116 protein-coding genes, 3 tRNA genes and 1 pseudogene (2 of these 120 only partly in view) are annotated in these 109560 nt (G+C 67.5%); 52 read left to right on the forward strand and 68 right to left on the reverse strand.

What is annotated here, in order from left to right; translation table 11 throughout:
• Both NBT81_RS16365 and NBT81_RS16370 read right to left on the reverse strand, forming a co-directional pair.
• Window positions 1–818, reverse strand: partial view of a HAMP domain-containing sensor histidine kinase gene (locus NBT81_RS16365; RefSeq protein WP_338739953.1) — the 5' portion only. 364 nt of this gene lie to the left of the window's left edge; the window shows 818 of its 1182 coding nt (coding positions 1–818); it begins with the start codon at window positions 816–818; its stop codon lies beyond the left edge, outside the window.
• 79 nt (window positions 819–897) lie between these two features.
• Entirely contained in the window at window positions 898–3087 is a 2190-nt protein-coding gene (locus tag NBT81_RS16370) for an elongation factor EF-2 (RefSeq protein WP_338739954.1), read from the reverse strand.
• Between the two features lie 163 nt (window positions 3088–3250).
• Between NBT81_RS16370 and NBT81_RS16375 the strand changes: the two genes are divergently transcribed.
• The gene (locus NBT81_RS16375) at window positions 3251–4018 is read left to right on the forward strand and encodes a DUF5781 family protein (protein WP_338739955.1); all 768 of its coding nucleotides are present in this window, start codon (window positions 3251–3253) and stop codon (window positions 4016–4018) included.
• Here NBT81_RS16375 and NBT81_RS16380 read toward each other — a convergent pair.
• The 3 genes from NBT81_RS16380 to NBT81_RS16390 are packed head-to-tail and all read right to left on the reverse strand — an operon-like array spanning window position 4015 to window position 6321.
• Window positions 4015–5214: an iron-containing alcohol dehydrogenase gene (locus tag NBT81_RS16380; protein ID WP_338739957.1), complete on the reverse strand. Its 1200-nt coding sequence runs from the start codon at window positions 5212–5214 to the stop codon at window positions 4015–4017. The two genes, NBT81_RS16375 and NBT81_RS16380, sit on opposite strands and share 4 nt — an antisense overlap.
• Window positions 5215–5269: 55 nt before the next feature.
• Complete coding sequence (locus NBT81_RS16385) at window positions 5270–5893, reverse strand: 30S ribosomal protein S7 (protein ID WP_338739958.1); 624 nt, start codon at window positions 5891–5893, stop codon at window positions 5270–5272.
• Window positions 5893–6321 carry a 30S ribosomal protein S12 gene (locus NBT81_RS16390; protein WP_092635289.1) on the reverse strand — a complete coding sequence of 143 codons (429 nt, stop codon included), beginning with the start codon at window positions 6319–6321 and terminating at the stop codon, window positions 5893–5895. The genes NBT81_RS16385 and NBT81_RS16390 overlap by 1 nt, the downstream gene beginning before the upstream one ends.
• Before the next feature lie 229 nt (window positions 6322–6550).
• Here NBT81_RS16390 and NBT81_RS16395 point away from each other — a divergent pair, with 229 nt between their 5' ends.
• Window positions 6551–6871, forward strand: a complete 321-nt coding sequence (locus tag NBT81_RS16395; RefSeq protein WP_338739959.1) for a hypothetical protein — start codon at window positions 6551–6553, stop codon at window positions 6869–6871.
• Here the strand turns inward: NBT81_RS16395 and NBT81_RS16400 are convergent.
• From NBT81_RS16400 to NBT81_RS16425, 6 genes are read right to left on the reverse strand one after another with little or no spacing between them, the layout of a single operon-like run.
• Window positions 6863–7294: a NusA-like transcription termination signal-binding factor gene (locus NBT81_RS16400; RefSeq protein ID WP_338739960.1), complete on the reverse strand. Its 432-nt coding sequence runs from the start codon at window positions 7292–7294 to the stop codon at window positions 6863–6865. The genes NBT81_RS16395 and NBT81_RS16400 overlap by 9 nt on opposite strands.
• A gap of 1 nt (window position 7295) precedes the next feature.
• Window positions 7296–8522 (reverse strand): DNA-directed RNA polymerase subunit A'', encoded by a 1227-nt coding sequence (rpoA2, locus tag NBT81_RS16405; protein WP_338739961.1) that lies wholly within the window; start codon window positions 8520–8522, stop codon window positions 7296–7298.
• A complete protein-coding gene (locus NBT81_RS16410; RefSeq protein ID WP_338742578.1) occupies window positions 8515–11448 on the reverse strand; it encodes a DNA-directed RNA polymerase subunit A' in 2934 nt (977 codons plus the stop codon). Before NBT81_RS16410 ends, rpoA2 begins: the two co-directional genes overlap by 8 nt.
• 8 nt (window positions 11449–11456) lie before the next feature.
• Window positions 11457–13283, reverse strand: coding sequence for a DNA-directed RNA polymerase subunit B (rpoB, locus tag NBT81_RS16415; RefSeq protein WP_338739963.1), 1827 nt, complete (start codon window positions 13281–13283; stop codon window positions 11457–11459).
• Between the two features lies 1 nt (window position 13284).
• Window positions 13285–14844: a DNA-directed RNA polymerase subunit B'' gene (locus tag NBT81_RS16420; RefSeq protein WP_338739965.1), complete on the reverse strand. Its 1560-nt coding sequence runs from the start codon at window positions 14842–14844 to the stop codon at window positions 13285–13287.
• Complete coding sequence (locus tag NBT81_RS16425; RefSeq protein ID WP_338739966.1) at window positions 14841–15071, reverse strand: DNA-directed RNA polymerase subunit H; 231 nt, start codon at window positions 15069–15071, stop codon at window positions 14841–14843. The genes NBT81_RS16420 and NBT81_RS16425 overlap by 4 nt, the downstream gene beginning before the upstream one ends.
• A gap of 248 nt (window positions 15072–15319) precedes the next feature.
• On the opposite strand from NBT81_RS16425, the gene NBT81_RS16430 reads away from it, so the two are divergent.
• From NBT81_RS16430 to NBT81_RS16440, 3 genes are all read left to right on the forward strand, one after another.
• Window positions 15320–15392: transfer RNA gene (locus NBT81_RS16430), tRNA-Asp, on the forward strand.
• A 421-nt stretch (window positions 15393–15813) separates the two neighbouring features.
• Window positions 15814–16203, forward strand: coding sequence for a hypothetical protein (locus NBT81_RS16435; RefSeq protein ID WP_338739967.1), 390 nt, complete (start codon window positions 15814–15816; stop codon window positions 16201–16203).
• 371 nt (window positions 16204–16574) lie between these two features.
• Window positions 16575–17261 (forward strand): metallophosphoesterase family protein, encoded by a 687-nt coding sequence (locus tag NBT81_RS16440; RefSeq protein WP_338739968.1) that lies wholly within the window; start codon window positions 16575–16577, stop codon window positions 17259–17261.
• Between the two features lie 6 nt (window positions 17262–17267).
• Here NBT81_RS16440 and ppk1 read toward each other — a convergent pair whose 3' ends face one another.
• Window positions 17268–19649, reverse strand: a complete 2382-nt coding sequence (gene ppk1 / locus NBT81_RS16445; protein ID WP_338739969.1) for a polyphosphate kinase 1 — start codon at window positions 19647–19649, stop codon at window positions 17268–17270.
• A 330-nt stretch (window positions 19650–19979) separates the two neighbouring features.
• Here ppk1 and NBT81_RS16450 point away from each other — a divergent pair, with 330 nt between their 5' ends.
• Complete coding sequence (locus tag NBT81_RS16450) at window positions 19980–20231, forward strand: glutaredoxin family protein (RefSeq protein ID WP_338742580.1); 252 nt, start codon at window positions 19980–19982, stop codon at window positions 20229–20231.
• Between the two features lie 19 nt (window positions 20232–20250).
• Here the strand turns inward: NBT81_RS16450 and NBT81_RS16455 are convergent, their stop codons facing one another.
• Entirely contained in the window at window positions 20251–20544 is a 294-nt protein-coding gene (locus NBT81_RS16455) for a HalOD1 output domain-containing protein (RefSeq protein ID WP_338739970.1), read from the reverse strand.
• 154 nt (window positions 20545–20698) lie between these two features.
• On the opposite strand from NBT81_RS16455, the gene NBT81_RS16460 reads away from it, so the two are divergent.
• Window positions 20699–20878, forward strand: a complete 180-nt coding sequence (locus NBT81_RS16460) for a hypothetical protein (RefSeq protein WP_338739971.1) — start codon at window positions 20699–20701, stop codon at window positions 20876–20878.
• 157 nt (window positions 20879–21035) lie between these two features.
• Here NBT81_RS16460 and NBT81_RS16465 read toward each other — a convergent pair whose 3' ends face one another.
• Together NBT81_RS16465 and NBT81_RS16470 are read right to left on the reverse strand one after the other, a co-directional pair.
• Window positions 21036–21182 (reverse strand): DUF7563 family protein, encoded by a 147-nt coding sequence (locus NBT81_RS16465; RefSeq protein WP_338739972.1) that lies wholly within the window; start codon window positions 21180–21182, stop codon window positions 21036–21038.
• A gap of 265 nt (window positions 21183–21447) precedes the next feature.
• Window positions 21448–21597, reverse strand: a complete 150-nt coding sequence (locus NBT81_RS16470) for a hypothetical protein (RefSeq protein WP_338739974.1) — start codon at window positions 21595–21597, stop codon at window positions 21448–21450.
• 590 nt (window positions 21598–22187) lie between these two features.
• On the opposite strand from NBT81_RS16470, the gene NBT81_RS16475 reads away from it, so the two are divergent.
• The 3 genes and pseudogenes from NBT81_RS16475 to NBT81_RS16485 all read left to right on the forward strand — a co-directional run.
• Window positions 22188–22433, forward strand: a complete 246-nt coding sequence (locus NBT81_RS16475; protein ID WP_338739976.1) for a hypothetical protein — start codon at window positions 22188–22190, stop codon at window positions 22431–22433.
• 36 nt (window positions 22434–22469) lie between these two features.
• The gene (locus tag NBT81_RS16480; protein ID WP_338739297.1) at window positions 22470–22979 is read left to right on the forward strand and encodes an IS630 family transposase; all 510 of its coding nucleotides are present in this window, start codon (window positions 22470–22472) and stop codon (window positions 22977–22979) included.
• 71 nt (window positions 22980–23050) lie between these two features.
• Window positions 23051–23539 (forward strand): annotated as a pseudogene (locus NBT81_RS16485) (IS630 family transposase); the annotation flags it as partial.
• Here the strand turns inward: NBT81_RS16485 and NBT81_RS16490 are convergent.
• Window positions 23517–24380, reverse strand: coding sequence for an ATP-binding protein (locus NBT81_RS16490; RefSeq protein ID WP_338739977.1), 864 nt, complete (start codon window positions 24378–24380; stop codon window positions 23517–23519). The pseudogene NBT81_RS16485 and the gene NBT81_RS16490 overlap by 23 nt on opposite strands.
• Before the next feature lie 76 nt (window positions 24381–24456).
• Between NBT81_RS16490 and NBT81_RS16495 the strand changes: the two genes are divergently transcribed.
• Window positions 24457–24900 (forward strand): DUF7382 domain-containing protein, encoded by a 444-nt coding sequence (locus NBT81_RS16495; protein WP_338739978.1) that lies wholly within the window; start codon window positions 24457–24459, stop codon window positions 24898–24900.
• Window positions 24901–24969: 69 nt separating this feature from the next.
• Here the strand turns inward: NBT81_RS16495 and NBT81_RS16500 are convergent, their stop codons facing one another.
• From NBT81_RS16500 to NBT81_RS16515, 4 genes are all read right to left on the reverse strand, one after another.
• Window positions 24970–25743 carry a protein-L-isoaspartate O-methyltransferase family protein gene (locus NBT81_RS16500; RefSeq protein WP_338739979.1) on the reverse strand — a complete coding sequence of 258 codons (774 nt, stop codon included), beginning with the start codon at window positions 25741–25743 and terminating at the stop codon, window positions 24970–24972.
• A gap of 42 nt (window positions 25744–25785) precedes the next feature.
• On the reverse strand, window positions 25786–26418 hold the full coding sequence (locus NBT81_RS16505) for a protein-L-isoaspartate(D-aspartate) O-methyltransferase (protein WP_338739980.1): 633 nt from the start codon (window positions 26416–26418) through the stop codon (window positions 25786–25788).
• Window positions 26419–26422: 4 nt separating this feature from the next.
• Window positions 26423–27085 carry an HVO_0476 family zinc finger protein gene (locus tag NBT81_RS16510; RefSeq protein WP_338739981.1) on the reverse strand — a complete coding sequence of 221 codons (663 nt, stop codon included), beginning with the start codon at window positions 27083–27085 and terminating at the stop codon, window positions 26423–26425.
• Between the two features lie 89 nt (window positions 27086–27174).
• Window positions 27175–28140, reverse strand: coding sequence for an aminopeptidase (locus tag NBT81_RS16515; RefSeq protein WP_338739982.1), 966 nt, complete (start codon window positions 28138–28140; stop codon window positions 27175–27177).
• Window positions 28141–28292: 152 nt separating this feature from the next.
• On the opposite strand from NBT81_RS16515, the gene NBT81_RS16520 reads away from it, so the two are divergent.
• Window positions 28293–29318: a type II glyceraldehyde-3-phosphate dehydrogenase gene (locus NBT81_RS16520; protein WP_338739983.1), complete on the forward strand. Its 1026-nt coding sequence runs from the start codon at window positions 28293–28295 to the stop codon at window positions 29316–29318.
• Here the strand turns inward: NBT81_RS16520 and NBT81_RS16525 are convergent.
• On the reverse strand, window positions 29315–30529 hold the full coding sequence (locus NBT81_RS16525; protein WP_338739984.1) for a phosphoglycerate kinase: 1215 nt from the start codon (window positions 30527–30529) through the stop codon (window positions 29315–29317). The genes NBT81_RS16520 and NBT81_RS16525 overlap by 4 nt on opposite strands.
• Window positions 30530–30653: 124 nt before the next feature.
• On the opposite strand from NBT81_RS16525, the gene NBT81_RS16530 reads away from it, so the two are divergent.
• Window positions 30654–31046 carry an Hsp20/alpha crystallin family protein gene (locus NBT81_RS16530; RefSeq protein ID WP_338739985.1) on the forward strand — a complete coding sequence of 131 codons (393 nt, stop codon included), beginning with the start codon at window positions 30654–30656 and terminating at the stop codon, window positions 31044–31046.
• Between the two features lie 3 nt (window positions 31047–31049).
• On the opposite strand, the gene NBT81_RS16535 is transcribed toward NBT81_RS16530, so the two are convergent.
• From NBT81_RS16535 to thiD, 4 genes are all read right to left on the reverse strand, one after another.
• On the reverse strand, window positions 31050–31934 hold the full coding sequence (locus tag NBT81_RS16535; protein WP_338739987.1) for a RimK family alpha-L-glutamate ligase: 885 nt from the start codon (window positions 31932–31934) through the stop codon (window positions 31050–31052).
• Window positions 31935–31984: 50 nt separating this feature from the next.
• Window positions 31985–32569, reverse strand: coding sequence for an NAD(P)/FAD-dependent oxidoreductase (locus NBT81_RS16540; RefSeq protein WP_338739989.1), 585 nt, complete (start codon window positions 32567–32569; stop codon window positions 31985–31987).
• 63 nt (window positions 32570–32632) lie between these two features.
• Window positions 32633–35278: a DNA mismatch repair protein MutS gene (mutS, locus tag NBT81_RS16545; RefSeq protein WP_338739990.1), complete on the reverse strand. Its 2646-nt coding sequence runs from the start codon at window positions 35276–35278 to the stop codon at window positions 32633–32635.
• Between the two features lie 66 nt (window positions 35279–35344).
• Window positions 35345–36724: a bifunctional hydroxymethylpyrimidine kinase/phosphomethylpyrimidine kinase gene (thiD, locus tag NBT81_RS16550; protein WP_338739991.1), complete on the reverse strand. Its 1380-nt coding sequence runs from the start codon at window positions 36722–36724 to the stop codon at window positions 35345–35347.
• 169 nt (window positions 36725–36893) lie between these two features.
• On the opposite strand from thiD, the gene NBT81_RS16555 reads away from it, so the two are divergent.
• The 3 genes from NBT81_RS16555 (at window position 36894) to NBT81_RS16565 (ending at window position 40073) form a co-directional block, all read left to right on the forward strand.
• A complete protein-coding gene (locus NBT81_RS16555) occupies window positions 36894–38087 on the forward strand; it encodes a DUF7345 domain-containing protein (RefSeq protein WP_338739992.1) in 1194 nt (397 codons plus the stop codon).
• Window positions 38088–38211: 124 nt separating this feature from the next.
• Window positions 38212–39495, forward strand: a complete 1284-nt coding sequence (locus NBT81_RS16560) for a DUF7096 domain-containing protein (protein WP_338739993.1) — start codon at window positions 38212–38214, stop codon at window positions 39493–39495.
• Window positions 39492–40073, forward strand: a complete 582-nt coding sequence (locus NBT81_RS16565) for a response regulator (RefSeq protein WP_338739994.1) — start codon at window positions 39492–39494, stop codon at window positions 40071–40073. The genes NBT81_RS16560 and NBT81_RS16565 overlap by 4 nt, the downstream gene beginning before the upstream one ends.
• Window positions 40074–40286: 213 nt before the next feature.
• Here the strand turns inward: NBT81_RS16565 and NBT81_RS16570 are convergent, their stop codons facing one another.
• The 6 genes from NBT81_RS16570 to NBT81_RS16595 all read right to left on the reverse strand — a co-directional run bounded on the left by NBT81_RS16570 (window position 40287) and on the right by NBT81_RS16595 (window position 47867).
• The gene (locus NBT81_RS16570) at window positions 40287–41546 is read right to left on the reverse strand and encodes a CaiB/BaiF CoA-transferase family protein (RefSeq protein ID WP_338739995.1); all 1260 of its coding nucleotides are present in this window, start codon (window positions 41544–41546) and stop codon (window positions 40287–40289) included.
• A gap of 60 nt (window positions 41547–41606) precedes the next feature.
• Window positions 41607–42575 carry a C-terminal binding protein gene (locus NBT81_RS16575; RefSeq protein ID WP_338739996.1) on the reverse strand — a complete coding sequence of 323 codons (969 nt, stop codon included), beginning with the start codon at window positions 42573–42575 and terminating at the stop codon, window positions 41607–41609.
• Window positions 42576–42625: 50 nt separating this feature from the next.
• Complete coding sequence (locus NBT81_RS16580) at window positions 42626–43408, reverse strand: enoyl-CoA hydratase/isomerase family protein (protein WP_338739997.1); 783 nt, start codon at window positions 43406–43408, stop codon at window positions 42626–42628.
• A 55-nt stretch (window positions 43409–43463) separates the two neighbouring features.
• On the reverse strand, window positions 43464–43898 hold the full coding sequence (locus NBT81_RS16585; protein ID WP_338739998.1) for a universal stress protein: 435 nt from the start codon (window positions 43896–43898) through the stop codon (window positions 43464–43466).
• A 51-nt stretch (window positions 43899–43949) separates the two neighbouring features.
• Window positions 43950–46919, reverse strand: a complete 2970-nt coding sequence (locus tag NBT81_RS16590; protein ID WP_338739999.1) for an FAD-binding and (Fe-S)-binding domain-containing protein — start codon at window positions 46917–46919, stop codon at window positions 43950–43952.
• Window positions 46920–47042: 123 nt separating this feature from the next.
• Window positions 47043–47867 (reverse strand): sugar phosphate isomerase/epimerase family protein, encoded by an 825-nt coding sequence (locus NBT81_RS16595; RefSeq protein ID WP_338740000.1) that lies wholly within the window; start codon window positions 47865–47867, stop codon window positions 47043–47045.
• A 131-nt stretch (window positions 47868–47998) separates the two neighbouring features.
• Between NBT81_RS16595 and NBT81_RS16600 the strand changes: the two genes are divergently transcribed.
• Window positions 47999–49186, forward strand: coding sequence for a CoA transferase (locus NBT81_RS16600; RefSeq protein WP_338740001.1), 1188 nt, complete (start codon window positions 47999–48001; stop codon window positions 49184–49186).
• A 21-nt stretch (window positions 49187–49207) separates the two neighbouring features.
• Here the strand turns inward: NBT81_RS16600 and NBT81_RS16605 are convergent, their stop codons facing one another.
• From NBT81_RS16605 to NBT81_RS16625, 5 genes are all read right to left on the reverse strand, one after another.
• Window positions 49208–49771, reverse strand: a complete 564-nt coding sequence (locus NBT81_RS16605; RefSeq protein WP_338740003.1) for a tripartite tricarboxylate transporter TctB family protein — start codon at window positions 49769–49771, stop codon at window positions 49208–49210.
• On the reverse strand, window positions 49768–51336 hold the full coding sequence (locus tag NBT81_RS16610; protein WP_338740004.1) for a tripartite tricarboxylate transporter permease: 1569 nt from the start codon (window positions 51334–51336) through the stop codon (window positions 49768–49770). The genes NBT81_RS16605 and NBT81_RS16610 overlap by 4 nt, the downstream gene beginning before the upstream one ends.
• A 188-nt stretch (window positions 51337–51524) precedes the next feature.
• Entirely contained in the window at window positions 51525–52610 is a 1086-nt protein-coding gene (locus NBT81_RS16615) for a tripartite tricarboxylate transporter substrate-binding protein (protein WP_338740006.1), read from the reverse strand.
• A 41-nt stretch (window positions 52611–52651) separates the two neighbouring features.
• On the reverse strand, window positions 52652–53644 hold the full coding sequence (locus NBT81_RS16620; RefSeq protein ID WP_338738304.1) for a transposase: 993 nt from the start codon (window positions 53642–53644) through the stop codon (window positions 52652–52654).
• Window positions 53645–53951: 307 nt separating this feature from the next.
• The gene (locus tag NBT81_RS16625) at window positions 53952–54692 is read right to left on the reverse strand and encodes a DICT sensory domain-containing protein (protein WP_338740008.1); all 741 of its coding nucleotides are present in this window, start codon (window positions 54690–54692) and stop codon (window positions 53952–53954) included.
• Window positions 54693–54798: 106 nt separating this feature from the next.
• Here NBT81_RS16625 and nucS point away from each other — a divergent pair, with 106 nt between their 5' ends.
• The 8 genes from nucS (at window position 54799) to NBT81_RS16665 (ending at window position 63683) form a co-directional block, all read left to right on the forward strand.
• On the forward strand, window positions 54799–55539 hold the full coding sequence (nucS, locus tag NBT81_RS16630; RefSeq protein WP_338740009.1) for an endonuclease NucS: 741 nt from the start codon (window positions 54799–54801) through the stop codon (window positions 55537–55539).
• Between the two features lie 64 nt (window positions 55540–55603).
• Window positions 55604–58297: a phosphoenolpyruvate carboxylase gene (ppc, locus tag NBT81_RS16635; protein WP_338740010.1), complete on the forward strand. Its 2694-nt coding sequence runs from the start codon at window positions 55604–55606 to the stop codon at window positions 58295–58297.
• Between the two features lie 96 nt (window positions 58298–58393).
• Window positions 58394–58924 (forward strand): 50S ribosomal protein L16, encoded by a 531-nt coding sequence (locus tag NBT81_RS16640; RefSeq protein ID WP_338740012.1) that lies wholly within the window; start codon window positions 58394–58396, stop codon window positions 58922–58924.
• Between the two features lie 125 nt (window positions 58925–59049).
• Window positions 59050–59652 carry a hypothetical protein gene (locus tag NBT81_RS16645; protein WP_338740013.1) on the forward strand — a complete coding sequence of 201 codons (603 nt, stop codon included), beginning with the start codon at window positions 59050–59052 and terminating at the stop codon, window positions 59650–59652.
• 51 nt (window positions 59653–59703) lie between these two features.
• Window positions 59704–60054, forward strand: coding sequence for a 4a-hydroxytetrahydrobiopterin dehydratase (locus tag NBT81_RS16650; protein ID WP_338740014.1), 351 nt, complete (start codon window positions 59704–59706; stop codon window positions 60052–60054).
• 59 nt (window positions 60055–60113) lie between these two features.
• Window positions 60114–60581, forward strand: a complete 468-nt coding sequence (locus NBT81_RS16655) for an FKBP-type peptidyl-prolyl cis-trans isomerase (protein WP_338740015.1) — start codon at window positions 60114–60116, stop codon at window positions 60579–60581.
• Between the two features lie 49 nt (window positions 60582–60630).
• Window positions 60631–62712, forward strand: coding sequence for a DNA mismatch repair endonuclease MutL (mutL, locus tag NBT81_RS16660; RefSeq protein ID WP_338740016.1), 2082 nt, complete (start codon window positions 60631–60633; stop codon window positions 62710–62712).
• Window positions 62713–62750: 38 nt separating this feature from the next.
• Window positions 62751–63683 (forward strand): sugar kinase, encoded by a 933-nt coding sequence (locus NBT81_RS16665; RefSeq protein ID WP_338740017.1) that lies wholly within the window; start codon window positions 62751–62753, stop codon window positions 63681–63683.
• A 194-nt stretch (window positions 63684–63877) separates the two neighbouring features.
• Here the strand turns inward: NBT81_RS16665 and NBT81_RS16670 are convergent, their stop codons facing one another.
• From NBT81_RS16670 to NBT81_RS16705, 8 genes are all read right to left on the reverse strand, one after another.
• On the reverse strand, window positions 63878–64072 hold the full coding sequence (locus NBT81_RS16670) for a hypothetical protein (RefSeq protein ID WP_338740018.1): 195 nt from the start codon (window positions 64070–64072) through the stop codon (window positions 63878–63880).
• Window positions 64073–64425: 353 nt separating this feature from the next.
• Window positions 64426–64499, reverse strand: a tRNA-Phe gene (locus NBT81_RS16675).
• A 76-nt stretch (window positions 64500–64575) separates the two neighbouring features.
• On the reverse strand, window positions 64576–65646 hold the full coding sequence (gene ftsY, locus NBT81_RS16680) for a signal recognition particle-docking protein FtsY (protein WP_338740019.1): 1071 nt from the start codon (window positions 65644–65646) through the stop codon (window positions 64576–64578).
• Window positions 65647–65651: 5 nt separating this feature from the next.
• Complete coding sequence (gene pfdA / locus NBT81_RS16685; RefSeq protein WP_338740020.1) at window positions 65652–66107, reverse strand: prefoldin subunit alpha; 456 nt, start codon at window positions 66105–66107, stop codon at window positions 65652–65654.
• Window positions 66107–66283 (reverse strand): 50S ribosomal protein L18Ae, encoded by a 177-nt coding sequence (gene rpl18a, locus NBT81_RS16690; protein WP_338740021.1) that lies wholly within the window; start codon window positions 66281–66283, stop codon window positions 66107–66109. Before rpl18a ends, pfdA begins: the two co-directional genes overlap by 1 nt.
• A 36-nt stretch (window positions 66284–66319) precedes the next feature.
• Complete coding sequence (locus NBT81_RS16695; protein WP_338740022.1) at window positions 66320–66991, reverse strand: translation initiation factor IF-6; 672 nt, start codon at window positions 66989–66991, stop codon at window positions 66320–66322.
• Window position 66992: 1 nt separating this feature from the next.
• On the reverse strand, window positions 66993–67271 hold the full coding sequence (locus tag NBT81_RS16700) for a 50S ribosomal protein L31e (protein ID WP_338740023.1): 279 nt from the start codon (window positions 67269–67271) through the stop codon (window positions 66993–66995).
• Entirely contained in the window at window positions 67272–67424 is a 153-nt protein-coding gene (locus NBT81_RS16705; RefSeq protein WP_049937522.1) for a 50S ribosomal protein L39e, read from the reverse strand.
• Window positions 67425–67982: 558 nt separating this feature from the next.
• On the opposite strand from NBT81_RS16705, the gene NBT81_RS16710 reads away from it, so the two are divergent.
• On the forward strand, window positions 67983–68753 hold the full coding sequence (locus NBT81_RS16710; RefSeq protein WP_338740025.1) for a hypothetical protein: 771 nt from the start codon (window positions 67983–67985) through the stop codon (window positions 68751–68753).
• 37 nt (window positions 68754–68790) lie between these two features.
• Here the strand turns inward: NBT81_RS16710 and thpR are convergent, their stop codons facing one another.
• Complete coding sequence (thpR, locus tag NBT81_RS16715; RefSeq protein WP_338740027.1) at window positions 68791–69342, reverse strand: RNA 2',3'-cyclic phosphodiesterase; 552 nt, start codon at window positions 69340–69342, stop codon at window positions 68791–68793.
• An 85-nt stretch (window positions 69343–69427) separates the two neighbouring features.
• Between thpR and NBT81_RS16720 the strand changes: the two genes are divergently transcribed.
• Both NBT81_RS16720 and NBT81_RS16725 read left to right on the forward strand, forming a co-directional pair.
• Window positions 69428–70159, forward strand: coding sequence for a tetratricopeptide repeat protein (locus tag NBT81_RS16720; RefSeq protein ID WP_338740028.1), 732 nt, complete (start codon window positions 69428–69430; stop codon window positions 70157–70159).
• Window positions 70160–70450 carry a DUF424 domain-containing protein gene (locus tag NBT81_RS16725; protein ID WP_338740029.1) on the forward strand — a complete coding sequence of 97 codons (291 nt, stop codon included), beginning with the start codon at window positions 70160–70162 and terminating at the stop codon, window positions 70448–70450.
• 1 nt (window position 70451) lies between these two features.
• Here the strand turns inward: NBT81_RS16725 and NBT81_RS16730 are convergent, their stop codons facing one another.
• Window positions 70452–71162 (reverse strand): DUF4352 domain-containing protein, encoded by a 711-nt coding sequence (locus tag NBT81_RS16730; RefSeq protein ID WP_338740030.1) that lies wholly within the window; start codon window positions 71160–71162, stop codon window positions 70452–70454.
• Window positions 71163–71294: 132 nt separating this feature from the next.
• Between NBT81_RS16730 and NBT81_RS16735 the strand changes: the two genes are divergently transcribed.
• A complete protein-coding gene (locus NBT81_RS16735; protein WP_338740031.1) occupies window positions 71295–72572 on the forward strand; it encodes a cysteine desulfurase in 1278 nt (425 codons plus the stop codon).
• A 123-nt stretch (window positions 72573–72695) separates the two neighbouring features.
• On the opposite strand, the gene thsA is transcribed toward NBT81_RS16735, so the two are convergent.
• Both thsA and NBT81_RS16745 read right to left on the reverse strand, forming a co-directional pair.
• Window positions 72696–74357 (reverse strand): thermosome subunit alpha, encoded by a 1662-nt coding sequence (gene thsA / locus NBT81_RS16740; protein WP_338742582.1) that lies wholly within the window; start codon window positions 74355–74357, stop codon window positions 72696–72698.
• A gap of 183 nt (window positions 74358–74540) precedes the next feature.
• On the reverse strand, window positions 74541–75083 hold the full coding sequence (locus NBT81_RS16745) for a KH domain-containing protein (RefSeq protein WP_338740032.1): 543 nt from the start codon (window positions 75081–75083) through the stop codon (window positions 74541–74543).
• Between the two features lie 133 nt (window positions 75084–75216).
• On the opposite strand from NBT81_RS16745, the gene NBT81_RS16750 reads away from it, so the two are divergent.
• Window positions 75217–76221: a zinc-binding dehydrogenase gene (locus NBT81_RS16750; RefSeq protein ID WP_338740033.1), complete on the forward strand. Its 1005-nt coding sequence runs from the start codon at window positions 75217–75219 to the stop codon at window positions 76219–76221.
• Between the two features lie 6 nt (window positions 76222–76227).
• On the opposite strand, the gene rio1 is transcribed toward NBT81_RS16750, so the two are convergent.
• From rio1 to rnz, 5 genes are all read right to left on the reverse strand, one after another.
• On the reverse strand, window positions 76228–77091 hold the full coding sequence (gene rio1, locus NBT81_RS16755) for a serine/threonine-protein kinase Rio1 (protein WP_338740035.1): 864 nt from the start codon (window positions 77089–77091) through the stop codon (window positions 76228–76230).
• A 40-nt stretch (window positions 77092–77131) separates the two neighbouring features.
• Window positions 77132–77422 (reverse strand): translation initiation factor eIF-1A, encoded by a 291-nt coding sequence (eif1A, locus tag NBT81_RS16760; protein ID WP_338740036.1) that lies wholly within the window; start codon window positions 77420–77422, stop codon window positions 77132–77134.
• Between the two features lie 52 nt (window positions 77423–77474).
• Window positions 77475–78470, reverse strand: coding sequence for a tyrosine--tRNA ligase (locus tag NBT81_RS16765; protein ID WP_338740037.1), 996 nt, complete (start codon window positions 78468–78470; stop codon window positions 77475–77477).
• A 40-nt stretch (window positions 78471–78510) separates the two neighbouring features.
• Complete coding sequence (locus NBT81_RS16770) at window positions 78511–80481, reverse strand: DUF460 domain-containing protein (RefSeq protein WP_338740038.1); 1971 nt, start codon at window positions 80479–80481, stop codon at window positions 78511–78513.
• A gap of 233 nt (window positions 80482–80714) precedes the next feature.
• The gene (gene rnz, locus NBT81_RS16775; protein WP_338742584.1) at window positions 80715–81638 is read right to left on the reverse strand and encodes a ribonuclease Z; all 924 of its coding nucleotides are present in this window, start codon (window positions 81636–81638) and stop codon (window positions 80715–80717) included.
• Between the two features lie 91 nt (window positions 81639–81729).
• On the opposite strand from rnz, the gene NBT81_RS16780 reads away from it, so the two are divergent.
• The 3 genes from NBT81_RS16780 to NBT81_RS16790 are packed head-to-tail and all read left to right on the forward strand — an operon-like array spanning window position 81730 to window position 83733.
• Window positions 81730–82101 carry an SHOCT domain-containing protein gene (locus tag NBT81_RS16780; RefSeq protein ID WP_338740039.1) on the forward strand — a complete coding sequence of 124 codons (372 nt, stop codon included), beginning with the start codon at window positions 81730–81732 and terminating at the stop codon, window positions 82099–82101.
• 34 nt (window positions 82102–82135) lie between these two features.
• Window positions 82136–83146, forward strand: coding sequence for an AAA family ATPase (locus tag NBT81_RS16785; RefSeq protein WP_338740040.1), 1011 nt, complete (start codon window positions 82136–82138; stop codon window positions 83144–83146).
• Window positions 83143–83733, forward strand: coding sequence for a protein sorting system archaetidylserine decarboxylase (locus tag NBT81_RS16790; protein WP_338740041.1), 591 nt, complete (start codon window positions 83143–83145; stop codon window positions 83731–83733). Before NBT81_RS16785 ends, NBT81_RS16790 begins: the two co-directional genes overlap by 4 nt.
• On the opposite strand, the gene NBT81_RS16795 is transcribed toward NBT81_RS16790, so the two are convergent.
• Window positions 83734–84726 carry a methyltransferase domain-containing protein gene (locus NBT81_RS16795; RefSeq protein WP_338740042.1) on the reverse strand — a complete coding sequence of 331 codons (993 nt, stop codon included), beginning with the start codon at window positions 84724–84726 and terminating at the stop codon, window positions 83734–83736.
• Between the two features lie 75 nt (window positions 84727–84801).
• Here NBT81_RS16795 and NBT81_RS16800 point away from each other — a divergent pair, with 75 nt between their 5' ends.
• Together NBT81_RS16800 and NBT81_RS16805 are read left to right on the forward strand one after the other, a co-directional pair.
• Window positions 84802–85362: a TATA-box-binding protein gene (locus NBT81_RS16800; protein WP_338740044.1), complete on the forward strand. Its 561-nt coding sequence runs from the start codon at window positions 84802–84804 to the stop codon at window positions 85360–85362.
• A 15-nt stretch (window positions 85363–85377) separates the two neighbouring features.
• A complete protein-coding gene (locus NBT81_RS16805; protein ID WP_338740045.1) occupies window positions 85378–85746 on the forward strand; it encodes a DUF7473 family protein in 369 nt (122 codons plus the stop codon).
• Here NBT81_RS16805 and NBT81_RS16810 read toward each other — a convergent pair.
• On the reverse strand, window positions 85743–85967 hold the full coding sequence (locus NBT81_RS16810; RefSeq protein ID WP_338740046.1) for a hypothetical protein: 225 nt from the start codon (window positions 85965–85967) through the stop codon (window positions 85743–85745). The two genes, NBT81_RS16805 and NBT81_RS16810, sit on opposite strands and share 4 nt — an antisense overlap.
• 134 nt (window positions 85968–86101) lie before the next feature.
• On the opposite strand from NBT81_RS16810, the gene NBT81_RS16815 reads away from it, so the two are divergent.
• Entirely contained in the window at window positions 86102–86824 is a 723-nt protein-coding gene (locus NBT81_RS16815; protein ID WP_338740048.1) for a hypothetical protein, read from the forward strand.
• A 91-nt stretch (window positions 86825–86915) separates the two neighbouring features.
• On the opposite strand, the gene NBT81_RS16820 is transcribed toward NBT81_RS16815, so the two are convergent.
• A complete protein-coding gene (locus NBT81_RS16820; protein ID WP_338740050.1) occupies window positions 86916–87728 on the reverse strand; it encodes a DUF63 family protein in 813 nt (270 codons plus the stop codon).
• 59 nt (window positions 87729–87787) lie between these two features.
• On the opposite strand from NBT81_RS16820, the gene deoC reads away from it, so the two are divergent.
• The 3 genes from deoC to NBT81_RS16835 are packed head-to-tail and all read left to right on the forward strand — an operon-like array spanning window position 87788 to window position 90075.
• Window positions 87788–88429 carry a deoxyribose-phosphate aldolase gene (gene deoC, locus NBT81_RS16825; protein ID WP_338740052.1) on the forward strand — a complete coding sequence of 214 codons (642 nt, stop codon included), beginning with the start codon at window positions 87788–87790 and terminating at the stop codon, window positions 88427–88429.
• Between the two features lie 56 nt (window positions 88430–88485).
• Window positions 88486–89742 carry a tRNA (N(6)-L-threonylcarbamoyladenosine(37)-C(2))-methylthiotransferase gene (locus NBT81_RS16830; RefSeq protein ID WP_338740053.1) on the forward strand — a complete coding sequence of 419 codons (1257 nt, stop codon included), beginning with the start codon at window positions 88486–88488 and terminating at the stop codon, window positions 89740–89742.
• 54 nt (window positions 89743–89796) lie between these two features.
• Window positions 89797–90075, forward strand: a complete 279-nt coding sequence (locus tag NBT81_RS16835) for a PadR family transcriptional regulator (RefSeq protein WP_338740055.1) — start codon at window positions 89797–89799, stop codon at window positions 90073–90075.
• Here NBT81_RS16835 and NBT81_RS16840 read toward each other — a convergent pair.
• Both NBT81_RS16840 and NBT81_RS16845 read right to left on the reverse strand, forming a co-directional pair.
• The gene (locus NBT81_RS16840; RefSeq protein ID WP_338740057.1) at window positions 90072–90989 is read right to left on the reverse strand and encodes a cation diffusion facilitator family transporter; all 918 of its coding nucleotides are present in this window, start codon (window positions 90987–90989) and stop codon (window positions 90072–90074) included. The two genes, NBT81_RS16835 and NBT81_RS16840, sit on opposite strands and share 4 nt — an antisense overlap.
• Before the next feature lie 73 nt (window positions 90990–91062).
• Complete coding sequence (locus NBT81_RS16845) at window positions 91063–91614, reverse strand: HIT domain-containing protein (RefSeq protein WP_338740058.1); 552 nt, start codon at window positions 91612–91614, stop codon at window positions 91063–91065.
• Window positions 91615–91794: 180 nt separating this feature from the next.
• Here NBT81_RS16845 and NBT81_RS16850 point away from each other — a divergent pair, with 180 nt between their 5' ends.
• On the forward strand, window positions 91795–91995 hold the full coding sequence (locus NBT81_RS16850; RefSeq protein ID WP_338740059.1) for a hypothetical protein: 201 nt from the start codon (window positions 91795–91797) through the stop codon (window positions 91993–91995).
• On the opposite strand, the gene map is transcribed toward NBT81_RS16850, so the two are convergent.
• A complete protein-coding gene (gene map / locus NBT81_RS16855; RefSeq protein WP_338740060.1) occupies window positions 91992–92882 on the reverse strand; it encodes a type II methionyl aminopeptidase in 891 nt (296 codons plus the stop codon). The genes NBT81_RS16850 and map overlap by 4 nt on opposite strands.
• 105 nt (window positions 92883–92987) lie before the next feature.
• Between map and NBT81_RS16860 the strand changes: the two genes are divergently transcribed.
• From NBT81_RS16860 to NBT81_RS16875, 4 genes are read left to right on the forward strand one after another with little or no spacing between them, the layout of a single operon-like run.
• A complete protein-coding gene (locus NBT81_RS16860; RefSeq protein ID WP_338740062.1) occupies window positions 92988–94379 on the forward strand; it encodes a signal recognition particle protein Srp54 in 1392 nt (463 codons plus the stop codon).
• A gap of 37 nt (window positions 94380–94416) precedes the next feature.
• On the forward strand, window positions 94417–95619 hold the full coding sequence (locus NBT81_RS16865) for an MFS transporter (RefSeq protein ID WP_338740064.1): 1203 nt from the start codon (window positions 94417–94419) through the stop codon (window positions 95617–95619).
• A 60-nt stretch (window positions 95620–95679) separates the two neighbouring features.
• The gene (locus NBT81_RS16870; protein ID WP_338740066.1) at window positions 95680–96261 is read left to right on the forward strand and encodes a magnesium transporter; all 582 of its coding nucleotides are present in this window, start codon (window positions 95680–95682) and stop codon (window positions 96259–96261) included.
• Window positions 96262–96819 (forward strand): magnesium transporter, encoded by a 558-nt coding sequence (locus NBT81_RS16875; protein WP_338740067.1) that lies wholly within the window; start codon window positions 96262–96264, stop codon window positions 96817–96819. It begins immediately after the preceding gene.
• On the opposite strand, the gene NBT81_RS16880 is transcribed toward NBT81_RS16875, so the two are convergent.
• Genes NBT81_RS16880 through NBT81_RS16890 form a run of 3 tightly spaced genes read right to left on the reverse strand, consistent with a single transcriptional unit; the run spans window position 96792 to window position 98199 of the window.
• A complete protein-coding gene (locus NBT81_RS16880; protein ID WP_338740068.1) occupies window positions 96792–97193 on the reverse strand; it encodes a secondary thiamine-phosphate synthase enzyme YjbQ in 402 nt (133 codons plus the stop codon). The two genes, NBT81_RS16875 and NBT81_RS16880, sit on opposite strands and share 28 nt — an antisense overlap.
• Before the next feature lie 29 nt (window positions 97194–97222).
• A complete protein-coding gene (locus NBT81_RS16885) occupies window positions 97223–97633 on the reverse strand; it encodes an RNA-binding domain-containing protein (protein ID WP_338740069.1) in 411 nt (136 codons plus the stop codon).
• Complete coding sequence (locus tag NBT81_RS16890) at window positions 97630–98199, reverse strand: AAA family ATPase (protein ID WP_338740070.1); 570 nt, start codon at window positions 98197–98199, stop codon at window positions 97630–97632. The genes NBT81_RS16885 and NBT81_RS16890 overlap by 4 nt, the downstream gene beginning before the upstream one ends.
• 80 nt (window positions 98200–98279) lie before the next feature.
• Between NBT81_RS16890 and NBT81_RS16895 the strand changes: the two genes are divergently transcribed.
• From NBT81_RS16895 to NBT81_RS16915, 5 genes are all read left to right on the forward strand, one after another.
• Complete coding sequence (locus NBT81_RS16895) at window positions 98280–98657, forward strand: YccF domain-containing protein (RefSeq protein WP_338740071.1); 378 nt, start codon at window positions 98280–98282, stop codon at window positions 98655–98657.
• A gap of 40 nt (window positions 98658–98697) precedes the next feature.
• Window positions 98698–98796: transfer RNA gene (locus NBT81_RS16900), tRNA-Arg, on the forward strand.
• 369 nt (window positions 98797–99165) lie between these two features.
• Window positions 99166–100140 (forward strand): histidine kinase N-terminal 7TM domain-containing protein, encoded by a 975-nt coding sequence (locus tag NBT81_RS16905; RefSeq protein ID WP_425498694.1) that lies wholly within the window; start codon window positions 99166–99168, stop codon window positions 100138–100140.
• A gap of 18 nt (window positions 100141–100158) precedes the next feature.
• Window positions 100159–100764 carry a HAMP domain-containing sensor histidine kinase gene (locus tag NBT81_RS16910; protein ID WP_338740074.1) on the forward strand — a complete coding sequence of 202 codons (606 nt, stop codon included), beginning with the start codon at window positions 100159–100161 and terminating at the stop codon, window positions 100762–100764.
• Window positions 100765–101057: 293 nt separating this feature from the next.
• A complete protein-coding gene (locus tag NBT81_RS16915; protein WP_338740075.1) occupies window positions 101058–102488 on the forward strand; it encodes a sensor histidine kinase in 1431 nt (476 codons plus the stop codon).
• A gap of 66 nt (window positions 102489–102554) precedes the next feature.
• Here NBT81_RS16915 and NBT81_RS16920 read toward each other — a convergent pair whose 3' ends face one another.
• Both NBT81_RS16920 and NBT81_RS16925 read right to left on the reverse strand, forming a co-directional pair.
• Complete coding sequence (locus NBT81_RS16920) at window positions 102555–102923, reverse strand: DUF5518 domain-containing protein (RefSeq protein WP_338740076.1); 369 nt, start codon at window positions 102921–102923, stop codon at window positions 102555–102557.
• Between the two features lie 39 nt (window positions 102924–102962).
• The gene (locus NBT81_RS16925; RefSeq protein ID WP_338740077.1) at window positions 102963–103547 is read right to left on the reverse strand and encodes a DUF7474 family protein; all 585 of its coding nucleotides are present in this window, start codon (window positions 103545–103547) and stop codon (window positions 102963–102965) included.
• Between the two features lie 96 nt (window positions 103548–103643).
• Here NBT81_RS16925 and NBT81_RS16930 point away from each other — a divergent pair, with 96 nt between their 5' ends.
• Entirely contained in the window at window positions 103644–104741 is a 1098-nt protein-coding gene (locus NBT81_RS16930; protein WP_338740078.1) for a DNA primase, read from the forward strand.
• Window positions 104742–104774: 33 nt separating this feature from the next.
• Here NBT81_RS16930 and NBT81_RS16935 read toward each other — a convergent pair whose 3' ends face one another.
• Complete coding sequence (locus NBT81_RS16935; RefSeq protein ID WP_338740079.1) at window positions 104775–104972, reverse strand: DUF7472 family protein; 198 nt, start codon at window positions 104970–104972, stop codon at window positions 104775–104777.
• A 160-nt stretch (window positions 104973–105132) separates the two neighbouring features.
• Between NBT81_RS16935 and NBT81_RS16940 the strand changes: the two genes are divergently transcribed.
• Window positions 105133–105828, forward strand: a complete 696-nt coding sequence (locus NBT81_RS16940; protein ID WP_425498695.1) for an SWIM zinc finger family protein — start codon at window positions 105133–105135, stop codon at window positions 105826–105828.
• Here the strand turns inward: NBT81_RS16940 and hjc are convergent.
• On the reverse strand, window positions 105825–106247 hold the full coding sequence (gene hjc, locus NBT81_RS16945; protein WP_338740080.1) for a Holliday junction resolvase Hjc: 423 nt from the start codon (window positions 106245–106247) through the stop codon (window positions 105825–105827). The genes NBT81_RS16940 and hjc overlap by 4 nt on opposite strands.
• Before the next feature lie 106 nt (window positions 106248–106353).
• Here hjc and NBT81_RS16950 point away from each other — a divergent pair, with 106 nt between their 5' ends.
• On the forward strand, window positions 106354–107898 hold the full coding sequence (locus NBT81_RS16950; protein ID WP_338740081.1) for an ATP-binding protein: 1545 nt from the start codon (window positions 106354–106356) through the stop codon (window positions 107896–107898).
• A 10-nt stretch (window positions 107899–107908) separates the two neighbouring features.
• Here the strand turns inward: NBT81_RS16950 and NBT81_RS16955 are convergent, their stop codons facing one another.
• Both NBT81_RS16955 and NBT81_RS16960 read right to left on the reverse strand, forming a co-directional pair.
• Window positions 107909–109186 (reverse strand): adenosylhomocysteinase, encoded by a 1278-nt coding sequence (locus tag NBT81_RS16955; RefSeq protein WP_338740082.1) that lies wholly within the window; start codon window positions 109184–109186, stop codon window positions 107909–107911.
• Window positions 109187–109308: 122 nt separating this feature from the next.
• On the reverse strand, window positions 109309–109560 hold the final stretch of the coding sequence (locus NBT81_RS16960; RefSeq protein ID WP_338740084.1) for an amidohydrolase. Its footprint extends 1041 nt past the window's final position; 252 of the gene's 1293 nt are visible here — the last part of the coding sequence; its start codon lies beyond the right edge, outside the window; it ends in the stop codon at window positions 109309–109311.

Below are 109560 nucleotides of genomic sequence, written 5' to 3' on the forward strand. Positions count from 1 at the left end.
TCGGCCCACATCCACAGGTCGTCGGGCACGTCGACGGTGATATCGACGTCACCGACGAGTCGGGTGTCGTCGACGGCGGCCGCGACGGCGTCGCCGACGTGCAGGCGCGCGTTCGACGCCGAGTGTCGGTCTAGGGCGTCCACCAACACTTTGGACTTGTCCGCCAACTCGCCCACGTCCCGCGACCGTCGGGTGAGCGTCGCGGCGACGTCCGACAGCGGCGACTCGTCGAGTTCGGCCGCCAACCGCTCGGAGTGGCCGACGAGCACCGTGGCGTCGTTGCGGAGGTTGTGTCTGAGGACGCGGCTCAGGACGGCGAGTTTCTCCCGTTCGCGGGCCAACTGCTCGGCCCGTACCCGTCTGGCGTCGTGGACGCCGATGATGACGTGGGCGGCGGCGCTGATCGCGAGGACGTTCCCGGCCGCCAAGGCGTCGGCCACGCTCACCGTTCCGAGTGTCCCTCGATAGACGCCGTGGAACAAGAGTACGGACCCCAAGACGACCAGACCGAGGACGTTCCACGCCGCGATCCGAACCGCGTTCGGCGTCGAGAAGCCACTGCGGTACAGCGCCGCGCCGGCGGCGAGAAGCCCGAGACAGACGACCCCCCCGAGGACCGCGAGCCCGGCACCGACGACGGGGCGGGACCCCACGAGGAACGGCGCGAGGTTCGGGGCGAGGAGGGCGACACCGGTCAGACTGACCGCGGAGCAGGCACCGAAGCGCGCGAGGCGTTCCCGCCGTCGACCGCCGGGGCTCGGTCCCGGCTCGAACAACCGGACGAGCGCCCGGTCGAGACGAGTGAATAACTCTGTCATCGGTCCGACGTCGGACGGATCGATGATGAAAGTACGCACCGAATTATCGCGAGTGAAGAACGAAAGGCGGCGAGCGGCGTTAGATGTAGTCGATCGACGGCGGGAGTTCGAGCTTCATTCCCTTGCGGGTGCGGATATCCTCGATCAGATCCGGCTGGAGGTTGTCGGCGAGCACACGGAAGCCGGCGTTCTCCGTGTTCCACGAGGCACGACCTTCGGTGGCGCTCCGGATGTCGGAGGAGAAGCCGATCATCTCCTCGACGGGCGCGATGCCCTCGATCACCATGAGGTCACCCTCCTGGTACATGTCGTCGACACGGCCACGGCGACCCTGAATCTCGCCGGAGGCCGCACCCATGTGCTCGGAGGGGACGTCGATGCGGACGTCCTGAATCGGTTCGAGCAGCCGGATCTCGCCGTCGATCAACGCGCGGTGGACGGCCTCGCGAACGGCGGGGATGACCTGCGCGGGACCGCGGTGGATGGTGTCCTCGTGGAGTTTGGCGTCGTGGAGACGGACGAGCGCACCCTGGACGGGTTCGGCCGCCAGCGGCCCGTCGTCGAGCGCCTCCTCCAGCCCCTCGACGACGAGTTCCATCGTCTCGTTGAGGTGCTGGATCCCCTTCGTGTCGTCGATGAGGATGTTCGTCCCGTGGATGTGCTCCACGTTCTGGGAGGTGTCCTTGTCCATACCCGCCTCCTGCAACGCCTCGCGGCGCTCCAGTTCCGGCATGTCCATCGAGACGTTCCCCAGTTGAATCTCGTCGACGATGTCGTCGGCGAGGGGTTCGACCGTGATGTAGAACTTGTTGTGACGGTTCGGCGAGACGCCCTCGACTTCACCCGAGGCCTCCTGAGGAGCCTCGCGGTAGACGACGATCGGTTCGCCGGTGTTGATCGGGATTCCCTGGTTGCGCTCGATGCGCTGGCCGATCACTTCGAGGTGGAGTTCGCCCTGACCGGAGATGAGGTGTTCGCCCGTCTCTTCGTTGATCTCGACCTGAATCGTCGGGTCCTCCTTCGCGACCTGCTGGAGCGTCTCGATGAGTTTCGGCAGGTCGTCCATGTTGCGGGCCTCGACGCTCTTCGTGATGACTGGCTCCGAGATGTGCTCGATGGACTCGAACGGCGTCATCTCGACGCTCGACACCGTGGATCCGGCGATGGCGTCTTTGAGCCCCGTCACCGCGGCGATGTTGCCCGCGGGGACGCGGTCCACTTCCTCGCGTTCGCCACCCATGTAGATGCCGACGCTCTGGACGCGGTTCTGCCGGGCGGTGCCGGAGACGTACAGTTCCTGTCCTTTCTCGATGGTGCCCGAGAAGACGCGGCCGGCGGCGATCTCGCCCGCGTGGGGGTCGACGCCGATGTCGGTGACCATCATGACGAGTTCGCCCTCCTCGTCGACCAGTCGCATCGTGCCGGCGAGGTCGGACTCCGCGTCCCCACGCCAGATGCGCGGGATACGACGGGGCTGGGCGTCGAGCGGGTTGGGGAAGTGCTCACACACCATGTCGAGAACGACGTCCGAGAGGGGCGTCCGCTCGTGGAGTTCCTGGCGCTTGTCCGCGCGTTCGAGGTCGATGATGTCGCCGAAGTCCATCCCCGTCCGCTGCATCGAGGGCATCGAGACGCCCCACTTGTACAGCGCGGAGCCGAAGCCGACGGTGCCGTCCTCGACGCCGACGGTCCAGTCCTCGTCGATGTCGTCCATCTCCTCGGTCATGCCACGGATGAGTTCGTTCACGTCGTGGATGACCGACAGGAGTCGCTCCTGCATCTCCTGGGGACCCTCCTGCAGTTCGGAGATGAGGCGGTCGACCTTGTTGATGAAGAGGGTGGGCTTGACGCCCTCGCGGAGCGCCTGTCGGAGCACCGTCTCCGTCTGGGGCATCGCGCCCTCGACGGCGTCCACCACGACGAGCGCGCCGTCGACAGCGCGCATCGCGCGGGTCACGTCGCCGCCGAAGTCGACGTGGCCGGGCGTGTCGATCAGGTTGATCAGGTGGTTCTCGCCCTCGTACTCGTGTGTCATCGAGACGTTCGCGGCGTCGATGGTGATGCCGCGTTCCTGCTCGTCTTCCTCCGTGTCCATCGCGAGTTGCTCGCCCGCGGTGTCCTGAGAGATCATGCCCGCACCGGCGAGCAGGTTGTCCGTCAGCGTCGTCTTGCCGTGATCGACGTGAGCGGCGATGGCGATGTTCCGGATGTTCTCCGGGTTGTCCATCAGTCGCTCACATTCTTGTACGATCTTCTTTCGTCGGCCCATTACCACTCCATTCCGCTAGGAGGGTCAAAAGGGTAGTGTTTTGCCGGAGGCAAAACGCCCGAGTTCCACCGTCTACCCGGCCGTGCCATCCGATACCACGCCATTCGGCAGCGCTCGACCGATCGCAACCGTCTTACGCGTCTGGCGCGTGGTAACGACAAGCATGGATCTCCGAATACGGGGCGCCACACCCCCCGATCCGTTTCTCAGCGCCGCCGACCTCCTCTCGACCGAACACGACCTCGACAGCCCGGTCGAGGTGCAGGTCCGGGACGACCCTGACGAGCGGACCTGGGCGGCCCACTACGACGACCGCCACGTCCTCAACATCTCCGGAAAGGCCGCGACGAGCGCGATGGCCCGCGAACTCGCGCTCCACGAACTCGCCCACATGGCGCGCTACGAACAGGGCCACGCCTCCCACACCCAGTCGACAGACGAGGCGCTCTTTCTCGCACTCTCCGGCCGGGACGTCGAGCGGCGGAAACTCACCCACTGCTACCAGATCGCCAACCACATGCGCGACATCTACGCCGACGACATCACCCTCTCGGTCGCGCCGGCGGCGAAACTCGTCCCGTTCCTCGAGTCCCAACTGGCGACCGCCGTCGCCGCCGCACCGGACCGGGAGGCCACGCGACACCCGGAGGAACGCAGAATCTCCGTCACCGCCGACCCCGACATCACCGCCGTCAACGCCGCGTTCGCCATCGGCCTCGTCGAGCGCCACGACCTGGTCGACGACGACCACCGACTGTACGACCTCGCGCGGGCCGCGGCCACCGACGCACCCGGAGTCGGGATGGAGACGTTCAAGCGCCTCTTTCGGACCCTGGCCGACGACCCCACCGAGAGCGACTTCCGGCGCGACCTCGTGACGGCGACGCGGGCGTACGCCCTCGACGGCGAGGGCGGGCGGGCAGCCGACTAAGACTCTCGCCCACGCTCGGCCGCGGCGAACACCCCGATCACGTCCTCGCGGTCCATCGCCCGCGGGTTTCGTTCGATGTTGTGTTCCGAGTGTTCGAACGCGACGTCGGCGAACCGCTCGAACGTCTCACGGTCGAACGCGCCGAACGGGGCGATACTCGTCGGCACGTTTACGTCCTCCAGTAGGTCGAAGACGGCCTCGACGCTCCGATCGGCGAACGCCCGATCCGACTCCCCCGGACGGCGGTCGACCCCGAGCAGGTCGGCGAGGTCGGCGAATCGGTCCACCTCCGCGGGCACGTTGTACCGCATCACGTGGGGGAGCAACACCCCGTTGGCGAGGCCGTGGCCCAAATCACACTCCATACCCAGCGGGTAGGTGAGCGCGTGGACCGCGCCCAACCCGGAGTTGGCGAAGGCCTGGCCCGCGAGCGTCGCCGCGAGGCTCATCCGGGCGCGGGCGGTGTCGTTGGCCGTCCCCTGTGTGACCGCTGGGCGCAGGTTCTCCGCGACGAGTTCGACGGCACGGCGCGCGAGCGTATCCGTGTACGGCGTCCGCAGGAGGGAGACGTAGCTCTCGACGGCGTGGGTCAGCGCGTCCAGCCCCGTCGCCGCCGCGACGCCCGGTGGCATCGTCGCCGTCAGGTCGGGGTCGACCGCCGCCAGATCCGCGAACAGGTGCGGCGAGAAGGCGACCCTTTTCACCCCGCCCTCGCGCTCGTCGGCGAAGACGCCGATGTGGGTCACCTCGCTGCCCGTCCCGGCCGTCGTCGGCACCAGCGCCAGCGGCCCGGTCGGGGCGGGGACGTTGTCCATCCCGAGCAACGCCCGGACCGGGCGGTCGGTGGCCGCGAGCGCAGCCGCGAACTTGGCCGTGTCCATCGAACTCCCGCCGCCGACGCCGACGATCAGGTCGACACTCTCGGCGGCGGCGGCCGCCTCCTCGACCATCGACAGTTTCGGCTCCGGGGCGACGCCGTCGTAGGTCGTCACGTCGACGCCAGCGGCTTCGAGGTGCGCTCGAGGCCCGTCGATGACGCCGCTCTCGGCCAGATTTCCGTCGGTGACGATCAGGGCGGCCTCGGCGTCGCGCGCCGAGGCGAACGACTCCAGTTCCGCGGTGGCGCCCGACCCGTACTCGACGTGAGCGGGGCTCTGGACCGTGTGTGACTCCGCGAGCGATCCGATGTCGGACATACCGCCACGGTGGGGCGGCGGGTGCGTTAGTTCTTCGGGAGAAGAGGGGGGACGATCAGCGCGCGGCGGCGGCGACCCGCTCCGCTTCCTCTTTCTGGTTGATCGCGTAGGTGCCGACGTCGTAGTCGGCGGCACCGGTAAGCTGGTTCGCCAGCGCTTCGGCGGCGCTGGTCGGCGTCTTGTACGACCCGCGCTGGGTGCCCTCGGCGAGGAACTTCAGTGCCTGGTCGACGCGGCGCTGGGGAGCCACGTCGACGGCCTGCGGGACGGAGATGCCGCCGTACTTCAGGCGAACGGTCTCCTCGCGGGGGGCGGCGTTCTCGACGGCGGTGACGAGCACCTGTACCGGGTTCTCGTCGGTCTGCTCGTGGACGAGTTCGAACGCGTCGCGGACGATTCCCATCGCCTGCTGTTTCTTCCCGGTGTTCTCCTCGGTCTGCATCAGCCGGTTGATGAGACGCTCGACGAGCGAGATCTCGCTTTTCTGGAACTGCTTGGAGGCGTGTCGCCCCATCGTGTGGGCGATGGGTGTGACGTTGATGTACCGCTGGGTGCTGGGGTCCTCGTACGCGATGTCCGTCGTCTCCCAGACGCCGAAGAGCAACGCGTCGGGCTCCTCGTCGGTCTCTTCGACTTCCGCTTCCGCGTCGACGTCGTCGGAGGTTTCGCTCTCGGACATTATCGAACCGGTTTCTCCGCGTTACCGCGAACGAGTTCGATGAGCGAGACACCGTTGACCTTCTCGACCTTGTAGTTCACGCCGGAGAGGTCGCCCATCGCACGACCCTTCGCACCGCCGATGCCGGCGATGGTGACCTCGTCGTGTTCGTCGATGAAGGAGATGGCGCCGTCGCCGGGACAGAACGCCGTCACCTGCTTGCCGTTCTTGATCAGTTGGACCCGGACGCACTTCCGGATCGCGGAGTTGGGCTGTTTCGCCTCGATGCCGACCTTCTCGAGGACGATGCCCCGCGCCTGGGGCGCACCCTCGAGGGGGTCCGACTTCTTCCGAAGGCCGCGCTCGCGTCGCGCGTACTCCGAGTCGGACCACCGCCGCGTCTGGCGGTCCTTCTTGAGTTTGCGGGCCGCGTATTTGCCGTTCGCCATGGTGCCACTCGGTTCCCGGCGGAGCTACTTAAGCCTCCCTTTTCGAGTGCGCCGAAACCGGCTCAGAACACGTTAGGGCCACCGCTACTCCGATCTGAGGGGTTTTTGCGACGAGAGATGCGCCCCGGAGAGCGTCGTTGAGCACCGAAGGAGCGCCGAGAACCCGTGAGAGACGTTCCGGCGGGGCGACTGGGGAAAACTTATTCCGGTGTCGGGGTGAGGCCGGACCATGCCCACCCGCCGCGCCGCCCTCGCCCTCCTCGGGCCGCCCTGTCCGGCTGTCCGACCGACATCGGCGGTGGTGACGACGACGCGACGACGCCAGTCGTCGACCGATCCGTCGGCGCCACCGGGTCGATCCCGCAGTACCAAGTCGACGCCAGCAACGCCGGCAGCGTCGACGAGCCGGTGCCATCGGGCCCGTCGGTCGCCTGGCGACGGACGCCCACCCGCTACGAGGTCCCAGCCAGTCGTCGACGGGACGGACGTCTACGTCGCCTTCGACGGCACCCTCGTGACCCTCGCCCTCGACGACGACCGATCAGGCTAACTGCACGTCGTCGATGTCGTGGTGGCGGGCGGCGAGTCGACGTGCCGTCTCGATGTTCCGACCGTCGCGGCCGATAGCCGCCCCGCGGTCCGGTTCCGGCACCTCCGCGTAGGCGACGCGGTCGCCCTGTTCGCTGATCGTGACGTGTTGGACGGCCGCCGGTGCGAGGGTGTTCGCGACGAACGCCTCGGCGCGGTCGGCGTCCTCGACGAGCTCGACCGACCGACCGAGCGTCTCCTCGACGGCCTCGACGCGGCGGCCGTTCGGGCCCACCGCTTGTCCCATCTCGCCGGCCGCGACGAGGAAGACGACACGGTCCTCCTTTTCCCCCTCGAAGACCAGACAGTCGCGGGCGGTCGCCCCCGTCTCGTCCTCGAAGCAGGCGATGAACCGGCGGTCGCGGTCCGACAGGGTAACCCGCATCCTAGTCGTCCGAGGGCTGGCTCACGTCGGGGCTGAACGACCCCATCCGGAGGTCCACGTCCCCGGTACCGATGGCGACGGGCTTGCCGACGATGACGTTCTCGATGACGCCGTCGAGTTTGTCGCGCTCCCCGTGGATCGCCGCGTCCAGCAGGTGGTTGACCGTCACCTCGAAGGCGGCACGGGCGAGCACCGACTCCTTCGATCCCGAGATGCCGTGGCGACCGATGGACTCGATGGTGCCGCGGTTCGTCATGATGTCCGCGACCAGCATCAGGTGGCGGACGTTCACGTCGTCGAGACCCTGCTCCTCGAGGGTGTCCATCGTCTCGTTGATGATGGCCTCCCGGGCCGCCTCGACGCCGAGGTTGCGGTAGATCTCGTGGATGTTGTTACACGTGGTGCGGGAGGCGTCGACGCCCTCGATCTCGATCACGTCGCCGAAGGCCGACCCCTCGGTGTAGAGGACGAACTCCTCGCCGTCGTCGAGTGTCTCCTTGCGGATGACGACGCGGGAGACCTCCTCGATCCCCTTGAACACCACGTCGCGCAGTTCCTCGACGAGTTGGAGCAGTTCGCGGTAACTCGGCTCGGAGGGGCCGAACTCGATGAGCGTCCCCTCGCGCCGGGTCGAGACGCCGAGTGCGTCCTCGATCGTCTCTGCGATCTCGGCCGCGATCTCGCCGACGTCGCCGACGGTCGGCCACCGCTCCAGCAGCGTCTCCTCGTTCAGGTCGATCTGGACCAGCATGTCCGCGACGTTCGTCGAGACGTCGCCCAGCGAGAGGATCTTCGTCGACTCGATCGACCACACAACCTCGTGGGCGCGCTCGCGGTCGCTCGCGTACTCCTCGTCCAGATACACCGTCATCATCGGCGTGTCCGGCGTCTTCCGGGCGTCCACCAGTTCGATGAGGCGCGGCAGCCCCTGGGTCACGTCGATCTCCGCGACGCCCGCGTAGTGGAACGTGTTCATCGTCATCTGGGTTCCCGGTTCGCCGATGGACTGGGCCGACACCGTCCCCACGGGGTCGAGCGGGTCGACTCGCGTGTCGATGTACTTCGACTCGGTCGCGCGCGCAATCTCGTCGGCGCGCTCGGTCGGGACCGGCCCCCGCTCCTCGACGACCTCGTAGACGCGCTCTTTCAGCCGTCGGGGGAGTTCGGTGTCCTCGACGACCGCCTCGATGTCGTCGGTGACGTGTTCGTACTCGTCGGTCTCAGTCATCCGACTCCACCTCCATGCCCTGGGCCTTGTTCAGACCCGGACCGGCGTACTCCGAGAGGTTCGTCGGCGGTTCGCGACTGCCGAGGAAGCGCTCTTTCTCCTCTTCGGAGTCGAACTCGGCGTCGAGGACGCGGTCCGCGATCCCGTCGACGTCGATCGGGTTGTCGTCGTTCGAGGACACCTTCACCGGACTAGTGCCGTCCTCGCCGTACTCGAACTGGACGATGGTGTCGGAGGTGTCGCGGACGGTGCCGTCGTACTGCGCCTCGAGTTCGGAGAGGGCGTTGATCAGCCGACGCTGGAGGTAGCCGGACTTCGACGTCCGAACCGCCGTGTCGACCAGCCCCTCGCGGCCGCCCATCGCGTGGAAGAAGAACTCCCGCGGGGTGAGCCCGCCGCGGTAGGAGTTCTCCACGAAGCCGTGGGCCTCCGCCGAGAGGTCGTCCGGTTCGTAGTGACTCAGGGTGCGGTCCTCGTAGCCGCGGTTGATCCGCTCGCCCCGAACCGCCTGCTGGCCGACACAGCCGGCCATCTGGGTCAGGTTGAGCATCGAGCCACGGGCACCCGAGCGGGCCATGATGACCGCCGGGTTGTCCTCCTGGAAGTGGTCCTCGGCGATCTCGCCAGCGCTGTCGCGGGCCTTGCCGAGCGTCTGCATGATCTTCATCTCGAGAGTCTCGTCGACGGTCCGTCCCGGCAGCGACTCGAGTTCGCCCGCCTCGTAGGTGTCGATGAGGTCCTCGATGCGCTCGTAGGCGTTGCCGATGGCCTCGTCGACCATCTCGTCGGCCTCCTCGGGGATGGACTCGTCGTCGATCCCGAGCGAGAACCCGAAGTGCATGATCGCCCGCATCGCGAGCGCCGCGACCTCGTTGACGAACACGCGGGCGCGGGTCTCGGAGTACACCTTGGTGAGCGTGTCGACGATCTCGCCGCCGAACGCGCCGACCGCGTCCTCGTCGATGGTGCCCGAGACGAGTTGGCCGTCCTCGATCAGGACCGTGTCGCCCGCCGAACTCGTGAACTCCAGGTTGAGGTCGTCCGGCAGGAGTTCGGAGAAGACGGTGCGACCCGTCCAGTACGGCTCGCCGTCCTCCTCGCCGTCGGGGGCGGGCAGTTCGTCGACGCTCGTCGCACGCAACAGGTCGAGCGCCTGGGTCTCCGAGAAGTGGGGGTTCTCGTGGGTCAACAGGTAGGTCCCGCTGATGTGGTCCTGGATCGCCCCGATGATGTTCTCGCCGAAGCGCGGGCTGAGCATCTGCTCTTGGACGCGCATCAGGACACGCGCCTCGGCACGGGCCTCCTCGTTCTGGAGGGCGTGCATGTTCATCTCGTCGCCGTCGAAGTCGGCGTTGTACGGCGGGCAGACGGTGGTGTTCAGCCGGAACGTCTTGTACGGCATCACGACCACCTCGTGGGCCATGATCGACATCCGGTGGAGGGAGGGCTGGCGGTTGAAGACGACGATGTCGCCGTCGACGAGGTGGCGGTTGACCTCCCACCCCTCCTCGACTTTCGTCGCCAGTTCCTCACAGTTCTTCTCGGTCACCTTCAGTCGCCGGCCGTCCGGTCGGCGAACGTAGTTCGCGCCGGGGTGGCCCTCCGGGCCGTTGGCGACGTACTGGCGGGCCTCGTCGACGTTACGCTCGGTGACGTTCAGCGTCTGGGTCATCTCCTTTGCGACCCGGTCCGGGACGCCCACCTCGTTGAGGCTGAGGGTGGGGTCCGGGCTGATGACTGTCCGGGCGGAGAAGTTGACGCGCTTGCCGGACAGGGAGCCACGGAAGCGACCCTCCTTGCCCTTCAGCCGCTGGCTGAGGGTCTTCAGCGGTCGGCCGGAACGGTGTCGGGCCGGCGGCGTTCCCGATATCTCGTTGTCGATGAACGTGGTGACGTGGTACTGGAGCAGTTCCCAGAGGTCCTCGATGATCAGTTGGGGTGCGCCGGCCTCGCGGTTCTCCATGAACCGCTGGTTGATGCGGATGATGTCGACCAGTTTGTGGGTGAGGTCGTCCTCGGATCGCTGGCCGTTGTCCAGCGTGATCGAGGGACGAGCCGTCACCGGCGGCACCGGCAGGACAGTCAGGATCATCCACTCCGGTCGGGAACGCTCGGGGTCGACGCCGATGACCTCGATGTCCTCGTCCGGGATGTCCTCGAACCAGTCGCGGATGTCCGAGGGCATCAGTTTGTTCATGTCCTCCTCGGTCAGGTCCACGTCGAGGACCTTCTCCAACTTCTTGCGCGTCTCGCTCTTCGGGCGGAACTCACCCGCCATGATGTCGTTGACACGGTCGAGGTCGATACCGAGTCCCTCGGCCAGTTCCTGCGGTGAGGTCCCGTCGTCGTCCTCGTCGTCGGGGTCGGGCTGCATCGCTTCGGCGATGCGCTCGGAGTAGTCGCCCGCGAGGACGTCCTGCACCTCGTAGTAGGTGGTCGGCTTCTCGTGTTTGATGTCGTGCATCACGCCGCCACAGTCCGGGTGCGGGCAGTAGTTCTGCTTTCGCGCCTGCCGGACTGCCGCCTTCAACACGTCGTTGGGGTCGTTGCCGAGTTCCTCGGCACGCACCAGATTCTCGCGGTACTCGTCGCGTTCGTCCTCGGTGAGCGCGAGGCGCCCACACTCCCGGCAGGTCGACCGGAGGAGCCGCCGGATGAGTTTCGTGAAGCCGACGTGGATGACGGGCGCGGCGAGTTCGATGTGCCCGAAGTGGCCGTTACACGACCCGGAGTGTTGGCCGCAGGTTCGACACTCCAGTCCGGGGTCGATGACACCCAGACGGGGGTCCATCAACCCCATGTCGATGGGGTAGCCGTCGTCGTCGTAGGTGTCCGCGGTGATCACCTTCGTCGCGGACATGTCCCGATACGTCTCCGGGTCCATCAACCCGAACTGAATCCCGCCGATCTCTTTCGGTGTTTGCATTGACATTGTTACACTGCGTCCTCGAGTTCCAGCCGCGGTCGGATGCCCAGCGCGATCATCTCGTCGAGGAGGAGTTTGAACGCGTAGCTCACCTCGAGTTCGTGGATGTCGTCCTCGTCGCCGGAGACGGGGTCGTACACCCGCCGCTGGTCCGTGTCTTCGACCGCGACCATGCCGGTCTCGGCGCTGATGTAGACGTTCTCGCGGTCCGAGGAGTCGAGCAGGCGTTCCTTGAGCGCCATCGCCGCCCCGTGACCGATCAGCACCTCGCGTTCCATCTCGCCAACGCGCAGGCCACCTTCGCGGGCCCGACCCTCCGTGGGCTGGCGCGTGAGCACCTGCACTGGCCCGCGAGAGCGGGCGTGCAGCTTGTTGCTCACCATGTGGTAGAGCTTGTGGTAGAAGATGGTGCCGACGAAGATCTCCGCCTCGATCTTCTCGCCGGTCACCCCGGAGTACATGACCTCCTTGCCCGAGGAGTCGAAGCCGTGGTCGACGAGTGCGTCACGGAGCTCGTCCTCGTCTTCGCCTTGGAAGGCGGTGCCGTCGACGCGCCGGCCCTCCAGCGAGCCGACCTTGCCGCCCAGCATCTCCAGCACGTGGCCGACCGTCATCCGCGAGGGGAGCGCGTGCGGGTTGAGCACCAGGTCCGGCACCAGCCCCTCCTGTGTGAACGGCATGTCCTCCTGGGGTGCGAGGTGGCCGACGACCCCCTTCTGGCCGTGGCGTGAGGCGAACTTGTCCCCGAGTTCGGGGATGCGCTCGTCTCGCACCGAGACCTTCGAGAGCTTCGAGCCGTCTTCGCCCTCCATCAGCGTGACCGTGTCGACGACGCCGTCCTCGCCGGATCGCATCGTGACGCTGGTCTCGCGGCGTTTCTGCGGACTGAGGCCGCCCATATCGTCGGGTTCCTCGAGGAACCGGGGCGGACTGGTCTTGCCCAGCAGGACGGAGTTCTCGTCGACTTTCGTCTCCGGGTTGACGAGGCCGTCCTCGTCGAGGTGCGTGTAGGCGTCCTCGCCGCGGGCACCGCGCACGTCCTGACTCGGCACCTCGAAGCGGTCCTCCTGACCGCCGGGGTAGCGCCGTTCCTCGCCCTCGTACGTCCGGAAGAAGTGGGAGCGCGCCAAGGCGCGGTCGACCGATCCCTTGTTCATGACGAGGGCGTCCTCGATGTTGAACCCCTCGTAGGACATGACGGCGACGACGAAGTTCTGGGCCGCCGGCCGCTCGTCGAACCCGATCTGCTCGGTGGTCTGGGTCTTGACCATCGCCAACTGCGGGTAGTGCATCAGGTGCTGGCGCGTGTCCGGCCGAATGCGGTAGTTGGCCGCCGGCAGGCCGAGCGACTGCTTCATCATCCCTGCACCCATGGTGATCCGGGGCGACGCGTTGTGTTCCGGGTAGGGGATCATCCCCGCACCGATGCCGAAGATGAGCTGTGGGTCGATCTCGAGGTGGGTGTGGCGCTCGTTGATCTCCTCCTCGTCGACGGCGACGTAGATGTCCTCCTCCTCCTCGGCGTCGATGAACTCGATGTAGCCCCTGTCGACGAGCTGTTCGAACTCGAGATCGCCACGTTCGACCGCCTCGATCTCCTCGTCGGTGAGGAGGGGTTCGCCGTCCTCGACGACGATCAGCGGGCGACGGGCCCGGCCCGCGTCCGCGTTGACGATGACCTCGCGGGTGCGCTCCTTGACGGAGACGTTGACCATGTCGCTGACGTCGCCCCGCCGGCGCGCCTCGCGGATCTGTTCTGCAAGCTGTTCGGGGTCGGGGTGGGTGCCGACCAGACTGCCGTTGACGTATACTTTCGCCTCGCGTGCCTGAGCCATGTTAATCCGCCATCGAGTCGACGCCTTCGATTCCGGGGATGCCTTCGACCCCCATCGACGCCAGTTCGCGCTTGAGTCCCTGTTCGTCCTCCACGTTCTGGGAGAGCTCCATCGCCTGCGCGAAGTTCTTCACCAGACCGCAGTTCGGTCCCTCCGGGGTCTCGGAGGGGCAGATGCGACCCCACTGGGTCGCGTGCAGGTCCCGTGCCTCGAAGTGGGGCTGGGACCGACTGAGCGGGCTGCGAAGGCGCCGCAGGTGTGACAGCACGCCCATGTAGTCCGTCCGGTCGACCAACTGTGAGACACCCGACCGCCCGCCGACCCAGTTGCCCGTCGCGATGGGGTGTTCCAGCCGCTCGGTCAGCACGTCCGATCGCACGACCGTGTTGACCGTCAGCTGTCGGTTACGCATGTTCGCGCGTTCGAGTTGGTACTTCACGTCGCGGGCCAGTTTGTTGAGCGCCGTCCGGAACAGGTCCCGCATCAGGTCACCGCTGACCTTCAGGCGCTTGTTCGCGTAGTGGTCCTTGTCGTCGGCCTCTCGACGGTCGAGGGCGAGTTCGAAACACGCCTCGGCCATCCGGCAGAGGTAGTACGCCTTGTTGATGCGGACCTCCTCCTCGTCGATGCCCTCCTCGTGGAGGTGGGGCAGGAGGTAGCGGTCGATGACGTAGTTGGCGCGCTTGAGCTGGTAGTTTTTCCCCTGGCCGCCGGCGACGCGCTTACCGAGCGTCTCGATGGCCTCCTCCTCGCTCTGAACCTCGGCCATCTCCAGATTCTCCAGCATGAACTTCACGATCTCGGGGTCGTCGCTGACGCGGTGGACGATCTCCTCGTCGGATTCGAGGCCGAGCGCCCGAACCAGCGTCACGAAGTTGATGCTCCCCGACACCGAGGGGAAGGAGACTTCGAGGATCCCCTCGCGGTTGCGCTCACAGAGGACGAGTGCGCGGTAGCCGCGGCGCTGGCTGAACGTCTTGGCGACCTGGATCTCGTCGCCGTACTTCGTGTCGTACTCCGCGAGGATCTTGTTCGGCGCGAGGTCCTCGCTCGTCATCAGCACCCGCTCGGAGCCGTTGACGATGAAGTAGCCGCCGGGGTCGACGGGGTCCTCGCCGATGTCGATCAGTTCCTCGCGCGTCAGCCCCTCGATGTTGCACTTGCGGGAGCCGACCATGATCGGCATCCGGCCGACCTTCGTCTCGGTCGTGTCGACCGCGACTTCGTCCTCCTCCTCGCCGCCGCGGACGATGGTCATCTCCATGAACACCGGCGCGGCGTACGTGATGTTGCGGAGACGCGCCTCCTGAGGGTAGAGAAGTTCCTCGCTCCCGTCGGCCTCGCGGACCCGCGGCGTCTCGACGCGCACGTCGCCGAGTTCGACGAACACCGGTTCCTGCCCCTCCTTGTCGCCGATGTCGGTCTCGATGCGCTCCTTCTCGTCGACGACTTCCTGCATCCCCCGGTCCAGGAAGGCGTTGAACGATCGGAAGTGGTGCTCCGCGAGTCGTTCCTGCGAGAAGTACTCCCGCGAGATAGTGCGTCGACTCTCTCGGTTCATTCGACCACCAGTCGGTATACGGTTGCTCGGTCCGTCGTTCGCGAGTCGCGGACGATCTCTACGACGTCACCCGGTTCGGCCTCGTCGGGGAGCGCCGGGTCGCTCACCGTGATCTTCGGCAGGTTGGTTTTGCTGACGTTGTACTCCGACAGGACCTCGTCGACCCGGTCCGGGTCGTCGAGGACCGTATGCTCCGGAACCAGTTTGTGTTGGCTTACGTCTACCATGTGTGGAGTGGAGAAGTTATCACGAGATACTACGGCGCTATTGTAGACACAGCCATTTAACCCTTGTCAAAAGAGGGAAGCAGGGCTAACCGACCCGCCGACGGCGTCGCGTCGCCGGGAGCGCGTCACACCATGGCACACGCCCCGCCGATACAAAGCCGTTTCGCCACGCCCCACGACACCGGTCCCCACGGCGTCTCGAGATGGCAAGTCTTATTTCCCAGTCCCGGGTTGGTGTAGATGCGTTGGCCCGGATGGTGTAGTGGCCCATCATACGACCCTGTCACGGTCGTGACGCGGGTTCAAATCCCGCTCCGGGCGCTTTCTGTTGCGACTGACTGCCGAGCGACGAGCGTAGCGAGGAGCGAGGCACGGTCGCAACGAATCGCCACAGCGGCGATTTGTACCTGAGGACGAGCGAGCACCGCGAGCGAAGTCCTCCGGGTTCAAATCCCGCTCCGGGCGCTCCGTATTTTCAGCGTCTCTATCCTCATTTTGTGGATCAATCTATGGCGCATACATCGAGTAGCCGGTCGTGCGACCATGCACCAACGGTACGGTCACGGGTGAGGACTGCAGTGAACGACGAGGCCCGCCGGAGTACATCCTGTGAAGGAACACCGATGGTCGAATAGTGGCATAAATAAGTTTGCTCGCATGAGAAGCAAAACTCATCAGCAGTCCAGAGCTAGGCCCTAGTGGCGTTTCTTTTGGCACCCAACTTCTTTTTAAATACGCACGTTTGGGAGACACGGGTGCAAGGAAAGTGGGAATAGATGAGTGGTTAGGAAACAGGTTCGAAAACCAGCCGGTCTCGAAAGAAGTTGGTGACGCTGCGGACGATGTTTTTCCGGACCTGTGGCAGGGGCGAGTAGCTCCCAAGTACCGACTTATGATACTGAAGGAGTTCCTCAACCGTGACGGTGAGCCGTTGAAGAGGGGGAAGAACGGGGCATATCGTACGCGGGATGAAACTCGGTTCGACCGGGCAGTCTATGCCGTGTCACAAGCCGTTGACCGGGACGGAAAGGGCACGGTTGTGGGGTGCGCCCTCAGGATGTACGACGAAAGGGACGGTGCCACTGAGGAGTTCATCCGGGACTTGGGACGAATCGAGGACAAAATCGAATAACGATACCGGCAACGGTAGCGAATCGACCGATGGCTATCAGTAGACGTCATACGCATGAGCTCACCCACCGGCAACGGACTCCGATGAGTCCAATCTCGGAGACAGCGGGGGTTTGGACTATGGGGTAAAGCGAAACTGTGGGGTCCAAATCCTGCTCCGGACGGGTTCTATCGTAACCACCTGCCGAGCGACGATCGACCCGAAACGCGATCCCGACGGAGTGCCACAGCGAGACGCTACACCTGCTACGGAGAGTGTCGAGACCGTCCGTACGGTACATAGGGATATTGTCCGCTATTAGAAAGCGATTAACAGGAATGTGAGATAGGAGAGGTTGAACGTCGCTAGCGACTACAGTACTCACTCAAGCCATGAATACAGTACCACAGTTCGGAGACGACATCGAGGCACACCACGAACGACTCGATATCGAGACGCACGGTGCGGTCTACATCGTCGGCGACGTCCACGGAAGCCGGGAGGCGCTCGAAGCTCTCCTCGCAGACCTCGAATTGAACGACGACGACCTCGTCGTGTTCGTCGGTGACCTCGTCCGAAAGGGACCGGACAGCCCCGGCGTCGTCGACCTCGTCCGCGACGACCCCCGACTCGTGAGCATCCGTGGGAACAACGAACAGAAAATCGTCCGCGGCGACAAGACCCCCGAGTGGCTCCGGGACGGGGACCGGGCGTACTTCGAAGCGCTTCCCGTGGCCATCTCCTTCGACGACGCACTCGTCGTCCACGGTGGCGTCGACCCCGCTCGGCCCCTCGACGACCACACCGTCGAGGAGTTGTTGACGATGCGTTCGCCACGCGGCAACGGGTACGACGGGCCGTTCTGGTACGACGACTACGACGGGCCGTACCGCGTGTTCTTCGGACACACGGTCCACGACCGCCCGGTCGAACGGGACCACGCCGTCGGCCTCGACACCGGGTGTGTCTACGGTGGAGCCCTCACTGCGTACGACTACCGGAACGACGAGTTCGTCACGGTAGACCCGGCGACGACACACCAGAAACGCGCCGATTCGAAGGTCGTCAACCCGGTCTGAGCCCCGCTATTCGTACTCCGATCGAAGGCGGTCACGTGCCCCGGCACGAGTTTTGAAATAGCGGCGCTCGCCGTCGGCCGTTCGAACCGCCCAGTCGTACGTCTCGCTCTCGGGCCGGTACCACCGATCGGCATGCGTGTCGAACACGGGCGCGTCTCCTCCGTCCGAACGGGTGTGATCATCGTCGGTATCGTCGTCCGATTCCTCGGACTCGGATTCGGATTCGGATTCGGCGTCCCGATCACCCTCGGTAACGTCCTCGACGAGGAGTTCGGCGTCGATGGGGTCCGTATCGACCGCTATTCCAGGTCCGTGTTCGCCGTCGAGTGCCGCCTCCGTCGCGGCCATCAAGATTGCCTGCGTGTCCCGCACCGGCTCGTCGCCGGGCGACGACTGCTCGTAACTGCCGTCGGGTTGCATCACCCACCGACGGCGGTTATCCGTGAGCGACACTTCGAGGATGAACCGGAGTTGTCTGCGAAGCGCCGTGGATTCGACGGGGGTGACGGCCTCGACTCGATGGTCGAGGTTTCGGGTCATCCAGTCGGCCGACCCGATGTACCATTCGGGTGTTCCCCCGTTCTCGAAGTAGAAAATCCGGGCGTGTTCGAGGAACCGGCCGACGATCGAATGAACGGTGATCGTCTCGCTCAGGTCCGCTATTCCGGGCCGGAGTCGACAGATGTCCCTGACGAGCAGGTCGATCTCGACGCCAGCCATCGAAGCTCGGTAGAGTTCCTCGACCATGGACGGGTCTTCGAGACCGTTTATTTTCACGACGATCCGTGCTCGCCGACCGGCGCGGGCGTGGTCGGCTTCCCGGCGGACCATCTCCGTGAATCGGTCCCGCATCGTCACGGGGGCGATCAGGAGCTTTCGGAAGCGGTCGTCGAGCGTCGGACCGGTGAAGAAGTTGAACACCTTCGTGAGGTCGAGGCCGATGTCCCGGTCGGCGGTCAACAACCCCAGATCGGAGTACCCCTTCGCGGTTTCGGAGTGATAGTTTCCCGTGCCGACGTGTGAGTAGAGTTGGACGCCGTCGTCCTCCTGGCGGACGACGAGGGCAGTTTTGGTGTGTGTCTTCAGTCCGACGGTCCCGTACGCGACGTGAATACCCTCCTCTTCGAGTTGTCGGACCCACTCGAGGTTGTTCTTCTCGTCGAACCGGGCTTTGAGTTCGACCATCACCGCCACCTGTTTGCCGTTGGCGGCGGCGTCGATGAGGCTCTGGATGACCTTCGAATCGCTCGCAGTCCGGTAAATGGCTGCCTTCACCGCGAGCACGTCGGGATCGTTCGCCGCCGCGTCGAGGAACCGCTGGACGGTCCCCTCGAACGAGTGATACGGGTGGTGGGCGAGGATATCGCCGTTGCGAATCTCGCGGAAGATATCCATCTCCTGCGTGTCGCTCGTCGCTCCCAATCGGGGGTGTGCCTTCGGCGTCCAAGACGGGAATTTGAGTTCGGGGCGGTCGAGATCGACGAGCGTGAAGAAGTCCTCGAAATCGATCGGTCCGTCCCGATAGAACACCTCTCGGTCGTCCACGCCGAGATGCTCTTTGAGGATCGAGAGCGATTCGTCGGGCATATCCGAGTCGACCTCGAGGCGGACGATCGTCGCGAAGCGGCGCTGTTCCAGCACTTCCTCGACCATGTCGATCAGGTCCTCCGCGACTTCCTCGTTACGACGGACTTCGGCGTTCCGGGTCACCTTGAACTTCGATACGTCACGGATGTCGAGGCCGGGGAGGAGGAGATCGAGATTGCGCTCGATGAGGTCCTCGATGAGGACGTACCGGCCGGTCTCCCCGGGGACGTCTATCAGCCGGGGTTGGTTCGACGGGATTTTGATTCGGGTGAACGTCCGCTCGCCGTCCTCGTCCGATGAAAGCACGGCGAGGGAGAGCGAGAGGTTCGAGATGAAAGGGAAGGGGTGGGCCGGGTCGAACGCGAGTGGCGTCAGCGTCGGCAAGATCGACTCCTCGAACCATGTCCGCAGTTCGTCTCGCTTGGCTGCCGGAAGTTCCTCCAGCGTACGGATTTCGATCCCGTCGTCCGCGAGCGCCGGTTCCAGAACCGTCTGCCAGTATTCGGACTGCTGTTGAAAGAGCGGGCGGGCGGAGTCGAGCACCTCCCGCCACTGTTGTTTTGGTGTCCGACCGTCCGGCGTCGTCTCGGTCACGCCGGCATCGATCTGTTGTTTGAGCCCACCGACGCGTTTCATGAAGAACTCGTCGGTGTTCTTGGTGAAAAAGGCGAGAAATCGAAGTCGTTCGAGGGGCGGATTGCGCGCATCCATCCCCTCACGGAGCACGCGCTCCTGGAATTTGAGTTCGGAGAGCTCTCGGTTGAGGTAGTACTCGGAGTTTCTCGGATCGGGGTCGCTCACACAATCACCTTCGGGAAGAAATCTGTCCAGTACCGAACGCCGGCCGGGTAGGAGTGTAAGTAAGCAATCATATTGGTGTAGTCCGATAGCGTTTGCTCGTGACTCGGGTGGTGAAAGCCGATCCAGGTACAAGTAACCCGATTGATAGACATATTATCGGATATATATTCGTCGTGAGTCGGAACGCTCCGCGAGGATAGCGGCGGCCGAGGTGGAAGCGACCGAAAGGACTGTCGGGACGGCCACCGAAGACGGGGACGACGCCGAACTCGCGTGGGCGGACGAGCGGTCGCGCGAGCGCCGATCCAGCCGGACGACCAGAACGAACCCATGTCCGACGTCTCCATCACCCTCTACACGCGCGAGAACTGCCACCTCTGTGACGAGGCACTGACGACCATCCGGCGTGTCGCCGACGAGACCGGAACCGGCGTCGATGTCGAGACGATAGACGTCGACACGGATCCACAACTTCGGGCGGAGTACGGCGACCGCGTCCCGTACGTGGTCGTCGACGGTCGCCCCGCGTTCAAATACCGGATCGACGACGAGGAGATCCGGTCGCTGTTCGCCGAGGCGTGACCGTGGTCGTCGGATCGGGTCAGTCCGACGGAGCCCGAAGGACGACGTCCCCACGACCACGCACGACGACCCGAAACTCGTCGAAGAGGAAGGAGACGACCGTCTCGTCGGTGGCGGCCGACTCGCTCTCCCGGACGAGTACGTCCAGTGCGTCCGGATCGACGGCCGCGTTCAGCGGACCGAACGCGGTCGTCTCACGATCGGTCACCTCGGCGACCGTCTCGACGACCGCTGCGGAGGGGCGCGTCGTCGACCACTCGTACTGCGACTCGGCGATCGGTTCGTCGCGATCCGGCGGCTCGAAACCGTCCATCGTGTTCGTGTGACGTTCATACACTCCAGAGAACATAGTAGTATTGTGAGGATTCGGGTCACATCGTGGGGTATCGGCCGGTTCCCCGTTACCGATCGGCGTCGACGACGTCGCCGGGGGCGGTCCACGAGTCGGTCGAGAGGACGACGCCCGGTTGGACGCTGGTGTTGATGCCGGTCTTCGCCCCCAGACCGACGACGGTGCCGAAGTTCCGGCGACCGATCGGTTCGCCGCCGTCGCCCGCGGTGACCGGCGAGCCATCAGGAAGATGAACCGTCGGGTCGACGCTGATCCAGCCGGGGTCGTGCGGTACGGTGCGACGAGCGCGCGGTAAGAGTACGGTAGGTGACCGGTCGTGGTGATCGGGTCGGGGACGTATCGACGGCGGCGAGGAGGGGCGTGGCCAGCGAGGGGAGTGGGTGGCTCGTCCGGCGGGAGTCGGCAGATGGATCGAGCGGGACAGTTGGCGTGCCCCGGGACCGAAAGGACGTTCAAACCCCGTCTCGCGACGCACCACCGGCGATCAGCGCCGAAACCGGCAGACAGTCGCGACAGCCGTACACGGTGTCCTCGTTGTTCCCGAAGACGCGGGTGAAGCGGGGCGTGACGAACGACCCACATCGGTTGCACTCGGGCATGGGTCAGGTGACACGAGTGGGTCGGTGGATCGGAACGGGGCTGTACGCGTTTCGACGCCTCGTAGTGGGATAGTTTCGTACCATGTGACTTCCAGCCGGTGGAAGCGGCGACTGATGAACGGGACGGAAAAACAATCAAACGGTGACATTTTCGTGAGGATCGGGGTTGTGATTAATCGGGAGAACGCTCGGGTGTCGCCGGCGCGTCGCCGTCGGTCGGTGCTCGACGGGAGAGCTCAGCGGGTGGCGATGAGGAACGTGGGCTCTATCTCAGGTAGCCGAGCGATTCGAGGCGGTCGGCGGCCACCCTGTCGGTGGGTCGGCCGTCGTCCGATCCGGCGGGGTCGGACCGGCAGTCGGTCACGGGATCCACCCCGTCGAGTTCGCCGAGCAACTGGTCGAGCGCGAACGCCATATTGAGGTCGGCGTAGTAGAGGACGCGATGGGTGACTTCCGGATCGGTGGCGCGGCGTTACTTGTCGAGATCCGGCGTGAACAGTCCTCAGCGGAGACGAACACAGTTCCCCGTTCGGAGGTATCCACAGCCGCCGGACTGCCGGCGGCGGTAGACCGGCGTCGTAGTAGGCGCTCACCCCGCGGCGCGGACGGGGAAGAACGTCCCCTTCGGACCGACGCCCTGCTCCTATAGTAGCGTTTGTAACTGTCCGCACACCTGATCGAACGCAGTCATGCGATCAGGTGTGTGATGACTTACAAAGGCTACTATAGAGGACATCCGAGTCGTCGTCGAAACGAACTCGGAGGTGCGTTGCCGGTCGCCGTCTGTGAGCCAGTCCATACCCACCCGTAAGCCGAACGATCACCTAAGTAGACGGAGATTCCCGGCGGGCACGGAGCCGACAGGACCGAGACAGTCCATCCGGATCGGCCGCGCGTCCCCACCCTTTTGACCGCGTCGCTCGAACGCACGATCATGGGCGAGCGAACCTGCTACGTGGAGTTCTGCCCGGAGTGTAAGGCACCGGTTCCAGTCGTCGACGGCGAGTGCTCGGACTGTGGGGCGTCGCTGGAGTCGGCCTGATCGACGCGTTCGCTCGCCCGTGGGTCCGCGCCGCCGTGGGGCGTCTCCCGCTCCCGGATCCGGACGCCGTGGACCGACTCGGTGGCGTCGTCGACGACGACGGCCTCGCCGGGTTCGGCGGGAAGTCGGTCACGAAGCCGCCCCTCGAGATACGTCGGGGTGGCCGCCGACAGCGCCGCGACGTCGTCGCCCGCAGTGATAGTGTCTAGGGAACTGTTTTACCGATAGAGACGCTGGCGTTGGTAATGGGTCGGCTTGACGATATCACGCTCGAAGAACTCTACGATCTCAAGGACCAGATCGACGAAGGGAAGCCGCGAGAACGTGTTCTCGCGGCGATCGGGCGCAAGAAGGGCGATCAACTGGATACACTGGCTGACCGCCACGGTGTTGTCGAGAAAACGATTCGCAACTGGCTCGATCGGTTCAAGGAAGAACCGATCGAGCAGGCACCTTACGACGCTCCTCGACCAGGAGGTCCAGCAAAAATCGAGGGCAAAGATCGTGAGCGACTGTTCGAGCAGTTGCAACAGCCGCCGACCGAACTCGGATACGACCAGCAAGCGTGGTCAGCGAAACTCTTGCTTCATCACGCCAAAGAGGAATACGGCGTCGAATACCACGAAACCTACGCGTATGACTTGTTGAAAGAGGCCGGGCTGTCCTTGCGGACAGCACGGCCTCAACATCATGAAGCCGACCCTGAAGAGAAAACTGAGTTTCAGGAGACAGTCGAAAAAAACGGCCCGAACTAACCGAGAAAACTGTCGTTGTTGTCGATCAGTTCACCAAGCACGTCGGAACTGTTCAGCGACGTGGCTTCTACCCAATTGGCTCAAACCCGACAATAGAGGTTGCAACAGCGTGGGATTCAGTGACGGTGCTGGGCGCTGTCACCGACGACGGTGACAGCTTCTTCTGCTGGACAGAAGAGAATCTCACACGGAACCACGGGATTCGGCTGTTAGAAGCGCTGAAAGACAAGTTCGGTGAGGAGTTAGTGGTGTTTCTGGATCGAGCGGGTTACTTCTACGCGAGGGATCTGTGGGAGCACGTGAGTGGTGAGCGCGAGACCGAAACTGTCGGAGACAGTTCGGTCTCGTGCGTGCGAGGGGATGATCTCGAAGTGTGGTACTTCCCGTCGAAACTTCCCGAATTGAACGCTGTCGAAGGGTGCTGGGACCAATTGCAAGAGTGGTTCAAGTATCGCCTTATGCCAGATCTCTCGACGCTGAAAGAATGCATTCCACGAGGATTGAGCGCGATCACCGAACCGAACATCTGGCCGTATCTCACCGGTAAAGATTCGAACTAAACACTATGAGTCGGTGGGCGACCAACAGGTCGGCCTGCGAGACGGCCGTCGTCGGCAGGGCGCCGGGACGCTGGGTGGCGGCGATCAGCGAGACGCCCGGCGTCCGACCGCGGGTCAACAGCGTCTCCAGCGCCGACGACGCGACGCCGTCGAAGGCGGCGTGAGCCTCGTCGAGGAACACCCAGGGAAGTCGCGACGGGCGACCGTCGACACAGGCCGCGTACAGCCCCGACGCGACGGCGTGGATCAGGACCGACGCGGCGCGGTCGCCGAGCGTCGAGCAGTCGAGGACGGTTGCCTCGCCGGAGAGAAGCGCTGTGGCGTCGAGGCCGTCGGCGTCGAACACGTCCCACGAGTCGGCGAGCGTGAGGTGGTTCCGGGCGGCCCGTCGAACGCCGGCGTCGACGCCGGCCGCCTCGACGTGGGTCGCCATCCCGTCTAGCGTGTCGGCCGCGGCCGCGGCCTCCCACAGCACTGCCCCGACGGGGTCTGTCGGGGAGAGATCGAACAGGTCCGGCCAGGCCGCCGCCGGGAGCGTCGACGCGGGGACCGCGGGCGAGTCGACGACACGCGCCGGGACCACCGACCCGGCCGCGAGACCGTCGAACCCGCCCATCGGGTCGATCACCACGGGCGCGACGCCCGGGGCGCGCGCCGCGTCCTCCGCGAGGACGCCCAGCGTGTAGGACTTGCCGTAGCCACGCTTGCCGACCACGAGCGCCGCGTGAGGGCCATCCAGATCCAATCCGACCGCCGCGCCGTCGCTCCCGTCGGCGGCGCGGTAAGTGCCGAGGCGTGCGGCGGTCCCCTCCGTCCGGCCGTCGCGTCCGAGTACGTGCACGGTCCGGGCTGATCGCCCCATCGCTCATAAATCCGCGTCCGGAGGTTCAAGTGGAGAGCCGGGACCAGCCCGGCCCATGTTCGACGCGTTCCGAGCGGACCGCCGAGCGATCGAGGGGCTGCCGATCAGGCTGGTCATCGCGCTGGTCATCGGTGTCGCAAGCCTGAGTGTGATGATGAACATGCTGACCGGAATTCAGGGGCTGTCGACGACGGAACTCGACGTGCGCCCCGAACCGGAGGTGGTCGAACCGGGCGACCGGTCGATCGAACTCACAGTCGTCGGCGCGGACGGAACTGCCGTCGCGGACGCGACGGTACTGGTGAAAAGCGGGAGCGCCGACTTGAGTGGCGTCCGGACCGCGACCACCGACGAGAACGGAGTCGCAACCGTCTCGGCGACGCCGGCGCTCAGACCGAATCAGGACGAGGGGACGCTACTGATCGAGGTGAAACCGCCCGCGGGGAGCGGCTACGTCGATCGGCGGGGGAACACGAAGGTGCTCGTGGTGCGGGAGTAGGCCCCGACGGCGACACACGGGAGGGTGACTCGTCCGTGGCGGCGCTCGTCGGTACGATGCCGTGACGCGTCACCGCCGACGGTGGCCCCGCCCGCCGTCGAGTCGGTCGTCCCAGTCGATCCAGTTCTGCTCCCAGCCCGTCGGGGCGAAGTAGCCTTGGCGCTCGAACTCGCGGTCCTCGCGCTCGGTCCGGTTGCGCGCGACGCCGTCGGGCTGTTCGCCCTCGACGAGGAGCGGTGCGAGCGTCGCCGCCCCGAACTCCTCGACGACGGCAAACCCCTCCGGTGAGTCGTCGGCCTCGACGGCGACGAGCGTCGCCTCGGGCAGACCCATCGGCATCACCAGTCGACCGTCGGGGGCGAGTTGGTCGAGGAGGGCGCGGGGCGGACGCACCGCCGCCGCCTCGACGAGCACGCGGTCGAAGGGGGCGTACTCCGGGAGGCCGTCCGCACCGTCGCGGCGGTCGACGAGGACGCCGTCGTAGCCCGCCTCGCCGAGATTGCGCCGGGCGTCGAGGACGAGACGGCGAACGATGTCGACGGCGTGAACGTGCCGTTCGCCGACGAGTTCGGCCAGAAGCGCCGACGTGTAGCCGACGCCGACACCGACGACGAGTACGTCGTCCGCCGGGTCCGCGTCGAGGGCACCGACCAGCCGGGCGACCAGTTCCGGGGCCAGCACGTCGCTGCCGGCGTGGTCGCCGTCGCGGTTGTCGTAGGGCCGATCCTCGACGAACGCCCCGCGCGGGACCGTCCGCATGGCCGTTCCCAACCGTTCGTCGAGGCCGTCGAGGGCGTGGGCGACGCCGTCGACCATGTCCTCGCGCAACACCGCAGGATCCATATCCGACACTCGGGAGCGAGCGCTTATGAACCGTACGCTCCGTCAGTCGTCGGGCGAGCGCATCGGGACGAACCGGACGCCGCCGTGGGTCTCGCGGTCGATGCCGCCGTCGGCCCGGCGGGTCAGACGGAGGAGTTCCTGTCGGTCGCGGCCGACGGGAGCGACGATCCGGCCACCCGGACGGACCTGCTCGACGATTCGATCGGGGACCGACTCCGGGGCGCAGGTGAGGTACGCGCCGTCGTAGGGGGCTTTGGCAGGCCACCCGTCGAACCCGTCGCCGACTCGGACGCGAACGTCGTAGCCGAGTCGGTCGAAACGGTCGCGCGCTCGGTCGGCGAGCGCCCGTTCGACCTCGACGCTGTACACCGTGTCGTCGACGATTTCGGCCGTCACGGCGGCGTGGTAGCCACACCCGGTACCGACCTCGAGGATCCGGTCACCGGGGTCGGGCGCGAGCAGGTCGCTCATCACCGCCACCATGTGGGGGGCGCTGATGGTCTGTCCCTCGCCGATCGGGAGCGGGCGGTCCTCGTAGGCCGCCTCGCGACGGGATACCGGAACGAACTCGTGACGGGGGACGGCACGCAACGCTCGTTCGGTGGCCGGGCGGTCGATCCGCCCGGCGTCGAGCAAGCGATCGACCAGGTCGGATCGGGCACTGTCGAAACCCATGTCCCTACCACGGCGACCAGGCGGCCGACGTGGCGTCGCGGGCGTACACTCGCTTGACGTCCTTGGCGAAGACGGAATCGCCCTCGTGGTCGAGTTTCTCGAAGCGGTACTCCGGAGCGTCGTCGCGGACCTGCACGCCCGTGATCTCGAACTCCTCGTCGGCGAATGCTGCCGTCTCGCCGACGACGAACTCGTGATCGCCGGGGACCGCGACCGCGACGCTCCGGGAGGCGTCCTCGCGGCCGTCGTTGGGGTGGATCGTCACGTTGACGCGGACGTTGTCGACGGCGCGACTCCAGAGCGTGGCGACGTCCTCGACGGCGGCCTCCTCGACGCGGCTGTCGTCGCCGACCTCGATCGACGTGAGCCGGACCTGCATGATCGCCTCGGGCGTGTCGACGACGAACTCGTCGCCGACGGCGACCGTCTCCCCGTCGGGGAGGTCGAGCGTCGTCGAGGTCGACTCCTCGCCCTGCGAGACGACGACGTCGACGGTCGTCTCTCGTGGCGGTTCGTAGCGCTCCTTGTGGACGTGGTCGCAGTCCGTACACCGGACGGTGACCTGACCGCCGGGTTTCAGTACCTCGTGGACCGTCGTCCCCTCGGTCGAACAGGAGGGACAGGCGAGGGCGACGCGGTCGCCCGCGTCGGGGCCGGGATGTGTCATACCGAGTCGTAACCGGTCAGACGGTAAAAATCCGCCCTTCCGGTACGCGCCACGCCACGGGGCGACACGGCGCGTGGGAGAGCGGGAGACTACGCGGCCTCCGCTTCCGGATCGGGTTCCGGAAGGTCGATCACGTCGCCGTCGGCGTACACCGTCGGATCGCAGAGGATGCCGTCGAGGTGAAGGGGTGCCTCGACGTCGCCGCCGATGCCCGCGTCGTCGCCGATGGCGACGTGGACCGTCCCCGCGGCCTTCTCGTCCAGGAGCACCGAGCCCATCAACGCCGTCACGCCGACGTTCGTCCCGATGCCGAGTTCGGCGAGGTTGGTGGCGTCGCGGCCGACGTCCGCGCGGGCCCGATCGACCTGTTCGCGAACCGCGTCGTCGGAGATGTGCGTGACGTGGCCGTCCTCGACCTCGAACCGGATCGGATCGTCGAGGAGGCCGTGGGGCATCATCGTCCCGTCGACGACGTACGTCCCGTCGGCCGTCTCGGGACTGACGAAGGTCTCGCCGGCGGGCAGGTTCGAGAAGTCGCCGGGGTCGTGGACCAGTCCCGTATCCGAGAGCCACTCCCGGTCGCCGGGTTCGACGACGAGGTCCGTCCCCGCGGGGGTCGTCACGCGAATCTCGTCGGCGTCGGCGACCTGTTCGAGGACGGACAGGCAGTGGCGCTCGATGACCGCGTAGTCGGCGTCGAGGCCGGCGATCATCACGTCCTCGGTGATTCCGGGTAGGGTCGCGGCACGCGCGCCGGCGTCGGTCGCTCCCTGTCGGGCGCGGGTGTGGCTCAGGCTCTTGGTCGTCGGTGCGAGGACGACGTCGGCGTCGGCCATCGCGGCCGCCACCGGCGCGGGCGGTTCGGTGCCGTGTTGCTCGCCCGGCGGGTACCGCAGGAGGACGGTATCGTCGGTCACGTCGCTGGCGACGTCGTAGAGCGTCTCGCCGATGGGGAGGCGGTCGTCGTCGGTGACGACGGCACAGGACTCCCCGGCCTCGAGGGCCATACACTGGTGGATCGCCGTCTCGGCGGCGGCGTAGAGCGGATCCGACATACGAGGACACAGGACTGCGGGCCCGTTAGCCCTTACCCTCCACCGCGGGGGTGGTCACAGGGCGGTGGTCGGCCCTCGACGGCGCGTGTGGCCGTCCGAGTCGGGCAACGAGGCTCGAAACGATTATCCCCGTCGGTCGTCGACTGCGCGGTATGACACAGGTGGGCGTCAACGGGTACGGCACCATCGGCAAACGCGTCGCTGATGCGGTCGTCGCACAACCGGATATGGAGCTCGTGGGCGTCGCCAAGACGCGGCCGAACTTCGAGGCCGAGACGGCCGCGCGCAAGGGCTATCCGCTGTACGCTGCGGTGCCGGACCGCGCCGACCGGTTCGAGGAGGAGGGTCTCGCCCTCGCGGGCACCGTCGACGACCTGGTAGCGGCGTCGGACGTCGTCGTCGACTGCACGCCCTCGGGCATCGGCGCGGAGAACCGCGCGCTCTACGCCGACCACGACACGCCCGCGGTCTTCCAGGGCGGCGAAGACGCCGACGTCGCCGACGTGAGTTTCAACGCGCGGGGCAACTACGCCGAGGCGGTCGGGGCCGACTCGGCCCGCGTCGTCTCCTGTAACACGACGGGACTCTCCCGGATCCTCACACCCCTCGACGAGACGTACGGCGTCGAGAAGGCTCGCGTCACGCTGGTTCGACGGGGCGGCGACCCCGGACAGACCGGACGCGGACCGATCGACGACATCCTCCCCGACCCGGTGACCATCCCCTCCCACCACGGTCCGGACGTGAACACGATCCTCCCCGACGTCGACATCGACACGCTGGGGATGAAGGTGCCGGCGACGCTGATGCACACCCACAGCGTCAACGTGACGCTCGAAGAGGCGGTCGACGCCGCGGACGTGATCGACCTGTTCGAGGACGAACGACGACTCTTTCTCGTCCCGCCGGGCGCCGACATCGACGGCGCGGGCAAACTCAAGGAGTTCGCCGACGACGCCGGCCGGCCGCGGGGCGACCTCTGGGAGAACTGCATCTGGGAGGAGTCGATCACCGTCGAGGGGCGGGACTGCTACCTGTTCCAGGCGATCCACCAAGAGAGCGACGTGGTGCCCGAGAACGTCGACGCCGTCCGGGCACTGCGGGGCGACGCCGACGCCGAGGCGAGCATGACGACGACCGAGGAGTCGATGGGGATCGGCCTCGACTACCGGGGCTAACCCCGGTCGTCCCGGTTGCGACAGAGCGCGTCGACCGCGGGGAGCGACTCGCCGGTGAGCGCCCGGACGTACGCCCCGCCCGCGATGGAGACGTGCGAGAAGTAGTCCTCGTCGATACCGTACAGTTCGATCGCACGGGAGGTGTCGCCCCCGCCGACGACCGAAAAGCAGTCGGTCGAGGCGATGCTCTCGAGGATCCCGACGGTGCCGTCGGCGAACCGTTCGTCCTCGAAGACGCCGAGGGCCCCCTTCACGAACACGACCGACGAGTCCTCGATGACGGCCCCGTACCGGTCGACGGTGTCCGATCCGACGTCGAGGAAGGGGTGGTCCTTCCGGACGCCGTCGACGGCGAACTCGGTTCGTTCGCCGTCTCGCTCGCTCGCCAAGTCGGTGGGGAGGAGGATGCGGTCGCCACGTTCGGCGACCAGTTCCCGGATGCGCTCCTCGTTGGCCTCCCACTGGTGGTCGTACAGCTCCGTCCCGTCGACGTCGTAGCCGACGTCGTGACCCGCGGCCCGCAAGAAGAGCTCGCCCACGATGCCGCCCAACAGGTAGTGGTCGATGGCCTCGTCGAGGGCGGTCATCACGTCGATGACGTCGGTCGCCTTCGCGCCGCCGAGCACCATCGTCACTTGCCCGTCGAACTCGCGGTTGGCGATGCTGGTGTTGGCCTCGTACTCCGCCTCCATGACGCGCCCGGCGTAGGCCGGGAGGACGAGGGGAAAGCCGACCAGCGAGGCGTGGGCGCGGTGGGCCGCCGAGTAGGCGTCGTTGACGTAGCAGTCGAACTCCGGGGCAAGGGTTCGGACGAAGGCGCTGTCGGCGTGGACCGACGGGTCGCGTTCGGGGAGTTCGTCGTCGGTCATCCGGACGTTCTCTAGGAGGAGCGCTTCGCGGGCGTCGAGGCCGCGGATGGCCTCGACCGCCGATTCACCGTAGACGTCGTCGACGAAGTGGATGGGCGCGCCGACGTGTTCGGCCAGGATGTCGGCGTGTTGGGAGAGTGAGACGAAGGAGTCCCGACCCGGTCGGCCCTGGTGAGCCATGACGACGACACGATGCCCGGCGTCGACGAGTTCCCGGACGGTCTTGGCGTGCCGGGAGAACCGTCGGTTGTCCTTGACGATGCCGTCCTCGACCGGCGAGTTGAGGTCGACCCGGACGAGGACGCGGTTTCCGGACTCGATGTCGTCGAGCGTCTCGAACATTTCCTCGTCTCCCCGATAGCGGGTCGAGTATTTCAAACGGCCGATTCACCCCGAACGATCATGTCACATCGTGGCGTGGCGAGCCGACAGAAAGTTTTTGACCGGGAGCGGCTAATGGTGGGCCATGAGAGGCGACGACCGCGACGACCCGTTCGGCGACATCTTCGACGAGATCGAACGGATGATGAACGAGATGACCGGTACCGGCAACGGTGCCGATGCCGGCGTCGGCCACGACGCGGGGTTCGGCTCGGAGACCCACGTCGACATCTACGAAGAGGACGGCCGAATTCGACTCGTCGCCGACCTGCCCGGCGTCGACAAGGACGGTATCGACCTGAAGTGTGACGGGAAGACGCTCACGATCAGCGCCGCCTCTCCCCGCCGCGAGTACGACGAGCGCATCCGCCTACCGACTCGCGTCGACGAACACTCCGCGTCGGCCAGTTTCAACAACGGCGTCCTGCAGGTGACCATGGACGCGGTCGACGACTCCGCCGCCATCGACGTCGAATAGGACCTACCCGTTCTCGGTTCCGTCGCCCGACTCCGCCGTTCGCCGGATCAGCCCCGCCAGCCGGTCGTAGAACTCGGGGACGTACTTCGTCGCGGTGTCGACCGTCGGCCGCGCGTTCGTCTCCGCGACGACGACTCGGTCGTCGGTCACCAGAAGGTCGACGCCCAGATACGGCACGCCGAGCGTCTCGGCCACCCGTTCCGCGAGTCGGCGGTGATCGGCCGGGAGGTCGACGCCCCGCGCCGCCGCCCCGCGGTGGACGTTGTGTTTCCACCGACCGGCCGACCGGTCGGAGTCGGGGAGGCGACGCTCCACCGCGCCGGCGTACGCCCCGTCGACGACCATCACCCGGTAGTCGCGGGCGTCGGGGAGGTACTCTTGCAGGAGGAACGTCTTGTCGCCCGTCGCGCGGTAGTCGTGGATCAGATCCAGGTAGTCGACGACGCCGAGAAGCGAGTCGAGGTCCGTCGCCTTCGCGACGCCGACCCCTCGCGTCGTCGAGTTGGGCTTGATCACGACCGGCCACGAGAACCCCTCGACCGCGTCGACGACGGCGGCCTCGTCGACGGGGTTCGACACCATCGTCGTCTTCGGAACCGGGAGACCGGTGGCTCCGAGCGTCGCGATCACGCCGCCCTTGTTGCGCGAGGTTCGCACGGCGCCGCGGTCGTTCACCCACGGGAGGCCGTACAGCGCCGACAGCGCCGTCCCCTCCGGCGTCCGCGACGGGAAGACGAAGCCGGCGTCGAATCCGTCCTCGGGCGGGGCGGTGAGGTCGATCGTTCGCCCCTCCGCGGGGAGGTGTGCCACCTCGATACCGCGCTCGGCGAGGGGCTCTCGCAGGCGGTCGAAGGTTTCGGCCCGGGTCGTCACCGCGAGGCGGAGCATGTGTCACCCGGTGAGGGGTGTGGCGACAAAAGTGCGCGGATCGGCGGGGTCTACTCGTCGACCATCGCGCCGAACGCCTCGGTGGCGTCGGCGGGCACGTCGAAGTCGTGGAAGTGCTCGCCTTTCTCCTTGCTCAGGATGTTCAGCGCCGCCGCCGCCCCGTCGCCGGCCGCGATGACGGCCTGCCACTCCTCGGCGCGCACCATCGCGCCCGTCGCGTAGGCGTCCGCGACGCTCGTCTCCATGTCGACGCCCACGTCGACGACGCCCTCGTCGGTCGTCGCACAGCCGAGGTCCTCGGCGAGACTCCGATCGGCACCCGTCGCCAACACCAGATACGACGCCTCGTACTCGCCGTCGTCGGTCGTCACGGCGAAGCCATCGCCGTCGGCCGAGACGCCGGTCACTTCCTCGCCCTGTCGGCGGTCGACACCGAAGTCGTCGACCTGCTGGCGCGTCACGCCCATGAACTCGCTGCCGCCGATGGAGCCGATACCGGGGTAGTTGAACAGGTGGGCCTTGTGCATCCACGTCTCGTCCGTGTCGAAGACCGTCGCGTCGAGTCCGTTCTTGGCCGCGAACAGCGCCGCACTCAGGCCGGCGGGACCGCCGCCGACGACGATTACTGACGTCATGTCGGCACAATCACCGCCCTGCCTGAAATAGATGGCTCCGCCGGACCCGGTTTTGCCGACGCGTCACCCCCCGTCGTCGAGGCGCTCCTGCCACTCGCGGACCCGGGACATGAGGTCGACGGGCGACGTCTCGGCGACCGACGTCGCCTCGAGTTCCGAGAGCACTGCCTCCGTCTCGGGGTCGAGGGCGTCGCCACCGCCGCCGCCGTCGGTCGACTCCGAGCCGAACTCGCCGGCGCTCAGATCGAACACCGCCTGTGTCGTCTCCCCCGTTTCTGCCCCGGATCCCGTCTCCGTCCCCCGGGCTTCGATGGCCCGGTCCTCGCGGAGTCGGTCGAGCACCTCCCGGGACCGGTCGACGACCGGCGAGGGGACGCCCGCCAAGTCGGCGACATGGACGCCGTAACTCCGGTTCGACGCCCCCTCCTCGACCGTTCGGAGGAACGTGATGTCCTCGTCGCCGTCGTCGTCGCCGGCGACGGCGACGTGGACGTTCTCGACGCGCGGGAGGTGGTCGGCGAGCGCCGTCAGTTCGTGGTAGTGGGTCGCGAACAGACACTTACAGCCGAGTTCGTTGTGGACGTACTCCGTCGTCGCCCACGCGATGGAGATGCCGTCGTAGGTGGCGGTCCCCCGCCCCACCTCGTCGAGGACGACCAACGACTCCTCGGTGGCCGAGTGGAGGATGTTGCTCAACTCCGCCATCTCGACCATGAACGTCGACCGGCCGCCGGCGAGTTCGTCGAGCGCGCCCACGCGCGTGTAGATGCCGTCGACGACGCCCACGGTGGCGGAGCGGGCGGGGACGAAGCTTCCGGCCTGTGCCAGCAGGACGATCAGCGCTGCCTGGCGCATGTACGTCGACTTGCCGGACATGTTGGGGCCGGTGACGAGCAGAAAGCCCCGCTCCTCGTCGAGTTCGAGGTCGTTGGGGACGAACTCCGTCGTCCGCTCGACCACCGGGTGGCGACCGGCCTCGACGACGAGCGGTCCCGGTTCGACCACCTCGGGGCGACACCAGTCGTTGCCCGCGGCGTGGGTGGCGAGCGACGCCAAGGCGTCGACCGTCGCCAGCGTCCGACCGACGTCCTGTAGGCAGTCGGCGTGGGCCGCCACCCGGTCGCGCAGGTCACGGAAGAGGTCGTACTCCAGGTCGCCCCGGGCGTCCTCCAGTCGAAACAGCTCCCGTTCGTGCTCGGCGAGTTCGTCGGTGGTGTACCGCTTGGAGTTCTTGAGCGTCTTGATCTCGCGGTAGTCGTCGGGAACCGCGTCGGTCTCGGAGTTCCCCACTTGGATGTAGTAGCCGTCGGTCTTGTTGCGGTCGACCTGCAGGTGCGTGATGTCCGTGCGGGCCTTCTCGCGGTCGGCCAAGCCGTCAAGCCACTCGCGGGCCTCCTCGTACCGGTCGAGCAAGTCGTCGAGGTCGTCGTCGTACCCCCGGCGGAAGAGGCCACCCTCCGTGACCGTCCCCGGTGGGTCCTCGACGAGCGCGTCGTCCAACGCCGCCCGAAGCGTCGCCGCGGCCTCCGCGTCGGGACGGTCGACGACCTCCGGCAGCGGCGAGTCGGAGAGCCGAGAGTCGGTGACCGCGTCGGCGAGTGCCGGCAGGACGGCGAGCGTGTCCCGGACCGAGAGCAGGTCGTCCGCGTCGGCGCTTCCGCTGGTTGCTCGCGCCGCGAGGCGTTCGAGGTCGTAGGCGTCGCCGAGGACCTCCCGCACCCGGTCGCGGGCGAGCGTCGCCTCGACCAGCGCCGCCACGCCGTCCAGCCGGCAGTCGATTACACCCCGGTCGCGTCGGGGGCGCGTCACCCACTCCTCGAGGCGTCGCCGCCCGGCGCTCGTCACCGTGTGGTCGACCGTCGCGAGCAGCGATCCCTCGCGGTCGCCGTGCATCGTCTCGACGAGTTCGAGGTTGCGCTGGGTCGTCGCGTCGAGGTTCAGATGGTCGCCGGGGTCGTACGCCTGTAGACGGGTCAGCGCCTCGAGGACGCCGACACCCGTCTCGGAGACGTACGCGAGGGCGGCACCCGCGGCGGCGACGGCGGCGCGGTCGTCGAGGCCGACGCTCTCCAGAGCGGCGTCGCCGAAGTGATCCCGGAGTCTGCGCTCGGCCCGTCCGGGGGCGAACGCCGCCGGATCGTGGTCGGTCACCGAGGCCTCCCGGACGCCGCTCAAGAGGTCGGCGTCGGCATCGTCCTCGCGGAGCGTCGGCCCCGGCAGGACCTCGGCGGGGTCGAACCGGTGGAGTTCGGCCCGCGCCGTCGCCGCCGCCTCCGTCGACGTGACGCGGAACGCGCCGGTCGTCACGTCGACGAAGGCGAGGCCGTAGCGGTCGTCGACGGCGACGACGGCCGCCAGGAACTGCGCGGTCGGATCCGTCGTCTCCAGCAAGGTCCCGGGGGTGACGACACGGGTTATCTCGCGGGCGTGGCCGTCCGACGTCTCGTACTGGTCGGCGACGGCGACCCGGTAACCACGCTCCACCAGCGCTTTCAGGTAGGGCGTCAGGTCGTCGACCGGCACGCCGGCCATCGGGTACGTCGACCCGTGGGAAGATTTCTCCGACACCTTCAGATCGAGTTCGTCGCCGACGAACTCGGCGTCTTCGGCGAAGAACTCGTAGAAGTCGCCACACTGCATCGCCAGCAGATCGGCGTCCGTCTCCGACTTCAGGGCGAGGAACTCACCCACGATTCCGTCGGCGGTCATACCCACTCTCCTGCCGTGGGCGGGTAAAACGCTGTGGGTCTCGGTGCCCCGGCTGCGCCCGATCCGCTACTCCGCCACCGCGTCGAGCAACGTGAACACTCGCTCACCCAGTTCCTCGGGTGTCTCCGCGACGACCTTGATGATCGCCTCCTTGCCGACGGCACCGCGGTCGAGGACGGCGACGGGCGTCGGGGCATCGGCGTCGACGGCGCCGAACGCCCGCCGCGCGCCCCAACCCATCGTCCCGCTCGCGTCATCGGGTTCGGCGTCGCGGTCGTACTCCGTCACCGGGCCGTCCAACTCGGCGGTCGCCGCCTCCGTCGCGTCGTCGAACCGGCAGTTGACGGCGAACCGGAGGTCGGGATCGAACTCCCGGGCCGCGAGGAGGAAGCGGGCGACGTGGGAGGAGGCGCCGAGTCTGACGCCGCGGTTGGGCGCGGCGCCCGAGAGCGTTCGGGTGATCCGCCCCTCGACGGCGGCCGTCTCGCCGACCGCCTCGGCGTACTCCGTCGCGCCGACGACGTTCATCCCCACCTCGGGGATCAGTCGGGAGACGTCGCGGTCGACGAACGCCTCGACCACCTCCGCCACGTCGGTCATCGTCCGGTGGCGGTCGGCAGCCTCGCGGAGCGCGGCGAGGTGGTGGACCGGCCCGGGGCCCTCGCCCACGTCCAAGCCGTACCGAACCGCCCGTTCCATGAACGTCGTCCCCGCCTCGACGGCGTATGACAGGGTCTCGCCGTGGGCGAGGTGTGCGGCGATGGCGCTGGAGAGGGTACAGCCCGAGCCGTGTGTGGCGTCGGTGTCGATCCGCGAGTGGTCGAAGGTGTGGGCCGTCGGGCCGTCGTCACCGTCGACGACCAGCGTGTCGATCACCGCGTCGTCGGCCGCGACGATGTGACCACCTTTCACGAGCGCCGCGTCGGCACCCATTTCGACCAGTCGCTCGCCCGCCTCGACCGCCGTCTCGTGGTCGGTCGGGTCGACGCCCGTTAGCACCGCCGCCTCGTCGGCGTTGGGCGTGACGAGCGTCGCCGCCGCGACCAGCGACTCGTAGGCCGACTCGGCGTCCGGGTCGAGCAGTCGGTCGCCGCTTGCCGCGACCATCACCGGATCGACGACGACCGGCGCGTCGGTAGCCGCCACCCGGTCGGCGACCAGATCGATCACCGGCTCGGTCGCGAGCATTCCCGTCTTCACCGCGGCGAGGTCGAAGTCGGAGCGGACGACCCGGTACTGTGCCTCGATCTCCGAGACTGGCAGGACGTGTGAATCCTCGACGCCGAGGGTGTTCTGTGCCGTGACCGCGGTGACGACGGACGTGCCGAAGACGCCGTGGGCTTCCATCGTCTTCAGGTCCGCCTGGATTCCCGCACCGCCGCCGGAGTCGCTCCCGGCGATCGTGAGAGCGACCGGCGGCGAGACGGGCGCACGACGCCGACTCACGGCGCGGCCCCCCCGACTCCGTGGCTGGTTCGATGTTCCGATCCCGCGTCGAGTGAGCGACTCATACACGGGCGTACGACCAGCCGACATTTATCGGTGATGGACACACCGGCCGTCGATCGAAGCGGCAAGACCTATCTACGACGGGGGGAAAAGCACGCCCACGCAGATGAGGGAGCGCTCGTCCAACGCTCGGATCGCAGTCGTCGTGGCCGCGCTGATCCTGTCCGTGACGGTGGGGTCGATCGGCGGAGCCGCGGCGGCAGGGACGACGTCCACCCACGCACAACTCGGCGGCGGGCCGCTCTTCCAGCAAGGAGTCGACACCGACTCCGTCCGACTCTCCGTCGGCGTCGAGGAGAACGGCTCCGCGTCGTGGACCGTCGAGTACTGGACCCGACTGGACGACGAGAACACGACCGAGGCGTTCGAATCCCTCCGGAGTGACATCGAATCGAACCCGTCGAACTTCTCCGACCCGTTCGCCGCCCGCATGGAGTCGACGGTCGCCACCGCCGAGAACTCGACCGGTCGCGAGATGAACGCCACCGACTTCGGCGTGCGAGCGGAGACGCGCGCACCCCCCGAGTACGGCGTCGTCGTCTACACGTTCCGGTGGGACGGGTTCGCCGCCGTCGACGGTGACCGCCTCCGCGTCGGCGACGCCATCGAAGGATTCTTCCTCGACGACCGGACCCGCCTCACCGTCGAGTGGCCCGCCGACTACACCGCCACGCGGATCGCCCCCGATCCGGACGAGCGGCGGTCGAACGCGGTCGTGTGGCGCGGTGAGGCGACGAGTTTCGTCTCCGGCGAACCGACGATCGTCCTCGACTCCGACGCGGCCGCCACGACCGAAGCGGGGACTGGCGGTGGAGGGAGCGGGGGCGAGGACGGGGGACCCACGACGGCCTCGCCCGACGACTCCGGGTCGCCGCTCCCCATCCTCGGCGTTGGTGTCGGACTCCTCGTGATCCTCGGGATCGGCGCGTGGTGGTTCCGCGACCGACTGCCGCTCCCCGTCGGTGACGGCGACGGAGCGGGTGGGTCGCCGGCCACCGATCCGGCGGAGTCGGCCGACGACGGCGCACCTGCCGCCGGAGCGGACGCAGGGGCCGCCGCTGCTGCCGACGACGGACGGGACACACAGGACACCCGCGAGGACCTCCTGAGCAACGAGGAGCGCGTCCTCCAGTTCGTCCGCGAACAGGGCGGCCGGGTCAAACAACAGGAGATCGTCGAAGCGTTCGACTGGACCGAGGCTCGGACGAGTCAGATCGTCCGTGACCTCCGCGACGACGGCTCGCTCGAGGGGTTCCGACTCGGTCGTGAAAACGTGTTGAAACTACCGGACGAGGAGTGAACTCGACCGAGTCGATCGCCCGACAGCGGCCACTTCAGGGTCGGCTTGGAACGGTTTAATCCGGGTTAACCGTCCTTCAGGTTCGTACCGGTTTATCCGAAACCACCCCATATCGGAAACCGAAATGAATCCAAACGTTCCGGACGTGGTGATGTACGCAGTCGTCATCGTCGTCGCCGTGGGCGCAGTGGCGGGGTCGGCGGCGGCGGTCTCCGGGACGGCATCGCCGTCGGCAGAGACGGCCGCACAGCAGACGACGGGGAACGGGACCGCGACCGCGACTGAAACCGCCACCGCGACGCCGGCGCCGGAGCCTGAGCCGGAATCGGAGCCGACACCCAACGAATCGGTGGCGGTCGCCCCTGGACAACAGTTGGCCGGCGTCGTCGGCATGCAAGGGGCAGAAGTAGAGGGCGAAGTCGAACAGCGGGCACTGGATCGGCGGGCGTCGCGAGCGAGGACGAACGAGACGAAGGCGGAGCTGGTCGCGTCGGAACTCAACCACGCCCGCGACCGCCTAGAGACCCTCCGCGAGACGCAGGCAGCACTCCGCGAGGCGCGACAGGCGGGCGAGATATCGAACGGAGAGTTCCGTGCGCGGATGGCGATCACGAGCGCGGAGGTTCGCAACGTCCGTGCACGACTCGATTCGAGCGAACGCATCTCCCGTGACTTGCCGGAGCAGGCGCTCGAATCCAACGGCGTCGATCGGTCGGAAGTCGGCCGACTCAAGCAGGATGCCGACGATATGCAGGGCGGGGAAGTAGCCGAAATCGCACGGGGGATCGGCGGCGGGCCACCGGACCGCGAGGGGGATCCAGACCGTGGTCCCGACAGACGGGGACCGCCTCGTGACGGCGACGAAGGGAACGAAGACGACCCCGGTAACTCCGGCGACGCCGGCCGACCCGACGACGCTGGCCGACCCGACGAGGACGACGAAGACGACGAGGACGACGAAGACGACGAGGACGACGAAGACGACGAAGACGACGAAGACGACCCCGGTAACTCCGGCGACGCCGGCCGACCCGACGACGGAAACCAGTCCGGAGACGATTCGGGAAATGAGAACGGGAACGATGGGAACGGCGACAGTCCGGGCCGATCGGGAGAACCCGGACGATCGGGCGACTCCGGCAACTCCGGGAATTCCGGTGACTCCGGGAATTCCGGCAACTCCGGTGACTCCGGGAATTCCGGCAACTCCGGTGACTCCGGGAATTCCGGTGACTCCGGCGACTCCGGGAATTCCGGTGACTCCGGCGACTCCGGTAACTCCGGCGACTCCGGGAATTCCGGTGACTCCGGCGACTCCGGGAATTCCGGTGACTCCGGCAACTCCGGTAACTCCGGTGACTCCGGCAACTCCGGTGACTCCGGGAATTCCGGGGGTGACGACCGATGAGCCGATCTCGACCCCGCGTGCTGATCGCCGACGATCAGCCGACGTTACTCGACCTCTTTGCCACGTGGCTCGAAGACGAGGATATCGACCTCGTCCGTGCGAACTGCGGGGACGAGGCGCTGTCGTACTGTGACGACGGCGACATCGACGTAGCGATCCTCGACAGACACATGCCGCGAGTGTCCGGGGACGAAGTACTCGACGCGCTCCGAGAGGGGGCGTCGAACCCACGCGTCGCGTTCGTGACGGCCGCAGCACCGGACGTAGGGATCGTCGACCTCGACCTCGACGGGTATCTCACGAAACCGGTGACACGCGATGAGTACGTCGGTCTCGTCCGGTCACTGATCGAGCGTGAACGGCTCTCGGAGACGGCGGAGCGGTACGTTTCGAACCTGTCGAAGCGTGCGGCACTGCTCGAATCGGAGTCGGCGTCGGTACTCCGGTCGGATCCGACCTTCGCCGCCTTCGAGGAGAAACTCCTGCGACTGGCAGTGCGCGTCGACGACCGGCAGCTCGACGACCCGTTACTCAGTCGCGCGTTCGCGGACGGCGGCACCATCGACCCGACGGGCTGAATCGGAACGACCGCGGGCCGTCGAACCGACGGCCGACCGGTCGCGGTGTTCGTCGTCCGTCTCCGGGAGTTCCGGGGCATCGTAGACGCCGAATTTGGTCGTGACGGGGCTCCGTGACGCCGTGTGTTCGTACCGTCGGCTGTCCATCGGTGCGAATAGACGCCACGAGGACGTCGAACGGCTCGAGGCGCGAAACGGGGGCGGCCGCCAGTATCAGTCGTCGTCCGGGATCGCACCCTCCGCGCGGAGGGCCGCCACGTCGTCGTCGTCGTAGCCGAGTTCGTGGAGGATCGCCTCGGTGTCTTCGCCCAGCAGCGGCGGCGCACCGTCGAAACCGGCCTCCGCGTGTTCGTAGTTGAGTGGGTGTTCGATCACGGGGACGGTGCCGAGCGCGGGGTGTTCGATCTCGCGGATCGTTCCCCGGGCCTCGGTCTGTTCGTTGTCGAGAGCAGTGGGCACGTCGTAGACGGGGGCGACCGGCAGACCGTGGTCCTCGGCGAGAAGGTCGACCCACTCCTCGGTCGAGCGCTCCTCGAACACCGCCGACAGTTCGGCTTCGAGTTCGTCCATGTTCTCGACGCGGGCGGGGTTGGAGTCGAAGCGGTCGTCCTCGGCGAGTTCGGGCCGACCGACGGCCTCACAGAGTTCGGTCCAGAGCTTCTGGTTCGCACAGCCGACGTTGAGGTAGCCGTCTGCCGTCGGATACGTCTGGTACGGCGCGAGGACGGGGTCTTTCGTCCCCATGCGCTCCGGTTCCTCGCCGACGAAGGCCTTGCCCGCCTGTTTCGTGAGCCACGGGAGAGCGGCGTCGTGCATCCCGATTTCGATCCGGTCGCCCTCGCCGGTGCGTTCCCGGCGGAACAGCGCCCCGACGACGCCGAACGCCGCCCACATCGCCGTGATGAGGTCGGTCTGGGGCAGGCCGACCTTGACGGGGTCGCCGTCCTCGGGCCCCGTCACGGACATGATACCGCTCGTGCCCTGCACGAGGAGGTCGTAGCCCGGCCGACTGGCCCACGGCCCCGTCTCGCCGAACGCCGAGATGGAGCAGTACACCAGGTCCTCGTTGAACTCGCGGAGGTCGTCGTAGCCGACTCCCAACCGCTCGGCGGTGCCGGGCCGGAAGTTCTCGATCACTACGTCGGCCTCCTCGACCAGATCGTACAGCGCCTCGAGCCCCGACTCCGTCTTCAGGTTGAACTCGACGCTCAACTTGTCGTAGTTGATCGTCCAGAAGTAGGGGGACTCGCCGTTCTCGTCGGCGGTCTTCCCCGGCCCGTCGTAGTCGGCCTCGGGTTCGACAAAGGGCGGCCCGGAGTGTCGATTGTCGTCGCCCGCACCCGGCCGCTCCACCTTGATTACTTCCGCACCCTGGTTGGCGAGCATCAGCGTCGCGAAACCACCAGTGACGAACGTCGTCAGGTCCACGACGGTGATGCCGTCGAGGATGTGCTTGTCGTCGGTCACGCTCATACACGACCCCTCGGCCGACCTCCCTAAAATCCTTCCGCGTGCGGACGGCGCGTCGGCGGGTCAGTCGCCGCCGTCGACGGGGTCGTTCACCGGATTCCGCGGCGGTTCCCCCCGGAGGATTCCAAGAACGTCCTCGGTGACGGTCCGGCGCATCGTCTCCTCGGAGGCTTCGGAGTAGAATGCGACGTGGGGCGTGTAGACGATGGCGTCGTGGTCGAGTGGCGGGTCGCTCGGCGGCTCCTCGGGGAGGACGTCGAGGCCGGCACCGGCGATGTCGCCCGCCTCGACGGCCTCGAAGAGCGCCTCCGCGTCCACCAGCGGGCCGCGAGCGGTGTTGACGAGGATGGCGTCCTCGCGCATGCGGTCGAGAGCGTCGGCGTCGATCAGGTGCCGCGTCTCGTCGGTGAGGGGCGCGTGGATCGAGACGTAGCGCGACCGGCCGAGAAGGTCGTCGAGGCCGACCTTCTCGGCTCCCGCGGCTTCGATCTTCTCGGCGTCGACGTAGGGATCGTACACGAGGACGTCGAGGTCGAACCCCTCGACGAGGTCGATCAGCCGGCGCGGGAGTTTCCCGAAGCCGACGAGACCGAGCGTCGCGCCGGTGACCCGGTGGATCGGCTTGCCGGCGGTCCAGTCCCACTCGCCGCCCTTGATCGCTCGGTCGTACTTCGGGATCTTGCGGACGCAGGCCAGCAGGAGACCGAGCGTATGCGTCGGCACCTCCTCGATGCAGTAGTCGGGGACGTTCACTACCGGCACGCCGTGGGCGGCCGCGGCGTCGACGTCGATGGAGTCGACGCCGATGCCGTACCGGCCGACCGCGCGAACGTCGGGGAGCGCTTCGAACACCGCCTCGGTGATCTCGGCGTACTGGACGAGCAACGCGTCGGCACCCCGGGCGGTGTCGATCACCTCCTCGGGCGTTCGGGCGTACTCGCCCCGGAGTTCCACGTCTGCGTCCTCGAGGACGGACGATTCGATCGACAGATCCGGGAAGTCGTAGTCAGTGACGACTATCGTCTCCGTCATGGTTCGCGGTGGCGCGCGGTGAGAACATAAACGTCCCGCCCCGCGGCGGCTCAGTTCTCGTTGAACTCGTCGACGAGGTCGATCCGTTCCTGCGTGGCGAACTGCTCCCACCAGACCTCGGATTCGAACTCGTGGGCCGCCTCCGGATCCGCCGTCTCGGCCGAGTAGTTGATCGCCCGCTTCGAGTTCTTGACCGCCTGTCGGCCGGTGTTCTGGATGGCGTCGACGATGTCGTCGACCGTCTCGTCGAGGTCCTCGCGCGGGACGACGTGGTTGACGAAGCCGATGTCGTCGGCCTCGTCCGCGTCGGCCATCCCCGCAGTGTACACCAGCTCCTTCGTCTTCGCCTCGCCGATCAACTGGGTGACGCGGTGGGTGGACCCGCCGCCGGGGATCTGACCGATGTCGGTGACCGGCACGCCGAACTTGGCGTCGTCGACAGCGATCCGAAGGTCACAGAAGGCCGCAAGGATAAGCCCGCCGCCGACACAGTAGCCGTTGATCTTCGCGATCACCGGACAGTGCAGGTTGTAGACGCGCTTGTAGACATCCTCGTAGAAGAACTCCTGGCGGTCCTTCTGTCGGGGGTCGTGTTCCTCGGAGGGGCCGGCGTACTGTTCGATGTCCGCGCCGGCACAGAACGCGTCCTCGCCCTCGCCCGTGATGACCGTCACGTCGATGTCGCGGTCCAGTTGGATCTCCGCGAAGGCCCGCGCGAGGTCGAAGTACACCTCCGTACTCAGCGCGTTGTACTTCTCCGGGCGGTGGAACGTGATCGTCGCCACGCCGTCCGATACGTCTACCGAGATGCTCTCGTATGCTTCGTACACCATGTTCCCTGAGAATCGGAAGGCCGGATTAAATAAGTTCCCGTGGGCGGTCGGCGCGCTACTCGCCCGCACCCATGACGGTCAGGACCGGGCAGTCCGCGTTCAGCAGGATCGACTGTGTGACGCTGCCGAACAGCACCTTCCCGACGGACGATCGCTTCCGGCCGCCGACGACGATGTACGACGCGTCCACGTCCTCGGCGTACTCGAGGATTCGCTGTGAGGGTTTCCCAACCAGTCCGACCACCTCGTCGGCCTCGACGGTGGCCTCCTCGACGGCGTCGGCGGCGATTTCCTCGGCCAACCCCTCGATGCGCTCCATGTCGATGCTCTCGCCGGTCGCGTCGAACGAGGCGCGTTCGAGGTCTCGGAGTTCGCTCTCCGCGAGGGTGTGGACCACGTGAAGCGGGAGTCCGTGGGCGTCTGCCATCTCTCGCGCCTGTTCGACGACCCGTTCGCCACCCGATCGATCTACTGCAGCGACAATGACCATAGCCGCTGGATTGGCGGTGGCCGACGGATTAAACCTTGTGCCGGTTGCGGCTTAGAGCGCGTCGGCGAGGGCCTCGACGGGCGTGGGAGGTTTCTCGTCGTACTCGTCGCCCAGTTGGGTGCGGCAGGACGCGCCGGGCGCGACGAGTCGGTCGCCCGTACTCTCCTCGACCTGGTCGAAGAGGATCGATCCGATGGCCTGACTCATCGAGAAGTGTTCGGCCTCGTAACCGAACGAACCGGACATGCCACAGCATCCGGAGTCGAGGGGGTCGACCTCGTAGCCGGCCCGGCGCAACACGCCCACCGCGTGGTGGTCTTTCTTCGTCGACTTCTGGTGGCAGTGACCGTGGTAGGTGAGCGTCTCGTCGGGCGCGTCGACCGGCAGGTCGTCGTCGAGTCGGAAGGCGTCGAGGTATTCCATGACTCCGTAGGCGTTGGCGGCGACCGTCTCGACGTCGTCTCCCGAAAGTAGATCCAGGTAGTCGGACTGGAACATCACGGCGTCCGAGGGCTCGACGACCACCACGTCCCAGCCGTCACGGACGCGGGGGGCCAGCGCGTCGACGTTCGTCGCCGCCTGCTCGCGGGCCTTGTCGAGAAAGCCCTTCGAGTGGGGCGGGCGGCCGCTGCCGGTCACGTCGTCCGGAATCTCGACGTGGACGTTCGCCGCCTCCAGCACTTCCACCGCCGCCTTGCCGACGTACGGCGTGTTGTAGTTGGTGTAGGTGTCGGGGAAGAGGAGGGCGCGACTGTCGGCCTCGCTCTCGGGCACACCCGCCCCGCCGCGGGCCTCGAACCAGTCTTCGAGGCTCTCGCGGTGGAACTCGGGGAGCGAGCGGTCCTTGGCGATGCCGAGGGTCTTCTCCATGACCGTCCGGGCACCCGGCACCTTCGCCGCCCAGTTCGAGAGCGGCGCCAGCGCCGATCCCAGCGCGTTCAGGCGGTCGACGTTCGCGAACACCTTGTCCCGCAGGGACGAGCCGTGGCGTTCGTGGTACTCGTTGGCCACCTCGACTTTCATCTTCGCGAGGTCGACCTCGCTGGGACAGTCCTTCGAACAGCCCTTGCAGCCGATACAGAGGTCCAACACCTCGTGCATGAACTCCACGTCGAACTGTTCTTCCTCCCCCAGGTCGCCGCTCATCGCCTGCCTGAGCAGGTTCGCCCGGCCGCGGGTGCTGGTGATCTCCTCCTGGCTGGCGCGGTAGGTCGGACACATCACACCACCGGTCGTCTCCTGGGTCCCGCGGCAACTCCCACAGCCGTGACAGAGCTCCGCCATGCCCTGGAACCCGTTGTCGATGTCCCAGTTGAGCGCGGGGTCGAAGCCGGAGTCGAAGTCGTAGTCGGCGTCGAACCGGAGGTTCTCGGTCATGTCCACGTCGCCACAGACCGTCCCCGGATTGAGGATCCAGTCGGGGTCGACGGCGGTCTTCAGGTCCTGGAACACCGTCATGAGGTGGTCCCCGTAGAGTTTCCAGTTCCACTGGGTGCGTGCACGCCCGTCGCCGTGTTCGCCCGAGACGGAGCCGTCGTACCGCACCGCGAGGTCGGTGGCAGCGTCCGCGATGGACTCCATCTCCGCGACGCCCTCCTCGGTCTTGGTGTTGATCAGCGGCCTGACGTGGATACAGCCCGGCCCGGCGTGGGCGTAGAAGCTCCCGATGGTGTCGTGGTCCTCGAACACCTGCTTGAAGTCGGCGATGAACTCCGGCAGGTGCTTGGGCGGCACCGCCACGTCCTCGATGAAGGCGATGTGTTTGGCGTCGGTGGTGCGGGAGAGCAGGATGGGCGTCGACGCCTTTCGCATCTTCCAGAAGTTCTTCTGGTCTTTCTCCTCGTAGGCCTCCATCCCGTCGAACGCCCGGTCGCCGATCCGGTCGTCGAGCAGGGCCTCCACCTTCTCCTGGCGCTCCTCGTGGCTGTCGGCGTAGAACTCCACCAACAGGAACGTGTCCGTCCGATCCGGCAGGAGGTCGATCACGTCCTTGAACTCCTCCAACTCGCGGGCCAGGTCGACGAGGACGCCGTCCAACACCTCCAGTGCGGCCGGTTCGTGTTCGAGGATGTCGTCGACGTCCTCCATCGCCTCGAGCAGGCTGTCGTAGGTGAGGAGGCCGAGGGCCTTCATCTCGGGGAGGGGCTCCAGCGAGACTTCGACTTCGGTGACGACGGCGAGGGTCCCTTCGCTCCCGACGATCAGGCGAGCGAGGTTGACCGAACCGGATTCGGCCTCGTCGACGAGGACGTCGAGTGCGTACCCCGAGACGTTGCGCTTGAGTTCGGGGAACCGCTCCTCGACGTGGTCGCTCTCCTCCTCGACGATCCGGTGGGCCTCGGCGTAGAGGCGTTCCTCGAGGGTGCCGTCGGGGTCGGCGCCCGCCTCCAACTCCTCTAAGGTCACTTCGCCCAGCGTCGTCACCGTGCCGTCCGCGAGGACGACCTCCAGTTCCTCGACGTAGGCGTCCGTCTTCCCGTACAGCAGGGAGTGGGCGCCGGTGGTGTTGTTGCCCACCGCCCCGCCCATGGCGCTCCGGTTGGCGGTTGAGGGATCGGGCGCGAACTTCAAGTCGTGGGGTTCGAGCGCCTCGTTCAACTCCGAGAGGATCGCACCCGACTCCACCCGTGCCGTCCGCGCGTCGGGATCGATGTCGACGATGCCGTCCATGTCTCGCGTGAAGTCGAGGACGACCGCCTCGTTGACCGTCTGGCCGGCGAGGCTCGTCCCCCCGCCGCGGGGGAGGACGGGAATCTCACGGTCGGCGCAGTACTCGACGACCGCGGAGACGTCGGCCGTCGAAGTGGGGAAGACGACGCCGACCGGCGTCACTTCGTAGATGCTGGCGTCGGTGGCGTACAGCTGTCGGGAGTAGTCGTCGAACCGCACGTCGCCGTCGATCAGGCCGTCGAGGTCCTCGGCCAGTCCCGGCCGCTCTACCGAGTCACCCCGGTGGTCGTAGTTCGTCCGAGGGTCGAGTGCCGGACCGACGTCGTCGAGTGATGTGTTGGATTTAGCCATGGTGGATGAGTGTCGTACGAATGTGTCGCTCGACGGCAGTAAAGTTGTTGCCTCGGGGCACGACACCACGGAGGGAGGTGTTGGGAGGCGGGCGGGCGGGGTCGGAAGCGGTCGACCGTTGCGTTACGGGCTCGGGGCGCCGCTGTACTGCTCCAGTAGATACTCGCGGCCGTCCAGCATGTCTTGGAGCGTCCCGAACGCGAGCATGTAGTGGCCGTCGTAGCCACTCTCTTCGATCAGCCGGAAGGTGGCGTCGAAGTCGAGGTCCCCCTCGCCGGGAGCGAGGTGTTCCTCCACGTCGCCGTGGTTGTCGTTCAGTCGGACCTCGGCACACAGGTCCGGCCCGAGGGTCTCGAAGTATCCGTCGATGTCCTCGGGGAACTGCCGGGCGTGGGGCGGGTTGAAGGCCCACCCGAGGGTGTCCGCCTCGAGTTCGTCGAAGTACTCGGTCACCTCGTCGAGCGTGACGGGGACGTACTTCATCTCGGAGGCGTCCGGTTCGAAGTTGTGGTTCTCCAGCAGGAGGTCGGGGTGGGCGTCCCCGGCGTACTCGATGATCCGGCGGAGTCGGGCCTTGCTCGCCGCGACGCGGTCCTCGTAGTCGTCGGTGAAGTGGTAGCCGCCGTGGACGATGATCCGATCCGCGTGGACCATGTCGCCGATGTCGACGTAGGCCTGCAGGTACGCGTCGACTGCGTCGTCGACGTGGGCGGACGTCTCAGCGACGTTCACCGCCGACAGGGTGTGGAGACCGAGACTGATGTCGGCGTCCTCGCAGGTGTCCCGGATGGACTCGACCTCCGCATCGTCGTACGCGTCCGGATCGATCGGTCCGTCGTCGAGGCAGACGTCGACGTAGTGAACGTCGTTGTCCGCGGCCCACTCGACGGCCTCCTCGATGGTCAACTTCTGTCCGACGTCGACGCCGATCCGTTCTTTGAGAGTCATCTGTGTATCACTCGACCGGATGGGTTTGACACGACCACACATAAACCCATGCGGTCGAGTGGTCGGGGGACGGCGTGCCGACGACCGACGGATCGGCAGTGTTTATTGGGGCCGTCCGGGTAACGAGGGGTATGTCGAACGGAGGACCACTGTCCGACCTGACTGTCGTGGAGCTGACGGTACACCGCGCGGCCCCGTTCTGTGGCGCGTTGCTCGCCGATATGGGTGCCGAAGTGATCAAAGTGGAGCGGCCGGGCGTCGGCGACCCGGCGCGGAGTCAAGGGATCGGCCCCGACGACAAGTCAGCGTACTTCATGGTGAACAACCGGAACAAGAAGTCCGTCACGCTCGACCTGAAGGCCGACGCGGGCCAGGAGGCGATGCTGGAACTGCTCGCCGACGCCGACGTCTTCATCGAGAACTTCTCGCTCGGCGTCCCCGAACGACTGGGCGTCGGCTACGAGGACGTCAAAGCGGTGAACGAGGACATCGTCTACGCGAGCATCAAGGGGTACGGGAAGACCGGACCGAAAAAGGAGAAGAAGGGGCTCGACCTCATCCTGCAGGCGGAGGGTGGGATCATGAGCGTCACGGGGCCCGAGGGCGGCGACCCCGTCAAGGTCGGGCAGGCGCTGGGTGACCTCAACACCGGGTTGCTCACCACCATCGGGATTCTGGCGCGACTCTACGAGCGCGAGCAAACCGGCGAGGGCGGCCAGTTCGACGTGGGGCTGTACGACGCCGTGGTCTCGTTCCTCAACGAGTACATCACCAACTACTCGATGACGGGCGAGGTGCCGGGTCCTCAGGGGACGAGCCACCAGACCTCCGTGCCGTACCAACTGTTCGAGACAGCGGACAGCCACATCGTGACCGGCGTCGGGAGCGACGAACGCTGGCCCGACTTCGTCGAGGTTATCGGCCGCGAGGAACTCGCGGAGTACCCGACCAACGCCGACCGCGTCGAGCACAAAGCGGAGGTCATCGGCATCATCCAGGAGGAGTTCCGGAAGAAGCCGACCGACTACTGGCTCGACCGCCTCACCGAGTACGGCTTCCCGAACGGCCCGATGAACAACGTCGAAGAGGTCGTCGAGGACGAACAGAGCGAGGCCCGCGGCCTCGTCGAGGAACACGACGACCCCGACTACGGGGAGTGTCTCATGCCGGGCCACCCGATCCACTTCCCCGACCACGACACCTCGATCCGATCGCCGGCCCCACGGCTCGGCGACGACGTCGAGGAGGTGTTCGAGGCGGTGGCCGACGAGGAACAGGTCGAGGCGTGGCGCGACGGCGGCGCGTTCGGCGACGACTGAAAAAAACCGCGACTGCGGCGGTTAGAACAGGTTCGCGGCCATCGTGCTGATCCGCCGGAACGGTCCCTGTCCGTAGGGGAGCGCGACGTTCATCACGTTCCGGAAGGCGAAGAAGACGATCAGCGCGACGAGGACGCTGAACACCAGCAGTTTCACCCTGTCGCGGTAGCCGATGACGTAGGCGAACGCGAACAGGAAGAACGGCGCGCCGACGAAGAAGCCGACGTACTCGAGCGCGAAGAAGAACACGATCGAGAGCGCAATCGAGAGCAGGTACTGCCGTTGCTTCTCGTCGAGAGTGTCCAGACCGGCCGGAACGACCGTGCTCAGGTCGACGCCGTCGGCGTCCCGGTAGAGCAGCCCCAGGTTCAGCAGGCCGGCGACGAGCAACACGACCAGCGTCGCGCGCGGCCAGAACGCCGCGCCGGGGTCGGGGTCGGAGATACGGACATCGGCGAACTGGCCGGAGACGGCCAAGAACGCCGCGGCGAGGACGATGAACGCGAGGGTGATGAACATGTCCCGCGTCGCGCTCGGCGGGGCCTGTTCGCGGAGTGAGTCGTCGTCCTCGTTCTCGGTGCTCATTGTTGCACCTCCGTCAGCCCGAGTCGTTCACGGATGCGGTCACCGAACTGGGTGCTGTCCATGATCAGCGGGATGAAGAACACGAACACCGAGAGGACGATCAGCACGGCCGAGATGGGGCGTTCGAGGAACACCATCCAGTCGCCCTGGGCCTTGGTCAGCGAGCGACGGAGGCTGGGCTCCGCCAGCGGCCCGAGCACCAGGCCGATCACCATCGGTGCCACGGAGTAGTTGTACTTCTCGAGGTAGTAGCCGCCGATGCCGAAGATGAACATCGTCCAGACGTCGGCCATGATGTTCCGCGTCGCGAACGCGCCGACGATAGTGAACACCATGATCAGCGTCAGTAACAGTTCCCGTGGGACGTGACGCACCTGGATGAACAGCTTGACGATGGGCTTGTTCAGCAGGAGGATGGCCACGTTCGCCATCAGCAGCGCGGCGAAGATTGTGTACACCAGATCCCCCTGCGTCGAGATGAGCGCCGGCCCCGGGCGGATGCCGTGCAGGATGAACGCTGCGAGGATGACCGCCGTGGTCGCACTCCCCGGGATGCCGAGGGTCAGGAGGGGGACGAACGCCCCACTACAGGCGGCGTTGTTGGCCGTCTCGGGGGCGGCGACGCCCTCCGGGACGCCGGTGCCGAACTTCTCGCGGACGTCCTTGGGCACCAGCCGCTGGCCGAACGTGTAGCCAAAGAGCGCGCCGGTCGTCGCGCCCGCGCCGGGCAGGACGCCGATGAGCGTCCCCATCACCGAGTTGAACCCGAGGATGCGGGAGAAGCGCTTGAAGTAGCTGAACGGCGGGAACATCGACCCGGACGTGGCTTCGGAGAGGTCCGAACCGCCGCCCTCGCCGCCCTCACCGTCCCCGCCACCGACGAGGCTCCCGCCGCTCTGGACCTGCTTCAGCACCTCGGAGAAGGCGAACACCCCGAGGATCACCGGGATGAAGTCGATGCCACTCGCGAGGTAGTTGCTCCCGAAGGTGAAGCGGGCCGTCCCCGTGAGCGGGTCGAACCCGAACACGCCGAGGAACAGCCCGAACGACATCATCATCGTCGCCTTCGTCACGTTGCCGGCACCGATGGTCGAAACCAGTCCCAGGCCGAGCAGGATGACGGCGAAGAACTCGGGGTCCGAGAGCTGGATCGCGAACTCGGCGAGCGTGGGCGAGAAGAGGATCAGGATGACCGTCCCCACGATGCCGCCGAACGCGGAGGCGAACACCGCGGTGCTGATCGCTTCCCGCAACTGCCCGTTCTGGTTCATCGGGTAGCCGTCGAGGGTCGTCATGATCGCCTCGGGCGCGCCGGGCACCTTGAACAGGATGGCGCTGATCGACCCCGCGTACACCGCGCCCGCGTAGATGACCGCGAGCATCATGATCCCCGAGACCGGGTTCAACGCGTAGGTCACCGGGATCATCAGGACCACCGTCATCGTCCCGTTCATGCCCGGAATCGCCCCGCTCAGCATGCCCAGGGTGATCGCCACCATGAACAGGAGCATGTTGAACGGGGTGAGGATGTTCCCGAACCCGGCGGCGAGATTCTCGATTACCATTACTTGTCGTACTCCCGCCCCCGGCGACGCGAGGCGTCACGGCCGTGTACCGATGGCCGTGGCTCGCGAACCGACCGGGAGCGTTCGATTTCCGTCGTGGTGTGCTTGTGACTCATTGTGTCTGTCTCCGTTGACAGGTTCCGAAAACGCCGGTGGGCAGGCGATACGGATGGAGGGAAGCCAGGCCGTTACGCGTCGTACAACTCGACGACCTGGTTGTACAGCTCGACCTCTTGGGTCAGGGTCTCCTCGAAGCCGTCCGGACCCTGGAAGCCGTCACGCAGGTAGAGGAGCGTCTCCTGCTCGAGCTCCTGGTAGGCGTCGCTTTGCATGGCCTCCTCGATCAGGTCGGCCCAGAACTGCTTGGCCGCGTCGTCCGTGCCCGAGCGCACGTTGAAGCCACGCGAGACGCCGTAGGTGACGTCCCAGCCCTTCTCGCCCGCGGCGGCGACGTCCGGGAACTCGTCGAGGCGCTCCTCGACGCCGACCAGCACGAGGTTGATGTCGCCCGCCTCGTACTGCTCTTGCAGTTCCTGGATCTCGCCGAACGCGGCGTCAGTCTCGCCGGAGATGACGTCGGTCCGCATCCGACCCGCGTCCTGGTAGGTCGTGATGTTGGTGTTGTCGAGGATGCCAGCCGCATCGGCCCACAGCACGGAGAACGCCGCGCCGGTGATGCCACCGACCGCGCCGATGGACACCGTGTTGCCGTTGTTGGCCTTCTCGACGATGGAGTCGATGCTGTCGTGTTCCGCGCCGTCGCGGCCGCTGGTGTAGATCCAGGACGTGTCGTTCTGGACCCGGCAGACGAAGCCCCAGTCGTCGAGGGTGAAGTCGGCCTGTCCCGTCGCGATGTGCGGCGAGATGGAGTTCGTGCTCGGGAAGAGCGTGTAGCCGTCCGCCGGCTGGTTCAGGACGCGCTGTGCGGCGTTCAGACCGCCCGCACCCGTGATGTTCTCGAAGGTGAAGGAGGCGTTGATGCCGTTCTCGGACATGATCTCCTCGGCCGGGTTGAGGACACCGCGGGACATCGTGTCGGTCCCACCACCGGCACCCCACGGGATGATGACGCGGACGTTGCGGTCCGGCCGCCACGAGGAGTCGGTGAAGCCGACGCTGTCGCCGCCGTCGCCGCCGTCGCCGCCGTCGCCGCCGTCGCCGCCGTCGCCGCCGTCGCCCCCGCCGCCCCCGCCGGAACAACCGGCGAGACCGACGATACCTGCTGTACCTGCTGCCTTCAGCATCTGCCGTCTGTCCAGATCGTTAGGTCGCATAGACATCAGTACACACCGAGGAGGGTGTCATAGAACTCTTCTCACACCGTGATGATTGTGCTTCCCGGATTGTCTCCGCGTTCGTAGTTGGTGATTGCGACGACGAGGCGCAGACACAACGCGAGGAACACCTGCGCTCGTGCATGGACGCGGCCTCGGGCGTGCGTTCGCCCGAGGCCGCAGCCCTTGACTGATTCGTTGGTTCGTTCGACGCCACTCCGGCGGTTGTACGTCTCGTCTAGCGTTGATTGCTTCAGCTGAACGTCGTTGCTGTGTTTTTCAATGCGGTCTTCTACCCTGTACTCGATATCTTTCGGGTCGTCGGTGTTTCGTGGATTGTACGGAGCGACTGGCACGACCCCTGCGGCCAGCAGGTGGTCGTGCCAGTCGAGCGTGTCGTAGGCACTGTCTCCAAGCATCCACATCGGTTTCCCGACGGCGAGCGCGTCACGCGTGACGCGCATCGCCGTCTCTTCTGGTGCTTGTTTGCTCTCGGTGAACTCGGCTGCAATCGGGATCTTTTGCCCGGTTGAGACGATCGTGCAGCCGTAGCCGTAGTAGTACTCGTCATCGGTTGGATCATAGCACTTCGATGCGTCTGGATCGGCGGGCATCGCTCTCACGTCGGTTGAATCGATAGAATACGTCAAGTCGAGCAGGCCCCGCAAGGCGGCCTGCTCGACGAGATGGTCGAAGACCCGGTCAACAACGTGCTCAAGATCAGTGAGGAATCGATCGACCGCGTCTCTCGACGGCGGTCGATCGAAGCTACAGCTGAGCCAGACAACGGTGTTGTTCAGTTCTCGTGCAACCGGACGGATACCGTAGATGTTCTTGTAATAGCAATGGAGAAAGCCACGCATCATCTCGGGCGGCTCAAGATCTCGTGTTCGCCCCGTCTCCGCCGGGGCGAACACGTCGAACCCTTCAAGAAACTCGAAGGAGAGGTGCTCGAACAACGCCAACGTCTCCGTTTCCACGGCATTGAAGAACGATTCTACCGAAGGATCATCTTGCAGGGTCGCTGAACTCATTCCACCTCAGCGTTCACCCTGCTCTTTGGTATGCGAACTGTTCTATGACACCCTCACCGAGTGGTATTATAAATAATTTATCTTGCGGTATATGGCCGGATGAATGTGTACAGTTGACAATGATCAAAACAATTATATCGTATTTTTTTACCCTAAACGTGCCCGTATGATAGGTGTAAATATCGAAAAATGGACGTATTGCAGATTCGAAAGTGGAGAGGAATCGGGGGATGTACCGCTGACGGGCGGAGTCGGAATCGAGTTCGTGGGGAGTAGACCGGCGTCGATCACACCACGCGGCGACCGCTCAGCCGCCGTCCGCTCTGGTCCCGTCGGCCTCGGGGGTCGCGTAGGTGCGCCGGAGGTACTCGACGACCGAGTCGACGGTGTCGGAGTCGTAGGTCCAGAACCCGTAGAACGACCCGGGTTGGCGCTCCTCGGCCAGCAACGCGCATTTCGTCTCCTCGACGCCGCCGCCGTCGTAGGCGACGAACCACGTGTCGTGGACTTCGGTCGCCGTCGAGAGGTGGAGGGTCGGTCCCGTTGGACGATGGATCGCCTCCTCGTCGGGGTGTGCGTAGACGTAGACGTCGAGACCGCCACGCTCCGCGAGGTGGTCGTACACGTCGGCTTGGGACGCAAAGCGGGAGTAGGTCTGGAACCCGGCGTGGAGTTCGCCGGACGCTCCCCGCCAGGCGCGGTCCTCGATCTCCTTCGAGGCCGCGACCATCCGCTCCGTGTCGTACGAGGTGAACAGCGTCTCGTCGAGTTCGTCGAGGACGGGATCGTACGTCTCGCGGGTGAAGTCGGGTTCGACCCCGCGGTTCGTGGCGAGGACGTCGCTCACGTCGATGGCCGTGAGGAAGTCGTCCCCGTGGCTCAACACGGCGTAGTTCCGGGGGCCGGCAGCGTGTTCCGCCTCCCGGATGTCGAGGTTCCGGTCGGCGAAGTGCTCGCGGAGCGTCGCCGTCACGCCCGCCTCCGGGTTGAACACCGTCAGCGTCTTCTTCTCGTCTTCGACCGCGGCGATGAACTCGAACAGCCCCATTCGGGCGTGTAGACGGGCGGCCGCTATTTGTGCTTTTATGCCGTCACGGTGATCTGCCGCCCCGACACGCCCCTTTTGTGCGACCACGGCGTACGCCCGACGACCGATGACCGTCACCACGCTCCACCGACCCGCCCACCGGGACGCCCTGACCCACCTCGACGACGCGTTCCAGCGGGGCGACCTGATCACGGTGTTCGGTCGCTGTTCGGTCGAGTACGACGGGCGGGCGGCGAGCAGCCTCGGTCCCGGGGACCGGCTCCTCGTGCTCAAACCCGACGGGTCGGCACTCGTCCACACCGACGAGGGGCGCACGCCGGTGAACTGGCAACCGCCGGGCTGTGACCACTTCGCCAGCGTCCGCGACGGGCGACTTCGCGTGCGGAGCGTGCGGCGGTCGCCCGAGGAACTCCTCGACGTGCGCTTCGACCGTGTCCACCACCTCGTGACCTACGACGTGACCGACCCCGGCGACTTGGACCTGCGGGGGAGCGAGGCGGACCTCAAAGAGCACGTCCTCGCCCACCCGGACCGGATCGAACCGGGGTTCGAACCGCTGGCGACCGAGCGCGAGACGGCGGCCGGGCCGATGGACGTCTTCGGCGAGGACGCCGACGGGCGCCCCGTCGTCGTCGAACTGAAGCGACGGCGGGTCGGGCCGGACGCGGTGGGGCAGCTCCGGCGGTACGTCGACGCCCTGGGTCGGGAGCTCGGCGACGACGAGGTCCGGGGGGTGCTGGTCGCCCCGTCGGTCACCGACCGCGCGGCGACGCTTCTGGACCGCGAGGGGCTCGAATTCGCACCACTCGACCCCGAGACCGGACGGCCGCCCGACGACGGGGCGTGAGACGGGGCGTCAACTCTGCACCATCCCCCGCGTTTAACACGGCTCTGGGCGGAACGTTGGACGGATGGATCTACACCACCGGACGATTCGACAGGACGTTCGCGAACTCGGCGAACTCCTCGGCGACGTACTGGAGGCACAGTCCTCGACGGCGGCGTTCGAGACCGTCGAGGGGCTGCGCGAGGCGGCCATCGACTACCGCGACGGGACGGCCGACTCGCGGGACGACCTCCACGCGACCCTCGACGGCCTCGACGCCGACCTCGAGGGCGCGACTGCGCGGGCGTTCACCGCGTACTTCGAACTCATCAACCTCGCGGAGGAACGCGAGCGGGTCCGCGACATTCGGCGCGACGCCCAGGAGGGGCGACTCGACGACAGTCAGACGGCGACGGTCGACTCGCTTGTCGACTCCGACGCCGACGCCGAGACGGTGCAGCGAGTGCTCGACGACGTCCTCATCGAACCGACGTTCACCGCCCACCCGACCGAGGCGCGCCGGAAGACGATCAAAGCGAAGCTCCGGACGATCACGACGCTCCTCGAATCCCTCGACGAACGCCGGTTGACCGACGCCGAGCGCCGGCGGGCGTGGGGGCAACTGGAGGCGGAGACGACGGGACTGTGGCAGACCCCACAGGTACGGGACCGGGCGCCCGAACCCGAGGACGAGGCCCGCAACGTCCAGTGGTACCTCGAGAACACGCTGTTCGACGTGGTCGGTGACGTCTACGCCAACTTGGAGGAGACCCTCGCCAACACCTACCCCTCCGTCGACGTGCCGAAACTGTTCGAGTTCCGCTCGTGGGCGGGGAGCGACCGCGACGGCAACCCGGCCGTGACCGTCGACGTGACGAGCGACACCTTGGAGCGCCAGCGGTCGGTCGTCCTCTCGAAGTACCGCGACGAACTGAAACGGCTCTCGGGCATCCTCAGTCAGGACGCCGCGTGGATCACGCCCGGCGAGCGGTTCGAGAGGGCCCTGCTCGACGACCGGGAGCGCCTCCCGGACGTGGCGAGCGAGGCCGAGGAGCGGTATCCCCACGAGTTCTACCGACAGAAACTCCGCTTGATGCGCGAGCGACTCGAACGGGTCGGCGACGTCCGCCCCGGAGGGTACGACGACGCCGACGAACTGCTCGACGACCTCGAGGCCATCGACGAGAGCCTGCGCCTCAACGACGCCGAGTCCATCGCGGACACCTACGTCGCGCCGTTGCTCCGGAAAGTCGACACGTTCGGCTTCGCGCTCGCCAGCCTCGACCTCCGCGACCACCGGGAGAACCACACCGAGGCGGTCGGCGAGTTGCTGGAGGCCCAAGGTGTCGCGTACCGCGACCGAGACGAGGCCGGGCGGGTCGAGGTCCTCACCGACGCCATCCTGCAGGACGCGCCGGTCGTCGACCTGTCCGACCCGGGCGACGTGGGCGAGACGACCGCCCGGGTGTGTGCACGCTTCGAGGCCCTCCGGGAGTGGCAACGGGAGTACGGCGCCGACGCCATCGACACCTACTGCATCAGCATGACCGAGGAGCCCAGCCACGTCCTCGAGGTGCTCTTCCTGGCCGACCAGGTCGACGTCGTCGACCTCCCGGAGTACAGCGGCCTCGACGTGGTCCCCCTGCTCGAGACCGAGAGCGCCCTCGACGGCGCGCACCGCATCATGGGGACGCTGTTCGAGAACGAGGCGTACGCGGCGGCGCTCGACTGCCGGGACACCACTCAGGAGATCATGCTGGGGTACTCCGACTCGAACAAGGAGAACGGCTTTCTCGCCGCCAACTGGGACCTCTACCGCAATCAGCGCCGCCTCGCCCGCATCACCGACGAGTTCGACGTGCAGATGCGTCTGTTCCACGGCCGTGGCGGGTCCATCTCGCGGGGCGGCGGTCCGATGCACGAGGCGATGCTCGCTCTCCCCATCGAGACGGTCACCGGCGAGATCAAGTTCACCGAACAGGGGGAGGCCATCGCGGAGAAGTACGGCAACCCCCGAATCGCCGAGCGCAACCTCGAACGCATGCTCGACGCGCAGATGCGCGCGCGCCACCAGTCGATGGTCGGTCCGGTCAAGGAGACGCCCGACGCCTGGACCGAGGCGATGGAGACGATGGCGACCGCGGCCCGCGAGGAGTACCGCGACCTGCTCGCCGCCGAGGGGTTCATCCCCTTCTTCGAGACGGCGACGCCGATCACCGTCATCGAGGATCTCAACCTGGGGTCGCGCCCGGCCTCGCGCTCCGACGAGCGGAGCGTCGAGGACCTCCGCGCCATCCCGTGGGTGTTCTCGTGGACGCAGTCGCGGTGCATCCTCCCCGGGTGGTACGGGGTGGCGACCGGGGTCGACGCCTACCTCGACGACGGCGGGTCGATCGACACCCTCCGGACGATGTACGAGCGGTGGCCCTTCTTCCGGACCACCCTCGACAACGCGGCACAGGCGATGGCGCGGACGGACATGGAGGTCGCCGAGGCGTACGCCGCCCTCGCGCCCGCCGACCTCCGCGACCGCTTCGTCCCACGGCTCCGTGACGAACACGACCGCGGCGTCGAGGCCGTCCTCGCGATCACGGAGCGTGACGGCCTCCTCCGGCGCGACTGGTTCCGGGAGAGCCTCGACCGGCGCAACCCCTACGTCGACCCGCTACACTTCCTGCAGATACGGTTGCTGGGCCGCGACGATCGGACGCCCTCCGAGGAGCGGACCCTCCGCCTGACGGTCAAGGGGATCGCGGCGGGGATGAAGAACACGGGGTGACGCAGCCACCGAGACGGCCGACCTCGGTCCGCTGACCCCGCAGTACGGCATCGAAGGGTTTATTCACCGCCTCGGCTTCGGCTTTGACAAGTAACCATGTCCGACAAACCCGCCTCCATGTACCGGGAGATCGACAAGCCATCGTACACGCGACGCGAGTACATCACGGGCATCCCGGGGTCGAAGATCGCACAGCACAACATGGGTAACCTCCAGACCGGGCCCGAGGACTACCCCGTCCACATCAGCCTCGAAGTCGAGGAGGAGTGCCAGCTCCGCCACGGCGCGCTCGAAGCCTCGCGCCTGTCGGCCAACCGCCGCCTCCTGAAGGAGGTCGGGCAGGAGAACTACAAGATGGTGCTCCGGAAGTTCCCCCACGAGGTCATCCGGGAGAACAAGCAGGCCACGGGGGCGGGCGCGGACCGCGTCTCCGACGGGATGCGGCAGGCGTTCGGCAAGCCGGTCGGGACGGCCGCCCGCATCGACGCCGACGAGACGATCTTCACCTGCTACTGCGATCCCGAGGACGCCGACACGGTCAAGGACGCCTTCCGCCGTTCGTACAACAAGATTTCGCCGCCGTGCCGCGTCGTCGTCGAACGGGGCGAACAGTTGCTGGTCGCGTAGCGACCCTCGGCATCGACGCCGCGGGATAGCGGCGACGTCGAGTCGCGGTGCTGCCGTCGGACGCGGCGTCTGCGAGGTCGGTCCGAGCGGAAGGCTTTTTTCTCGACGTGATGCATCGGTCGAGCATGGCAAAGCCCTCCACGTTCGGCTCGGGGCCCACCCCCTACGACATCTCCACGGTCGAGCTCGACGACGACCGCTACGAGGTCAAGCAGTCGGCGATCCGAAACAAGTACGTCGTCCGCGACAGCGCCGGTGACGTCGTCCTCCGCGGGAAGCAGAAACTGTTCAAGATGAAAGAGGAGTTCCCGTTCGTCACCGGCGACGGCGAGGACGCGTTCACGGTGAAGGCGGGCGGCGTCTTGGACATCGCGGGGAACTACGCCATCACGGACGCGGGCACCGGCGAGGAGGTCGTCGTCCTCGACGAGGACTTCTCGCTGTTCGTGGAGAACTGGACGATCCGGGACCCCGAGACGGGGGAAGCGCTTGCGACCATCCGTTCGAAGAACAAACTCCTCTCGGCGCTCCGGCATCTCGTCTCCGTCGCGAACCTCGTTCCGAACAAGTACGAGATATTCGACGGGAACGGCGATCACGTTGGCGACATCGAGGGGCAGTTCTCGCTTCGGGACACCTACACGGTCAGCATCGACGACGCCAGTAACGTCCCGAAGGAGGCGGTGGTCGCCGCCGCGTGCATCCTCGACGCCCTCGAAAACCAGTAGCCCCGTCCCCGTCGACCGAACGTACAAACCGCCGCCGTTCGTACGGTGGGTATGGCATCACTCGCCGACGAACCCTGCGAGGCGTGTACGAGCGACGACGACCCGCTGACCGCCGACGAGTACGAGACGTACCTCGGTGATCTCCGCGAGGACTGGGAGGTCGTCGACGATCACCACCTGCGGGCCGACTACGAGTTCGAGGACTTCCGTGACGCTTTGGAGTTCACCTACGAGATCGGCGAACTCGCCGAGGAGGAGTGGCACCACCCCGACATCGCGCTCGCGTGGGGGGAGGTTCAGGTGGAGATGTGGACCCACAAGATCGACGGCCTCCACAAGACCGACTTCGTGATGGCCGCGCGGATGGATCGCATCTACGAGGCGTACGATCCGGAGGCGTAGACGGACGTCGCCCACGCGCCAAGCCAAGCCCTTATGCGTCCGACGACACAGAATCCGGCATGGCAATCACTGCTGGCGACGCGGTCACCATCGCGTACACCGGTCGCCTCGACGACGGAACTGTCTTCGACACCACCGACGAGTCGGTCGCCGAGGCGGAGGGACTCCTCGAACAACAGCCCGAACGCGAGTTCGAGCCGCTGACGGTCGAAGTCGGCGAGGGAAACCTCATCGAGGGGCTGGAAGAGGGGCTGCTCGGCCTCGAAGCCGGCGCGTCCGAGACGGTCACGGTTCCCCCCGAGGAGGCCTACGGCGAAGCCGCGGGCGACCAAACACGGGAGTTCGACGCCGAGGAGTTCGAGGAGATGATCGGGCAGGAACCCGCCGAGGGAATGCAGGTGCAGGCCCAGGGCGGCGCGGTCGGCACCGTCGTCGGTATCGAGGGCGACACCGTTCACGTCGACTTCGAACATCCGTTGGCGGGCGAGACGCTGACGTTCGACATCGACGTGCTGGACGTCGAGTGAGGCCGACCCACCGTGGCGTTGATAGGCGTCCCCGTCCTCGGTTCGTGGCGTGAGCGAGACGCCGACCATCCACACGCTCGACGACGCGACGGTCCGCCGAATCGCCGCCGGCGAGGTGGTCGAGCGCCCCGCCAGCGTCGTGAAGGAACTCCTCGAGAACAGCCTCGACGCGGACGCCTCGCGCGTGACCGTCGCCGTCGACGGCGGCGGGATCGAGGGGATCCGCGTCCGCGACGACGGCGTGGGGATGACGGCCGCGGATCTGGACCGCGCGGTCGAGGAACACACGACGAGCAAGATAGACGACGCCGACGACTTGGAAGCCGTGGGGAGCCTGGGTTTTCGGGGCGAGGCGCTCCACACCATCGGTGCGGTGTCGCGGCTGACGATCCGCTCTCGACCGCGTGATGGCGGTCCGGGTCACGAACTCGCCGTCGAGGGCGGCGACGCCGGCGACGTCGAACCCTCGGGCTGTCCACCCGGGACGGTCGTCGAGGTGGAGGATCTGTTCTACAACACGCCGGCCCGGAAGAAGTTTCTCAAGACGGAATCGACGGAGTTCGACCACGTCAACCGCGTGGTCACGCAGTACGCCCTCGCCAACCCGGACGTGGCGACGACGCTCGAACACGACGGCCGCGAGGTGTTCGCCACCGAGGGGTCGGGCGCCCTCGAATCGGCCGTCCTCGCGGTCTACGGCCGAGAAGTGGCGTCGTCGATGGTCGAGGTGGGAGAGAGCGGAGCCGCGGCCGACGACCCCGTCGACGCGGTGTCGGGACTGGTGAGCCACCCCGAAACGACACGGGCCGGGCGGGAGTACCTCTCGACGTTCGTCAACGGTCGCTACGTCACCGCCGGGGTCCTCCGCGAGGCGGTCCTCGACGCCTACGGCGACCAACTCGCGCCGGACCGCTACCCCTTCGCCGTCCTCTTCGTCGAGGTGCCGCCCGACGCCGTCGACGTGAACGTCCACCCCCGGAAGATGGAGGTCCGCTTCGACCGGGAGGAGGACGTCGCCGACGCCGTTCGCCAGGCGGTCCGGTCGGCGCTCTTGGAGCACGGACTCGTCCGGTCGGGCGCCCCCCGCGGGCGGTCCGCGCCCGCCGAGACGGCGATCAGTCCCGAGTCACCCCAGCGGGAGGTCGCGGGGGGCGAGGCGGTCGACGCCGCCGACGACGGGAGTAGAGACGGTGCGGACGACGGGCCCGTGGGGGGGGACGACGACACGTCCGCGACGCCGACGGACTCACGGACGCGCGAGCCGACACTCGACGAGGCGACGGCGGGACGGGAGACATCGGCCGGATCGGGAGCGACGACGGGGACCGGATCGGCACGCGACGACCCGGCGGGCGGGGGGCCGTCCGTCGGCGACGACGGCGGCGACGCCGAACGTGGCGTCGCGGCCGACGAGACTCGGACGCCCGGGTCGGAGGCACACGGGGACCGCTGGGGCGTCGTCGCGCCGAGCGACCAGCGGACGCTCGACGGCGAGTCGGCCGCGACCGACCGCGAGTTCGACCGCCTGCCCGCGATGCGTGTGCTCGGACAGTACGACGAGACGTACCTCGTCGCCGAAACCGACGAGGGGTTGGTCCTGATCGACCAGCACGCGGCGGACGAGCGGATCAACTACGAGCGCTTGCGCGCGGAGACGAGCGCCGGGACGCCGACCCAGGCGCTGGCCGAACCGGTCGAACTCGAACTCACGGCGCGGGAAGCGGAACTGTTCGACCGCTTTCGCGACGCGCTGGCGGAACTGGGCTTTCACGCCGACCGCGCCGGCGACCGGACCGTCGAGGTGCGGACGGTGCCGACGGCACTTGACACCGCGCTCGACCCGTCGCTCCTCCGCGACGCGCTGACGGGATTCCCCGACGGGACGGACGGCGAGACGGTCGACGCGGTGGCCGACGCCCTGCTCGCGGACCTGGCGTGTTACCCCTCGATCACGGGGAACACGTCGCTCACGGAGGGGTCGGTCGTCGACCTGCTCTCCGCGCTCGACGACTGCGAGAACCCGTGGGCGTGTCCCCACGGCCGCCCGGTCGTCGTCGCGTTCGACCACGGGGAGATCACCGACCGATTCGAGCGGGACTACCCGGGACACGCCGGTCGGCGACGCGAGTGAGGACGCACCTTTTTGCCTCGACCGGACGAACGAGACCCGTGACCGATCTCGTAACCGCCGGCGAAGCGGCCCTACGGTTCTCGCCGCCACAGGGCGAACGCATCGAAACCGCGAGTGACTTCGCGGCCCACGTCGGCGGCCCGGAGAGCAACGTCGCCGTCGCTGCGGCGACCCTCGGATTGGACGCCGCGTGGCTGTCGAAACTCCCGGACTCCGCGCTCGGACGGCGGATCGTCGGCGACCTGCGCCGGGGCGGGGTCCGGACCGGCGTGGTGTGGGCCGAGACCGGGCGGGCGTCGACGGCCTTCGTCGAACGCAGCGGGCGGGGGAACGGGACGGTCGTCGCGGACCGCGACGACGCGGTCGTCACCACGATGACGCCCGACGACCTGCCACTGGGCGTGGTTCGCGAGGCCGAGACGCTGTTCGTCAGCGGAGCGACGCCGGCCCGATCGGAGACGTTACTGGAGACGACGGCGGCGCTTCTGGAGGTGGCGACGGAAGCCGGCACGACGTGTGCGTTCGATACGCGGTTCGAGGCGACGGGCCTCGATCCGGACACGGCCCGGGAACTGTACGACCGCCTCCTCGACGCCGTCGACGTGTTGTTCGTCGACGAGGCGGACGCCGAGGCGGTGTTCGACCTCGACGGCGAGGTGGTGCCGGCGGCCCACAGTCTCCGGACGCGGTACGACTGCCAGGCGGTTGTCGTCACACGCGAGGGCCGAGGTCCCGCGATCGGTCTGCAGGGTGAGGAGATCTACGAGGTCCCGGCGTTCGAGACGGAGACGCGCGATCCGTCCGGGACTCACGACGCCTTCGTCGGAGGGGTGCTCTCCGGGAGACACCGCGGCGGCGGGATGAAGGAGGCGCTGACCGAAGGGGCGGCGACGGCGGCGCTCAAGCGGACGGTCGTCGGCGACGTCGTCGTCGGCTCCCGGGCGGACGTCGAAGCGATTCGGGACGGCTGAAAGGAGTGGAATGGGCCGAAAGGGAGGTAGTCCGGTGTCGCCCAACCGGGGCGACCGGACGACACCGAACGGAAACGTCGGTTGGGGAGACGTCGCGGGGACCGACGCCATCGGAACGGGGAGTCCGGACGGCGTCGGCGTTCGGAGCGAGGAGCGGGGGAAACATAAATCTACCAATGAGTCAGATTCGTATTTCAGTCACCCGCAGGGGGGTCAGTTGCGCCGGTTCCGGTCGTCGAGGTGCCGCGGTCCCACACCACCTCGAACCCGATCCGGCGACCCTGCTGCGTCATCGTCATCCCGACGAGTTCGAGGCTGGCGGTCGCTCCGCCGAGGGTGGTCGTGATGTACGTCCGTGCGGCCTGCTGAGCGGCCGGTGCCGTCGCCATCTCACCGACGGCTTCGACGGTCGGTGGCAAAATCTCGTTTCGCGGGGAGGCCGGCCGCGGCACTCGGTCTACCGCGCCGAGCGGAGCGAGGCGCGGTTGCACTACTGGCGAACGGAGTGAGCCAGCAGGAGTGTTTCCCCACGTCTTTGCAAAGAGTGGTTCCCGCAGCGAGCCGACGGCTCGCGAGGAAACCCGACGCGGCGAAAAGTGGGAGCAATGCCGCCTCCCCGATTTGAACTCGCCGAGACGGTCCGGGGTGCTCGCTTCGCTGCGCTCCCGGGCTGCGACTCGTCTGCTCAAATCGGGTCGGCGTCGTTTTCTCGACGGTTCGCTACGCTCACCGTCTCGAAATATGCCGCCTCCCCGATTTGAACGGGGGACAGCTCGATCTTCAGTCGAGTGCTCTCCCAGTCTGAGCTAAGGCGGCGCAGTTCCGACCAGGGGGAAAGCGGGCAAAAGGATTTCGAAACACGGCGACCCCGTGCCGACACACCGGGCGTCGCCTACGATCCGAGGAGGTCGTCGACCAGCGCCTCGGGATCGAACGGGTCGAGGTCGTCGTATCCCTGTCCGGTACCGAGGAAGAGGACGGGCTTGCCGGTGACGTAGGCCACCGAGATGGCCGCACCACCCTGCGAGTCGGCATCGGCCTTGGTCAACACCGCACCGTCGATTTCGGCGGCGTCGTCGAACTGCTGGGCGCGCTCGACGGCGTCCTGTCCGGCGACGGCTTCGTCGACGAACAGCGTGAGGTCGGGGTCGACCACGCGGTCGATCTTCTCCAGTTGGGCCATCAGGTCGCTTGAGGTGTGGAGGCGACCGGCGGTGTCGCCGAGCACCACGTCGACGTCGTTTGCCTCGGCGTACTCGACGCCGTCGTAGACGACGGCGGCGGGGTCGCCCCCCTGTTCGTGGGCGATCAGGCGCTTTCCCAGCGCCTCGGCGTGTTCGCGGATCTGCTCGTTCGCGCCCGCGCGATAGGTGTCGCCGTTGGCGAGCACCGAGGAGTACCCCCGCTCGTCGAGGTAGCGCGCCATCTTGGCGATGGTCGTGGTCTTGCCGACGCCGTTGACGCCGGTGAAGACGATGGTGACCGGCTTCTCGGCCGTGGCGATGCGCTCCTCGAAGTCGAACTGGCCGACGCTGATGACAGAGAGGAGGGCGTCCCGGAGGGCGTCCTCGACGAGGTCGCCCGTGCTCGCCATCTGGGATTTGGTCTCGCCGATCAGGTTCGAGCGAAGGTCGTCGAGGATGGCCTCGGCAACTCCCATCTCCACGTCGCTCTCGAGCAACGCCATCTCGAGGTTCCAGAGGGGGTCCTCCAGATCCTCCTCCTCGAGGACGACCTTGCCGGTGGCGAAGGCCTTCGCGCGCTGGAGGCGACCGGGGCCGTCGTCGGCGTCGTCGCCCTCCGGATCGGCGGTCGGAGCCGGTGACTCGTTGGGAGCGTCCTCGGAGGGTGCGTCGGCGTCGGCCTCTCCCTCCGCGTCCTCGACCTCTCCCTCCGCGTCGGCGGCCTCCTCCTCGACGTCGCTCCGGAAGCTGTCCAGCTTGTCCTTCAGTCCGTCGAACATCGCCGCTACTCGTCGTTACCCTGCTGTTGTTGCATCTGCTGCATCTGCTGTTGTTGCATCTGCTGTTGCATCTGCTGGGCCTGCTCCTCGAGTTCGGCGCTCTCGGACTCGAGTTCGTCGATTTCCGCTTGGACGTCGTCGATCCGGTCGTCGAGGATGTCGCGCTTGCGTTCGAGGGCCTCGACCGCGTCGCCCTGGTTCTGTTCGGCCGCGTAGCCGCCGCCCAGGTCGACGATCACCTCGTCGATGTCCTGCACTTCGGCCCGGAGGTACGCGCCGCCGCCGAGGGGCACCTGCACCGTCGATCCGCTGTCGAGCGTCTCGATCGCCTCGACCGCCTCGTCGATGTCGCTCTGTCGATCGCGGAGATCCTGAATCTCGTCTTCCAGCTCGGTGATCTCCTCGTCGATGGCCTCGATCTCCTGGGAGAGCTGCTGAAGTTGCTGCTGACCGCCACCCATCATTCCGCGGTCACCTCCGCGATGTCGACCTGCGTGCGCTTGAGACCGTGCTCGCTCCCGAGTTGGGAGAGGACGTGCTCGCGCGCGACGTTCTCGTTGGGGGCGTCGATCGCCTTCTCGAAGTCCCGGTGGCCGATACGGTCCTGAAAGCGTCCGCTGACGACGAACTGACTCATGTACTTTAGCGACGAGAGGAAGCGGGAAGTATCTTCCTACTGCGGGTCGATGTAGCCGAGCGTCTCCTCGATGCGGCCAAGCTCCGGCCCGGTGGTGTCCGGGCCGACGACGTAGCCGGTGTCGTTGGCGACGAGGCCGGAGCCGACCAGCGGCGCGCCGTAATTGATGGTGCCGATGTCGGCCCGCACGTCGAGGGTCTCCTCGACGGCCTCCAGTTCCGGCTCGCGGGATTTCGGGTGACAGAGGACGCCTTCGTTGGTCGCGACGGCCGCAGTACCGACCGTGTGGACGTCGGCGAGGCCACCGCGTTCGACGGGGACGTCGAGCGCCGAGCCGACCGTCTGGACGGCCTCGCGGTCGAGGTCCGGGTGGACGTACGCGCCGTAGTCGTTGGCGAGGACGACGTTACCGGCGGCGTTGATGCGACCGGGAAGCTCCGTCACCTCGCGGCCGGTCGCCTCCTCGATGGTCGATATCTCGCGGTCGGTCACCCGACTCGAAACCAGGAGCCCCTCCTCGTTGCCCGCCGTGAGCGCACCGACCGTACCGGAGCCACCGACGGTGGTCGTCACTGGCTCGACGTCGAGTTCCGCCGCGATGTCCGCGACGGTGTCGGCGTCGGCGTCGGGGCGCACGAGCAGGTGGTCGTTCGTCGTCCGGGCGAAGACGCCGACGTACGACGATCCGGCGAAGGAGGCGCGTAACACGCTAGTCGGCGAGTTCGGCTTCGACGATCGGTTCGCCGTCCTCGACGAAGCGGGCGGCGCGAACCCGAAGCTTGCTCGGCGGGTTGTTCCGACCCTGCTCCCAGATAGCCTCGTTGATGCCCGGATCGAGGCGGACCTCGCTCTCCTCGACGTTGAAGTGTTTCGCGAGGTGCTGGCGGACCTCCTTCATCGCGCGGTCGGCGCGCTCGTTGGACGGAGCGGCCTTCGCGTCGCGGAGCGGGACGGTGACGACGCGCTCCTCGAAGTCGTTGGCGCTCATCTATTCGTCCGTGTCGTTCCGACGCCAGTTGCGTCGCTTGGGGTTGCGCGTGACCTGTCGGTCGGTCTTGAGCATGACCCACGCGGGGACGCGGCTGTTCTGGTTCTCCAGTTTGGCGAGTCGCTTCTTTTTCGCCTTCGATTTCTTGCCCATAGTGCCCTCCACTACCCAGTCGCCGCATAAAATCTTGTTCTTTCGGGCGTCGCGAGGCCGAGCGGTCGCCGGAGGCGTCGGATCGGATCAGGCACCGCCGAACGGGTCCGCGAAGTCGTTCCACGAAGTAGCGGACGAAGTTGCCGTAGGTGCGGTCGCCGGGGTGGTCGGCCACCTATTCGTAGCGGACGGTTCCGTCGGCGTCGACGACGTACGTCGCGGCGACGACACAGACGACTCGAGCGGGTAGGGACGTGATTCGATATATCGTCATATGATTTATCGGGAGGGGATCAGGGGATCACTCGCATCGAATCCGGACCGTGGGCGCTCCACCGCCTGCGGAGCCGAGCCCCGGCGACCTGGGGCGCCACTGCCGACGCTCGAAGGGCCGGCGACGGACCGAGCATCGACACGCCCGGTGCGGACCGAGGATCGGCGACCGAGGCAGTGATAAATTGTATATCGCGATACCGAATTCGGTGCCGCTCATCCGATGTTGCAGCGTTCCCGGCTACCGAGGATACAGCGCGGGTCGAACGTCCGACAAAGTTTACTATGGACCACATCCGAAAGACGGACGAGACGTCGCGAACCGCCGTTCCGAAACAGGAGCCAAAAATGCCGGAACACGATCTGCCGCCCGTCGACCGAACCATCGCCAAACAACTGATAGCGTTCGTTTTGGACACGTCCAGCCTGAGTGAAGAACGGATTGCTGCACTGAACGAGGGGCTGGAACGTTTCCGAGACGAGATGGAAGAGTTAGTTGAGGAATATACAGCCCTCGAGGGTTTAGAGATAGCGGTCGTGTCTTTCGGTGGAAGCGTGACGGTCGAACGGGAGTTCACACCCATCGAAAACTGGACCCCACCGACGCTAACGACGGGGAGTGGTAGTCCCATGGGGGCGGCGATAATGGAGACGTGCAGGATGATAGAAGATCGCAAAGAAGCATACAGAGCCAGCGGCACGGCCTACCACATGCCCGAAGTCTGGCTAGTGACCGGTTCGACCCCGACGGACATGACCGAAGGGGACGAGACGTGGGACCGAGTCACGAGAACGCTGGAAAGGGGAGTGTCCGACGATCACATTCTATTCGTTCCGGCCGGTATCAGTGGGACCGGTTTGGAGGAGTGTGCTCGGCTGTTCCCCGAAACGGGCCTCCCGCTGTTCGAACTCGAGGACCGAGAACGCATGTTTCGGGACTATTTCGAACTCGTTGCCGAGAGCCCTCAGAGGGACTACATCTACACTTCACCGACACAAGGCATCGCCTTCGTCCAACTGATCGAGGACTCCGTGGCACTGTCGGTTGTCGACTAGCTACTCGAGCACACGACCGAGAGGGAGCGAGCGTCGTTCAGAGCGGAACCCGCGCGACGGTGTCGTACTCGGGGCCGTCCGGGGTGAGCGTGCTCTCGGTGAGGCGAATTTCGGTCACGTCGACGCTCCCGACCGTCGGGTCGGCCTCCCGGACGAGTCGCTGGACCGCCCGCTTCCCGCGGGCGTCGTCCATCCGGGCGAGGGTGACGTGTGGGGTGAACTCGTGGTCAGCGGGATCGAACCCGAGTGCCGTCGTCTCCCGTTCGACCGCCTCGTGGAGGCGCGTGAGTTCCGGACCGCCCGCCTCGACGCCCGCCCAGACGACGCTGATGTACGTCATCGAGGGGAAGACGCCGTAACCACCGACCGTGAGTCGGAACGGATCGACGCCGGCGTCGTCGACGGCGGTCGCGAGGGCGCGTTCGACCGCGTCACACCGGTCGGGGTCGACCTCGCCGAGGAACTCGAGGGTGACGTGGGCGTCGGTGGGGTCGACGAGGCGAAGCCCGTCGGCGTCGGGGAGTCGGGCCTGTGCGTCCGCGATCGGGTCGGCCAGTCCGTCGAGGTCGACGCTGACGAACAGTCGCATACCGACCGTCGGATCGCCCGAATCATAAACTGCCGCCCCGCCCGGTGACGCAGGCCTTAACCCACCAGCCGCCCAAGTCGAGAGCATGGAAGACGACCGTCCGCACCGCTTCTCGGAGGGCCAAGGGTTCGACGAGGAGTACGAGGAGTTCTCGCTCGATCCACCGGAACTGTCCGTCGATCCCGGGGAGGTCGACCCCGTCGATTCGCGGGTGTTGACCGACCTGCTCGACGAGCGAGACGTGGGGAGCGACCAGGTCGACGCCGAACAGTTGCTCGACGTCGGTCTCTCCTACATGGGGATCAACCGGTTCGAAGAGGCGACCGAGACGTTCGAACGGGCCGCCGAGTTCGCCGAGGACGACCTGGTGCGACAGGAGGCGTGGGTGAACAAGGGGGCCGCCCACGCCCAACTCGAGGAGTACGACGCCGCCGTCGGCGCCTACGAGGAGGCCCTGTCGATCGACGAGGACTCCGAACACGCCGCCTCGGCGCACACCAACCTCGCGTACGCGCTCTGGGAGTGGGGGCGTACGGAGCAGGCGCTCAACCACGCCGAGCGCGCGGTGGAGGTCGACTCCCGCTTCGCGGAGGGGTGGTACAACCGGGGCTTCTTCCTCGCCGAGCGTGGCCTCTACGAGGATGCGGTGAACGCCCTCGACAACGCCATCCGACTGGGGATGCGCACCGGACCGGTGCTGGAGGAGAAGGCACGGGCGCTGGAGGAACTGGGCCAAGAGGAGGAGGCCGAGCGGACCCAAGAGCGGGCGGCGGAACTCCGCGAGGAGGCCGAGCGCGAACTGATCGAGGAAGGGTAGATGCTGCTCCGGGAGCGCGAGACGCCGGAGGGACTGCTGGTGGCCGTCTGCGACGAGGAGTGTCTCGGTGAGACCTACGAACACGAGGCGGGGTCGCTGACCGTGACCGAGGAGTTCTACGGCGGGAGCGAGGCCGACGCCGACGACGTGGTCGACGCGCTGACCCGCGCGTCGGTCGCGAACCTCGTCGGCGACCGCTGTGTCGGCGTCGCCGTCGGTGCGGGTCTCGTCGACCAAGAACGGATCCTCCACTTGGACGGCACGCGCCACGCCCAACTGCTCTGGCTGTAGCCTACACGATCGATCCTTCGAGTTCCTGCACCTCTGACATCGGCCCGACGTCCACGTAGTGGGTCTCCCCCGAGTCGCCGGTTGGAAGGATACGGATGCGGTAGGACCGGTCGGGATCGACGTCGAAGATGACGGACCCGGTCTTCGAACTGCCGCCGAGCACCGTCGTCGTGGCGATCGATTCGACGTCGATCCGATCGTCGTCGTCGATCTTGGGTGACGCCTCGTCGTCGACGTAGCGAGTTTGCTCCTCGTTGCCGACGATGAACTCGTTTCGCGGGAACGAGATGGCGTCGCTCTGTGGGTTGCTGAGTTCCAACACGACGATCAGGAACGTGCCGTCGGCGGTCGAACTGTTCGCACTGCCGCCGACCTCGTCAGCCCGGAAGAAGTTCGTGATCCGGTAGCCGATTTCGCTCCCGTCGGTGCCGACGGTGAACGACTCGTCGAGAGAGTGTGTCGGCGCGGACGGTTCGGGCGTCGCCGTCGCCGTCGACTCGGGCGTGTCCGTCGCCGTCCCCGTCGGCGTCGCCGTCGAGGTGGGAGTCACCGTCCCCGTCGGCGTCGCCGTCGAGGTGGGAGTCACCGTCCCCGTCGGCGTCGCCGTCGTCGTCCCCGTCGGCGTCGATCCGCCACCGCCACCGCCGCCACACCCCGCGAGCAGCCCCGAAACGATCGTCCCACAGACGGTGAGTACCCTGCGACGTTCCATACGGAACATCTCTCGCGTCCGGATAAAGAATGTGTCGGATAGCCTACCGAACGCGGCGGCGAAACCGAAACCGGTTGACCGAACGACAGGACACCGAAGGGGTGTTATCCGTCCGGGTCGTAGCCGGCGGCAATGGGAGTCCAGGAATCGTATCCGATCGACGTAGAGGCCATCCGGGCCGACTTCCCCATCCTCGACCGGACGGTCGGGGGGGACGTGGAGACGCCCGGAGAGGGTCCCGACGACGACACGCCGCTGTACTATCTCGACAACGCCGCGACGAGTCACACGCCGGACCAAGTGATCGACACCATCGCCGACTACTACCGTGGCTACAACGCCAACGTCCACCGCGGCATCCACCAGTTGAGTCAGGAGGCCTCGGTCGCCTACGAGGAGGCCCACGACACGGTGGCCGACTTCGTCGGAGCCGCGGGACGGGAAGAGGTCGTCTTCACCAAGAACACCACCGAAGCCGAGAACCTCGTCGCCTACGCCTGGGGACTCGCTGAACTCGGCCCCGGCGACGCCGTCGTCCTCAGCGAGATGGAACACCACGCGTCGCTCGTGACGTGGCAACAGATCGCGAAGCGGACCGGCGCGGAGGTGCGGTACATCGCCGTCGACGACGACGGCTACCTCGACATGGATCACGCCGCCGACCTGATCGACGACGACGTCGAGATGGTGTCCGTGGTCCACGTCTCGAACACGCTGGGGACCGTGAATCCGGTCGCCGACCTGGCCGACCTGGCCCACGACCACGACGCCTTGATCTTCGTCGACGGCGCCCAATCCGCGCCGACTCGCCCCGTCGACGTGAAAGCGATGGACGCCGACTTCTTCGCGTTCTCGGGGCACAAGATGTGTGGGCCGACCGGCATCGGCGCGCTCTACGGGAAAGAGGGGATCTTGGAGTCGATGCAGCCGTATCTCTACGGCGGCGACATGATCCGTCGGGTAACTTTCGACGACGCGACGTGGGAGGACCTCCCCTGGAAGTTCGAGGCCGGCACCCCCTCCATCTCGCAGGGCGTCGCCTTCGCCGCCGCGATCGACTACCTCGAAGAGATCGGGATGGAGACGGTCCAGGCCCACGAGGAACTCCTCGCGGAGTACGCCTACGACCGCCTGACGGAGTTCGACGACGTGACGGTCTACGGCCCGCCGGGTGACGACCGGGGCGGCCTCGTCGCGTTCAACGTGGACGGCGTCCACGCCCACGACCTCTCCAGTATCGTCAACGATCACGGCGTCGCCATCCGGGCGGGCGACCACTGCACCCAGCCCCTGCACGACAAGCTCGGGGTCGCCGCCTCCGCGCGGGCCTCCTTCTACGTCTACAACACTCGCGAGGAGATCGACGCCCTGATCGATGCGGTCGCCGAGGCGCGCGAACTGTTCGCGTAGCGCAGGCCGCGCTCTTTTCGCTCACGAGCCGTCGGCTCCACACGTAGCGTCGAAAAAATCGGGGTCGATCGGTCGGGCGATGCGGTGCAGCGACGGGTCGGAGTGGGTGGGCTGTGGCCTACCTCACATCGCGCCGCCCATGCCGCCCATGCCGCCCATACCGCCCATGCCGCCGCCCATGCCGCCGCCGGGGCCGCCGGGGGCGTCGTCGCCGTCGTCGTCGCTGCCGCCGCCCTTGAGGTCGCCGGCCGCGATGACGTCGTCGATGCGGAGGATCATGACGGCCGCCTCGGTGGCGGACTCGATGGCCTGAGTCTTCACGCGGAGGGGTTCGACGACGCCCTCCTCCTCCATGTCGATGATGTCGCCAGTGTAGGCGTCCAGCCCGGCCGAGAGGTCGCCACCGTCGTGCTGGGCACGCAGGTCGACCAGCGAGTCGATGGGGTCGAGACCCGCGTTCTCGGCGAGCGTGCGCGGGATGACGTCGAGCGCCTCGGCGAAGGCCTCGACTGCGAGCTGTTCGCGCCCCCCGACGGAGTCGGCGTAGTCGCGCAGGGCGAGGGCGAGTTCCGCCTCGGGTGCGCCGCCGCCGGGCAGAACCTTCCCGTCCTGGAGCGTCGTGCGGACGACGCCGAGCGAGTCCTCAACGGCTCGCTCGACCTCGTCGACGACGTGTTCGGTCCCGCCGCGGAGGACGAGCGTGACGGACTTGGCGTCGGGGGTGTCCTCGACGAAGATGCGCTCGTCGCCGCCGATGTCCTTCTGGGCGACCGAGCCGGCGAAGCCGAGGTCGTCCTCGGTGATGTCGTCGACGGAACCGACGACCGTCCCGCCCGTCGACCGGGCGAGGCTCGAGAGGTCGCTGTCTTTCGCACGGCGGACGGCGAGGATGCCCTCCTGTGCGAGGTAATGCTGGGCCATGTCGTCGATGCCGCTGCCGACGAAGACGACGTCGGCGCCGACGTCGACCAGCTTGTCGACCATCTCTCGGAGCTGCTTCTCCTCCTGGTCGAGGAACTGCTGGAGCTGGTCGGGGTCGGTGACGTTGACCTCGGCGTCGATCTCGGTCTCCTTGACCTCGAGTTCGCCGTCGATCAGCGCGACGTTGGCGTCCTCGACCGCGTAGGGCATGCTGTCGCTGACGCGTTCCTTGTCGACGATGACGCCCTCGATGAGCTCGGAGTTGCCGATGGAGCCGCCGACGACCTTCTCGATCGAGACGTTGTCGGTGTCGACGGCGCCGTCGTCGTCACGCACGGCGAGCACGGCGTCGACCAGCAGGTCGGCGAGTTCGTCCTTGGCGCTTTCCGCACCCTTGCCGGTCATCGCCGTGGAGGCGATCTTGACGAGCGTCTCGCGGTCGTCCGCGGAGACGTCGATGGCGTTGTCCTCGAGGATCTCCTTGGCCTTCTCCGCGGCCCGGCGGTACCCCTGGGCCAGCGTCGTCGGGTGGATGTCCTGATCGATGAGCTCCTCGGCCTCGTCGAGGAGTTCGCCCGCGATAACGACGGCCGTCGTGGTCCCGTCCCCGACCTCGTCCTCCTGGGTCTCCGAGACCTCGACGATCATGTTCGCCGCGGGGTGGTCGATGTCCATCTCCTTCAGGATCGTGACGCCGTCGTTCGTGACGACGACGCTCCCGCCGGAGTCGACCAGCATCTTGTCCATGCCCTTCGGACCGAGTGTGGTCCGTACGGCCTCCGCGACGGCCTTGCCGGCCGTGATGTTCATCGTCTGGGCGTCCTTGCCCTGCGTGCGCTGGGAGTCCTCGCCGAGAATGATCATCGGCTGTCCTTGCTGCATTCGCTGAGACATAATCAACCTTTGATTGATTGTGATTCTATAAAAATGTTGCGTTCCACGGTGTGCGACATCGTGTCGCAGTCACGCGATTATCGGAATCGGCTGGCGGTAGCTACTCGGGGGAATATCGTTACTCGTTACCGTGGGTCGGGGGACGACGGGGGGTCAGTTCGAGGGCTGGAGGTCGGCGCCGCGGGAGAGTTCGTTGTGCTTGCGCTCGAGGAAGCCGTACACCGCACCGTGGGGCGCACCGTCGAGTAGCATCTCGGCGGCCCGGCGGACGGCTTGGACCTCCTCGGGTCCCCCGATGATGCCGAGGGTGGTGCCGTAGATGACCACCTCGGCCCCGGTGAGTTCTTCCATCAGTTCGCGGGTTCGGCCGTTCTCGCCGATGAGCCGGCCCTTCTGTCGCTGGAGGTCGTTCTTGTTACGGGTGGCGTCCTCGATGTCGATCAGATCGAACATCCGCATCTCGTCGTCGAGGAGGGAGAGCGCCGCGTCCGGCTTGAACCCGCGGCCGATGGCCCGCACGATGTCGGGCGCGACCATCGCGGTGACGGGATCACCCGTGGCGTCGATGGCGACGCTGCCGCTCTCGGAGTCGATGTCGAGGCGGACCTCGGCGCGGTCCTCGATCTCGCGCATGGTCTCGCCGCCCTCGCCGATGAGGACGCCGAGTCGGTCCTGCGGAACCTTCACGTGCTGCATACCGTGCGATACCGGTCGTAGCGGTTTAAGCGTTCGCGCTCGGTCCGGAGCGGCGTCGGCACGGCCGCCGGAACCCCACACGCGTCGCCTCGAACGCCGAGCATACCCGTCCGAGTCCGAGCCCCGAGTCGAGATGCCCGCCCGGATGGATGCCTACACGATCGACGAGTTCGGTGACCCGGACGTGTTCGAGCGGACGGTGCCCGAGATACCGGAGCCCGCCTCCGACGAGATCCGCGTCGACGTCGTCGCCTCCAACGTCAACCCGGTCGATTACAAGGTCCGCCGGGGTGATATCCCCGAGTTCGCGCCCGCCTTCCCGGCGACCCTCCACTGTGACGTGTCCGGCGTCGTCGACGCGACCGGCAACGACGTCGACGCCTTCGAGGTTGGCGACGAGGTGTACGGGATGCCCGGCGGCGTCGGCCGACAGGGCGCACTCGCCGACTGCGTCGTCGGCCACGCGGACACGTTCGCGTCGGCCCCCGAGTCGATCCCGCTCGAAGACAGCGCCGCGCTCCCCGTCGTCGCCCTGACCGCGTGGGAGACGCTCGCCGACAAGGCCACCGTCGACGTCGGCGACGACGTGGTGGTCTACGGCGCGACGGGCGGTGTCGGCCACGTCGGCGTCCAACTGGCCGACTGGTTCGGCGCGACCGTCACCGCGACGGCGTCGAGCGAGGAGAAACGCTCGCTCGCGCGGGACCTGGGGGCCGACGCCACGGTCGACTACACCCGGACCGGCGTCGAATCGTACGTCGACGAACACACGGACGGGACCGGCTTCGACGTGGTGTTCGATCCGGTCGGTGATGACCACCTCGACACGGCGTTCGAGGCGGTTCGCCCCTACGGATCGGTCGTCACGACCGAGCCCAGCGCGGCGGAAGACGTCGACCTCGCGCCGATGCACGCCACCTCGCTGGAACTCGGGGTCGTGCTCGTGATCCATCCGGTGCTTGCCGGTCGGGGGCAGGAGCGGATCGGCGAGGAACTGGAGACCATCGCGACGCTCGTCGACAAAGGGGCGGTCGCCCCACACATCGACGGACGGTACGCGTTCGACGAGGTTGCGGACGCCCACCGCCGCGCCGAGCGCGGCGACTTCGTCGGGAGACTGCTGCTCGTCGACGAGTGACGGCGGTCAGTCGTCGGCCGGTTCGGTCACGAACGCCCGGAGGTCGGCCGGGTCGACGTCGATCCCCTGCCGGGAGAAGAAGGCGGCCACGTTGCGACAGTCCCGGTCCAGGAAGTCGTCGGCGTTGGGGTGGTGGACCGTCGCCGCCTGCCCGAGGTCGATGACGACGAGTTCGCCGTCGTGGATGATGAGGTTGTACTCCGAGAGGTCGCCGTGGACGAGGCCGGCCCGGTAGAGCCGGCGCATGTACTCCCGGACCACCTCGAACGCCGTCTCGGGATTCTCGACGTTCACCTCCGCGAGGCGACGGGCACGCTCCTCGACCAACCCCACGAGTTCCATCACAAGGACGTTGCGCTCGACGGCGATGGGTCGCGGCACCCGGACGCCCGCCGACCGCGCACGCCGCAGGTTGGCGAACTCCTTTTTCGTCCACGCCAGCACCACCTTCTTCTTGTCCGAGCCGATCCCCTCGAACCGCGGGTCACCCTCGAGGTACTCCCGCATCTGCTGGAAGTTCGAGGCGTTGATGCGGTAGATCTTCACCGCCACGTCGCCCGCCTCGCCCAGCGCCTCGTAGACGTTGGCCTCCTTCCCCGTCGAGATGGGGCCGCCGAAGGCCTCGATGTGACCGTCCTGAACGAGTTTGTAGATGGCCGCGAAGGTGGCGTCGTCGAACACCGACTGCTCGACTTTGAACTGGTCGGCGTCCTTCAGGCGCTTGCGGAACTCGGCGAACTCGCGGTCGCGCTTCCTGGCGATCCGGTCCGCCTCGGTGTCGGAGACGTCGATCTCTTCCCACTCGTCGCCGAAGTCCTCACCCTCGCCCTCCTCGGGGTTCAGCAGGCCGTACTCCTCGCGGTCACTCATTCACCGGAGGTACGTCGTCAGGGCGTAAAAGTCCCGCCGACTACTCGATGTGGCCTTCGCGTCGCAGTTGGTCCGCCTCCGCCTTCTCGTAGCGCCACTCGATGTCCGCCTTCTCGTCCTGCCAGTCCCACGGTTCGACGAGGACGACGTCGTCCTCGCGGATCCAGATGCGCTTTTGCATCCGACCCGGGATGCGGGCGGTGCGCTCGACGCCGTCGGCACACCGCACCTTCACTCGGTTGTCCCCAAGCATGTCCGTCACGACGGCGAACACCTCGTCGTCGTCGGGCATTCGGAGGTCCGTCCGCCCACCGTTCTCGTCCTCGCTCATGAGCGCGGGTTTGAGGTCACGAGAGTTAAACCCGCCGACGTGTCCTCGACGGTTAGGACCGCCACTCCCGCAGTTTCTCCCGACCCGGCGCGATGAGGTCGTCGAGGTAGGTCGCGAGCGCCCCCTTCGCGTCCGCGGGGTGCAACTCGCCCGACTCCAGATCCGCCGCCAGCGACTCGTAGTCGTCGTAGGACAGGTCGCCGCCGTACTCGTCGGGACGCTCGACGATGACCGTCTCGAACCGCGGGAAGACGTGGTACTCGAAGATCTGGAGCACCGGGTTCTCCCGCTCGCGCCCCGCTTCGTCGGGGTCGGGGTCCCTGGTCGGGGGACAGAACGCGCCGTTGACCTTCTCCTCGACCTCCGCGGTCGAATCCTCCATCGAGATGGAGACGCCCTCGCTCGCGGACATCTTGCCGACCCCCGTCTCGAGGTCGGCGATCAGCGGCGTGTGCAGGCAGGTCGGTGACTCCTCGCCGATCTTCGGGAGCGTGTCGCGGGCGAGCATGTGGACCTTGCGCTGTTCCATCCCGCCGACCGCGAGGTCGACGTCGAGGTAGACGATGTCGAGCGCCTGCATCAGCGGGTAGACGGCCTGGGAGACGGTGACCGAGTCACCACTCTTGATGTCGGCCATCGACCGCTCGGCCCGCGAGAGCGTCGTCTCCAACTCCAGGGCGTGGAGGTCGAGGACGTACTCGCGGTCGAACTGGAACTCCGAGCCGAGGACGAACTCCGTCCGCGCCTCGTCGAGGCCGTACGCGAGGAACTGCTCTTTCATCCGGTCGGCCGTCTCGCGAATCTCCTCGAAGGTGCCCTTGTCGTTGAGGTAGGCGTGGACGTCCGCGAGCAGGACCGTCACCTCGAAGCCGGCCTCCTGCAGGTCGATCAGTTTCGTCGCGGTGAGCATGTGGCCGATGTGGAGCACGCCCGAGGGCTCGTAGCCGACGTACGCGCGCTTGCCCTCGGGGGCCTCGGCCAACTCGCGCCCTTCCGCCTCGGTGACCACCTCGGACGCGTTCCGGGTGATTCGCTCGTAGACGTCCATACCCCTACGAACGAGGGCGCGAAAATATGACTTTGGCTTTTCAGTCGCCGCCACTCTCGGCGCGGTGCTCGCTGATGATCTGGTCGACCATCTCCGACGTTTGCTCCTTGGACCGCTCGTCGGCCCGGCACTCCCAGTCGGCGACGGCCGCCTCGACCTCGCTCTCGCGGGCGACCGCGAGTTCGTCCACCTCCTGGATCGTCACGTCGTCCGCGGGAGCGACGGGGATAGCGTGGTCGAACAGGACCTCGTCGGCGATCTCCGAGAGGTTGCCGTCCCGGAGGACGACCCGCGGGTCGGTCGCCACCAGCCGTTCGGCGGTCGAGCGACCAGCGCCGCTGGCGTCCCGGAGGTAGACCACGTCGCCGGACGCGAGGCCGTAGGCCTCCTCGGCGTCGTCGATGGCGTCGCGGGTGAACTGCTCGATTACCTTCACCGGGACGAGGTCCTTCCCCTCGGAGACGTCGGCGAAGTCGGAGTGATCGAGTTTCCACAGCGTCTTCAGGCGCTCCAGCTTGGCTTCGAGTTCGTCGGCCCGGTCTCGCTCCTCGTCGCGTTCCCGCTCCAACCGGGTCGTCTCGCGCTCCAGCCGGTTGATCTCGCGGCGCTCGCGGGCCTCGCGGCGCTCCTCGCGACGCGCCTCCGAGAGTTCCTCCTCGTACTCGGCGATGCGTTCGTCCTTCTCGGTTACCTCCGCTTCGAGGTCGGCGACCTGTCCCTCCAGTCGGTCGACCTGCCGTTCGAGGCGCTTGATGCGCCGTTCCTCCGGCGAGAGCTCCCGTGGCTCGTGAGTCGACTCTTCGCTCTCCTCGTCGTCGTCGGTCGACAACTCCTCGAGGACCGCCTCCACGGACGCCTCGCCGGTGACGACCCGGTCGATCACCTCGCCGCGGTCGAACTGGGGCGGGACCTTCCGGGTGATGCGGTCGAACTGGTCCTCGTAGTCGTCGAACGCGAACAGCGCGGCGGCGAGGGCGTCGCGTTCGTGGTCGTTGTCGTAGCTCAGGTCGCGGGTGCGGTGGAGCTTCTCGTCGACCGGCAGATCCGAGGCGGGTTCCCATCCCGCGGCGTCGAAGCTCCGGCGGAACTGCTCGACCGTCTCGGGCATCGGCTCCACGTCGGCCGCGACGACGACAGGCCGGCCGCGCTCGACCAACCACTCGATCACCCCCGCCGTGTCCGCGGTCCGCGTCGAGAGGACGTCGAGGACCTCGCCGTCGAGGGAGACGACGGCCGCCGCCGTGGTCGTCCCGGGGTCGATCCCCACGAGCACGCGGTCCCGGCGCTGGACTAGGGGTTCGAACTCGATGCCGTCGCGGCGCTCGCGCTCGATCTCGACGCGGGTGTCGCCGGACCGCGACCGGGAGACCGGGAGGTCGTCCGGCGCGGCCTCGACCGTGAACGTCGCGTTGGCGTAGCCGCCGTACTTCTCGGTCACCTCCCGTTCGTAGTCGAGGTTCGCCGAGTCGAGCGCCTCGCCCACCTCGCGGGCGCGCTTCTTGACGTTGCCGTGGATGCGCCGGGTGTAGCGGTCCTGGCTCCAGCCGCCCGACCCGGTCGAGCGCCCGCGAGACACCTTCACCGTGGTCGTGTCGGCGAAGGCCGTCACCTCGTGGCCGACGTTCGCGGCCGCGAGGCGGGCGGCGGCCTCGGCCTCCCGCATCGGGTCCTTGCCGTACGGGACGCCGTGTCGCGAGGCGACCCGCGAGAGCGGTTCCGGCCGCTCCGCGCCCGTCACCTGCACCAGACGCGTCGTGTCGGGGAGCCACCGGAGGAACCGCACCAGATCGTCGTGGTCGGTCGCGAGTTCGTAGACGTTGTCGGTGGCGACGATCGAGGGCTCTTCGCGCTCGATCAGCCGGCGGAGTTTCCGGTAGGAGACCACGTCCCGGTCGAAGTTCTCCCCGTCGTAGGCGACCGTCGCGTAGGAGGGTGCGTCACCGCGAACGTCGCCGCTCTGTACGTCGACGCCGAACACCAGCGCGTCGAGCGCACTCGTCCGGGCGTTCACGAGCGGAGGTTGGCAGCCGCGGAATAAATACTCCACGGCGAGTGCGAGGCCGAGGGACCGCAGGGAGCGAGGCCTCGAAGCGACACGGCGAGCGGAGCGAGCCGTGGAGCCGAGCCACGGAGCGCTGCGGTCCGAAGACCGACGGGAGCGAGGCCTCGAAGCGACACGGCGAGCGGAGCGAGCCGTGGAGCCGAGCCGCGGAGCGCGGGACTGGATCGACAGAGCGAGCGCCCTCAGTCGGCGTCCGGGAACGGAACCTCGACCGTCTGCCCGTCGCTGGCGACGAAACATTCGCCGTCGAAGGCCTCGCGGGCCTCGCGCTCCAGACGGTCGATCCGGCCGGCGTACCGGGAGGAGACGTGGGTCAACGCGAGCCGAGAGACGCCGGCGCGGGCGGCTACCTCGGCCGCCTCGCGGGCGGTCGAGTGGCCCGTGTGACGCGCCCGCTCCGCCTCGTCGTCGGCGAACGTTGCGTCGTGGATCAGGAGGTCGGCGTCCGCGGCGACGTCGACGACGGCGTCGACCGGGCGGGTGTCGCCGGTGTAGACGAACCGCCGCCCCGGTCGGGGGTCGCCCACCACTTGCTCGGGGTCGATCACCCGGCCGTCGTCGAGTTCGACCGACTCGCCGTCGTGGAGGCGGCCGAACTTCGGGCCGACGGGGACGCCGAGTTCCTCGGCGCCCTCGCGGTCGAACCGCCCCGGGCGGTCGTCCTCGATCAGTGCGTAGCCCATCGATCGGGTGCGGTGTTCCGTCTCGACGGTCCGCACGGAGAGGTCGGCGGCGTCGTAGGCGACGGAGCCGGGGGAAACCTCGTCGATGCGGACGGGGTAGCCGGGCTGGTGTCCGCCGGCGTGGACCAAGTCCGAGACGTGTTCGCGGGCGCGGGGCGGGACGTGAATGGCGAGCGGGTCGGTGCGGTCGTTGAAGTCGAGCGACTGGATCAAGCCCGGAATCCCGAGGATGTGATCGCCGTGGAGGTGCGTGACGAAGATGTGAGAGACGTCGAAGCCGGTCCCGAAACGCATCATCTGGCGCTGTGTCCCCTCGCCGCAGTCGAACAGGAAGCGCTCGCCCTCGCGGTTGACGAGGACGGCACTCGGGGCGCGCTGGGTCGTCGGGATGGCACCGCTCGTGCCGAGAAACGTCACGCGCATCGACATACCGACCGATCCGAGCGGCGACGATAAACCGGTGTCGGTGTCGCCGGGACCGAGATTTATGTCGGGATCGACCGTATCCTCGGACGTGAGCGGACACACAGACCGAGTCACGACGCTCGTCAGCCTGGCAGTCCTCGGGGTCGGCTTCGTCGCGATGGCACTGGACGTGACGGGGTTCTGGCTCGTCTGGGCCCTCGGCTTCGGCGTCGTCGTGCCCGCAGTCGCCGTGTTGCGGGGGCGGTCGGCGACGACCGACGGGGCCGGCGACGAGGTGGACGACGCGCTGGCGACGCTTCGGGAGCGGTACGCCCGCGGCGAACTCTCCGAGTCGGCGTTCGAGGCGAAGGTGGAGGCGTTGCTGGAGACGGAGACGCCGGAGACGGCCCGCGAGCCACCGGAGACGGCCCGCGAGCGACTCGACCGGGAGCGGGCGGGCGACACCGAGCGCGAGACATAGGGATTCTTACCCGGCGACCCGCTAGGGGGACACGATGGACGCCCCCCTGTGGACGGACGCCCACGCCCCCGCCATCGAGGACCTACCGCAGTCGTCGGTCCGCGACCGGCTCCGGCGTGCGGTCGACGAGCCGATGAACCTCGTCGTGCAGGGACCGCCCGGTGCGGGCAAGACCGCCGCCGTCCGGGCGCTCGCCGACGCGGCCCACGACGATGCGAACGACCTCGTGGAGATCAACGTCGCGGACTTCTTCGACCGGACCAAAAAAGAGATCCGGAAGGACCCACGCTTCGAGAGCTTCCTCACCGGTCGCTCCCGGATGGCGAAACGCGACATGATCAACCGCGTGCTGAAGGAGTCTGCGAGCTACGCGCCCGTCTCTGGCGAGTACAAGACCATCGTCCTCGACAACGCCGAGGCGATCCGAGAGGACTTCCAACAGGCGCTCCGGCGGGTGATGGAGCAACACCACCGCACGACCCAGTTCGTGATCGTCACCCGCCAGCCGTCGACGCTCATCGCGCCCGTCCGCTCGCGGTGTTTCCCGGTGCCGGTCCGGGCACCGACGGCCGACGAAATCGAGGCCGTCGTCGGTGACATCCTCGACGCCGAGGGGGTCGACTACGACGACGACGGTCTGGAGTTCGTCGCCGGCTACGCCAGCGGCGACCTCCGCCGGGGGATCCTCGGCACACAGACGACCGCCCAGCAAGCCGACGAGGTGACGATGAACACGGTCCACGAGACGCTGCAGGACGTCGGCCACGACGACGAACTGGACGCCGTGCTCGCGGCCGCGGAGACGGGCGACATCGTCGAGGCACGAAAGACGGTCGGGTCGCTGCTGGACGACGAGGGGTACGACGGCCAGTCGCTGCTCGCCGACCTGCTCTCGGCGGCCCGAAAGCGGTACGACGGCGACGACCTCGCGCGCCTCCACCGCCTCGCGGGCGAGGTCGACCTCGACCTGGTGACCGGGACGGACGACCGCCTCCACCTCGCACACCTGCTGTCGGCGTGGAGCGAGCGGAGAGTGGGAGCGTGACCGGGCTCGCACCCGGGGCACGGCGATTCGCCCTCCCGCCGCTGCTCGCCGCCGTCCCCCTCGCGGTCGTCGCGCCGCCGCTGGGTGCGGGGGCGCTCGCGCTCGGCCTCTTCGTCGTCTGGTTCTTTCGGGATCCCGAGCGGTCGCCGCCGCCGAACGGGGTCGTCGCGCCAGCCGACGGCCGCGTCTCCGTCGTCCGCCAGGAGGACGAACGCGTCCGGATCGGCGTGTTCATGAACGTCACCGACGTCCACGTCCTCCGGGCACCCATGGGTGGAACGGTCGAGTCGCGAACCCACCGACCGGGAGCACACCGACCCGCGTTCTCCAAGGAGTCGGACCGAAACGAGCGGGTCGAGGTGACGCTTGACTCGTGTGAGTTGTCGATGATCGCCGGGTGGTTCGCCCGTCGCATCTACCCGTACGTCGCGGCGGGCGACGAAGTTGGCCGCGGCGAGCGCGTCGGCCACATCGCCTTCGGGAGCCGGGCGGACGTACTCCTCCCGCCGGCGTACGACCGCGACGACCTGCTGGTGTCGGAGGGGGAGTCGGTCCGGGCCGGCGAGACGGTCGTGGCGCTGTCGTGACTACGCCAGCAGGAGGACGTGGCGCGTGAGCGACCGGTGAACCCGGCGTTCGAACGTCGCCTCGACGTCCCACCCCGCGTCGTGGGCGGCCTCGCGCCACGAGCGGTCACCGACGACGACGGCCCGCGGGGAGAGTCGCCGGGCCTCCGCGAGCGCGCCGCCGACGAGGTCGGCCAGGTCGTGGCGTGCTATCTTCGACTGGCGGCCGTAGGGGGCGTCGAAGACGACGCCGTCGACCGCGCCGTCGGCGAGGGGGAGTCGCGTCGCGTCGCCACGCAGGAGAGCGTAGTCGCCGTCGAGATAGGTTCGGAGGTTCTCGCCGGCCCCGTGGACCATCTTTCGCTGGGCGTCGACGCCGACGGGACGAGCCCCGACCAGTCCCGCCTCGATCAGGGTGCCCCCGGTCCCGCACATCGGGTCGAGGATCGTTCGCCCGGGGGCTGCGCCGGCGAGGTTGGCGAGTGCCCGGGCGTCGAGAGGGGCCATGCTCCCCGGCTGGAAGAAGGGGCGGTCGGTCGGTCGGCGGTCGCCGTAGTCTCGGACGCTCTCGGCGGCCAGCCAGCCGACGAGACAGGTGTCCGCCGAGAAGCACGCACGGAGCTCGTGGTCCGGGTCGTCGAGATCGACGGCGAACCCGCGGTCGACGAGCGCCGACCCCAGTTCCCGCTCGGCGCGCCGGGTGTCGATCCCGGCGGTCGAGCGCACGTCGCGGGCGCGGACGGCGACACTCCCGGAACGGTCGAGGTCGGCCGCGGCGACCACCGCCCGGGCGGCCGGAACGCTCGCCTCGCATCGCCCGACCAGATGGGTCATCCGATGAGTGTACGCGAGCGTCCGGAGACGGTCGGCGTCGACGCCGCGAGCGGTCGCGAGACCGGGAGCGACTACGTCGACGGCCGTCGCCGCACACGCCGCCTCCCGGGCCGCGAAGGCGTCGTCCTCGCCGGCGAGTTCGAGACCGTACACGCCGCATCCTCGGCGGGCCGACGCCATGAGGATGTCGGAGCCGACCTATCAGTGCATCGCACCAACCTTTTTAAACCTTAAATACGACACTTAAGTCGACACATGACGGATCCCAAGGGGACGATCAACATCGAGAACGTGGTGGCTTCCACCGGCATCGGGCAGGAACTCGACCTCCAGAGCGTCGCGATGGACCTGGAGGGAGCGGACTACGATCCCGAACAGTTCCCCGGACTCGTCTACCGGACCCAGGACCCCAAGTCCGCGGCGCTGATCTTCCGGTCGGGAAAGATCGTCTGCACCGGTGCGAAGTCGACCGCGGACGTCCACGAGAGCCTCCATATCGTCTTCGACGAACTCCGTGACCTGCAGATCCCCGTCGACGACGACCCGGAGATCACCGTCCAGAACATCGTCACAAGCGCGGATTTGGGTCGAAACCTCAACCTGAACGCCATCGCCATCGGCCTCGGACTGGAGAACATCGAGTACGAACCCGAACAGTTCCCCGGTCTCGTCTACCGCCTCGACGAGCCCGACGTGGTGGCGTTGCTCTTTGGCTCCGGCAAACTCGTCATCACGGGTGGGAAACAACCCGAGGACGCCGAGGAGGCCGTCGACGTCATCATCACCCGACTCGAAGAACTGGGTCTGCTCGGGTAGCGGGTCGGCCGACCGATGGTCCCGCTCCAAGTCGAGTCGGCGACACCCCTCGCCGTCGCTGGCACCGCCGCGCTGTTCGCGCTGTTCCTGTCGGTGACCGCCCACCTCGCCGCACGGAACGTCCTCGGCGACGTGCCGGTCCGGAACGCCTTCGTCGTCGGACCCCTCCCCGCGGCCATCGCCGTCGTCGCCGCGGCGCTCGAACTCCCCTCGATTCCCGCTGTCGTCGTCGCCGTCGCCGTCGACGCGACGCTCGTCCGCTTCGTCTACGGCCTCGACCGACGCCTGACCGCCGGGGTCACCGTCGTCCACGCCGTCGTCAGTGTCATCCTCGGGAGCGTCATCTTCAGCCTCTACGTCCTCGTCCTCTCGGCACCGGGCTAGTCGGCCGCCCGGACGACGCCCCGGACGCTCCGGAGCGAGAGCGTCGCGATCACACAGCCGACACCGAGCGCGACGCCGAGCGTCGCCGCCCCGACGTCGCCGAGGAGCAACCCCCCAGCGTACGTCAGGAGGCCGAGGGTGGCCCCCGCCGTGAGCAGGCCGTCGAGTGCGTCGATCGGTGACTCGAGCGACGGCAGCGGGTCCGCGGTGGCGGAGCTCATACCGTGTGGTTCGGTCTCGAGGCACACGTAATTTGTGTATACATTCATTATGTTTTTCATCTATAATTACGTCCGAGCCACGAGCGACGCGACACACCGGGGTTGATGTGTGACGACACGGAATCGGTAGACGAATGGCTGGGACACTCGTTCAGGCGCTGTCGTATACGGCGCTAGCCGTCGTCGCCGCGATGGTCGGCGGCGTCGTCGCGGTGTATCGCGCGCCGGGGCCACAGATGGAGAGCAACGTCCAACACTTCGCGGCGGGCGTCGTCACCGCCGCCGTCGCGGCCGAACTGTTGCCGAACGTCCACGAGCGCGCGCCGACGGTGGTGGTCGTCGGCTTCGCCGTCGGCGTCGCGGCGATGCTCGGCGTCCACCGCCTCAGCAAACTCCTGGAGAAGCGCAACTTCGGGGGGAGCTTCGCCGGCGCGGCCGGCCTCCTCATCGTCGTCAGCATCGACATGCTCATCGACGGGGTACTCATCGGCGTCACCTTCCTCGCGGAGCCGTCGACGGGGGTCATCATCGCCGTGGCGCTGGCCATCGAGGTGTTGTTCCTCGGCGTCACGGGCGTCGTCGTCCTGCCGGAAGACATGAGCACGCCCCGAAAGCTCGCGGTCCCGGCGGCCTTTGGCCTCCTGCTGACGACTGGCGTCACCGTCGGCGTCCTCGCACTCGACGGCGTGACGGGTGCCCCCATAGCGCTCATCCTCGCCTTCGGCGCGGCGGCTCTACTGTATCTCGTCACCGAGGAACTGTTGGTCAAGGCACAGAAAGTGGCCGAAACGCCGACGTCGACGACGCTGTTTTTCGTCGGCTTCCTCTCGATTTTTCTGCTGGACATGCTGCACTGAGGTCGGGGCTACCGGTCGGACAGGCAACCGACGCGGGGCCCACCTCGACGGGGGCGTTCGAACCCGCGGCACTACTCCGAGCGGGATCCGCTCACCCGACGACGGCGAACAGCAGCAGGTTGTGGACGCCGGGGCCGAGTCCGACGGCGGCGACGAACCCGAGAAGGAGTCGGCCCTCGGTCGGCGCTTCACGCACCGTCTCCGCGAGGGCGACGACGACGGCCCCGGCGACGGCGAGTTTCACGAGGACGAACAGCCAGCCGCTCCCGACGAGCGGGGCGGTCGGGAGTCCGGCCGCGAACTCGATGACCAGTCGGGAGAGCGGCGTCCGCTCGCCGAACCCCAAGAGGTCGACGCCGACGGCCGTCGAGACGCCATCGAGGGCGTGGGCGGCGATAGCGAGGAGGCCGACCCGTCCCGTGACCGAGACGCCGGGGCGGGCCCGCCGGACCAGCACCCACGTCGCCGCGGTGACGACGGCCGCGACGACGAGGATGCCGAGGACGGGAGCGAGCGCGAGCGACCCCCTATCGGCGCCGACGGCGAGGGTCGCGGCGACGGCGGGGAGGACTGCGAGGCCGCCGACGATCCCGAGTCGTCGTGCGGTCCGAGCGGCCTCGCCTCGGTCGACGGCGAGCCACGTCGCTCCCGCGACGGTGGCGACGGTGAGGTACACGGACGGCGTTCCGGCCAGCGGGCGGACCGCGGCCGGGAGCGCCTCGACGACGTAGAGGACGTGCAGGGCGGAGCCGAGACCGATCCACGGGACGAGCGCGAGGACGGTCCGCTCGGTCACCGCCGGGCGTCGCCGGACGAGGAGCCAACCCACGGCGGCGAGGCCCACGAGAAGGGCCAGCAGGTAGGGCAGCGGCGGCAGGGCGAATCCCGCAGGGAGGATTGCCATGGGGGATGGGCGGTGGGTCGGCGGGAAAGCCTTACGCTCCGAGGGCGCGAGGGGCCGGTATGGAGCGCCACGAGTTCGCTGCCCGCGTCGACCACACCGTCCTCGGACCGGAGACGACGCCGGCGGACGCACGTCGAGTCGTCGCCGAGGCGGAGGCGTACGGCACGAACGCCTGTGTCCCACCGTGTTACGTCGCCGAGGTCGCAGACGACGCCGACGATGCCGGGGTGACGACCGTGACCGTGATCGGCTTCCCCCACGGTCAGCACGCCCCCGAGGTGAAACGCGAGGAGGCGGTCGCCGCCTGGCAGGACGGCGCGGACGAACTCGACGTCGTGGTGAACGTCGGCCGGTTGAAAGCCGGTGCGGGCGACGCCGTCGCCGACGAACTGGCCGAACTCGTGGCGGCGGTGCCGACGCCGGTGAAGGTGATCGTCGAGGCGCCGCTGCTCACCGACGGGGAGAAACGCCGGGCGGCGGAGGCGGCCATCGAAGCCGACGCCGACTACCTCAAGACCGGAACCGGCTTTTCGGGACCGGCGACGGTCGCGGACGTGGAACTGCTCGCGGAGTACCTCCCCGTGAAGGCCAGCGGCGGGATCGGTACGTACGCCGAGGCACGGTCGATGCTCGCGGCCGGGGCCGAACGGATCGGCGCGTCCGCCGGCGTCGCCCTCGTCGAGGGGTTCGACTCGGCGTAGTTCCGTCCCGGACCGTCGCGCTTTTCTCCGCGTGCGCGCAAGCACCGACAACCGAGATGGCTCGCTACCACATCGAGACGTACGGGTGTACGGCCAACCGCGGCGAGAGCCGGTCGATCGAGCGCCGCCTGCGCGACGGCGGCCACCGCCCCGCCGACGGCCCGGCCGAGGCCGACGTGGCCATCCTCAACACCTGTACCGTCGTCGAGAAGACGGAGCGAAACATGCTCCGGCGGGCCGAGGAACTCGAAGCCGAGGCGGGCGACCTCGTCGTCACCGGCTGTATGGCGCTCGCACAGGGCGAGGAGTTCGCCGACGCGGGCGTCGACGCCGACGTGGTCCACTGGGAGGACGTGCCCGCGGCGGCGATGAACGGCGAGTGCCCCACCACCACGCCGGACGCCGAACCGATCCTCGACGGCGTGATCGGTATCCTCCCCATCGCCCGGGGCTGTATGAGCGACTGCTCGTACTGCATCACCAAGCGGGCGACCGGACGGATCGACTCCCCGCCGGTCGAGGAGAACGTCGAGAAGGCCCGCGCACTCGTCCACGCCGGGGCGAAGGAGATCCGCATCACCGGTCAGGACACCGGCGTCTACGGCTGGGACCGCAACCAAGGTGAGAGCCTCCTCCCCGACCTCCTCGACCGGATCTGCGACATCGACGGCGACTTCCGGGTCCGGGTCGGCATGGCCAACCCGAAGGGCGTCCACGGCGTCCGGGACGAACTCGCCGACGTGTTCGCCGACAACGAGGAGCTCTACAACTTCCTGCACGCCCCCGTCCAGTCCGGATCCGACGACGTACTGGCCGACATGCGCCGCCAACACGAGGTCGACGAGTTTCTGGAGGTCGTCGACACCTTCGACGACCGGCTCGACGAGTGGACGCTCTCGACGGACTTCATCGTCGGCTTCCCCACCGAGACCGACGCCGACCACGAGATGAGCATGGACCTCCTGCGGGAGGTGCGCCCCGAGAAGATCAACGTCACCCGCTTCTCGAAGCGGCCGGGCACCGACGCGGCCGACATGAAGGGACTGGGCGGGACGGTCAAGAAGGAGCGCTCGAAGGCGATGTCGGCGCTGAAACGCGAGGTGGTGGCCGAGGCCCACGAGTCGATGGTGGGCGAGCGTCGCGAAGTCCTGGCGGTTCGCCCGGGCACCGGCGACTCCGTGAAGTGTCGCGACGGCGCGTACCGGCAGGTGATCGTCCAAGATGCGGAGAGCCGTGGCGTCGACCCGGGGAATCGCCTCGACGTCGAGATCACCGCCCACGAGACGATGTACGCCTTCGGTCGGCCGATCTGACTCGCCAACTCCGAACCCGACGGCGTTTTCACCGCACACCGACGACGGGCGGGCATGGCCAAGTGGCTCCGGAGCGGTCTCAGGCGGGACATCTGCGTCGTCGTCGCGAGCGAGGGGTCGCAGACGGCACAGGAGTGCAAGGCTGCGCTCGAATCCCGCTACGACGAGCGACTCGACCCCGCGACCTTCTACGGCGCCTTAGAGGCGCTGACCGACGCCGGTCACCTCGACAGGACGGTCGAGGGACTCCACGACCGGTGCGAACTCACCGACGCGGGCGAACGGGCGCTCGCCGACCACTACGACTGGGTGCGGTCGTCGCTGTCCGATTAGCGCGCCGTCGTCGACGCCGAGGAGCGGTCGGCGGCGTCCTTCCACTCGCCGAGTCCGGAGGGGTCGAGGTGGACGTGCACGTCGGAGACGGGTTCGATCTCGCGGACGCGCTCGCGGAGCTCCGTCTCGATGTCGTGGGCCTCCGCCAGCGAGTGGCTCCCGTCGATTTCGGCGTGGAACTCCACCTCGATCACGTGGCCGGAGTAGTACGCCACGAAGTCGTGGACCCCGCGGACCTCGGGGTGGGTTCGGATCGCCGTCTCGATCCGCTCGCGCTCCTCGTCGGGGGGTGCGCTGTCGGAGAGGTACCGCAGGTTCTCCCGCGAGATGTCGATCCCTTGGTAGATGACGAGCAGGCTCACCACCCCGCCGGCGATCGGGTCGAGGATCGGGTAGCCAAGCGCCATTCCGCCGACGCCGACGAACGCAGCGAGGGTGGTGTAGATGTCGTTCTTGCTGTCGGCGGCCAGCGCGCGAAGCCCCGGCGAATCGAGTTCGCGATTGACGAGACAGGTGTACCAGTAACAGGCGTAGCGGTCGACGAGCGCGAACAGGAGGCCGGCGACGAGGATGGCGCTGTACTCGGCCTCGGGGCCGGTGAGCAGGGCGTTCCCCGAGTCGTAGAGGAGTTTCAGGCCGAGGAGGACGAGGACACCGCCGACGAACAGCGCCGAGAGGGGTTCGAACCGCTCGTGGCCGTGGGGGTGGGAGGCGTCGGGGTCGTCGTAGACGATCCGACCCCAGACGAGGACCACCGCGCTCGCCAGCAGGTCGGCGACCGAGTGGGCGGCGTCGGCCATGAGCGCCAGACTCCCCGAGAGGACGCCGAGCGTCCCCTCGACGCCGATCTTGAGGACGTTCGAGGCGACGTTGACCCACGACGCCTTGAGAAACCCGGTTCGGTCCTCCGTCATGTGGGTTCGACGAAGGGGCCATGCGCACATAAACGGTGCCATCGAGCGCGTACGGGCCGGGTTTCGACGCGGCCTACTCCCCGAACGAGAACGCGACCGCGCGGTCGTCGCCCGTCGTCGTCGCCCCGGATCGGGCGGCGAACGCCTCGTGGAGGCGGTCGTACGTCTCGTCGACGGCCTCGACGATCACCGTCGTGTCCGCGACGACGGGCATGAAGTTGGTGTCACCCGTCCACCGTGGGACGACGTGGGTGTGGAGGTGGTCGTCGATCGACCCCCCGGCCGCCGACTCGCCGAGGTTGAGGCCGGCGTTGAAGCCGTCGGGGTCGAACGCCTCGCGCATCGCCGCGAACGTCCGCTGTTTGAGGCGGGCGTGATCCAGGAGTTCCGCGTCGTCGAGTGTCTCGTAGTCCCCGTCGTGACGGTGCGGGACGACCATGACGTGGCCGGGGTTGTAGGGGTAGTTGTTCAGGATGACGAACGCGCGGTCGCTCCGGGCGACGATCAGACTCTCCCGGTCGGCGTCGCGGTCGGGCAGGACGCAGAACGGACAGCCCTCGATGTCGTCCGCGTCCTCGTCGCGGGTGACCCACTCGATCCGCCACGGGGCGAACAGTTGCTCCATACAGAGGTCGAGAGAGCCACTGGCTTATATTATCGGCTCTGAGACGGCCGCCGTCTGACGAACGTCGGACGTGTGAGTGATTCTCACGGGTGAAAAGTCGGCTAAAGCGAGAGTTAACCGGACTTAATCCGGGTTAACGGTCGTCGGGGCTTATGCGGTCACCGTCGAGAGGGAGACTTGATGAAGGCGAAACGACCGGATCCAGACGCCACCCTCGAACCGTGCGCCGACTGCGGACGCGAGACCAGACACGCCGTCCGGGTGGAGATCCGGACGGAGAATCCCGCGTCGTCGAACGCCGCGTTCTCCCGCGAGCCGTATCGGGTCGCCGTCTGTGGCGTCTGTGAGTCCGAGTCGATCCAGCGGATGAACGACGCCTAGGTCGTCGTCACTTCACACCCGTCCTCGGTGACGATGAGGGTGTGTTCGGCCTGACTGACGAGCCGACCGTCCTCCTCTTTCAACACGGGGTAGCCGTGGATCACGTCGTTTTGCTTGAGACGGCGCAGCGCCATCTCCGCTCGTGAAGCGTCGAGCCACCGGGCGGCGAAGGGAAGGGTGCGGTACTCCTCGGTCACCTGTTCGAGCACCTGCCGGGCCTGCCGGTTGCGGACCGATCGCTCCCGTTCGAGCCCGTAAATCTCTTCTTTGCTCCCTTCGCCCACCTTCCCGCGGCCGTCGGTGGCGAACGGTTCGATGGCGATCACGTCGCCGACGGCGAGTTCGTGGCCCCGGTCGACGCCGCGGTTGGGGACGCTCGGCCCCGTGTGGGCGTCCCACTGCTCGACGCCGTGGCCGGAGAGGTTGAGGACGGGCGTGTAGCCATAGCCCCGAATCACGTCCTCGATCTCACCGCCGATCGTCCCGGTGTCGACGCCGGGGCCGACGGCGTCGACGGCCACGTCGAGGGCCTCCTCGGCGGCCTCGACGAGTTCCGGGGTGCCCGAGAGGTCGACCGTCGTCGCGGCGTCGGCGATGTAGCCGTCGACGTGGACGCCGACGTCCAGACAGACCATGCCGTCGTCGAACTCGGTGTCGTCGTCGCGGCCCGGCGTCGAGTGGCTGGCCTCCTCGTCGACGCTGATGTTGACCGGGAACGCGGGGCCGTCGGCCAGTTCGTAGATCCGTTCCTCGGCGTGTTCCGCCACCTCGAGGTGGGTGACGCCCGGTTCGATCATCTCGGCCGCCTCGTCGAGGACGGTCCGCAGCGCCTCGCCCGCCCGGCGATACTTCTCGACGGTCTCGTCGTCGAGGGGTCCTACGCTCATGGTTCCCGTTGGCGTGAGCCGGGGAAAGAGGTTGCGGGATCGCCGGTCGTCCCGATCCGGGGTGAACAAGCCTTTACCCGGGCGGGCGCGTAGCGTGGCGCAACGATGGTACTCGACAACCTCGGGAGTTCCCTGCGGGGTACGCTCTCGACGCTACAGGGGAAGTCCCGCCTCGACGAGGACGACGTCGAGGAGGTCGTCAAGGAGATCCAGCGCTCCTTGCTCCAGGCCGACGTGGACGTGAACCTCGTGATGGAGCTCTCGGACTCGATCGAGACGCGCGCCCTTGAGGAGGAGCCCCCCGGCGGCACGAGCGCGCGCGATCACGTCCTGAAGATCGTCTACGAGGAACTCGTCGACCTGATCGGCGAGTCGACGGAACTCCCGCTCGAACCCCAGACGATCCTGCTCGCGGGACTCCAGGGATCCGGCAAGACCACCTCCGCGGCGAAGATGGCGTGGTGGTTCTCGAAGAAGGGGCTCCGCCCCGCGGTCATCCAGACCGACACCTTCCGCCCCGGCGCGTACGAACAGGCCGAGCAGATGGCCGACCGCGCCGAGGTGAGTTTCTACGGCGACCCGGACGGCGACGACCCGGTGCAGATCGCCCGCGACGGCCTCGAAGCGACGAGTGACGCGGACGTCCACATCGTCGACACGGCGGGGCGACACGCCCTCGAAGACGACCTGATCGCCGAAATCGAGGAGATCGAATCGGCGGTCGACCCCGACCGCTCGCTGCTCGTCCTCGACGCCGCCATCGGGCAGGGGGCCAACGAGCAAGCCAGCCAGTTCGACGACGCCATCGGCATCGACGGTGTCGTCATCACGAAACTCGACGGCACCGCGAAGGGTGGCGGCGCGCTGACCGCCGTCAACGAGACCGACTCCTCCATCGCCTTCCTCGGTACCGGGGAGACGGTCCAGGACGTCGAGCGGTTCGAACCAGACGGCTTCATCTCCCGGCTGCTCGGGATGGGGGACCTCAAACAGCTCTCGGAGCGCGTCGAGCGTGCGATGGCCGAGACGACCGAGGAGGACGACGACTGGGACCCCCAGGACATCATGGACGGGTCCTTTACCCTCAAGGACATGCAAAAGCAGATGGAGGCGATGAACAACATGGGGCCCCTGGATCAGGTGATGGACATGATCCCCGGGATGGGCGGCGGGCTGATGGACCAACTCCCCGACGACGCCATGGACGTCACCCAAGATCGGATGCGCACCTTCGACGTCGCCATGGACTCGATGACCGAAGAGGAGTTGGAGAACCCGCGAAGCATCGGCCAGTCCCGCGTCGAGCGCATCGCCCGCGGCAGCGGCGTCGACGAGGAGTCGATCCGCGAACTCCTCGAACAGCACAAGATGATGGACCGCACGATCAAACAGTTCCAGGGGATGGGCGACGGCGACATGCAACGCATGATGAAGAAACTCCAGCAGGGCGAGGGCGGCGGCGGTGGCGGCATGGGCGGGATGGGACCGTTCGGGTAGGCGTATTTTTTTGTGGGAGAGCGCCCCAACGGCTCACGTGTCGCCCGTCTCCCACCGCTGGATCGCCCGTCTCCGCACCCTCGACGTCCTCGCGCTGACGGCGCTCCTCTGGTTTCTGGCGAAGTTCCTCCGCTACGCGTTCCCGCCCCTGTTCGGCACCTTCCAGTCGGCGTACGGCGTCTCCAACACAGAACTCGGGTTGCTGTTCTCGGCGCTCATGGGCGGCTACGCAGTCATGCAGTTCCCGTCCGGCGCCCTCGCGGATCGGGTGGGGACCGTCCGCGTCATCGTCGGCGGCGCCGTCGTCGCCTCCGCTGCCGCCCTCGTCCTCTTCGTCACGACGACGTACGCCCTCCTCGTCGTCGCCGTCGTCGGCATCGGCCTCGGCACCGGTGCACACAAGACCGTCGCCATCACCCTCCTGACGAGCGTCTACACCGATCGATCCGGACGGGCGCTCGGTCTGATGGACTTCGTCGGCGAATTCGGCGGCGTCCTCGCCCCCGCCGCCGTCGTCGCCGTCCTCGCCGCGGCGCTCCCCTGGGAGTCGCTCTTCCTCGCCGCCGCCGTCGGCGGCCTCTGTCTCGCCGGGGCGTTCGCGGTGCGGGTTCCCGCCCGCCTCCCCGATGGCGACGCCGACGCCGGCTTCGACGCGGACGACGGCTTTCGCTCGTATCTCACTGCGTTCGCGGCGCCGCGGTTCTCCGCGTTCGCCTTCGTCGCCGTTCTCCTAGGCCTCGCAATCAGCGGCATCACGGCCTTCCTCCCGCTCTTTCTGGAGACCCGAGCGGGTATCGACGCCGGCCTCGCGGGCCTGCTGTACAGCGCGTTTTTCGTCGTCTCGGCCGTCCAGCCCGTCACTGGTGACCTCGCCGACCGGCTGGGACACCTCCGCGTCATCGCCGTCCTCCTCACGCTCGCCATCGTGGCGCTCGTCGTCCTCGTCGTCGCTGGCGTCGGCCCCCTGACCGTCGGCGCCGCGACGGTCGTGCTTGGCGTCGGTCTGCACGGTCCCCGTCCCGGCCGCGACGCGCACCTGATGAATCTCATCCCCGACGACGTGGCGGGCGGTACGCTCGGCGTCGTCCGCACGTCGATGGTGGGGATGAGCGCCGTCTCCCCGACCGTCGTCGGCTACCTCTCCGATGTGGCCTCCTTCTCCGTCGCGTTCGGCGCGATGGCGGCGGTGTTGGCCCTCGCGATGCTCGTCGTCACCGCTCTCGTGCTCACGGAGTCGTGAACCGGCCGCCCTCCGACAGCTCCGCCTGACTTTTCAGCCCGGCACCCGTTGACCCCGACGATGACCGCCCGCGAGGTTGCGACCGAGGCGTATCGGGAAGCGCTCCCCGCCCTCGGTGCCAGCCTCGTCGGTGGCCTCCTCGCCGGCCTCGTCCTCGGCGGCATGCGCGGAGAGCTCCGTGCGGTCGAGGGGTTACTCGTCCTCGTTCCCGCGTTGCTCGCCACCCGCGGCAACGTCTACGGCTCGCTCGGCACGCGGCTGGCGACCGGGCTCCACCAAGGGTTGATCGAACCGCGGGTTCGGGGGAGCGACCGACGGCTGCTCGCGGCTGCGGCCGCGGCACTCGCCAACGGCATCCTCACCTCGCTGTTCGCCGCCGCCGCCGTCGTGGTCGTCCTCACGACGCTCGGTGCGCCGGTCGCGGGACTGGGTCACCTCCTCGGTATCGCCCTCGTCGCGGGCGTGCTCTCCGGGATCACCCTCACCGCCGTCGTCGTCACCGTCGTCTTCGCCGGCTACCGCCGGGGCCACAACCCCGACACGCTGGTCGGACCGCTCGTCACCACGACCGGCGACGTGTTCGGTGTCCTCTTTCTCCTGATCGCCGTCCGCGTCGTCGCTCGCCTCCTGGGGGGAATCTGAGTGTCGACCGCCTGGACCGTCCGTGCCATCACGCGGGCGATGCTCCCCCTGCTCCTCCTGTTGACGCTGGTCGAGATCGGCAGCGGACTCGTCCTCGGGAGTTTCGAGTCGACCCTGCTTCGCTACCCCTCGTTGCTCGTCCTCGTTCCGGTCACCATCGGCACCGCCGGCAACCTGGGGAGCATCCTCGCCGCCCGCCTCTCGACGGCCTTCCACCTCGGCACGCTCTCCTTTTCGCTCGACGACGACGCACTCGTCGGGAACGCCGTCGCCACCGTCGCGCTCGCGGCCTCCATCTTCCCGCTCGTCGGTCTCGGCGCCTGGGGACTGAGCGCGCTCACGGGATCGACCGCCCTCTCGCCGTGGACGGTGCTCGCCGTCTCGCTCGCGAGTGGCCTCTCGCTTGCCGTCCTCGCGGTGGCCGTCGCCGTCGTCGCCACCTACGCCGCCTACCGGTTCGAGCTCGACCCCGACGACGTGGTGATCCCCGTCGTCACCAACACCTGCGACGTCCTCGGGGTCGTCCTCCTCTATCTCTCGGTGCTGGCGTTCGTGTAGCCGACCCGGACGGTCCGCTCGCGTGGCCCGTCACAGTCGATCACGAGCACCGACTGCCACCGCCCGAGTGCGAGACTCCCGTCGACGACCGGAACCGTCGTCGACGGCCCCAACAGGAGCGCCCGGAGGTGCGAGTCGGCGTTGTCGTCGATCCGGTCGTGGTTCCACCCCTCGTCCGGGACGAGGCCGTCGAGGAACGCCCGCACGTCGTCGAGCAGTCGCGGTTCGGCCTCGTTGATCACGACGCCGGCGGTGGTGTGCTCGACGAAGACGGTGAGCGTCCCCGTGTCGGCGTTCTCGGGCACGGCGCCGACGACCCGGTCGGTCACGTCGACGACATCGAGACGGTCGTCCGTCGAGACGGTGAACTCCATGGTCGAGCGTCGGTCAGGGGCGACAAAGGCTATTCGGGGTCGATCGGCCGCCCCTCCTCAGTCGGCGGGGCGACGTGGTCGACGACCGACTCCACGTCCGGGTCGTGGACCGTCACCTGCACCTCGACGTCGCCGAGTTCGTCGGGGTTACCGACGGCGAAGTTGACGAGCCCTTGGAACGCCGCCTGCTTTTTCAGCGCGAACGCGAAGCCGTCCTCGTCGGCCCGCGCGAAGAACTCCCGGCGGGCGGTGTCGAGTATCTCCTGTTCGTGTAACCGTTCGGAGAACGCCTCCATCGAGTGTGCCTCGCCGACGACCCGCCCCGGTTTCTGGCTGATCTCGGCGTTCGGGAAGAGGTTCTCCACCGCGTCGACGACGCGGTCGGTGACTTCCGTGTCGCGGACGGGTGCGATCACCCGCACGTCGATCCGGTGGATCATCGGTCTATCTCCGCCTCCGCCGGCACGTCGAGCAACTCGCGAATCCGCTCGTGGAACGCGTCGAGCGACCCCGTGTTCTCGACGGTCACGTCCGCCCGCGCCATCACGTCACCCATGCCGAAGCCGAGTTCGCGCTCCTCGCGGGCTTCGAGTGCCTCCCGGTCGAGGTCGGAGCCGTCGCGACCCCGATCCGCGAGTCGCTCGGCCCGCGTCTCGAACGGCGCTTCGACGCTCACGAGGACGAACCCGTCGCCGAACGCCGCCTCGAAGCGGTCCGCCTCCGCCGGCGACCGGAGGCCGTCGACGAGGATCGTCTCCGACTCCGAGGCCGCGAGCGATTCCTCGATCTTCGGGAGCGACCGCTCGGCGATAGCCCCCGGACCACCTTCCTCGCGGAGCGCCGTCGCCACGTCGCCGTGGTGTTGTGCCGGGTCGAGTCCCCGGTCGCGACACGCCTCCCGGATCACGTCGCCCATGGTGACGACGGGCACGCCAGCCTCTCGGGCGACGGCCGCGGCCTCGCCCTTGCCGCTGCCCGGAAGTCCCACGGTGCCGAGTACCTTCATTACCCCTCCGTACCCGCCTCGCGGCCTTATACTCTCTGACAACGCGCCAGCCTTTTGCCCGCGCTCGCCCTCGGAGTCGCATGGCCCAACGCTCCCTCCTGAGCCGCGCCCTGTGGTTTGTTGCCGTCGGCTGGTGGGCGACGCCCGTCGTCGTCAACGCCGCGTGGTTCCTCTCGGCCACCGTCGTCGGCGCGCCACTCGGCGTCAAACTCGTCAACCTCCTCCCGACGGTGTTGACCCTGCGGGAACCTGCGTCCATGACTGACCCCTCGTCCGCCCGCGGCCAGCGGTCGCTCGCGCTCCGGGCGCTCTACTTCGTCCTCGTGGGCTGGTGGCTCGGCTGGCTCTGGGCGAACGCCGCGAGTTTCCTCGCCGTCACCGTTATCGGACTGCCTCTCGCGATTCCGATGTTCGACCGGCTTCCGTACGTCACGTCGCTGTACCGGTTCGACGGCTGAGCCGAACGGTTTTTGACCGCGCCTCCGTCATCCCCGGTGAGGGCACGTAGCTCAGTCCGGATAGAGCGTCGGACTTCTAACCCCGAGGCCTGCGGGGGGAGTCATCCGACGGTCGTGGGTTCAAATCCCATCGTGCCCGCTATCCGCGAACGACAGTGAGCGGTAGCGGCATCTGGGATTTGAATCAGGGAGCGGCTTCGCCGCGACCGTGGTTCAAATCCCATCGTGCCCGTACAGAAACGCTCGGTCACCTGCCTCCGGCGGCTCTCGATCCGGCGATCGTTCCGACGGTCGAACGGCATCCCCCGCTCGTCGTTGCGCCGGTCCCGTCGGTTTTTTGCATACGATCTCCCCGAGATAGCCGTCGACTTCGCAGTACGGTGTCGAACGCCGCGAGCACACCTTACAAAACAATTATCAGAGCGGCTGACAATCGACTCCCAGTCAGCCGATGAATCCCTCCCTCGTTGGCCACAGCGTACTCTTTGCTCTGTCCGCGCTCGCCTGTGTGGTCACGATCCCCCGCGCCCGAGCGATCCGGCATCCGGGGACACGGGACGGCCTCGTCGCCCTCCTCGGATCCGTCGCGCTGTGGTCCATCGGGTATCTCGGGTACCTCCTGGCACCGACACAGTCGGGCAAACTCGCGTTTTACATTCTCGGGTTCGTCTTCGCGTTCGTCGCCGTCGGTGCGTGGCTCTACTTCTGTGCCGCCTACACCGGTCGGCCACCGCGACACGCCCCGTTCCGGAATCTCCTCCTCGGCCTCTTCGTCCTCTTGACCGGACTCAAAGTCACGAACCCGCTCCACAACCTCTACTTTACGACCGAGTGGGCCACCGACCCGTTCCCGTACCTCGTCATCCACCACGAACTGCTCTACTGGCTCGTGTTGGGGCTGTCGTACGCCGTCATCGCGGTGGGCTTTTTCATGCTCGTGGAGCAGTTCCACCACACCGGCAGTGACAGTCGTCCGCTCGTCGTCCTCGTCGGGCTCTCGGGACTTCCGGCCGTCGCGACGATCGTCGGGAGTCAAGTCGACTGGCTGCTCCCGCTGCTGTACGAGCCACCCGGCGTCGCGCTGTTCGCCGTCGGGACGCTGTTCTTCTACAGGCAGCGGTTCGAGGCGATCCGACTCACCGGCGACTCCGACGAACCGGCGATCTTCCTCGACCAGGATGCCTGCGTTCGGGACTACAACCAGGCGGCTCGCAGGCTCTTCCCCGCCCTCGAGGGGTCGTTCGGGAAACCGCTCGACGCCGTGAATACGGCACTCGCGGACCACCTCACGAGCGGCGACGTGCTGGCGCTCACGGGGGCCGACGAGACGCGGTTCTACGACGTGTCTCACACGCCGTTCTTGGCTGGCGAGGTGACGACCGGCCGGTTGGTGACGGTCACCGACGCAACCGAACGGGAGTCGTATCGACAGCGGCTCGAAGAGCGGACCGAACAGCTCGAAGCCCTCAATCGCGTGGTTTGACACGACATCCGGAACGATATGGCCGTGATTCTCGGGTGGGCGGAGATCCTCGAAGACCACGTCGACGAAGACGGGAGGGAGCCGCTGGACCGCGTCTTACAGAAGTCCCGGCACGTGATTCAGTTCACGGAGGTGGCACGCGACTTCGTCGAATCGCTCTCGGAGGAGGGCGCTACCGAGTTGGAAGCGATCGAGTTACGGCCGCTCCTCGAAGCCGAACTCGCCGCAGTACGCGAGTCGTTCCCGAACGCTCGGTTCCGGAGGACGGGTGAGCTCCCCACGGTATCGGTACGGGCGAACGAGATGCTCTCCTCGGTGTTTCGGAACATCCTCGAGAACGCGGTCCGGCACAGCGAGAAAGGCTCCCCCGAGGTCACGGTTGCCTGTCGCGTGGGTCCGGAGACCGTTCGTGTTCGGATCGCGGACGATGGACCCGGTATCCCCGACGACCGGAAAGATCGAATCTTCGGAAAGGGCGAAAAGGGGATGGACAGTCCGGGATCCGGGATCGGGCTGTACCTCGTCCGAACCTTGACCGAACAGTTCGGTGGCGAGGTGTGGGTCGAGGACAACGAGCCACGGGGCGCCGTCTTCGTCGTCGAACTCCCCGTGCATACGCCATAGCACGAGCACCTCACGTCCGGTCACGAGACCACGCTCACACCGCGACGGGACTCGACGCGTCGGCGCGAACCACACCGAGTCCGGGCCACCTTCCACGTCCGTGGTGGGACGGGGACGGGGCCACGATGTCGCCGCCTCGTTCCGGGTGGTCCGGGGTCGTCGGTCGCACCAGCCGCCCGTCCCGCCCGCGAGCAGTGTGCCCGTAGCCCGCCGCTGCCCCGTCGTAGCGTGCCGATTCTCACGACCGAATAGCGGAGCACAGGATATATCGTCACCCCCGCTACACCACCGGTATGGCGACCGACGATTCGTTGTCCATCCTCGTCGTCGACGACAGCGACTTCTTCGTCTCGTTTCTCTCGGACAGGCTCGAGTCCGACTACGGAATGACGGTCACCACCGCGACCAGCGCCGACGACGCGCTGTCGGAGCTGGCGGCGACCACGGTCGACTGCGTCGTGAGTGATTACGAGATGCCCGACACCTCCGGGCTGGAACTGTACGAACTGGCCGACGAGCGCCACGACGTTCCGTTCATCCTGCTCACCGGCCACGGCGACGAGGAGGTCGCGAGCCGAGCGATCCGCATGGGGATCGACGAGTACCTGCTGAAACGATCGATCAGGGAGGACGAGCCGCTCGACCTGCTGGTCAACCGCATCCGGACCGTCGTCGAACAGCGTCGGGCCCAGCGGAAGTACGAACGACTGGTGGACAACTCCCCCGACGAGATCGGTCAGGTGACCACCGACGGGGAGATTCTCGCCGCGAACGAGACGATGGCGACGGCGTTCGGCGTCTCTCAGTCGGAGTTGGTCGGCGAACAGCTGTCGGCGATTCTTCCCGACGACGTCGCGGCCGGCCGGCTCGAGGAAGGCAGACGCGCGATCACCGCCGGGAGCGCCGTCACCTTTCAGGACAGCATCGGGGTCAGACACTTTCACAACGTCGCGGTCCCGGTTTCGACGGCCGGCCGGGGGGAGTCGATCCAACTCGTGAGCCGGGAGATAACGCTGCAGAAGCGAACGGAGCGCGAGTTGGAACGGAAAAGCGAGAAACTCGCCATGATCAACCGCTTGGTCCGCCACGACATCAACAACGACGTCCAGTTGCTGATGGCGTGGGCGGACCGACTCGACGACCACGTCGACGAGACGGGGACGGACATCGTCGAGCGCATCGGCGACACGAGCGGCCACATCGCGGAACTCACGTCGATCGCCGGGAACTTCGTCGAGTCTCTGGAGGACGACACCGACATCGACCTCGAACGCATGGACCTCGGTCACGTCCTCGAAACCGAGGTGGAGAAAACGCGGGCGACGTACGGCGACGCGAGGATCGTCGTCGACGACCTGCCACGAGTCGAGGTCCGTGCCAACGAACTGCTGGCGTCCGTGTTCAACAACCTCCTGAACAACGCGGTCCGGCACAACGACTCGGACGACCCGACGGTTCACGTCGACCTCCGGGAGACCGAGACGGACGTCGTCGTCCGGGTTGCCGACGACGGACCGGGCGTGCCGGACGACCGAAAGGAGGCGATTTTCGGCAAGGGAAGTCGGGGCGTCGACAGTCCCGGCACCGGGATCGGTCTCCACCTCGTCTACACGCTGGTCGAGCAGTACGGCGGCGACGTGTGGGTGGAGGACAACGAGCCACGGGGTGCCGTCTTCGTCGTCGAACTGCCGAAACCCCCGGCCCGACCGGAATCGACCGGCTGATCGTCGGTGTCGACCGCGACCGGATCGGCTCGCGTCGCGACGCGGCGGTGCCGCCCGCGGCTTCCGTCACACACCGTCGACCAGATACGCCCCCAGATACCCGCCCAGAGCGCTCAGCCCGACGGTGTAGGCGACGGCGATCACCCCGGCGACGAGGACGAAAAACAGACCACCGACCCCGAACGCCATCCCGCCACCGCCCGGCCCGCTCACGGTGAAGACCCCGAGGACGAGGAACAGAAACAGGCCGAACAGGAGGAGCGGCACCGAGGCGACGACGCCCGAAATCGCGCCGATACGGACCCCCTCGTTCGCGTCGGCCTCGCTCAGGTAGGCGGCGACGCCCCCGCCGAGCACCGGCGAGAAGGGGATAAAGGAGAGCACTACCGTTACGACGGCACCGATCAGGGCGTGGAGCGAGGAGTCGGAGACCATACCTCGACCGTCGCCCGGCGGTGAAAAAACGTCTTCGGCCTAGTGCGCCCGCTCGATCACGCGCTTGGCCGCGATGGCCTTCTCCTTCCAGCCGTAGCCCGCCTCGTAGACGTGGCGTTTCTTCTCGACGAGGGCTTCCGGCGTGGCCTCCTCGAAGCCGCCACGCTCCCACGCGCCGCTGTCGTGGAGCCACTCGACGACGTTCTCTTTCGTCTCCGCCCAGGAGAGGCCGACCATCTCGTACCACGCGATCATGGCGAAGACAGCGTTGTCGTGACAGCCGGGGACGCTCCCGCGTTCGTAGATAGTCTTGATCGGGTCGCGGGTCGGCACGGACACCGCCTCGCGGTACTCCTCGGCCGGCAGGAGGCGAAGGCGGTCGTTGGCGTCGTCGACGCGGCCGTCGCGCCGGAGGCGGTCGAGGGCCGCCTTCCGGAGGGCGTCCCACTCCTCGACGGCCTCGAGGAGGGCGTCGGCGTCGACGACACCACCCGAGAGCACCGCCACCACGTCGACGTACGCCGCCTCCACCTCGGCCCACGGCGTCCCCTCGAACCGGCAGTCGCCGTCGTGGAGGCTGTTGGTCGTCCGGCACTCCGGACACGAGTAGTCGAACGTCGGCACGACCGGGTCCAGTGCGGGCGCGAACTTAGGTCGTGTGGTCCGGCCCGGTCGCCCACACCGTCGCGCTTATCCACCCCGCTACACAACCGTTCGGCGATGCGTCCCGACCCGCTCTACGCCCGGTATCCCTTCTTCGACGCGGCACGGGAGGCGGTCCAAGCGGCGGACATCTCCCCGCCGCGACTGGTCACCGAGGGCGACCCGGCCGTCGACCGCGCACGCGAACGGGTCGAACGCGCGCTCATGTCGGGCACCGTCACCTCGGAGACGCCCGAGCGCTGGAGCGACCGGGACGAACTCCTCTCGTACCCCATCGCGCGCATCCTCGTCTCGCTGGTCGACGTGCGGGCGGCCGTCGAGAAGTACGCCGAGGCCGAGGCCGCGACCGCGTTCGAGCGCCTGACCGAGGACTTCGACGCCGACGACGGCGCCGCCCTCCGGAGCGTCTCGACGCCCCGGACCGACTTGCCGACCGTACTCGAGGAGTTCGGCCTCGACGACGACGTGACGCGCCTCGACGACGACCGACCGGGCGACCGCTTCCGGGTCGACGTGACCGCATATCTGCGGTTGGCCGACCCGGACTGGGGTGCGGACTGGCGGCTGGTCAACCGCGACCTCGCGGACGGCGAGGTGTCGCTCGACCGCTCGGAACTCCAGCGTCTCCTCCGGGAGGCGGTCCGCCGACGCGTCGCCGAGGGGCTCCCCTTCGAGGTCCGGGGCAGTACCGGTGGCGACGCCATCGCGTCGGCTCTCGACGACGACGTGACGGCGCTCCGCGAGCGACTCTCCGAGCGCGAGCGACTGCCGAGCGTCGAGGTCGTCGCGCCCGAACGGTTCCCGCCCTGTATGCGGGCGATCCTCGACGACGAGGGCGACGGCCTCCCGCCACACACCGCCTTCGCGGTGACGGCGTTTCTCGTCTCGCTCGGCCTCGACACCGACGCGATCGCCGAGAGGTGGCCCGCCCTCGACGACGGCACGCTCTCGTACCGGGTGACGGTCCTCGACGACGGCGGCGCGAGCCAGTACCCCGTCCCCTCGTGTGCGACCATGCAGGCCTTCGGTGACTGTGTCGACCCGGACGAACGGTGTGAGACCATCGACAACCCGCTGCGGTACTACGCGGGCGCGGTCGCCGATGCCGACGCCGATGCCGACGATGACCTCTCTCGGAGCGAAGCGAGCGACTGACGACCGACGGCCGATCGAGACACGGGAGGGCGACTAATCCGAGAGAACGAACCCGACGCCGGCCATCACGAGGACGAACAGCGCGATGCTCCCGACGAGTGCGAGCCCGCCGGTCGAGCCCATGCCGCCGTCGTTGTAGACGGTCCCGACGCCGACGACGTAGGCGACGAAAACGCCCACTGCGGCGACTGAGATGGCTATTTTTCGGACCATCCCCTCTTCGAGTTCCATGTTCGGGAATCCGCCGGCCACGGCAAAAGGGCTTCGATGAAACTCCGCCCCCGATACCGCCGTCTCACCCGCCGAACCCCGTCGAGACGAGGGTTTAGGTGTGTCGAGCACCAAGCGAACGTGGACGCACACTCGGACCGCCGTGCCCGTCCGCCCACCCATGACGCACCCAGAACACACACCCGCGTCACTGCCGGCGACCGCCTCGAAACGAACCTTCCCGCCCGCGGGTCGATCGGGCCGCGCCCGCCGCGCCCGCGTCGAACCGATGGTCGTCCGCCCGCTTCGCGACGGCCGGTACGCCGTCGAGACCGACGGCGAGGACGGCGGCTACGTCGTCGACCTCGACGGCGTCAGTTGCACCTGTCCCGACCACCGTCGACGCGGCGCCCGGTGTAAACACCTCCGTCGGGTGGCCCTCGAAGTGACCGAACGCCTCGTGCCACCACCCGAGGAGCGGACCGCCGTCTGTGCGGTCTGTGGCGGGCGGACGTTCGTCCCCCTCGCGTTTCGCGGGCCGGCACTCTGTGCCCACCACGACCACGACCTCGGAGCCCTCGTCGCCGACCGCGAGACCGGCGACCGCCTCGTCGTCGTCGGCGCGGCGGGTGACCGCGCCGACCGCGCCGAGACCGACGACGGCCGACTCGTCGCCGACTACCCGTCGAACGCCGCGTACGGCGCACACGAACCCGTCTTTCGGGTCGTCTACCTCGACTCGCTGCGCCGGGACGCCCCGGTTCGGCAGTACGCCTTCCCGGCCTCGCGACTGCGGCCGCTCCGCTCCGGCGAGGGTGGGGGCGACGCCGATCCCTCGCCCGCCGCCGACGGGACGGCGCCGCCGACGACCGCCTAGTGCTCGTCGAGGCTCGCCTGTGTCGAGTGGCCGACGAGTTCGTCGAAGTCCGTCCCCTCCGCCAGCGCCGTCTCCTTTTTCACCCGGTAGTTGCCCCCGTCGGTCGTGTAACAGTCGCCGGGGTGGAAGAAGTACCAGTCCTCGCGGTCGAAGCGGACGGCGATCCGGGCGTTCGCGCCGAAGTTGCGGGCGAAGTAGATCAGCGACTCGACCTCCTCGCCGGTGAGGTAGATCGGATCGCCGGCGCTGGATTTCGCCTCGATGGCGTAGAAGGTGTCGCCGTTCCCGGCGAGGACGTCGGGGAGGTCGCGGTCGGTCGCACTACCGCTCGCCGGCGCGCGCATGACGGCGAAGCCCGCGGCGTCGAGTTCGTTGACGAGTTCGCGCTCCCGGCGGTCCCCCTTGCGGTTCGCGGCCATGCCACCGACTCGGCGGCGACGGCTCTTAAGTTGCCGGCCGTGGGGAGTCGGCCCGCCCCGACGCCCAACAAGTTTAACCGCCGAGCCTCGGACCCGACCCGTTGCCGTGTTCCCTGCATCGACGCGTCGACTCCGTGGTGGTGGCTTGGTCGTCGCGGCCGTCGGATTCCTGTTGACCAGATACACCGTTCTCGAATCGCTCCGTCCGGACGCGTCGCTGGTCGTGTTCGTCCTGAGCGATATGCCGGTTCTCGTCGCCGGACTCGGCCTCACCGCGTTCGGCGTCGGTCTCGCGATGAGTTCCCGCGACCCGGAGGAAACGCTCGTCGTCGCGACGTGGTGTCTGCTCGGCACCGCCGCGATGGGTGCGGTGGTCGGCCTGACGTACGCGACGGTGTGGCCGGTCGCGCTCTCGACGGCCGAATCGCGGCTGATCACAAACGCCCTCGTCGGCGGTGCGGTCGGTGGGACGTTCACCGGTATCCGGTCGGCCGGCACCCGACGGCATCGCCGGGACCTCTCCAGACAGACCAACCGCCTTACCGTTCTCAACCGCCTGCTTCGCCACGAGGTGTTGAACAAGGCGAACGTCATCGAGGGGTACGCGTCCATCGGGGCCGAGGCCGACGACGAGGGGACGTCGACCGACCGGTGGGACACCATCCGCCGACACGCCGACGCCATCGACGACACCATCGACGTGGTCGGCCTGCTGACCGAGTCGAGGGAGTCACACCCGGTCGAGCTCCGCCCGCACGTCGAGACCGCCGTCGACGCCGTCCGGACCGAGCACCCCTCTGCGGTCATCGACGTCGACGACCTCCCGGACGGGACGGTTCGGGGGACCGACCACCTCCATCTTTTGTTCGAACACCTGATCGAGAACGCCGTCGTCCACAACGACCGGTCGACCCCGGAGGTTCGGGTGACCGCAGAGACGGACGGCCCGACCGACAGCGTCCGCGTTCGCATCTTCGACGACGGTCCGGGCCTCCCCGCCAAACAGCAACGCGTCGTCGTCGACCGGATGACCCCCGAACACGACGACCCCAGTTCGGGGTTCGGTCTCACGCTCGTCCGACTCGTGCTCGACGACATCGAGGCGGATATCGACGTCGAGACGCCAGTCGCCGACGGCCGCGGGACCGAACTGACCCTCGAGTTCCGCGATCCGGCGGCCTCCGACGGCCGGCTCGGCGTCGCACCGGCCCACCTCAAACGCGGCGCCGCCGCCGGTCTGATCGCGGGTGTCGCCATGGGGCTCCCGACGCAGTTCGTCACCGGGAGGATGGACGTCATCGGGGCGCTGTACGGCGTCGACAACGTCCCAGTCGGCTGGATCACCCACCAGTATCACAGCGTCTTCTTCGCGCTGTTGTTCGTCGTCGCGACCGTGACGTGGCTGCGTGACGACGACTGGTGGACGACGACGCTTCTCGGGGGTGGGTACGGCGTCTTCCTCTGGTTCGTCGCCGCCGGCGTCGTGATGCCCCTGTGGCTCCGGGCGGTCGGCGTTCCGGCACCGGTCCCGAACCTGAACGTTCCCTCCCTCGCCACACATGTCCTCTGGGGAGTCGTCCTCGGCGGCGTCTACGGGTGGCTCCGCCGGCGGTGGCGACGGCGGGTGCGCGACGGCGGCGTGGCCGCGTGAGCGACGCCCGTCAGGTCCCGTGGTCCCACGAGTCCATGTACTCGCGTTGCTCGTCGCTCAGGCCGTCGATGGCGATGCCCTCGGCGTCGAGTTTTACCTCCGCCACCTCGCGGTCCAGTCGGTCCGGCACGTCGTGGACGCCGGCGTCGTAGGCGTCGGGGTTGGCGGCGAGTTCGCGGACACAGACCGCCTGAACGCCGAAGCTCTGGTCCATCACCTCGACGGGGTGGCCCATCGACAGCGGGCCAGCGAGGTTGACCAGTCGCCCCTCCGCGAGCACGTTCACGCGGCGACCGTCCGGGAGTTCGTACTCCTCGACGCCGTCCCGGACCTCGCGGCGGGAGACGGCCATCCCCTCGAGTTGGTCGAGGTTGATCTCCACGTCGAAGTGGCCGGCGTTCGCCAAGAGGACGCCGTCGTCCATCCGCTCGAAGTCCTCGCGGGTGATCACGTCTCGGTTGCCCGTCGTCGTCACGAACACGTCGCCCTCGCTCGCGGCGTCGACCATGGGCATCACGTCGTGACCCTCCATGTGGGCCTCGAGCGCCCGCCTGGGGTCGACCTCCGTGACGATCACGTCGGCGTTCATGCCCGCGGCCTTCTTCGCGACGCCGCGGCCACAGTAGCCGTAGCCCGCGACGACGACCGTCTTGCCCGCGATGGCGAGGTTGGTCGTCATCGCGATGTTGGTGAGTGCGGACTCGCCGGTGCCGTGGACGTTGTCGAACAGCGTCTTCATCGGCGTGTCGTTGACGGCGAACATCGGGTACTCCAGCGCGCCGTCGTCGGCCATCGACCGCAGGCGGTGGACGCCCGTCGTCGTCTCCTCACAGCCACCCTTGAGTTGGGGGATCAGGTCGGGGTGTTCGTCGTGGATGTGGGTCACCATGTCCGCCCCGTCGTCGACGGTGATGGTGGGGTCGACGCCGACGACTGCCTCGATGGCGTCGTAGTACTCGTCGGTGTCGACGCCGTGGGCGGCGTAGGAGGTGACGCCGTCGACGGCGTGGAGCGCCGCGCTCACGTCGTCCTGCGTCGAGAGGGGGTTACAGCCGGTGATAGCGACGTCCGCGCCGCCGACAGCGAGGAGTTCGACCAGGACGGCGGTTTTGGCCTCGACGTGCATCGCCATCGCGATCCGCTCGCCGGCCAGCGGTTCGTCGGCCGCGAAGTCCTCCCGGAGTTCGGCGAGGATGGGCATGTGGGCCTCCGCCCAGTCCATCTTCCGACGTCCCTCGGCGCGTGCGGCCGCGGGGTCGTCGAGACGCTCGTCTATCGTGCGTGTCATACCCCCCGTAGCGGGAGGCGGGGCAAAACGCTACCGTCTCGAACGCCCGAGCGCGCCCGCCGCGTCAGGGGTGGGCGCGCTCGACGGGTTCGAGACCGCTGGTCGGTTCCGGACCACCCGTCTCAGACGTCCGCCCGCGCCAGCAACCCGTCGGCACGCTCCTCGGCCCGCGCCAACACTCGATCCTCGTCCAGCGTCAGCACCTCGCGGTCCCGCATGAGCACGTCGCCGTCACAGACGGTGTGTCGCACGTCGGATCCGCGGGCGGCGTAGGCGAGGTGGCTCACGGGGTCGTGATCGGGGGTCAGGTGTGGTGCGTCCAAGTCGACGACCGCGAGGTCCGCGGCCGCGCCGGGTTCGATCCGTCCGGCGTC

The sequence above is a fragment of the Haloplanus sp. CK5-1 genome, assembly GCF_037201915.1.
GTDB classification, from domain to species: domain Archaea; phylum Halobacteriota; class Halobacteria; order Halobacteriales; family Haloferacaceae; genus Haloplanus; species Haloplanus salilacus.

Bases quoted from the DNA above. Each gene is read 5' to 3' on its own strand.
- NBT81_RS16370 (WP_338739954.1), bottom strand. From the start codon at position 3,087: ATGGGCCGACGAAAGAAGATCGTACAAGAATGTGAGCGACTGATGGAC.
- NBT81_RS16375 (WP_338739955.1), top strand. From the start codon at position 3,251: ATGGATCTCCGAATACGGGGCGCCACACCCCCCGATCCGTTTCTCAGC.
- NBT81_RS16380 (WP_338739957.1), bottom strand. From the start codon at position 5,214: ATGTCCGACATCGGATCGCTCGCGGAGTCACACACGGTCCAGAGCCCC.
- NBT81_RS16385 (WP_338739958.1), bottom strand. From the start codon at position 5,893: ATGTCCGAGAGCGAAACCTCCGACGACGTCGACGCGGAAGCGGAAGTC.
- NBT81_RS16390 (WP_092635289.1), bottom strand. From the start codon at position 6,321: ATGGCGAACGGCAAATACGCGGCCCGCAAACTCAAGAAGGACCGCCAG.
- NBT81_RS16395 (WP_338739959.1), top strand. From the start codon at position 6,551: ATGCCCACCCGCCGCGCCGCCCTCGCCCTCCTCGGGCCGCCCTGTCCG.
- NBT81_RS16400 (WP_338739960.1), bottom strand. From the start codon at position 7,294: ATGCGGGTTACCCTGTCGGACCGCGACCGCCGGTTCATCGCCTGCTTC.
- rpoA2 (WP_338739961.1), bottom strand. From the start codon at position 8,522: ATGACTGAGACCGACGAGTACGAACACGTCACCGACGACATCGAGGCG.
- NBT81_RS16410 (WP_338742578.1), bottom strand. From the start codon at position 11,448: ATGCAAACACCGAAAGAGATCGGCGGGATTCAGTTCGGGTTGATGGAC.
- rpoB (WP_338739963.1), bottom strand. From the start codon at position 13,283: ATGGCTCAGGCACGCGAGGCGAAAGTATACGTCAACGGCAGTCTGGTC.
- NBT81_RS16420 (WP_338739965.1), bottom strand. From the start codon at position 14,844: ATGAACCGAGAGAGTCGACGCACTATCTCGCGGGAGTACTTCTCGCAG.
- NBT81_RS16425 (WP_338739966.1), bottom strand. From the start codon at position 15,071: ATGGTAGACGTAAGCCAACACAAACTGGTTCCGGAGCATACGGTCCTC.
- NBT81_RS16440 (WP_338739968.1), top strand. From the start codon at position 16,575: ATGAATACAGTACCACAGTTCGGAGACGACATCGAGGCACACCACGAA.
- NBT81_RS16450 (WP_338742580.1), top strand. From the start codon at position 19,980: ATGTCCGACGTCTCCATCACCCTCTACACGCGCGAGAACTGCCACCTC.
- NBT81_RS16455 (WP_338739970.1), bottom strand. From the start codon at position 20,544: ATGGACGGTTTCGAGCCGCCGGATCGCGACGAACCGATCGCCGAGTCG.
- NBT81_RS16465 (WP_338739972.1), bottom strand. From the start codon at position 21,182: ATGCCCGAGTGCAACCGATGTGGGTCGTTCGTCACGCCCCGCTTCACC.
- NBT81_RS16470 (WP_338739974.1), bottom strand. From the start codon at position 21,597: ATGGCGTTCGCGCTCGACCAGTTGCTCGGCGAACTCGACGGGGTGGAT.
- NBT81_RS16480 (WP_338739297.1), top strand. From the start codon at position 22,470: ATGGGTCGGCTTGACGATATCACGCTCGAAGAACTCTACGATCTCAAG.
- NBT81_RS16495 (WP_338739978.1), top strand. From the start codon at position 24,457: ATGTTCGACGCGTTCCGAGCGGACCGCCGAGCGATCGAGGGGCTGCCG.
- NBT81_RS16500 (WP_338739979.1), bottom strand. From the start codon at position 25,743: ATGGATCCTGCGGTGTTGCGCGAGGACATGGTCGACGGCGTCGCCCAC.
- NBT81_RS16505 (WP_338739980.1), bottom strand. From the start codon at position 26,418: ATGGGTTTCGACAGTGCCCGATCCGACCTGGTCGATCGCTTGCTCGAC.
- NBT81_RS16510 (WP_338739981.1), bottom strand. From the start codon at position 27,085: ATGACACATCCCGGCCCCGACGCGGGCGACCGCGTCGCCCTCGCCTGT.
- NBT81_RS16515 (WP_338739982.1), bottom strand. From the start codon at position 28,140: ATGTCGGATCCGCTCTACGCCGCCGCCGAGACGGCGATCCACCAGTGT.
- NBT81_RS16520 (WP_338739983.1), top strand. From the start codon at position 28,293: ATGACACAGGTGGGCGTCAACGGGTACGGCACCATCGGCAAACGCGTC.
- NBT81_RS16525 (WP_338739984.1), bottom strand. From the start codon at position 30,529: ATGTTCGAGACGCTCGACGACATCGAGTCCGGAAACCGCGTCCTCGTC.
- NBT81_RS16530 (WP_338739985.1), top strand. From the start codon at position 30,654: ATGAGAGGCGACGACCGCGACGACCCGTTCGGCGACATCTTCGACGAG.
- NBT81_RS16535 (WP_338739987.1), bottom strand. From the start codon at position 31,934: ATGCTCCGCCTCGCGGTGACGACCCGGGCCGAAACCTTCGACCGCCTG.
- NBT81_RS16540 (WP_338739989.1), bottom strand. From the start codon at position 32,569: ATGACGTCAGTAATCGTCGTCGGCGGCGGTCCCGCCGGCCTGAGTGCG.
- mutS (WP_338739990.1), bottom strand. From the start codon at position 35,278: ATGACCGCCGACGGAATCGTGGGTGAGTTCCTCGCCCTGAAGTCGGAG.
- NBT81_RS16555 (WP_338739992.1), top strand. From the start codon at position 36,894: ATGAGGGAGCGCTCGTCCAACGCTCGGATCGCAGTCGTCGTGGCCGCG.
- NBT81_RS16560 (WP_338739993.1), top strand. From the start codon at position 38,212: ATGAATCCAAACGTTCCGGACGTGGTGATGTACGCAGTCGTCATCGTC.
- NBT81_RS16565 (WP_338739994.1), top strand. From the start codon at position 39,492: ATGAGCCGATCTCGACCCCGCGTGCTGATCGCCGACGATCAGCCGACG.
- NBT81_RS16570 (WP_338739995.1), bottom strand. From the start codon at position 41,546: ATGAGCGTGACCGACGACAAGCACATCCTCGACGGCATCACCGTCGTG.
- NBT81_RS16575 (WP_338739996.1), bottom strand. From the start codon at position 42,575: ATGACGGAGACGATAGTCGTCACTGACTACGACTTCCCGGATCTGTCG.
- NBT81_RS16580 (WP_338739997.1), bottom strand. From the start codon at position 43,408: ATGGTGTACGAAGCATACGAGAGCATCTCGGTAGACGTATCGGACGGC.
- NBT81_RS16585 (WP_338739998.1), bottom strand. From the start codon at position 43,898: ATGGTCATTGTCGCTGCAGTAGATCGATCGGGTGGCGAACGGGTCGTC.
- NBT81_RS16590 (WP_338739999.1), bottom strand. From the start codon at position 46,919: ATGGCTAAATCCAACACATCACTCGACGACGTCGGTCCGGCACTCGAC.
- NBT81_RS16595 (WP_338740000.1), bottom strand. From the start codon at position 47,867: ATGACTCTCAAAGAACGGATCGGCGTCGACGTCGGACAGAAGTTGACC.
- NBT81_RS16600 (WP_338740001.1), top strand. From the start codon at position 47,999: ATGTCGAACGGAGGACCACTGTCCGACCTGACTGTCGTGGAGCTGACG.
- NBT81_RS16605 (WP_338740003.1), bottom strand. From the start codon at position 49,771: ATGAGCACCGAGAACGAGGACGACGACTCACTCCGCGAACAGGCCCCG.
- NBT81_RS16610 (WP_338740004.1), bottom strand. From the start codon at position 51,336: ATGGTAATCGAGAATCTCGCCGCCGGGTTCGGGAACATCCTCACCCCG.
- NBT81_RS16615 (WP_338740006.1), bottom strand. From the start codon at position 52,610: ATGCGACCTAACGATCTGGACAGACGGCAGATGCTGAAGGCAGCAGGT.
- NBT81_RS16620 (WP_338738304.1), bottom strand. From the start codon at position 53,644: ATGAGTTCAGCGACCCTGCAAGATGATCCTTCGGTAGAATCGTTCTTC.
- NBT81_RS16625 (WP_338740008.1), bottom strand. From the start codon at position 54,692: ATGGGGCTGTTCGAGTTCATCGCCGCGGTCGAAGACGAGAAGAAGACG.
- nucS (WP_338740009.1), top strand. From the start codon at position 54,799: ATGACCGTCACCACGCTCCACCGACCCGCCCACCGGGACGCCCTGACC.
- ppc (WP_338740010.1), top strand. From the start codon at position 55,604: ATGGATCTACACCACCGGACGATTCGACAGGACGTTCGCGAACTCGGC.
- NBT81_RS16640 (WP_338740012.1), top strand. From the start codon at position 58,394: ATGTCCGACAAACCCGCCTCCATGTACCGGGAGATCGACAAGCCATCG.
- NBT81_RS16645 (WP_338740013.1), top strand. From the start codon at position 59,050: ATGGCAAAGCCCTCCACGTTCGGCTCGGGGCCCACCCCCTACGACATC.
- NBT81_RS16650 (WP_338740014.1), top strand. From the start codon at position 59,704: ATGGCATCACTCGCCGACGAACCCTGCGAGGCGTGTACGAGCGACGAC.
- NBT81_RS16655 (WP_338740015.1), top strand. From the start codon at position 60,114: ATGGCAATCACTGCTGGCGACGCGGTCACCATCGCGTACACCGGTCGC.
- NBT81_RS16670 (WP_338740018.1), bottom strand. From the start codon at position 64,072: ATGGCGACGGCACCGGCCGCTCAGCAGGCCGCACGGACGTACATCACG.
- ftsY (WP_338740019.1), bottom strand. From the start codon at position 65,646: ATGTTCGACGGACTGAAGGACAAGCTGGACAGCTTCCGGAGCGACGTC.
- pfdA (WP_338740020.1), bottom strand. From the start codon at position 66,107: ATGGGTGGCGGTCAGCAGCAACTTCAGCAGCTCTCCCAGGAGATCGAG.
- rpl18a (WP_338740021.1), bottom strand. From the start codon at position 66,283: ATGAGTCAGTTCGTCGTCAGCGGACGCTTTCAGGACCGTATCGGCCAC.
- NBT81_RS16700 (WP_338740023.1), bottom strand. From the start codon at position 67,271: ATGAGCGCCAACGACTTCGAGGAGCGCGTCGTCACCGTCCCGCTCCGC.
- NBT81_RS16705 (WP_049937522.1), bottom strand. From the start codon at position 67,424: ATGGGCAAGAAATCGAAGGCGAAAAAGAAGCGACTCGCCAAACTGGAG.
- NBT81_RS16710 (WP_338740025.1), top strand. From the start codon at position 67,983: ATGGACCACATCCGAAAGACGGACGAGACGTCGCGAACCGCCGTTCCG.
- thpR (WP_338740027.1), bottom strand. From the start codon at position 69,342: ATGCGACTGTTCGTCAGCGTCGACCTCGACGGACTGGCCGACCCGATC.
- NBT81_RS16720 (WP_338740028.1), top strand. From the start codon at position 69,428: ATGGAAGACGACCGTCCGCACCGCTTCTCGGAGGGCCAAGGGTTCGAC.
- NBT81_RS16725 (WP_338740029.1), top strand. From the start codon at position 70,160: ATGCTGCTCCGGGAGCGCGAGACGCCGGAGGGACTGCTGGTGGCCGTC.
- NBT81_RS16730 (WP_338740030.1), bottom strand. From the start codon at position 71,162: ATGGAACGTCGCAGGGTACTCACCGTCTGTGGGACGATCGTTTCGGGG.
- NBT81_RS16735 (WP_338740031.1), top strand. From the start codon at position 71,295: ATGGGAGTCCAGGAATCGTATCCGATCGACGTAGAGGCCATCCGGGCC.
- thsA (WP_338742582.1), bottom strand. From the start codon at position 74,357: ATGATCATTCTCGGCGAGGACTCCCAGCGCACGCAGGGCAAGGACGCC.
- NBT81_RS16745 (WP_338740032.1), bottom strand. From the start codon at position 75,083: ATGCAGCACGTGAAGGTTCCGCAGGACCGACTCGGCGTCCTCATCGGC.
- NBT81_RS16750 (WP_338740033.1), top strand. From the start codon at position 75,217: ATGCCCGCCCGGATGGATGCCTACACGATCGACGAGTTCGGTGACCCG.
- rio1 (WP_338740035.1), bottom strand. From the start codon at position 77,091: ATGAGTGACCGCGAGGAGTACGGCCTGCTGAACCCCGAGGAGGGCGAG.
- eif1A (WP_338740036.1), bottom strand. From the start codon at position 77,422: ATGAGCGAGGACGAGAACGGTGGGCGGACGGACCTCCGAATGCCCGAC.
- NBT81_RS16765 (WP_338740037.1), bottom strand. From the start codon at position 78,470: ATGGACGTCTACGAGCGAATCACCCGGAACGCGTCCGAGGTGGTCACC.
- rnz (WP_338742584.1), bottom strand. From the start codon at position 81,638: ATGCGCGTGACGTTTCTCGGCACGAGCGGTGCCATCCCGACGACCCAG.
- NBT81_RS16785 (WP_338740040.1), top strand. From the start codon at position 82,136: ATGGACGCCCCCCTGTGGACGGACGCCCACGCCCCCGCCATCGAGGAC.
- NBT81_RS16795 (WP_338740042.1), bottom strand. From the start codon at position 84,726: ATGGCGTCGGCCCGCCGAGGATGCGGCGTGTACGGTCTCGAACTCGCC.
- NBT81_RS16800 (WP_338740044.1), top strand. From the start codon at position 84,802: ATGACGGATCCCAAGGGGACGATCAACATCGAGAACGTGGTGGCTTCC.
- NBT81_RS16805 (WP_338740045.1), top strand. From the start codon at position 85,378: ATGGTCCCGCTCCAAGTCGAGTCGGCGACACCCCTCGCCGTCGCTGGC.
- NBT81_RS16810 (WP_338740046.1), bottom strand. From the start codon at position 85,967: ATGAGCTCCGCCACCGCGGACCCGCTGCCGTCGCTCGAGTCACCGATC.
- NBT81_RS16815 (WP_338740048.1), top strand. From the start codon at position 86,102: ATGGCTGGGACACTCGTTCAGGCGCTGTCGTATACGGCGCTAGCCGTC.
- NBT81_RS16820 (WP_338740050.1), bottom strand. From the start codon at position 87,728: ATGGCAATCCTCCCTGCGGGATTCGCCCTGCCGCCGCTGCCCTACCTG.
- deoC (WP_338740052.1), top strand. From the start codon at position 87,788: ATGGAGCGCCACGAGTTCGCTGCCCGCGTCGACCACACCGTCCTCGGA.
- NBT81_RS16830 (WP_338740053.1), top strand. From the start codon at position 88,486: ATGGCTCGCTACCACATCGAGACGTACGGGTGTACGGCCAACCGCGGC.
- NBT81_RS16835 (WP_338740055.1), top strand. From the start codon at position 89,797: ATGGCCAAGTGGCTCCGGAGCGGTCTCAGGCGGGACATCTGCGTCGTC.
- NBT81_RS16840 (WP_338740057.1), bottom strand. From the start codon at position 90,989: ATGACGGAGGACCGAACCGGGTTTCTCAAGGCGTCGTGGGTCAACGTC.
- NBT81_RS16845 (WP_338740058.1), bottom strand. From the start codon at position 91,614: ATGGAGCAACTGTTCGCCCCGTGGCGGATCGAGTGGGTCACCCGCGAC.
- NBT81_RS16850 (WP_338740059.1), top strand. From the start codon at position 91,795: ATGAAGGCGAAACGACCGGATCCAGACGCCACCCTCGAACCGTGCGCC.
- map (WP_338740060.1), bottom strand. From the start codon at position 92,882: ATGAGCGTAGGACCCCTCGACGACGAGACCGTCGAGAAGTATCGCCGG.
- NBT81_RS16860 (WP_338740062.1), top strand. From the start codon at position 92,988: ATGGTACTCGACAACCTCGGGAGTTCCCTGCGGGGTACGCTCTCGACG.
- NBT81_RS16870 (WP_338740066.1), top strand. From the start codon at position 95,680: ATGACCGCCCGCGAGGTTGCGACCGAGGCGTATCGGGAAGCGCTCCCC.
- NBT81_RS16880 (WP_338740068.1), bottom strand. From the start codon at position 97,193: ATGGAGTTCACCGTCTCGACGGACGACCGTCTCGATGTCGTCGACGTG.
- NBT81_RS16885 (WP_338740069.1), bottom strand. From the start codon at position 97,633: ATGATCCACCGGATCGACGTGCGGGTGATCGCACCCGTCCGCGACACG.
- NBT81_RS16890 (WP_338740070.1), bottom strand. From the start codon at position 98,199: ATGAAGGTACTCGGCACCGTGGGACTTCCGGGCAGCGGCAAGGGCGAG.
- NBT81_RS16895 (WP_338740071.1), top strand. From the start codon at position 98,280: ATGGCCCAACGCTCCCTCCTGAGCCGCGCCCTGTGGTTTGTTGCCGTC.
- NBT81_RS16910 (WP_338740074.1), top strand. From the start codon at position 100,159: ATGGCCGTGATTCTCGGGTGGGCGGAGATCCTCGAAGACCACGTCGAC.
- NBT81_RS16915 (WP_338740075.1), top strand. From the start codon at position 101,058: ATGGCGACCGACGATTCGTTGTCCATCCTCGTCGTCGACGACAGCGAC.
- NBT81_RS16920 (WP_338740076.1), bottom strand. From the start codon at position 102,923: ATGGTCTCCGACTCCTCGCTCCACGCCCTGATCGGTGCCGTCGTAACG.
- NBT81_RS16930 (WP_338740078.1), top strand. From the start codon at position 103,644: ATGCGTCCCGACCCGCTCTACGCCCGGTATCCCTTCTTCGACGCGGCA.
- NBT81_RS16935 (WP_338740079.1), bottom strand. From the start codon at position 104,972: ATGGAACTCGAAGAGGGGATGGTCCGAAAAATAGCCATCTCAGTCGCC.
- NBT81_RS16940 (WP_425498695.1), top strand. From the start codon at position 105,133: ATGACGCACCCAGAACACACACCCGCGTCACTGCCGGCGACCGCCTCG.
- hjc (WP_338740080.1), bottom strand. From the start codon at position 106,247: ATGGCCGCGAACCGCAAGGGGGACCGCCGGGAGCGCGAACTCGTCAAC.
- NBT81_RS16955 (WP_338740082.1), bottom strand. From the start codon at position 109,186: ATGACACGCACGATAGACGAGCGTCTCGACGACCCCGCGGCCGCACGC.